Genomic DNA, 115343 nt, shown 5'->3' with positions numbered 1-115343 from the left:
GGACCTTGGCCTGCATGGGGCTGGCGGTGCGGCCGGGGTAGACCGAGGTGACGCGGACGCCTGCCGCGTGCTCCTCCTCGCGCAGGGAGTCGGCGAGGGCCTTGAGGCCGTGCTTGGAGGCGGCGTAGGCGGACCAGTCGGCGTGGGCACTGAGGCCGGCGCCGGAGTTGACGAAGATCACGTGGCCCCGGCTCGCGCGGAGCTGGGGCAGGAGGTGGCGGGTCAGCTCGGCGGGGGCGATCAGGTTGACGTCGAGCTGGTGGCGCCAGGTCTTCGGGGTGAGGTCGCCCACCGGTCCGAGGTCGACCACGCCCGCGATGTGCAGGAGGGAGTCCACCCGGTCCGGCAGGGACTGGTGGGAGAAGGCCCAGGAGAGCTTGCCGGGGTCCGCCAGGTCGCCGACGAGGGTGCGGGCGCCGGGGAACTCGGCCACCAGCTCCTTCGCCCGGCCCGCGTCACGCGCGTGCAGTACGAGTTCGTCCCCGCGCGCGTGCAGCCGGCGGGCGACGGCCGCGCCGATGCCGGAGCCCGCTCCGGTGATCACATGTGTAGCCATGCCCGCCATGCTCGCATCACCGGGCACTCATTCCACGCCCAGGTCCTCCTCCAGGTAGGCCAGCGCGCCCACCGGCTCCTCGGCGAAGAACACCAGCTCGGCGAGGGGGCGGGGCAGGAAGCCCTCGTCCTCCATACGGCGGAACTGCTCCTTGAGGCCGTCGTAGAAGCCCGCGGTGTTGAGCAGGACCACCGGCATCTCGGTGTGCCCGTGCTTCTTCAGTTCCAGGATCTCGGTGGCCTCGTCGAGGGTGCCCGTGCCGCCGACCATGATGACGACGGCGTCGGCCTTCTCCAGCAGCAGCCGCTTGCGCTCGGCGAGGTCACGCGCGATCACCATCTCGTCGACGCCGTCGCGCGCCTTCGACGCGAGGAACTCGACGGAGACGCCGCAGAGGCGGCCGCCCGCCTCCTCCACACCGTCGGCGACCACCTTCATCAGGCCGGTGTCCGAGCCGCCCCACACCAGCGTGTGCCCGCCCTTGCCGAGCAGCCGCGCGAACTCCCGCGCGGGGCGTGTGTAGCGTTCGTCGAGGTCGGCGGCGGAGAGGAAGACGCAGATTCTCATGCCCCCACCGTACGGGCCCTGGTCCGGTCCGACATCGCTGTCAGCCGCATCTTGGACTGCCGGTGCGGCAACTCCTCCCAGTCGTCCATGAACCGGGCGCTGAGACCGTGCCCGGCGGCCAGTTCCACGAGCGTCTCGGTCCGGTAGTAGAAGTCCTCGTGCAGCACCTGGTGCTCCTCGCCCTCCGTGCGGTCGAAGGTGAAGTCGAAGAACCCGCCGGGCGCGAGCACCCTCCCCACGTGTGCGAAGCACTCCTTGATGACGTGCCGGGGCGAGTGGGAGAAGACGCTGTGCGCGTGGACGACGTCGAAGTGAGCGTCGGGCAGGAAGGCGAAGGTGAGGTCGTCGGCGAGGGACAGGTACGGCATCCTGGCCTGCAGCCCGTCGCGTACGAGGGTGTCCTGGGCGGCGAGCAGGATGTGCGGGGAGATGTCGATGCCGTAGTAGTGGCCGGGTTCCAGGTGGTCGATGAAGAGGCGTCCCGCGCGGAGGTTGCCGCAGCCGATCTCCAGCATGCGGTGGTGCGGCCGGAGCCCGTGCCGCAGCAGGTAGTCGAACTGCATCCGGCCGATGCGCGCCCACTGCTCGCGCGAGGGGTTGTGGCCCACGGCCGCCTCGGCACCGCGCGCCGCGTCAAAGGCCATCACCGCGCGGTAGTAGGCGATGTGGTCGCGGTGGAGCAGCCGCAGCCAGGTGTCGCGCAGTGCGCGCCGCGCGTGGGCGGGGACGCGCCGGGGGTGGCGCAGGGCGTAGCCGGCCCGGTGGGCGAGGGTGCCGCGGTTGCGGCCGGTGTTCTCGGCTCCCATGTTCCTCCTCCTGGTCCGCCTCGGGAAGAAGTCCGCTTCAGAGTGCGCTGTAACCGTGGAGTCGGCTACCCGAGGAGGACGATCGTGACCGCAGGCCACCGCATCACCGTCGAGGCGAGCGACCGGCACGTGCGCGTGGAGCACGGCGGGCAGGTGCTGGCGGAGAGCGACCGGGCGCTGGTGCTGCGCGAGACGGGCTGTCCCGCGCGGTACTACATTCCGCCGCAGGACGTACGCCTCGACCTGCTGACGCCGTCCGCGACACAGACGTACTGCCCGTTCAAGGGCACGGCGTCCTACTGGTCGCTGCCGGACGCGGCGGATCTGGTGTGGGCGTACCCGGAGCCGAAGCCGGACGTGGCGCGGATCAAGGACCACCTGTGCTTCTACGAGACGCAGGCCGGCCGAGTCGCGTAGAAGGGTCGTCATCGGCGGACGCGCGGCCCGCCTCACCGATGAATCACGCGCGGTGCGGCAGTCTGGTGTGACATGGACAAGAACATCACTTCGCGCGACGGCACCTCCCTGGCGTACGAGAGCGCCGGGCAGGGTGCCACGATCGTTCTCGTCAGCGGCGCGATGTCGACGGGCGCCACGGTGGCACCGCTGGCGGCCCGCCTCGCGGAACGGTTCCGGGTGGTCGTGTACGACCGTCGGGGCCGGGGCGGGAGCGGCGACACGGCGCCGTACGCGGTCGAGCGCGAGGTCGAGGACCTGGCGGCGCTGATCGAGGCGATGGGCGGCGAGGCGGCGCTGTACGGCGTCTCCTCGGGCGGCGCGCTGGCGCTCAGGGCGGCGGCGAGCGGGCTGCCGGTGCGCCAGGTCGCCGTGTACGAGACGCCCTACGCGATGTCCGAGGAGGACCTCGGGGAGCGGGCGCGCTACACGGAGCGGCTGACGGCGGCGCTCGGCGAGGGGCGGCGCGGGGACGCGGTGGAGCTCTTCCTGCGGCTGACCGGACTGGGCGAGGACGTCATCCAAGGTGCGCGGCAGTCGCCGATGTGGGCCGGGATGGAGTCGATCGCGCCGAGCCTCGCCTACGACGACGCCGTGATGGGCGACGGGAGCGCGCCGCGCGAGCTGCTGTCGTCGATCCCGGTGCCGGTGCTGTCGATCGCGGGTGACGCGAGCCCGGCGTGGATGCGTGCGGCCGCGCGGGCGATCGCGGAGTCCGTCCCCCGGGGCACCTACCGCACCCTGGGGGGCCAGACCCACATGGTGGAACCGGATGTCCTCGCCCCGGTCCTCGCGGAGCACTTCGCTCGCTGAGCGGCGCCGGTGAGGCCCTGCGCGCAGGGCCTCGTGCGGTCAGCGGCGGGCGCGGAACCTCGACTCGAAGCGCTGGAACGCGCTTTCCTGCTGCCACTGGGCGGCGGCCTTCGGGCTGGACTCCAGCAGGTCCCGGCAGTCCGCGCCGGGGCGGGCGGCACCGAGGCCGTCGTCCTGGCACGCGGCGACCGGACGGTAGCCGTCGCGCGTGGGGTTGCCCCGCCACAGGCTCTCGCCCGTGAGGAAGGCGTACTCCAGGGAGGCGCGGGCGAGGTCCTTCAGCTCGGGGTAGGTCAGGCCGTAGGTGTCGGCGGCGTACCGGTACTCGTGGCTGATGTCGATGCGGCTGACCCCGGGGTCGTCGGTGGCCAGCACGACGGGCACGCCGTAGGAACGGTAGGTCTCGAAGGGGTGGTCGGCGCCGCGTACCCCGAGGATCTGGGCGTTGCTGGTGAAGGGCACCTCGACGGCGGTCTCGCGGGCAGCCATGGTGCGCGCGGTGCGCTGCCAGTCGTCCTCGTGGACGAGGTCGACCCCGTGCCCGACGCGGTCGGCGCGGGCGACGTCCACGGCCTCCTCGATGTGGAAGGCGAGGTCGGCGGGCTTGACCAGGCCGGGCCACAACTCACCGGCGTGCAGGGTGACATGGGCCCCCGGGTAGACGCCGCGGAGGTACTGGACCATGCGCATCTGCAGGCTGTAGTCGCGCAGGGCGACCTCCGCGTCCTCCGGCTGGACGAGGTTGACGGCCACGAACCGGTGGTCGCGTTCGGCCAGGCGCATGCCGAGGGCCAGCTGGGTGAAGACCCGCTCCGGTGAACTGCCGCGCGAAACCTGGGAGATCCAGCGCACCGGGAGCCGGCAGGCGGGCTGGGGGTCGTCGGTGCCGCAGCGGGCGGCGGTACGGAACTCGGCGTCGGCGTCGTCGGATTCCCCGCGGGCCTCGTCGACCACCCGGTCGAGCCTGCCCCCGGCCGTCAGTTTCTCGTGCAGCCGGGCCAGGTCCGGGTCCCAGCCGACCTCGGCGGCGAGGTTCCTCGCCCCGTCGGAGGCCGGGGTGACCATGGTCTCCAGATAGAACTGGTGCTGCGCGGCGACGTCGCCCGCGACCTCGGCGAGCAGTTTCCCGCGGTGCCGCCACGTCACTTCGCCGAACTTGCCGAAGGTGTCGAAGAAGTGGTCGTGGCCGTTGCCGTCGGCCGGGAAGTCCTGCATGGACCAGGCGCGCACGATCGCGTCGTGGAAGGCGCGGTCGGTGCGGGCGTCCGCGGCGGGCCGGGTGCCGTCTCCGCACGGTGGTGCGACGGCGGTCGTCGTCGCGGTGTCGATGCAGAGCCCGTCCTCGGCGGCCAGTTCGACGAGGTACTCGGTGCGGACCGCGCCGGAGAGGTGATTGTGCAGGTCACCGCCCTTGGGGAGGCGGCGGAAGAAGTCCTCCGCCAGCCGCGGGTCGTCACGGATCGCGTCCAGCCGGGCGGCCGTGGCCGCCTCGGAGCCGGTCAGCGGGCGCGAGGACTGCCGGGCCGTACGGTCGGGAGCGGGGGCGTCGGCGTGGGCGGCGGGCAGCACCGCCGGTGAGGACAGCAGCGCCAGGGCGCTGAGGCCGGTGGCGGCTGCGGTGCGGGTACGGCGCGAGAGGCCGGGAATCCGATGAGTCACACCCGGTGATCGTCACAGCGGGCGCCCGGGACACGGGTCCGGGGCGATGTGCGCCGGGCGATCACCCGCGTGGAGGAACCCACGCGGGCCGGGGGCGCGCGACCAGGCCCGGCCTCGCGTCCCGGGTCAGACGGCCGAGTGTGTCCTCGCCGCGCGGCTCGTGGTGGCGATGGTGGCGGAGCCCACCACGCGTGTGCCGTCGTACAGGACGATCGCCTGGCCGGGGGCGACGCCGCGGACGGGCTCGGCGAAGCTCACCCGGAGTTCCCCGTCGACGGCCTCGGCCGTCACCTCGGTCTCGCCGCCGTGCGCGCGCAGCTGGGCGGTGTAGGTGCCGCGGCCCACGGGAGCGGCACCGCACCAGCGGGGCTTGATCGCGGAGAGGGCGGTGACGTCGAGGGCGGCCGCGGGGCCGACGGTGACCGTGTTGTTCACCGGGGAGATGTCGAGGACGTAGCGGGGCTTGCCGTCGGCGGCCGGGGTGCCGATCCGCAGGCCCTTGCGCTGGCCGATGGTGAAGCCGTACGCGCCCTCGTGCGTGCCGACCTTGGTGCCGCTCTCGTCGACGATGTCGCCCTCGGCCCTGCCGAGGCGGTTCGCGAGGAATCCCTGGGTGTCGCCGTCGGCGATGAAGCAGATGTCGTGCGAGTCGGGCTTCTTGGCCACGGCGAGTCCGCGTCGCTCGGCCTCCGCGCGGATCTCCTCCTTGGTGGTGACGGTGTCGCCGAGGGGGAACATCGCGTGGGCGAGCTGCCGGTCGTCGAGCACGCCGAGGACGTAACTCTGGTCCTTCGCCATGTCGGAGGCGCGGTGCAGCTCACGCGTGCCGTCCTCACGCAGGATCACCTGCGCGTAGTGGCCGGTGCAGACGGCGTCGAAGCCGAGCGCGAGGGCCTTGTCGAGGAGGGCGGCGAACTTGATCTTCTCGTTGCAGCGCAGGCACGGGTTGGGGGTGCGGCCGGCCTCGTACTCGGCGACGAAGTCCTCGACGACGTCCTCGCGGAAGCGGTCGGCGAGGTCCCACACGTAGAACGGGATGCCGATGACGTCGGCGGCGCGGCGGGCGTCGCGCGAGTCCTCGATGGTGCAGCAGCCGCGCGCGCCGGTGCGGAACGACTGGGGGTTCGCGGAGAGCGCGAGGTGGACGCCGGTCACGTCGTGGCCCGCTTCGGCCGCGCGGGCGGCGGCGACGGCGGAATCGACTCCGCCGGACATGGCGGCCAGGACGCGGAGGGGGCGGGAGCGCTGCGAGGTGTCAGTCATAACCACTCCAGGGTACGGGGGCCCGGGAACCACGGCCGCCGAGTATCCGTTCTCGATCACATGGGGGCACAGAAGGCATCCGAGGACGGGGACCGGCGCATCGGGCGGCGGGCCCTCATCGTGGGCGGGGTCGCGGCCGCGGCGGGCACGGCGGTGCTGGCGCGGGACGAGCTGGCGCGGCTGTGGTGGCGCATGCCGGGGGTGGAGAAGCCGCGCGAGGAGGGCGCGGTCGACTACGCGGGCGCCAGCTGGGTGGCGGCGTCGGACGCCAACTGGCGCCGTGCGGACCGGCCGGACGACTTCGGCATCGACATGGTGATCGTCCATGTCACCCAGGGCAGCTTCGACAGCGCGGTGCAGGCGTTCCAGGACCCGGGGCACAAGGCGGCGGCGCACTACATCGTCGGGCAGGACGGACGTGTCACGCAGATGATCCGTGAGCTGGACGTGGCGTACCACGCGGGCAACCGCGACTACAACGAGCGCAGCGTCGGCATCGAGCACGAGGGCTTCGTGGACCGCCCCGAGGATCTCACCGACGAGATGTACGAGGCGTCGGCCCGCCTCACGGCCCGAATATGCGCCCGCTACGACATCCCGGTCGACCGCGCACACATCCTCGGCCACGTGGAGGTCCCGGGCACGGACCACACCGACCCGGGCCCCCACTGGGACTGGGACCGCTACATGAAACTGGTCCGCGCGGCCCGCACGGCCCAGGCCGCCCCCTCGGGCTCCCCGTCACCCACGTCCCGCTAGGTCAGGCCCGCCGCCCGGCTCTGTGCGCCGGGCAGGACAGTGACCGCTCACCCCGGCTGCGGCGCTCCCGCGAACTCCTCTGCGGCCGGAAGCAGGTCGGTGATCAGCTGCCAGACCTCCTTGGCGTCGATCCGGACCAGCTTGAGCGGGGTGGTGTCGTCCACCTGACCGGGCAGGATGGGCTCGGCGGGCAGCTGGCGATGCCAGTAGCCGAGGGGCCCGCAGTCCCACACAGCGAACCCGCGAACCCGCGGGGCCGGGGCCCCGCCGTCGTGTCCCTGCCACGCGGCGGTCATCCGCCAGCTGGAACGCATCCCGGCGATCAGCTTGGCAAGCGTAGTGAGCTGGGACGTCCCGGTGAGTCCGGCACCTTTCAGCGCCTCGGCCACCCGGTCGACGCCCTCCTCGGCCGTCAGGCCGTGGAGACTGTCCAGGGTGTCGAGCCCCGCGTCGAGGACGGCCGTGGTCGCCTCGACCACGGGCGTGGCGACCTCCACGGTGTCCTCTCCCTGGAGATTGACCATCCGGGCCAGCGCCCAGACGAGCATGGCCGGCTCCAGCCGGACGTACTCCGACTCCTCGGAGCCCGGCCATGACTCGTGGGAGTAGACGTAGCCGTCGCCGATGGTGACGCCGTGGTGGAGGGTTCCGTGCTCGCCCAACGCCTCCACGTGGAGGACGACTGCGGGGGCCCGCAGGGTGCCGACCAGCGGGCTCACCATAAGGTCGAGGTTTCCGGACCGGTCCGTGAGGCCGGCCTCGCGCAGTTCACGGTCGGCCCCGGCCAGTTCCGGGGGCACATCCTCCCCTTCGACGCGGTGGCGGAGGACGGCCAGGTGACTCTCGGCAAGACGGAACCGGCCCCGGGTGCTGTCATACGAGGGCATTGTGTCGCTTTCGTCGGCGGCGGAAGGATCGGACGGCGATGACGCAGGCGGTTCACGAGGTCACTGGAAGATCTCCAGCCAGTTCAGCGACCTGTTGAGGAAAGCGCGGACGGCGCCGCCCCGGGTGAGGTTGCGGGTGTTGACGCCGACCAGCACGGCGGCCAGCGCGAGGTCGGTGGCGTCGGCCGGACCGAGGACGGTGAAGGTGGCCTTCTTCCGAGCGCCGCTGCCGTGCCGGCCGGTCCGGATCTCGACGCCGTCGCGGATCAGGGCGCGGTCGCGGTGCCGTCGGCCGGTCGCCAGATAGCGGTACTCCCGCCCGGCGGCCTGCATGCGCAGGGCACGTCCGGCTCTGGTCTGTGCCCAGCGGTTGCGCTTGATGCGGATTCCGGTCCCACCGGTGCTGAGCTGCGCCATGTGGAGGGAGGGCTTACGTCCGTAGGCCCAGCCGTCGAAGGAAGTGGCGGGGACGGTGTCCCCGCTGACCTCGGTGACATGACGGTCGCCGTGCCGCTTCGCCGGGTAGACCACCTCGATCCGCCCGAACTCACCTGCCGTTCCCCGGTACCCGAACTTCCAGGTCAGCCGATGGCCTGACCGGTCTTCCCAGTGTTCCAGGGTGTACGTCTGCTGCATGATCCCTTCCCCCCGCGCCGCTCGGCGCGGATGTGCCATGGCCGGCTTCAGTCGAACGGATTGAGGGCGCTGCCGAGTTTCTTGGCACCGTCGGAGATGGCCTCTCCCGCCTTTTCGGCCTTGTCACCGACCCAGTCCGCTGCCTCCTCCGCGGCCGCCTCGATCTTGTCCGAGTTGTCCCAGATCAGGGTTCCGGCATAGGCGAGACCGGTGCCGACGGCGAGACCGATGGTGACCGGGTTGGGAGCGATCATCGCGGCGGTGAGCGAGGCGTTGAAGGCCGTACCGGTCCAGTTGGAGAGGTACTTGGCCTTGTCCTCCTTCCACGCCTTGCCGTGGTCCATGGTCGCCAGGTTGGCCACGCCCCAGGCGGTGGCGCCGGCGGATCCGACGATACCGGCGCCGCGAATCCATCCGGCGGCCTTGGCCGCGTTGGCGAGACCGCCGCGCTGGGCGACGCGGAGCAGGTTCGCCTCGGTGGAGGTCGGCAGGTAGAAGGCGCCCTTGCGCATGTGTCCGGCGAGCATCGCCGCTTCATCGGAACCGGCGAGCGCGCCGGTCGGCACTCGGGTCAGCCAGCTGCCGGCCTTGGGGATCCGGGACAGTTTGTCCCAGTGGCCGTTGATCATGCGTGCGGTGAAGGTAACTCCGCGCCGGTCAGGCTACCGACGGCTTACGTCAGGCCCGCCGCGCGGGCTCGTTCGACCGCCGGGCCGATGGCCTTGGCCACGGCCTCCACGTCGGCTTCCGTGGAGGTGTGGCCGAGGGAGAAGCGGAGGGTGCCGCGGGCGAGGTCGGGGTCCACCCCGGTGGCCAGGAGGACGTGGCTGGGCTGGGCCACGCCGGCGGTGCAGGCGGAGCCGGTGGAGCATTCGATGCCCTGGGCGTCGAGGAGGAGGAGCAGGGAGTCGCCCTCGCAGCCGGGGAAGATGAAGTGCGCGTTGGCCGGAAGGCGTCCCCCGGGAGCGGGGTCGCCGCCGAGGATGGCGTCCGGGACGGCGTCGAGGACCGCGGTGACCAGGTCGTCGCGCAGCGTGCCGATCTCGCGGGCGAACCACTCCCGCTGTTCGGCGGCGAGCCGTCCGGCGGTCGCGAAGGAGGCGACGGCGGGGACGTCGAGGGTGCCGGAGCGGACGTGGCGTTCCTGGCCGCCGCCGTGGAGTACGGGTACGGGGGTGTGCTCGCGGCCCAGGACCAGCGCGCCGATGCCGTACGGGCCGCCGATCTTGTGGCCGGACACGGTCATCGCGGCGAGCCCCGACGCGGCGAAGTCCACCGGGATCTGACCGAAGGCCTGGACCGCGTCGGAGTGCAGCGGTACGCCGAACTCGGCGGCCGTCTCGGCGAGTTCGCGGACCGGCAGGATCGTCCCGATCTCGTTGTTGGCCCACATGACCGTGGCGAGGGCGACGTCGTCGGGGTCGCGGGCGATGGCCTCGCGCAGGGCCTCCGGGTGCACCCTGCCGTATGCGTCGACGGGCAGGTACTCGACGGTGGCGCCCTCGTGCTCGCCGAGCCAGTGGACGGCGTCGAGGACGGCGTGGTGTTCGACGGGGCCGGCGAGGATGCGGGTGCGGGCCGGGTCGGCGTCGCGGCGGGACCAGTAGAGGCCCTTCACGGCGAGGTTGTCGGCCTCCGTCCCGCCGGAGGTGAGGACGATCTCGCTGGGGCGGGCGCCGAGGGACTCGGCGAGGGTCTCGCGGGCCTCCTCGACGGTGCGCCGGGCGCGGCGGCCGGCCGCGTGGAGGGAGGAGGCGTTGCCGGTGACGCCCAGGTGCGCGGTGAGCGCCTCGACCGCCTCGGGAAGCATCGGGGTGGTCGCGGCGTGGTCGAGGTAAGCCATGGTGGGGCCGATTCTACGGGGCCCGGTGCGGGGGTCGCGGGGGGCGGTTGGCCGGGTCTCGCGGTTGGCCGGGGAGTGCCGCCCGCTCAGAAGCTCCACGAGATCGTGTTGTCCGCCTGGACGAACGCGGCGAGGACGAGGAGGTCGGCGATGCCGAGGCCCAGGCCCAGGAGTGCGCGGCCGCGCCGGGTCGTGCCCCGCCACAGTGCCACGGCCGCCAGCACGATCGCGGTCGGTCCTAGGAAGACGTTGAGGACGAGCAGGCCCAGCAGGCCCAGGACGAAGGAGGCGACTGCCATGCCGTCGGCGTCGCGGGCGGTGGTGCGGCGGGTGGCCGTTGCGGTGAGGTGCATGGTGGATTCCTCGGTCCGTGTGGGGGTCAGCTTGTCGGACGTTCGCCGCCGCGGCGCTCGCGGAGCGTGAAGATGCCCAGCCATACGGCGATGACCGCGCCCGCGGCCAGGGAGAAGGTGAGCGGGGCGTGGACGACCGTGCCGAGTGCTACGCCGAGAAGGAGGAGTGTCGCTACGAGGAACAGCATGTGGATCCCTCCGAGACTTTGCGTACAGTTGTTCACTGACTTTTCAGTCTAACCCTTCCGCGGCTTCCCATGCTGGGAGAACAGTTGTTGACTGGATGGCATGAGTCACACCCTCGGTGCCCGGCAGGCCCAGAAGCAGAAGACACGGCGGGCACTGCTCGACGCGGCGCTCGGACTGCTGGAGGAGCAGAGTCTGAGCAGCCTCGGGCTGCGTGAGGTCACGCGTGCGGTGGGGGTGGCGCCGACCGCCTTCTACCGGCACTTCCGGTCCGTCGAGGATCTGGGGGTGGCGCTGGTGGAGGAGGCGCTGGGGAGTCTTCATCCGATGATCCGGACCATCGTGTCCACGACGGGGGACGGTGACGAACGCGTCGCCCGGGCGGTGGAGTTGATCGCCGGGCATGTGGACGCGTATCCGGCGCATGTGCGGTTCATCGCGCGGGAGCGGCATGGGGGGGTGCGGGTGGTGCGGGGGGCGATACGGGAGCAGTTGGCGTTGTTCGCCGGGGAGGTGCGGGACGCGTTGGCTTCCGATCCGGTGTCGCTGGGGTGGGAGCCGGAGGATCTGCTGATGCTGGCGCAGTTGTACGTGGATCAGATGCTGGTGACGGCTTCGGCTTTGCTGGAGGCGGTGGGGGATGGGGCGGGCGAGCGGGAGCGGGTGGTTCGGGACGCGGTGCGGCGGATGCGGTTGATCGGCATCGGGCGTGCGCATTGGGTGGGGGGTGGGTGACGGGGGGCCTTTTTCTCGCCCCCGCCGCCCCTTCCCGTTCCCGGCCTCCGGGGGCTCTGCCCCCGGGCCCCGGCTCCTCAAACGCCGGAGGGGCTGGGTGGTGCGGAAGGGCTGATTCGGGGTAACTACAGGCGGGCCCTTGCCAGTTGGCGGGACTGGGCCACCAGGCGGTCCTTGCTGTCCCAGACCTCCGCGTCCTCCTCCAGGAAGCCGCCGGCCAGGTTGCGGGTGGTGACCGAGACGCGCAGGGGGCCCGGGGCGGGGCGGCTGCGGACGTGGACCGTCAGTTCCACCGTGGGGACCCAGCCGGACAGACCCAGTTCGAAGGCGGTCGGGGGCAGCGCGTCCACCGCCAGGAGCAGTGCGAACGGGTCCGGGTCCCGGCCGTCGGCCAGGCCGAACCATGCCCGCATCTCCCCCTTGCCCGACGGCTGTCCGAGCGCCCACCCCAGCGTCGACGGGTCGAGCTTGAGCATCAGACGCTCGGTGATGGCGGAGCTGCCGTCGACGGGGGCGGGACCGTCCTCGGGGCCGAAGCACTGCTCCATCGGCGGTATCGCGGGCGGCTCGGCCGTCGTACGGACGTCGTCGGGGAGGGCGTCCAGGTCGCCGTACGAGGCGAGGACGCGGATGCGCTCCACCTCGCGCCCCTCCTCGTCCCGCTGGAAGAGGGACGCCTGACCGGTCGACAGGGTCCGTCCCGTGCGCACGGCCTCGGTGCGGACGACCGCCGGGCCCGGCTGGGAGGCGGTCAGATAGTGCGCCGAGATGGTGAACGGGTCGGAGTGCGGCAGGGCGTCCGCGAGCGCGCGGCCCAGGACGGCCAGCAGATAACCGCCGTTGACGGCGTTGATGATCGTCCAGCCGGCGGAGAGGTCGATGTCGTAGACGCCGGGCTCGCGCGGGGTGACCGCGGTGTCGCGGTCGAACTCACTGGCGCCGATGGAGGCCCGGGTGGGCTGGGCGGAGGCTGCTTCTGGCATGACTGAACAGTACAAGAGGATAATACTAAGCGGTAGCTTTTCTCTTGCGGTCGCGCTGACTACTCCTCACTGACCGTCGAACGGCGGTGCCAGGCCCGAGGGGCCCGCCAGTGGTAGCGCATCGCGAGCAGCCGCAGCACGAACGCCGTGACCACGGCGACGGTGCTGGTCGCCGCGTTCAGCACGTCGAGGCGGATGCACAGCGCGGTCAGGGTGGCGCCGACGATGGCCGGTACGGCGTACAGGTCGCGGTCCCAGCGCAGCAGCGACGGCACCTCGTTGGCGAGCACGTCCCGCAGCACACCGCCGCCGACGGCTGTCGCGAGGCCGAGGCAGGCGGAGGCGGTCAGGCCGAGGCCGTAGTCGTACGCCTTGGTCGTGCCGACGACGCAGAACAGGCCGAGGCCTGCCGCGTCGAACACGTTGACACCGGTCTGGATGCGCTCCACGTGCGGATGGAGGAAGAACACCAGGACCGTGGCGAAGAGCGGGGTGACGAAGTACCCCAGGTCCGTGAAGGCGGCCGGCGGTACGGCGCCGATGACCAGGTCGCGGAAGAGCCCGCCGCCGAGCGCGGTGACCTCGGCGAGCACGGCGATGCCGAAGACGTCGAAGTTCTTGCGGACGGCCAGCAGGGCGCCGGAGATCGCGAAGACGAAGATGCCGATCAGGTCGAGCGTATGCAGGACGGACGGACTGAACAGTTGCTGGAGCACCCTTACATTCTCACCCAACAAGAACCCCCCGCCTTGCAAAGCAAGGCGGGGGGCGATGGGGACTTGCTACCTCGGACCGATCAGCGGAGCTGCCGGAAGGTTCGAGAAGTACGGCGGCCGGTCAGACGGTACCGCCCGAGCCCTTGCCGGACTCTTCCGGCGCCGCGGCGTCGGAGTCCTTCGCGGCGGCGTCGGCCGTCCGGTCGCCCGGCGCGTCGGCTGCCGTCGGCATCTTCTCCTTGACCGCCGCGGCGTCCGGCTTGGTCGTCGAGTCGGCCGGCAGGAGTACCGAGGGAACCTCCGCCTCGGCCACGGTCGGCTCGACCACCACGTCTTCTCCCGCCGTGACGGCCTCGATGCCCGTGGGCCGGGTCAGCTCCAGCGCCCCGGACGCGATCTCCTCGGCGAAGTGGCAGGCCACCCGGTGGCCGCCGCCGATCTCCCGCAGTTCCGGCCGCTCCGTCGCGCAGCGCGAGGCCTGTGCCCACGGGCAGCGCGTGTGGAAGCGGCAGCCGCTCGGCGGGTTGGCCGGAGAGGGCAGGTCGCCGGTGAGGAGGATGCGCTCGCGCTTGTCCTCCACCTCGGGGTCCGGCACCGGCACGGCCGACATCAGGGCCTTGGTGTACGGGTGCTTCGGCTCGGCGTACAGCGCGTCGCTCGGCGCCTCCTCGACCAGCGAACCCAGGTACATCACACCGATGGTGTCGGAGATGTGCCGGACGACGGCGAGGTCGTGGGCGATCACCACATAGGTGAGGCCCAGCTCCTCCTGGAGATCGTCCAGCAGGTTGATGACCTGCGCCTGCACCGACACGTCGAGCGCGGAGACCGGCTCGTCGCAGATGATCACGTCGGGTTCGAGGACGAGGGCGCGGGCGATGCCGATGCGCTGGCGCTGGCCGCCGGAGAACTCGTGCGGGTAGCGCGCGAGCGCGTTGGAGGGCAGGCCGACCTTGTCCAGGATCGACTTGATCTTCTCCCGGCGCTCTTCCTGGTCCTTGCCGATGCCGTGGGCGACCATGCCCTCGGACAGGATCGACTCGATGTTCTGCCGGGGGTTGAGCGAGCCCAGCGGGTCCTGGAAGACCATCTGGAGCCGGCGCCGGAAGCGGCGCATCTCCTCGCCCGGCAGCTTCGCCAGGTCGGTGCCGTCGAGGACGACGGACCCCTCGGTGATGTCCACCAGCCGCAGCACGGACCGCCCGAGGGTGGTCTTGCCACAGCCGGACTCGCCGACCAGACCGTAGGTCTCGCCGGCCTCGACCTTGAGGGACACCCCGTCCACGGCGTAGACGTGACCGACCGTGCGGTCGACGAAGACGCCCTTCTTGATGGGGAAGTGGACCTTGACGCCGTCCAGTTCGAGCAGGCTCATGCGCTGACCTCCTCGGCCTTCGCGTCGTCGAGTACGGGGTTGACACACCGCACCTGGTGGCCGGCCGCACGCGGCTCGGTCAGCTGCGGGGTGCCGGTCAGGCAGCCCATCTCGTACCGGTCGCAGCGGGGGGCGAAGGCGCAGCCGTCGGCCCAGGCGATGCGGTCGTTGATGGAGCCGCGGATGGGGGTGAGGGGTTCGCCCCGGGGCGCGTCCAGCCGCGGGATGGAGCCCAGCAGTCCGTGCGCGTAGGGGTGGGTCGGGTGACCGAACAGCTCGCGGCGCCCGGCGGACTCCACGGTCTTGCCCGCGTAGAGCACGTTGACCTGGTCGCAGAGACCGGCGACCACACCCAGGTCGTGGGTGATCATCAGCAGGGCGGTGCCCTCCTGGTCCACGAGTTCCTTGAGCAGCTCCAGGATCTGCGCCTGGATGGTCACGTCGAGGGCGGTGGTGGGCTCGTCGGCGATGAGCATGCGGGGGGCGCAGGCCACCGCCATGGCGATCAGCGCGCGCTGGCGCATGCCGCCGGAGAGCTGGTGCGGGTACTCCTTGAGCCGCCGGGTCGGGTCGGGGATGCCGACCCGGTCCAGCAGATGGGCGGCCTCCTTGCGGGCGGCCTCGCCCTTGAGCCCGCGGTGGCGCTCCAGGATCTCGGTGACCTGCACGCCGATCGGCACGACCGGGTTGAGCGAGGACAGCGGGTCCTGGAAGATCATCGCCATTTCGCTGCCGCGCAGGTCGCGGCGGGCGGACGAGCTCATGGTGAACAGGTCCGTACCGTCGAACTCGGCGCGGCCGCCGATGGTGACGCCCTTGTGCGGGAGCAGGCCCATCAGGGCCAGGGAGGTGACGGACTTACCGCAGCCGGACTCGCCGACCAGGCCCACGACCTGGCCCTGGTCGACCTCGAAGGAGACGCCGTCGACCGCCCGGGACTCCTTGCGGCCCCGGCCGCCGAAGGTGATGGTCAGTTCGTCGACAGTGAGCAGAGACATAGTGGTTCAGCCCCTCAGCTTCGGGTCGAGGGCTTCCCGCATGGCCTCGCCGAGGAGGGTGAAGCCGAGGGCGGTGATGATGATGCCGACGGCGGGATAGACCGCCATCATCGGCGCGTTGTCGAAGAACCGCTGCGCCTGGGTGAGCATGACGCCCCACTCGGGGATCGCCGGGTCGGGGTTGCCGAGGCCCAGGTAGGACAGGGCGGCCGCCTCGATGATCGCGGTGGCCAGGGAGAGCGTGGCCTGCACGATCACCGGGCTGAGCGAGTTGGGGATGATCTGCGAGAGGACGATGCGCCGCTTGCGTACACCCAGGGACCTGGCCGCGAGCACGTACTCCGCACTGCCCTGCGCCAGCATGGAGCCGCGCAGCAGCCGGGCGAACACCGGGATCTGGACGACACCCACCGCGATCATCACGGTGGTCAGCGACTGACCCATCACCGCGGCGATGGACACCGCCAGCAGCAGCGACGGCATGGCCAGCATGATGTCGATGAAGCGCATGATGACGGAGTCGATCCGCCTGCCGGTGTCGCCGCCGAGGGTGGCGAAGGCGCCGGCGAGACCGCCGATGACGAAGCCGATCACCAGGCCGATCAGGGTGGCGACGACGCCGACGAGCAGCGTCTGACGGGCGCCGACCAGCATGCGGGAGAACATGTCCCGGCCGAGGTGGTCGAGCCCGAACCAGTTCTCGGCGCGCATGTTGACGAACTCGCCCCGGTTGGGGAAGACCTCGTTGCGCCAGGTCTGGGCGGTCGGCGAGTACGGGGCGATGTACGGCCCGACGATCGCGAGGACGACGAACAGGGCGATGACGACCGCGCCGATGATCGCCATCTTGCTGCGCTTGAGGCGTCGGAACGCCTCACGCCAGAGGCTGGCGCCGGTGCTGGTCTCCTTGGTGGCGGCCAGTTCCGCGAGACGCTGGATCTTGTCGGTCTTGGTGGCGACGCTCATTAGTGCACCCGCACTCTCGGGTCGATGAGGCTGTACGCCAGGTCCACCAGCAAGTTGATCAGGACGTAAATCAGCGCGATGAACATGATGAAACCGACGAGCACGGGGTAGTCACGGCCGTCGATCGCGGTCCGGATGAAGGAGCCGATGCCGCCGAAGGAGAACACCGACTCGGTCAGGACCGCGCCGGACAGCAGGGAGCCGGTGAGCAGACCGACCGCGGTCACGACGGGGAGCATCGCGTTGCGCAGCACGTGCCGGCTCCGGATGACGCTCCGCTTGAGGCCCTTGGCCTCGGCGGTGCGGACGTAGTCCTCGTCCTGCACCTCGAGAACGCTGGCGCGGGTCATGCGCACGATGACGGCGAGCGGGATGGACGCGAGCGCGACGGACGGCAGGATCAAGTGCATGATCGCGTCCCAGGAAGCGTCCAACTCCCCCGTGAGGACGCCGTCCAGGACGGCGAAGCCGGTCACGTCGGTGGCGTTGATACCGGTGTCCTGGCGCCCGAAGGCGGGGAAGATGCCGAGGTTGACGGCGAAGACCTGCTTCAGCAGCAGGGCCAGGAAGAAGACCGGGATGCAGATGCCGACGAGCGAGCCGGAGACGGACGTCACATCGAGCCAGCCACCGCGGTTGCGGGCCGCGAAGTAGCCGAGGGGCACACCGACGGCGACCGCGATGAGGATCGCGAGGAGGGACAGCTCCACGGTCGCGGGGAAGCGCAGGACGAACTCGTCCCACACCGGCTGACCCGTCTGGGTGGAGGTGCCCAGGTCCAGCTGGAAGATGCGCTTCAGGAAGCGCCAGTACTGGACGTAAACGGGCTGGTCGAGCCCGAGCGCACGGTTGATGCGCACCACTTCGGCCTCGGTGGCCTTCTCCCCCAGGATCGCTGAGGCGGGCCCACCGGGCAGACGGTCTAGCCACAGGAAGAGCAGAACCGACAGGCCGAGCAGCGTGGGTATGAGCTGGAGCAGTCTTCGTACGACGAGACGCAGCACCCCGCATGCCCCTTTCTTGCGTGATCACTTACATGAATGGACCCGCCCGGTCGCCGAGTTGCGACGACCGGGCGGACCCCCCGTTTCTGGTTTCCTACCGCTGTTCGCCTACTTGAAGGAGGTCTCCGCGAAGACTTCCTGCGTCAGCGGGGAGACGTTCGGCGGGTTCACGTTCTTGGCGAACGCGATGGCCGGCGGGGACGACGAGATCGGAACACCCGGGAGGTAGTTCATGATGGCCTCGTTGGCCTTCTCGTACGCGGCGGTGCGCTCCTCGGCCTTGCCGAGCTTCGAACCGGCGTTCACCGCGTCGAAGACCTTCTTGTCCTTGAAGCCCCACTGCTTGTCGTACCCGGCGAACCAGGTGCCGATGAAGTTGTAGCCGTCGTTGAAGTCACCGGTCCAGCCGAGCATGTGCAGGGCGCAGGAGCCCGCCTCGGTGGCGTCGATGTAGTCCGGGGCCCACTTCATGGCCTTGGCCTTGACGGTGATGCCGGCCTTCTCCAGGTCGGCCTTCATCAGCTCGAACAGGTCCTGCGGGGCAGGCATGTACGGGCGGGTGACCTCGGTCGGGTAGCAGAACTCGATCTCGAGCTTCTCCTCACCGGCCTTCTTCAGGAGACCCTTCGCGGCGGTGGTGTCGAAGGGGTACTGCTTCACGTTCTTGGAGTAGCCCGCGATGGTGTCCGGCATGAACTGGTCGGCGACCTTGCCACCCTCGGGCAGCTGGGTCTTGACCAGGTTCTCCTTGTCGATCGCCTGCGCGATCGCCTGGCGGACGTCCTTCTTCTTGAGGGCCTTGTTGGCCTCCTGGCTCATGCCCACGTAGAAGAGGTTGAAGACGCCACGGGTCGGGACGACGTAGCCCTGGTCCTCGAGGGTCTTGACGTCGGCCGGGGCGACCAGGTCGTAACCGTCGATGTCACCGGCCTGGAGCGCCTGGCGGCGGCCCTCTTCGGTGTCGATGGTGCGGAAGACCAGGTTCTTGATCTTGGCCTTGTCACCCCAGTAGTCGTCGAAGCGCTCAAGGGAGACTTCCTTGTTGCCCTTGTTCCACTTCGTGATCTTGTACGGGCCGGTACCGGCGACCGTGCCGGCCTCCTGGCTGTACTTGGGGTAGGTGATGGCGTCGCCCTTGGCGGTCGCCTCTTCCTTCTCGTACGCCTTGAGGGCCTTCGGCGAGTGGATCGCCAGGGCCTGGAGGGAGAAGCCGCCGGGAAGGTTGGCGGAAGGCTCCTTGACCTCGATGACGGCGGTGTTGTCGTCCTTCGCGGTGCAGGACTTGTAGTTCGCCTTCGGCGTCTCCTTGTCCTCGTTCTTCGCGAAGCCGCCCATGATGGTCTGCCAGTAGTACGAGACCGCGCTGGACTGGTACGTGCCCGTCCAGTTGAACCAGTGGTCGTAGTTGGCGCAGACCGCCGCGGCGTTGAACGCCTCGCCGTCGTGGAACTTCACGTTCTTGCGGAGGTTGAAGGTCCAGACGGTGCCCTTGTCGTTGCTCGACCAGGTCTCGGCGAGACCGCCGACGAGCTTGGTGCCGCCGGACTCGTGCTCGAGCAGGGCCTCGAACGCCTGGCGCGTCACGCGGAAGGTTTCACCGTCGCTCGCGAGGGCAGGGTCCAGGGAGCCAGGATCACCGGCGCCGGCGAAGACGAAGGTGTCCTTGTCGCCGCTGCCTTCGTTGTCAGCGTCCCGTTCGCTGGAGCAGCCCGTGGCGATCAGACCGACCGCGACCGCGGCCGTGATCGCCCGAGCGGTTCGGGACTTGAATATGCGCATACTGGGGCCACTCCGGGTCCGCTATGTGGATGCATCTTGACCGGCCGAACACTACAGACGTTCGCAGTCGGTCAGGAACAGTCCGGATACCGGTGATACAGACCTGAGATCTGAACAGTTGACATATGGGGCGGTTCAGGCATCCCCTCGTGAAGATTTAACCCTTCGGTTACATAGATCGTGTGCAGGTCGCGCCCCGGGGCGTGAAGAACGGGTGAAACCGCAGGTGACGGGCGGTCATCAGGTGATAGCGGGGCGCGCATGGCCGAAAACGTGGCCGGAAGACGCCGGTTCACGCAGAGTGAGCGGACGCCTCGACTCCGGTCGGGCCGCTGTCCACTTGGTGGACAGTGACGGCCCGTCAGCAGGGTGCCGTACGGCCTGATCAGCCCCGGTGCGCCGGCGGGTAGCCGTAGGCGCCCGCGGGGGGCACGGCGCCGTGCGCCTCACGGTCGTAGAACGGGCGGGAGTTGGCGCGCAGCCACATCGCGACCGGATCGTGCGCGTCGGACATCGCGACGGTCGACACGGGCAGTCCTTCGGGGACCGCGCCGACGGACTGCTGCATCATCGCCCGTACGGCGTCGACCGCCGGCGGGGAGGTGTCGTACACGTCCAGGCCGATGGCGAGGTACGGGGCGCCCAGGGCGGGTTGCACCCAGGCGCGGCGCAGGGCGCGGACGGCGGGGGTGCGGTGGGCGTTCTGTGCGAGGAGGGCGTAGAACTGCGGGATCTCGATGGCCGGTTCGGACAGCCGCAGCGGTCCGGCGGGCCTGCGGTCCAGGCCGCCGGCGATCCGGCGCAGATCCAGCCAGGGGATGCCGACACCGCCGCCGGGGGCGTGCGGGTTGAGCCAGAGTCCGAAGTGGTCGGGGTAGAGCGCGCGGGCGACTTCGAGGCCGTCGACCACCTCGTACGACCGGTGCCAGCCGCTGGCGGAGAGTTCCTGGGCGGAGGTGACACAGGGGGCGTAGCCGAGGCCGTCGACCTCCATGTTTCCGTACTGGGCGTCCGGGGAGCCGGCCTGGCCGTGCCAGAGCAGCATCCAGACCTGGCCGGAGGCGGGGGTCGCGAGGGCGCGCAGCAGGGCCTCGTATGCGTCGTAACGCCCGGGCGTCACCTGGCGCAGCATGTGCTCGACCTGTCCGGTCGCCGCGGTGCCAGCGCTCACTTGTATCGCCCCTCCGTACCTCGCCATCGGATGGGCCTAGCTTAAGCCGATGCCTGTGCGGTGCGGTGCGGTGCGTGTCCGAGAGCTCGGGGCTCTGGCGCCGCGGGCGGGTGCGGGTTCGTTGTGGCTTGTCGCGCAGTTCCCCGCGCCCCTGGGGGTGGGCGCGCCCGCGCGGCGGAGCCGCATGTCGATACAGCCCCGCGCCCCTGGGGGTGCGCGTGCCCGCGCGGCGGAGCCGCATGTCGATACAGCCCCGCGCCCCTGGGGGTGGGCGCGCCCGCGCGGCGGAGCCGCATGTCGATACAGCCCCGCGCCCCTGGGGGTGCGCGTGCCCGTGCCTCCTACCGCTGGTAGAAGGGGGTGACCCTGGTGCGGAGGTAGTCGGCCACGGGGTCCTGGGTCAGGTCCAGGGCGATCAGGTTGACCGGCCAGGGGGGCGGGGACTGGGTCAGGGCCCGGCCCAGGGCGTTCAGGGGGAGGGTGCGGGGGTCTCCCTCCCAGGAGGAGAGCTCCACGCCGATGAACAGGGCCGGGGTCGCCGTTTCGATCGCGGCGAGGCAGCGGCGGGCCGTGGTGACGACGCCGATCGCGTCGAACTCCGCCGACGCCGCGGCGAGGAAGTCCACCGGGTCGTCCTGCCAGTCGGGTTCGAACAGCCGGACCCGGCCGCCGCCCGCCGGGCCGGCCGGCAGGGCGTGTCCGGCTCGGCAGAGTTCGGCCACCGCCGGCGGCGGCAGCGGGATGCCGACCACACCGCCGGGGTTCACCGCGATGCCGACCTGCGGCGGCAGGCCGCGGGCGAACTCCACGGCGGGCGCGATCGTGTACGACAGATGGGAGCCGGCGACCTGGCGGAACTGCTCCTCGGAGCTGAAGACGGGGACGTAGGCCTGGCCGTCGAGTTCCATGGTGGGCAGGTCCAGGTCGGTGCTGTCGCGGCCGCCGCCGTTCGGCAGCGGGATCCAGACGAAGCTGCGGCCCAGCACCTCCACGACCCTGCCGCCCGCCGAGGGGACGCCGAGGGAGGCGGAGAGCACCTCCTCCAGCTCGTTGCCGGGCCATCCGCCGTGCGGGTGGGGGTGCGTCTGCGCCGGGAAGTCCGCCGGGAAGTCCATCTGCCTACCGCCTGCTGCCTGGAACCACTGCTGTGCCCGAAAGGCTATCCGGTCATCCGGTGAAGCCGACCCGGTGCAGCGCGTCGGCCGCGTCCCGGTCGATCAGGACCGCCGATCCGCAGCCCGCGGGCAGGCCGCCGCGCTCCACGGCGCGCAACAGCCGCTCGCTCGCGGAGCGGTGGCGCAGGAACGCGTACCGGGAGACACCGCGTCCGCGTTCGCGCTGGCCGGCCAGGGCCTGCTGCGGGGTGACGTCCAGCAGCAGCAGATGCAGGCTCGCGCCCCGGCGGCGGGCCTCGCGGGCCAGCCAGCGGCGCACCCAGGCCTGGGTGCCGCAGTCGTGCACGACGACGGGCGTGCCGGAGCGCAGGGCGCGGCGCAGTCCGGCGTAGTGGGCGAGGCGGACCAGCGGGCGGTACACCGCGTACGGCAGCAGGCGCGGCATACGGCGGTCCCAACGGTCGCGGGTGTCCTGGGAGTCGACCCGGCCGCCGTGCACCGCGCGCCGCATCAGCGTGGACTTGCCGCTGCCGGGCAGCCCGGTGACCACGACGAGGTCGCGGGGTCCGAAGAGCAGGGCGCGCGGGCTCCGGCCGGCCCGGGCGCGCAGATCGCGGACGACGGGCGCCGGCAGCGCGCCGCGGGCCCGGCGGGCCTGCGCGGCCGGCTGCTGGGGCAGCGTGACGCCCGTCGTGGTGGCGCACGCCGTGGTCCTGTTCACCGTGATCGTCCTCCCCTGGGGCCGGTACGGATACCGGTCCCCGCCGAGTGTAAAGAGAAGGTAATGCCCGGGTCTCTCGTTTCCGTCCGTTTCCTGAAACAGGCCTGTCACAGCCCGCCGTGACCGTGCCCGTACGCCCCGTACACCCCCAGGGAAGGGTCCCCCTGCCGCACCCCGACAATGCGTGCAATGATGTGCGCGCCAACTGCATACCGGCCGTTCGAATCCGCGCGGGAGAGTCCCCGGCACTGTTTGCCGCCGGGGCGCCGAAGGAGCAAGTCCCTCCCTTGAATCTCTCAGGCCCCGTTACCGCGCGGGCGAGGCACATCTGAAAAGCGGGCCGCCCGAGGCATGCAGCAGTGCTCCGGTGGCCCCACCCAAGGTGCAAGTCAGGACGCCCCGCGTGGGTGGTCATGGCGAACCTCTCAGGTTCCGATGACAGATGGGGAGGACGCCCTCGCCCGTCATGCCTTTGGGAGACCCGACCGATGAGCAGTACCGAACCCCGTCGGACCGCGCTCGACGCCCTGCACCGCTCGCTCGGTGCGACGATGACCGACTTCGCCGGCTGGGACATGCCGCTGCGCTACGGCTCCGAGCGCGACGAGCACAACGCCGTGCGCACGAAGGCCGGCCTGTTCGACCTCTCGCACATGGGCGAGATCGCCGTCTCCGGACCGGCGGCCGCCGCGCTCCTCGACCACGCCCTGGTCGGCAACATCGGCGGGGTGAAGCCCGGCCGCGCCCGCTACACCATGATCTGCCGCGAGGACGGCGGCATCCTGGACGACCTGATCGTCTACCGGCTCGGCGACACCGAGTATCTGGTGGTCGCCAACGCCTCCAACGCCCAGGTGGTCCTGGACGCGCTCGTCGAGCGGTCGGCCGGCTTCGACGCCGAGGTCCGCGACGACCGTGACGCGTACGCGCTGCTCGCCGTGCAGGGCCCCGAGTCCGCCGGCATCCTCGCCTCGCTCACCGACGCCGACCTGGAGGGCCTGAAGTACTACGCCGGTCTGCCGGGCACGGTCGCCGGTGTGCCCGCGCTCGTCGCCCGTACCGGCTACACCGGCGAGGACGGCTTCGAGCTGTTCGTGAAGCCCGAGCACGCGGTTGAGCTGTGGCAGGCGCTGACCAAGGCCGGTGAGGCGGCCGGGCTCGTTCCCTGCGGGCTGTCCTGCCGGGACACGCTCCGCCTGGAGGCGGGCATGCCGCTGTACGGCAATGAGCTGAGCCCTTCCCTCACGCCCTTCGACGCCGGTCTCGGCCGGGTGGTGAAGTTCGAGAAGGAGGGCGACTTCGTGGGCCGTACGGCGCTCGCCGAGGCCGCCGAGCGTGCCGCCGCCGTGCCGCCGCGGGTGCTGGTCGGTCTGGTCGCCGAGGGCCGCCGGGTCCCGCGCGCCGGGTACGCGGTCGTGGCCGGCGGCGAGGTGGTCGGCGAGGTCACCTCGGGCGCCCCCTCCCCCACGCTGGGCAGGCCGATCGCGATGGCGTACGTCGACGCGGCGCACGCGGCGCCGGGCACCGAGGGTGTGGGCGTCGACATCCGGGGCAGCCACGAGCCGTACGAGGTCGTGGCGCTGCCCTTCTACAAGCGGCAGAAGTGACACCGTCGGACGACGGCTTTCCACGCACGAGGTGAGCGGGCCGTCGTGCCCGCCCACGGGTGCCGTACGCGGTCCCCTCAGTCATCAGCACTTCCCCCGTACAGGAGAATCCAGGCCATGAGCAACCCCACGCAGCTGCGTTACAGCAAGGAGCACGAGTGGCTGTCGGCCGCCGAGGACGGCGTGTCGACGGTCGGCATCACGGAGCACGCGGCCAACGCGCTCGGCGACGTGGTCTTCGTCCAGCTCCCCGAGGTCGGTGACACCGTTTCCGCGGGCGAGACCTGCGGCGAGCTGGAGTCCACCAAGTCGGTCAGCGACCTGTACTCCCCCGTCGGCGGTGAGATCACCGAGATCAACGAGGACGTCGTCAACGACCCGTCGCTGGTGAACTCGGCCCCCTTCGAGGGCGGCTGGCTGTTCAAGGTGCGTGTCACCGACGAGCCGGCCGACCTGCTGTCCGCCGCCGAGTACGACGCCGAAATCGCCGGCTGAGGAGTCGTAGCCGCATGTCCGTTCTGAACACGCCCCTGCACGAGCTCGACCCGGCCGTCGCCGCCGCCGTCGACGCCGAGCTGCACCGCCAGCAGTCCACCCTCGAGATGATCGCCTCGGAGAACTTCGCCCCGGTCGCGGTCATGGAGGCCCAGGGCTCGGTCCTCACCAACAAGTACGCCGAGGGGTACCCCGGCCGCCGCTACTACGGCGGCTGCGAGCACGTCGACGTGATCGAGCAGATCGCCATCGACCGGGTCAAGGACCTGTTCGGCGCCGAGCACGCCAATGTGCAGCCGCACTCCGGCGCGCAGGCCAACGCCGCCGCGATGTTCGCGCTGCTCAAGCCCGGTGACACGATCATGGGTCTGAACCTCGCGCACGGCGGGCACCTGACCCACGGCATGAAGATCAATTTCTCCGGCAAGCTCTACGACGTGGTGCCGTACCACGTCGGCGACGACGGCCAGGTCGACATGGCCGAGGTCGAGCGGCTCGCCAAGGAGAGCAAGCCGAAGCTGATCGTGGCCGGCTGGTCGGCGTATCCGCGCCGGCTGGACTTCGCCGCGTTCCGCCGGATCGCGGACGAGGTCGGCGCCTACCTCATGGTCGACATGGCGCACTTCGCCGGTCTGGTCGCCGCGGGCCTGCACCCGAACCCGGTGCCGCACGCCCACGTGGTGACCACCACCACGCACAAGACCCTCGGCGGTCCGCGCGGCGGTGTGATCCTCTCCACGGCCGAACTGGCCAAGAAGATCAACTCCGCGGTGTTCCCGGGGCAGCAGGGCGGCCCGCTGGAGCACGTGGTCGCCGCGAAGGCGGTCGCCTTCAAGGTGTGCGCCTCGGAGGAGTTCAAGGAGCGCCAGCGCCGCACCCTCGAGGGCGCCCGCATCCTGGCCGAGCGCCTGGTCAAGGACGATGTGAAGGCCGTGGGCGTGGACGTGCTGTCCGGCGGCACGGACGTGCACCTGGTCCTGGTCGACCTGCGGAACTCGGAGCTGGACGGCCAGCAGGCCGAGGACCGCCTCCACGAGGTCGGCATCACCGTCAACCGCAACGCGATCCCGAACGACCCGCGCCCGCCGATGGTCACCTCGGGTCTGCGGATCGGCACGCCCGCCCTGGCCACCCGGGGCTTCACGGCCGAGGACTTCACCGAGGTCGCGGACGTGATCGCCGAGACGCTGAAGCCGTCCTACGACGTGGACGCGCTCCGGGCCCGGGTCACGGCACTCGCCGCGAAGCACCCGCTGTACCCCGGTCTGCAGTAATTTCGTACGCTTTCCTTTGTACGGACATCCGGGGCATCGCGCACACTGGGTCAGTGTGCGCGGTGCCCCGTGGCATGCACCCGCAGGAACGATCCCTCTTCTCTGTGCACCACCCCTTCCCGGTGGACAGCGTCGTCCGCCGAACCCTTAGGAGTCCCCCCGTGGCCATCTCGGTCTTCGATCTGTTCTCGATCGGCATCGGCCCGTCCAGCTCGCACACGGTCGGCCCGATGCGGGCCGCCCGGATGTTCGCCCGGCGGCTGCGCAACGAGGACCTGCTGGACTCGGTCGCCTCGGTCCGCGCGGAGCTGTACGGCTCCCTGGGCGCCACCGGGCACGGCCACGGCACGCCCAAGGCGGTCCTGCTCGGCCTGGAGGGCGACTCGCCCCGCACGGTCGACGTGGAGTCGGCCGACGAGCGGGTGGAGAAGATCAGGCACGGCGGCCGGATCCGGCTGCTCGGCGAGCACGAGATCGCGTTCTCCTTCGACGACGACATGGTCCTGCACCGCCGCAAGGCGCTCCCCTACCACGCCAACGGCATGACCCTGTGGGCGTTCGACGCCTCCGGTGCGGAGCTGCTGACGAAGACGTACTACTCGGTGGGCGGCGGTTTCGTCGTCGACGAGGACGCGGTGGGCGCGGACCGCATCGTGCTGGACGACACGGTCCTGAAGTACCCCTTCCGCACGGGCGACGAGCTGCTGCGCCTGACGCAGGAGACCGGCCTGTCCATCTCCGCCCTGATGCTGGAGAACGAGCGGGCCTGGCGCGGCGAGGAGGAGATCCGCGAGGGACTGCTGGAGATCTGGCGGGTGATGCGGGCCTGCGTCGACCGCGGCATGTCCCGCGAGGGCATCCTGCCGGGCGGTCTGAAGGTCCGCCGCCGCGCCGCGAACACCGCGCGCAAGCTGCGCTCCGAGGGCGACCCGAAGGCCCTCGCCATGGAGTGGATCACCCTGTACGCCATGGCCGTGAACGAGGAGAACGCGGCCGGCGGCCGGGTCGTCACCGCGCCGACGAACGGCGCGGCCGGGATCATCCCCGCCGTCCTGCACTACTACATGAACTTCGTCCCCGGCGCCGACGAGGAGGGCGTGGTCCGCTTCCTGCTGGCCGCCGGCGCGATCGGCATGCTCTTCAAGGAGAACGCCTCCATCTCGGGCGCCGAGGTCGGCTGCCAGGGCGAGGTCGGTTCCGCCTGCTCGATGGCGGCGGGCGCCCTCGCGGAGGTACTGGGCGGCTCCCCCGAGCAGGTGGAGAACGCGGCCGAGATCGGCATGGAGCACAACCTCGGCCTGACCTGCGACCCCGTCGGCGGTCTCGTCCAGATCCCGTGCATCGAGCGCAACGGCATGGCCGCGGTGAAGGCGGTCACGGCAGCCCGCATGGCGATGCGCGGCGACGGCTCGCACAAGGTCTCCCTCGACAAGGTCATCAAGACGATGAAGGAGACCGGCGCGGACATGTCCGTCAAGTACAAGGAGACCGCGCGGGGCGGGCTGGCGGTCAACATCATCGAGTGCTGAGGGTCCGGCTCCACGCCGCCGGACCGGCCCGGCGGGTGCCCGTGCCTATGCGCCGAGTGCCTCGCGCAGGGCCGGGACGAGCTTCCGCGCCCACGCGTTCGAGGTCTCCCGGGCCGGGTTCGCCGTGATCACCCAAGCGATCATGGGTCCGACACGGACCCAGGTGTAGACGTAGCCGGGCTGAGTGCAGGTGAACGCCTCGTCGCCGATGTCCACCGGTCCCGCGTCCGGCAGACAGCCGTACATGATGCGCAGGGCCGCCATGGAATCGACGGCGTCGGCGGTCGCCGTCCGCGTGCCGGACGCCTCGACCGCGGTCAGGTCGATGGCGACCCCTTCCCCTCCCGCGCCGGAGTCGGTGATCTTCCCCGGCCCATGATGCTCGTACGGGTCCGGGTCGTCGAGGTCCCAGCACTGTTGGCGTGCGATGTTGGTGAGGTTCATCCCCTCGGCCGACTCGGTGGCCCATCCGCCGTGCGTCCAGCCGAAAGGCATCTCAAGACTGCTGAGGACGTGGTCGATCTCCTCGGCCCCCAACGGTCGGACGTCCGCGGCCGGGGTGTCGGTGTCCTCGGAGGCAGTCCCGTCGCCGCCGGTCGACCGGGCCGCCGGTTCGTCCTCGGGACCCGGCGCCCGGCCCGCGGCGCCAGGTTCCGTCCGGGACGGCGAGTCGTCGCCCCTGATGGCCCGGGACACTCCGTACACGCCGAAAACGAGCGCCACGACCAGCACGACCGCGAGCGTCACGAGCGTCGCGCGGGCCGCCGGCGTGTTCTGGATCGTGACGGGCCCCAGGGAGATCGTGTTACCCCGCAACTTCGCGCCGGCCCCGATCTGTATGCCGTTGTTGACCGAGGGCTGGGGGCCCCTCACCGCTGCTTCGAGCTGGGACCTGAAAGCGGGATCCGCGGCGACATGCGGCTGGAGTGCTTCCTCCAGTCGTGCGGCCGTCCCCGGATCGGCGGGACGTTCGTCCAGGTCGGTCAGGGCCGCCTGTCCGTCAGGAGTACCGCTGATCCGGCGCCGCACCATGTCGGTGACCATCTGGCCCACGCTCGAGCCCACGGCTGACGCGGCTCCACTGGCCATCCCGGTCATCACTCTGACCGCTTCCACCACCACAGCGTCGAACGCCACCGCACCCCCAGCGCATGTGCACGACAAAAGGGAGTCAAGTATGCCGCAACTTCCGTGCTGGCCACAGGAGTTGCCGACAGGGCGGCACGACCGGATACGGCGAGCTCTTCCGGTCTTCGCCCTGCCCAACTCACCCGGAGACGCGACCACTTGCTCCGAGGACCGGCAGACCGAGGCCGTCCCGAAGCCGGGCGGCGAGGCGCGCGACCGTCCGGGGATCCGTCCCTTCCGCCGCCAGGAGACCGGCAAGCCGACGCACCGCGTCGCGGTACACCTCGTCGGCGTACCGCCAGTCGGTGAGTACGGAGTGCGGCTCCCCCGGCAGTACGAGGCCGACAGCCGTGTCCCATGCCCGGGCGGCGTTCGGGACCGTGTTCTCGAAGTCCGTGAACGCCGACCGCCAGATCCGGCGTGCCGCGGCGACGGCGACCGCTTCGAGGGCGTCCGGCCACGGGCCGGGGCGGGCCAGCAGGAGCCGCACCTGGTCGAGCGGTGCCAGTCCGCTGCCGCGCACACCTCCGCCGAGTTGTGCCTCGACGTCCATTCCGGGGGTGACGCCGATGCCCGCGTCCCTCAGCTCGGCCAGGGTGACGACCTCGGCGGCGGAGAACCCCGGAAGGCTGCCGGACAGATCCTCCGCGCTCACCTGACCGGCGATCCAACGGCGTCGGGCCTCCTCGGACCACGGCGCCCGGAGCGGGGTGTCGTCGCCGGTCGTGATGACGGCGTCGCGGCCTGAGCCAGGGGCGTTGTCCGGCAGCGTTCCCGGGCCCGCCTGCCGCGTCACGTCGTCCGCCGGCGCCTGGGTGCCGTTGGTGGCCACAGGGGCGGCGGGGGCGTCGGGGCCCGTCGCGTCGGAGGCCGTCAGCCCGCCCGTGCGGGCGGCGTGCAGCAGGTGGGCGAGCAGGCCGGCGGTGAGGGTGCGGTCCCAGCCGTGCCGGGTGGCGTACCGTCCGGCGATGTGCTGGAGCCCGCCCCAGGTGAGCAGGCCGGGGTCGCTGGTGCCGGCCGCCTGGAAGCGGAGCCGTTCGAGGGCGCCGAAGCCCTCGATCAGCCCGTGGAACTCCGCCTCCCGGGCGGGGTCGGAGTCGATGTGCGCGCCGTGGGTGAGCCGCAGGGCCCGTACCCAGTGCAGGGCGCGGTCGGTGCGTCCCGGCAGGCCGTCGGGCAGTCCGCCGAGGTCGGCGAGCGCGTCGAGGGCGGCGGTCCTCGGCTCGGGCGGGAACTCCCCTATGTGACCGGCGGGGTTGTCGGGGTCGTCGTACACGATGAGGTGCGGCGGCAGACCGCCGGCGGCCTCGCTCGGGGTGATCTGCCGGTCGACGGTGAAGACGGTGCGGCGGACCTCGTTGGCGACGTACTGGGCGGAGGAGGGGTGGGTGAGGAGGTCCTGGTCGGGGCGGGTCATGGACAGTTCGCAGATCAGCAGCCACACCGGTACGTCGGGCGCCAGCGTCCGCAGGCTCTTGCGCCGCGCCAGGACACGGCCCAACTGCCGTGGGTGCACGGCCTGGTTGGCGTGGGTGCTGCGGCGGGCCAGCGTGGTGCGTCCGCTGTCGCCGTGGCCGACGGCGATATAGGAGTCGGCCAGACCGCGCGGCAGGGGCAGCGGGCCGCTCTCCCTGCCGGCGTACACACCGGGCAGTCCCTCCATGACGAGGATGTGCTGCTGGATGGCGGACACCACCCGCATGGCCTCGTCGCGCATCGCCATGTCGTGCGCGTCGAGGAACACCCGCCCGGTCAGTGTCCGTCCGTCGACCGTGACCAGCGGGTACGAGTGGATGTCGGTGTCCGGGAAGAGGGTGTTGTTCGCTGCCCTGACGGTGGCCGCCGGGTCGTCCGGGACCAGTCCCGGGTCGGCGGGGATCCAGGCCCCGGCCGGTTCCCCGGGGGCGGGGGCGGCCAGGACCGGCACCCGGAGGCCGTCCGGGGCCGTCTCCAGCCGCAGGTCGCCGTAGCTGAACCAGGCACGCGTTCCGGTGCGGTCGGCGACGACGCGGGCGAGGGTCTCGTTGCGGCCGTCCTCGTCGGCGATCAGGATCACCACTGGCACGTCCGGCCGCCGCTCCGGGTCGTGCAGCACCAGTTCGGCGAACTCCTCGTCGGACACCGGGATTCCGCCCGCCAGCAGCAGTCCCTCGTCGTTGCGCTCCACCAGCACCGCGTGGGCGGTCGGCCCCCAGAGCGAGGGGTGGACGCCCGTGGGGTCGGCGACGACGTCCAGGTGCAGCCGGATGCCGGGGCGTCCGGTCCAGTTCCTGCCGTACGGCGTGTTGTCGGCGCCGCTGAGGAGGGTCTGCTGCGGGTAGCCGTGCTGCCGGGTCAGCCCGTAGGCGGCGATGGCGGCGAGGCTGCCGGCCCGGCCCCTGCGGTGGGCGCTGCTCGCGAGGGTGAAGGCGTCGTAGTGCCGGGCCGCGTCGACCGGTTCGTCCGGTGCCAGGTGGAGCAGGGTCCGGGTGACGCCGTCGAGGTCCAGGGTGCCGCCGAAGCGGGGGTGTCCGGCGCGCGCCGCCTCGATCACGCGCAGGGAGTGGAACAGTCCGTTGCGCAACTCCTGTGTGAGCGGCTGGGATCCGAAGGTGGCGTCGACGACCGCCCACAGTTCCCGCAGCCGCTGCTGTGCCGCGCCGTCGGTGGGCGGCGGCGCCGCGGCGGGCTCCGCGGGCGGTACGGGGGTGGGGTGCGGCAGCGGGAGCGGCGCGGGGGTGTGCGGCTGGGGTGTGTGGGTGCCGGTGGCGCCGTCCCACAGGGCGCGGACGGCCACGTAGGCGTCGTCGCCGTCACCCTGCCGGCCCTCGGCGACGTCCCACAGCGCTCGGGCACGGGCCAGCGCCTCGTTCTCGACGTCGGTGGCGTCGACGGGGTTGACCTCGGCGGCACGCACTCCGCGCGGCCGGGCGGGCGCGACACTGCGCGGATGGCGGGGGCGGGGCTCGGGACCCTCGCCGTACAGGCGTCGCAGCAGCGGGTGGAGGTCCGGGTGGTGTTCGCGCACCCACTCGGGGCCGTCGTTGTGGCGCGGCAGTCCGGTGTACGGGTCGAAGCCGCCGTTCGTCATCAGGTAGACGTTGGTGAGCTGGGCGAAGAACTCGCGTTCGTCGCGGCTGCTGTAGTTGGGGTCGCTACGGCGGCCGTCGGCGTCCTGGCCGTAGAGGGCGCCGTCCGGCCAGGCGCCCGCCTCGCCGAGCCGCCGGGTGGCCTCGTAGGCGTCGGTGACGCGCTGCTGGTCGACGGGATCCAGGCCGTACAGGTGGACGGTGTGGGCGACCTCGTGCACGGTCGTCGAGTAGCCGTCGGCCTGTGCGTCCTCGCCGTCCGGGACGGTGGTGCGCTCGCCCAGCAGGTTCTCCTCGGTGACGGCCGCGCTGCGCAGGCCGGCACCGCGCACAGTCTCCCAGGGGCGGCCGTCGTCGGTGAGTCCGCCCCGCAGATGGCGGAAGGCGTCCTGGGCCGTCATGGCCTCGCTCCTGGGCACCACCACGACCCGCGAACCGCGCTTGAGCAGCCGCGCGGCGACATCCGGGTCCTGGAGCAGCCGGGCGACCTGGGTTCGGGCCCGGTCACCGGCGGAGACGGGCTGTTCGACCCCGTCGGGCACCTGGGTCATCAACTGAGCGGCGACCGTGGCGAATTCGGCCGGGGGAAGGGCGTCGCGCAGGGCGTCCACCAGTGCGGGGTCGGCGGCCAGCCGCTCACGGTGCGCGGACGGCAGCAGCGCCAGCGCCGCGTCACGGCCGGCGGTCGACAGGCCGGGAAGGCGCGCGGCGAGTGAGCGGACCGGGTCGGTGATGACCTCCGGGAGGGCTCGCAGTTCGTCCGCCAGGGCGGTCAACTCGGCGCTCAGCTCAGCGCGTTCGGCTTCGGTGACGCCGAGGGCGCGCCAGGTCCGCTCATGGCGGGCCAGGGCTTCGGGGTCGAGGGCGGCGGAGTCGAGCAGTTCGCTGAGGCGTACGGCGAGGGAGCCGTCCACTCCGGAGCCGTAGGTGGCCTGGTGGGCGAGGACCGGCGTGACCGTACGGGGGCCGCTGTCGGCGTGCAGGGCCCACAGCAGGTCGAGGAGGTCGCGGCCACGCAGGTCGGGGTCGGTGCCGGTGGCGAGGGCGAGGGCGGCGTCGGCCACGGACTCGGCGGGTGCCGGCAGGGTGAAGCCGTCGACGGTGACCGTGCCGGTGGGCGGGCGGTCCGTCGCCGTGATCGTGATGTCGACGCCGTCCACCGACACGTCGAGGACCCGGGCGCCACCCGTGCCGGGACGGATCCGTACCGACGCTCCGGGCAGCGCCGCGCGGATCGCGGCGACGGGGGGCGGTCCGGGCAGCTGGAACTCCACGGCGCCCAGTGGCCGGGACTGCCCGAACTGCACCCGGCCACGGGCGGCTCCGGCCAGCACCACGGGGTGTCCGAGGCCGTGCAGTACGGCGGCGACCCGGCGGGCGGTGTCCAGCTTGCCGGTGTCGTCGGTGGACAGGGGGGCCCGCGTCGTCATGGGGGACGACGGCGGGGGCGCGGCCGCGGGCGGGGGGTCCTTCGGCGGGGGCGGGGCCGTCTTCACCTGGTCGGTCCGTACGACGACGCCGAGCCGGGCACTGAACAGGGCCGCCACGTTGGCCAGCCAGTCGGCGGCCGCCGCCGCGTCCAGGCCCGGGCGGACCGTCTCGCTCATGTAGCGGCCCGACTTGTCGTTCACCACCCCGGACCCCTGCTCCGCGCTCCACCGGAACTCGCCGGACACCCGGCTGCGCCCCGGCAGTGTCCGGCCCGCGTCCTGCCCGCCCTCGGCGACGAAACCGGCGGCGATACCGGTGTGGCCCAGCCCGTCCAGCGCCTCGCGCAGCGACTCGGCCGTCAGGTCGGGGTCCTTCTCCCGCATGCCCGCCAGCAGTGTGTCGAACTGCTCCGGCGTGATGATGCCGCTCAGGGCCTCCGTACCGAGGATCACCCGCCCGTCGTCGGTGACCGTGTACAGCCACACTGCGTCCCGGTTGCCGGTGATCAGCAGGTTCGGGTCCACCTCGTCCAGCGGCACCCACAGCGGGTTCAGCCGTACGTCGCCGCCCTGGTCGCGCTCTTCGTCCTTGATCCGCTTCGGGAGGACCGGGTCGCCGAAGCGGTCGCGGGCGCCGGCGTCGCTGCCGTCGTAGTGGTTGACGCCGTTGTAGTAGACCTCCGTCTGACGGGTGGCGTTGTCCGGTCCCGCGCCGCTGACCCGGCGGGCGCCGTCCGGGAACGACCGCACCACGTCGACCCGCAGGTCGAAGGCGTGCGCGAGGAGGGGCAGGAAGATCTCACCCTCGGGTGTCCCCCAGCGGTGTTCCCAGTTGACGACGGCGTCCATCAGCCGGGCCGACTCGGTGTCGTCCAGCGGGGCGGTGCTCTGGGTGTAGGCGGTGCCCAGGAGGCGGGCGAGGGCGGTGTCGTCGAGGTCGCCGGGGGCCGGCAGCAGGCCGTTCCGCTCCAGGTGGTCGAACATCTGGCGTGGGCTCAGGTTCTCGGCGTCCGCCTCCAGTACGGCCCTGGCGTCCATGGGGGACATCGTCGGGTCGGCGGGGCGGGCGGCCATACGTGCGTCGACGTACCGTCGCGCCAGGTCGGCGGGGTCGAGGGCCTCGGCCACGGGGACGCGCCGGATGCCGTGGTGGGCGAGGAGGGCCAGCCTGCCGGGCCGGTCCATCCCGCGGATGCGCGTCTCGAACTCGGTGGCGACCGTCTGCCGGAACTGTCCGACGATCTGCGGGTGCAGCCGGCCGCCGCTGCGGCCCACGTAGCCCTCGATGGAGGACCGCATGGCCCGCAGGACGACCCGGGAGGGGCCGCTTCCGGCGCCGGACGCGGACCGGCGGCGCAGTTCGCGGCGTACCGCGTCGGGGTCGCCCAGCCAGTCGTGGGCGGCGGGGTCGGTGGCGGCGAGACCGGGGAGCCGGGTGCGGATGTGTGCGGGGTCGCCGGCCATGAAGGAGTAGAGAAGACACTCCCCCGTCCCGGGCACGGGCACGCGCCGGCCCCGCGCCGGTCTGCTCTCGCTCGACGGCTCGTGCACACCGCTCTTCGGGGCGGGGATTTCCGTGCCTTTGGGCACGGCTCCCTTGGGGAGGGGGGTCGCGGTCTTCGCAAGGAGGTCCGTGGGATCGCTGCCCGTGCCCTTCGTGAGGGGCTCCGTTCCCTTCGGCAGCGGGGCAGTGGTCGTCGCAAGGGGGTCCGTGGGCTCGGTGAGCACGCCCGTGCCCTTCGGCAAGGGGGCCGTGTCCTTCGCCAACGGTTCCGGTCCCTTCGGCGCCGGCAGTGGCTTCGGGGGTGGCTGGGTGGGCGGTACCGCCAGTTGGTAGTGACGGTCGTCGAGACTCAGGACCACGTGGGCGTCGGGGTGTGACGTGGTGCCGGTGAGGGTCGGGTCGGTCGTCGGGGGTGTCGGGGTGAAGTCCTGGAACGAGCCGTCGGCGGTGACCACCGTGACGCGTACGCCGAAGGTGCGGGCGGCGAGCAGCGGGAGCAGGTCGGAGGCCGCGTGGTCCCAGCCGGACTCGGACGCCGCGTCACCCCGGCGCAGCAGCTGGGCGACGGCGAGTTCGGCCCGTACTTCGGGCGTCAGGCCGACGGCGTGCGGCATCAGGCCGCCGAGCCCGTCGAACTCACGGCGTGCCGGGGTGTCCGTACCGAGGTCGAGGCCCGCCGCGGCGATCTCCTCCGGGGTGAAGGTGTCGGTGTGGTCGGGTGCTACGGCGGCGAGCAGCTCCGCGTCGGCGTGGTCGGTGAGCCAGGTCGCCATCCTGCGGCGCAGATCGGCCGTCGCCCGTGGATCGGCGAGGTCGATGCCCTGCGCGGCCGGCAGGCCGGGAGCGGCCCGTTCGAGACCGAGCGCGAGCGCGCGGAAGAACGCGTCGCCGTCCCTCGGCACGTCCTGGAGCGTGTACGTCTCCCCCGTCGGCGAGGTGAGCTCGGTGGCGGTCCTGGTGTAGCGGGGCGGCGCCGGGGGTTTGACCACCGGTGCCTTGGGCGGGGCCTGGTAGGTCACGGCGGGCGGTTCGGCGAGGCCGTCCAGTTCGGCGAGGCCCTCCGGGGTGGCGGCGAGCCGGTGCCAGCGGGTGAGCTGGTCCGCCCCGGACCGTACCCGGTGGTACTCGGCCGCGGCCTTCTCCGCCGTGTCCCGGAGCGCGTCCAGTTCACCCCGCCGCTTGTCGAAGGCGTCGCGGGCGGTGTCACGGAGGGCGGTGGCGTCGTTCAGGGCCCGGCCGGGCGCGCGGGCCGACAGCAGGGCCGCGTCGAGCCGGGCGTCGGCCGCCGCCTTCTCCGCGCGCGCGGTCTCCAGCCGCAGATCGGCCGCCGCCCGCAGCGTCCGGGCGGTCTCCTTCGCCCCGGCCAACCGGGCTGCGGCGGCGTCCTGTTCGTCCCGCAGAAGCTGCGCCCAGCCGTCGTGGTCGGGTTCGGCGTACATGTCGTCGGCGAAGGCGTCGACCTCGGCCTGTGCGGTGGCCACGGTCGTGTCCGCGATGCCGTGGTCGCGGAGCGCGTCGGCCTCGGCCCGGCTCAGCGCGGTGTCCGCCGTGTCGACGTCGGCGCGTGCCAGCTCCACGGGCCGGTTCGCCGCGCGGGCGGTCCGGGCCGCCCGGTCGACGACGGACTGCGCGGCGTCGAGGTCGGCGCGCAGCCCGCCGGAGGCGCGCCGCTTCTTCCAGTACGCCTTGTCGGCGTCGACCCACGCCTTGCTCGCGCTCTCCACCGCGTCCCACGCCTCGGAGACCCGGTCGGGGAAGTTGGTGTCGGTGATCAGCCGCAGGTCACGTGCCACGTCCTCCCGGATCCAGGTGACGACGTACGCCTCGGACTCCATGGCCTGCGGACCCGACCGGGCCTTGGCGAAGGTGCCGCCCCTGATCCGGTTGGCGAGCTTGGAGTCCACGATGCCGCGGTGCACGTCGCCGACGCTCAGCCAGGTGGCGGGGACGGCGAACAGGAAGGAACGGCCCGTCTTGGGCTTGAGGTTGCGCGAGGTCAGATGGTCGTCGCCGACCGGCAGCACATCGGCGTCGAGGTCGCTCGGGCCGGGGACGAAGACGCCGATCTGGTTGAGGCCGGCGTTGGCGGGCGAGTCGTACAGGAAGCCGCCGCCGACGTTCGCGGACTGGCTGTGCTCGACGGACGACGACGTGCCGGCGTTCTCCCCGTACCGTCGGAGCACCTCGAGTTTCTTGCCGTCGGCGACCGTCAGCAGCAGGGCGCGGCTGAAGTCGGGGGCCGAGCGCAGGGTCAGCCGTCCGGTGTCGGTACCGACGAGGGACTTCTCGGTCAGCCCCGCCACCTGGTAGCCGTCCGGCTCGGTGGTGCGGGGGAAGAACGCGGTGACGGCCGTCGAGCTGGTGCCGTCCTCCAGCGCCTGCGCCGAGCCGGTGCCGAGGCGGGTCAGCCCGGTGTCCCTGGTGGTGCGCAGCAGTTCGGTCAGGATGTCGTCGTCGGGGCCGTCCTCCGCCTCCAGGGCGCGCAGGGAGAAGCCGACGTCGTACGCCTTGGTCAGCAGGAGGTCGCCGGCCATGCGGATGTTCTCGATGCCGATGATCCCGCGAGGGTGCATGCCGTTCTCGGGGAAGGTGAACGGCCGTACGACGCCGTCTCCGTCCAGGACCGTCAGTGCCTCGCCGCCCTTGGGGACGGGCACCGGCCGGGGCGGGCCGGTCAGGGCGGGGTCGGCCGCCGGATCGGGTGCGGGCAGCAGCCGGGCTGCTCCGGCCGTCGTGGCCACGGGTTCCATCAGGCTGAGCGGCATGTGTTCGCGCAGTTCGCCGACGTCGTCCTCCTCGACGAGGGTCAGCCGGCCCCGGAAGCGGTCGAGGGCCGTGGACTCCGCCTCCTCCAGGCCCGGTTGGGCCGGTGCGCCGGTGTGGGGGGTGTCGTCGGCCTCCAGGGTGACGCGCATGCGGTACGGGGTGACGATCTCCGCGTGCGGTTCGGTGGACGCCGCCCGGTAGATGGTGACGGTGGTGACCGTGTGGCTGGACGCGACCGTCTTGCGGTTCGAGCCGGTCTCGGTGTACGTCGGTCCGGCGGCCGGGACATGGGTGTCGCCGGTGTGCACCATCTGGCTGGTGAGGAAACCCAGGTCCGCCCCGGCGGAGGACTCCGAGTTCCGCTGGGCGGTCTCGATCGCCCGCCGGTTCTCCTCCAGCTCGGCGCTGTGATCGAGTCCTTCGAACTTCGGTGTTCCGGGCAGCAGTTCGACGCGTACCCGGACCCGCCGGCTGCCGATCCGTACGCTGCCCCAGCCCCAGCCGCCGGCCTTGACCAGGGTCGACGGGCCGGTCGTGGTCATCTCCCCCTTCAGCGCCCGGGTGGCGCGTGCCGTCACCAGCTGCCGTACGCGCTCCCGGCTCTGGTCGTCCAGCCCCAGCTTGCCGATCCGCCGGTCGAAGGCGAGCAGGACGTCCGTGGGGTCGAGGGCGTTGACGGCGTAGCTGCCGAAGGCGGCGCCGCGCATCCAGGGCTGGGGCGTCCAGGGCTGCCCGGTGTAGCGGGGGACGGCGCCGAAGCCGTCGTCGATCAGCCCCATCCGGTGCGCGCTCTTCTCGGGCAGATGGCCCAACAGCCCGCCGGGGCTTGTCAGTTCCGTGCCCGCCGCCCCGGCGAAGGTACTCGGCACCAGGGCGCTGCCCGCGGCCGCCGTGCCGATCCGGCCCGTGCCCAGCCGGCTCGACAGCAGCGCGAACCAGTGCTGGACGTCGCCGGCCACCAGCACCTGGTGGGTGAACCCCTTGCGGTTCATGTCCGCGACGACGGTCCGCACGACGCTGAGGCTGTGCGTGCCGGTTCTGGAGAACGGGTTGGCGACGATGCCGTATCCGCCCATGATGCCGTGTCCCGGGTTCTGGGCGACGGAGTAGATCAGCTGGCCGCCGAAGACGAAGCTGGTGCTGTCGCTGAGCTTGCCGGCGGCCTGCCGGGTGCCACCGAGTGTCATCTCGGTGTCCATGGACATCGGCGGGGTGAGGGCGCGCAGGCCGCCGACCGTCGTCGTGTAGCGGAAGGTTCCCCACAGCTCGCCGTACGGCCCCTCGCCCAGCAGGCCGCTGCCCACCATGCCCAGCGGGCCCGAGCTCTGGTCGAAGCTCGACGTCAGATACTGCGGGGTGAAGGTGCGGACGATGGCGTCGCGGGTGGGAGCGCCCTCCTTCACCAGCTGCCAGGCGCCGCCGGACGCGGCCCGCAGGACCCGGCCGACCTCGGCGACGAGGGCGGGCGACAGCACCATGTTCACGATGACGAAGGGGTGCTGGCGGAACTCCCCGAACTGTGGTGTCCCGCGGTCGGCGAGCCGTACGGTGCCGGTGCCGTCGGGGAGTTCGAGGTCGCCCCTGGCCAGGGCGAGGGCCCGGTCGGTGGGCATGGGGGTCGGGTCGGGCTCGTCGGTCAGATACGGGTTGAGGGCCCCGTCGGCGTACGGGTCGGCGTCGGGGGTGTGCTGGACGGGGACGCCGAGGAGGACCTGGCCGGTCATGGGTCCGCCGCCGCGCAGCCGGCCGAGCGCGTTCCGGCCGAACAGCACATTGACCGGCTCGTCGAGGACCAGCAGTCCCGGCAGTCCGAGGCCGAGGCCGCGGATGAGGCCGCGGGGCCGCCAGTAGCCGCCGAGGCTCGCGGTGAGGGAGAGGTCGTAGCGGTAGAGGTGGGTGGGCTGGTTGCTCACCGACATCGGCTCGTTGGTGACGGTCGAACCGAAGGTGGTCTCCGCCTCCCACTGCCAGCCCTGGCGGGCGCCCAGGGTCAGCCCGAGGGTGTTGCGGGGCAGGCCGGCGAGTTCGTCGCGGTCGTTGTCCCGGCCCGAGAACGTGCCCTCGAAGCCCAGGTCCACGCCGTGCTTGACGCTGACCTGGCCGTCGATCCGGTCGATGCCCTGAGCGCTGAAACGCATGCCCTCGTGGACGTCCTTGCCCTCGTAGCGGCGCCGGGTCAGCGTCCCGTGCACCCGCAGGGTGTAGTAGACCGTCCCGATCGAGTCGGGGTCCGTGAGCCGGATCGGCAGGCCGACGGTGGTCAGCGCCTCCAGGTTCGCGGTGACGTTCTGCTGGGAGAGCACGCCGAGCACCTGGAGGGTGTTCTGGAGCGCGATCCGGTACTTCACCGGGTCGGTCCACCGGGGTGGGACGGGAAGGCTTTGGGCGGCCTTCAGCACCTGGTCGGGGTCGCGTCGGAGCAGGTCGCCCAAGCGGGCGCGCCAGCCCTTGGGCAGGTTTGGCGGCAGCAGCTGGTCGAGCGGGACCACGAGCCCCTGATTGAGGTTGCCGATGGCCTGGACGACCCCGTCGGCGAAGGCGTCCAGCAGGGTGCGGCCGACGCCGTCCGCCGTGTCGGGGGTGACGCGGGTGCGCAGGCCGTCGTCGAAGGTGAACTCCTTCACGCGGTGCATGCCCAGGGTGCGCGGGCGGTCCACGGTCAGATAGGCCGGGACGTGCGGCGGGGCGGCGCCGTTGCGCAGGGCGAGCGCGGTGCCGTCGTCCCATCCGGCCAGCCTCCGGGCCTCGGAGCTGGTCATGCGGTCCAGGCTCCAGGTGAGGAAACGCGTCGGCGGCCCGTTGTCCCCGGCCCGCCGTACCCGTACCGACTTCACCACCAGGTAGAGGGCCGTCTTCGGGCCCTTCACCTGCCCCGCGGAACGCATCGTGCCGGCCGCGCCGAGTCCGACGGACCAGGTCTTCGCGTACGAGTACTGGGCCGTGGGACCGAACTGGAGCCGCAGGTCGAAGGGGGCCGCTCCGGGGTCGTAGAAGTTGAAGGCGGGTCCGGCGACGGCCTGCAGCAGCAGGCTTCTGCCGTCGGCCCGGCTGCGTTCGCTGCGGACGGTCGAGGTGTTGATGTCGCGCATCTCGGCCTGGTCGGTCTCGCCGACGAGCACGGCGGCCCGCGGGATCAGCTCCTCCACCACGAAGACGCCCAGCGGCGACTTCCTCTTGTCGTCGGCGAACAGGGGCGGGGTGGTGATCCGGCCGCGCGCCATGGTGCCGGCGTGCCGCTGGAAGCTGTCGCCGGAGAAGAAGATGTCCAGTTCGGTGTAGGCGGAGCTGCCCGGCCGGGCAACGATCTGTGCGGCCGCCCAGTCACGGATCGCGGCGACCGGTCCGAAGCCCTCGATACGGACGAACCGGTACTGCGAGTCGCGGTCGAGGGTGATCGACCGGGGGATCCTGCCCGGCTTCGGGATCTTCGTCACGCTGTCCGGGAGGCGTACGAGGAGGCCCTTGCGGACGCCGAAGGAGAACCGTGCGGGCGTGTCCGGGTCCGTGTCGGTGCCCGTGACGAGCTGTCCGGCGGTGTCGGTGACGCGTATCTCGTAGTGGACGTCGTCCAGGTAGGCCCGGGACTTGTCCAGGGTGCGGGTCTCCATCTGGTTCATCCGCTGGTCGGTGAGCGTGTAGCCGACCTTGTTGATGAAGCCGAACCGCAGGGCGAGCCGGCCGAAGCCGCCGAACGCCGCCGTGCCGGCCGGGCCGATCGGACCGCCGAGGCCGTACTGGGAGTTGGCCTGCATGTTCTTGGTCAGGCCGAACGTGGCGGCCGCCCGGTGCATGCTGTCGATCTTCGAGGAGTCCCCGATGCCGTCGTCGAACGGGGCCCACGTGCCGTAGTGCCGCGCCCTGATCCACAGGACGCGGGTCTTTCCCTCGGCGTTGACGTACGGGAAGGGGCGGCCCTGGCCGTCGGCGAGGGTCTTGGGCTTGTCCCGCAGCGTCTGCCGGATGTCGTCGAGCAGTCGTGTGCCGTCGGCGGGGCGGGCGTCCGGTCTGGCCTCCACTTCGCGGCCGATGGTGTCCAGGGCCTGCTCGGTGCCGCGCAGCACGACCGTGCTCTGGCCGAACGTGCCCGGGTTGGTGAGGAGTTGGTCGACCTCGGTGGCGGTGAGGCCGGTGGGGAGCAGTGACTGGAGGTCGTCGACGTAGGCGGGCATCTGCCGGCCGTCGGTGAAGCGGGCCGGGGTGCGGCGGGTGCGCGCGGGTGGCGGCGGGGTCATGGCGGGGTCGAGGAGCGGGCGGTCCGCGGGGAGCGGGTCGGGCTCGGTGGACGGCGTGACGGCGACGGTCGTGGTGGTCTCGGCCGCGAAGGTGGTGTCCGGGGTGTCGGGGTTCGCCGGGGGCGCCGGCCGGGTGGCCGTCCAGTCGTCGGCCCGCTGGCGGCTGCCGTCGGCCATGGGGAGCAGGGCGAGGACGTGCGGGTCCGCGGGGTCGCTCTGGGCGAGCAGGTCGACCGGGCCCGGTGAGGTCCATACGCCGCGTCCGGTTCCGGCGGCGAGCGCGTTCACGGCCCCCGGTGACGGCGGTGCGGCGGGTGTCGTGGTGGAGGCGAGGACGATGTCCGCGGCCGGTGGGCGGGCGCCCAGCCCGGGGTCCCGGGCCAGCAGCTCGGCGACCTCCTCGTACGGAACCCGGACGCGGACCCCGCCGGGGAGGGTCATGACCAGGTGGCCGGGCCCGCTCTCGCCCCGCACCAGATACGGGGCCGGCCGGGCGGTGTCGGCTGTCCACGGCATCTTCGCCCGGCGCAGGGCGCGGTGGCCGCCGTCGGGGGTCGCCGCCATGACGAGGGCGCTGTGCACGTCCACCGACCGACCGGCCGTGCCCGGCGCCCAATGACGCCCGGCCGGGACCCCCTTGTCGTCGTACAGCAGGCTCTCGGGTGCCAGGGCGCCCAGCAACTCCAGGTGGTAGGCGCCCAGCTCGGTCAGGTCGTCGAGGTCCACACCGGCTGCCGCCGCCCGCGTGACGAGGTCGAGCAGGTCGGTGCGCAGGGCGGGGTCCGGCTGGTCCAGGTGGAGCAGGCGGGCCGTGAGGGCGTCGGGGTCGGGGGTGCGGCTCTCCCACTCCAGGGCCTTCACCATCGCCCAGAACAGCTCGGCCCGTTCGGGCCGTCCGACGGCCGCCGTGTACGGGTCGAGGCCCAGGATCCGGGCGGCCTCGTCGTTCACGTCCTGCTCCGGGATGCCGGCCGTCCCCTCGGCCACCAGGGTGACGTGCGGCAGGGTCACGAGGTCGGTGAGGACGGCGGCGGGGTTGCGGCTCAGGGTGTCGGCGGCCCTGGTCAGCAGCTCCCGGTAGACGTCGGATGTCGGCTCGCCGTCCACGACCCCGTGTTCCGTCGCCCGGAGTTCGCGGGCCGCGCGCTCGAACAGGTCCAGGCTGAACGGGCCGGCGCCCCGCAGCACCGGGTCGGCGTGGAGCATGATCTCCAACGCGCCGATCGCTGCCAGGAGTTCGCCGTAGCGGCTGTCGTCCTCGATGGCCACCCCGAACGTCAGCCGCAGTGCGCGCACCAGCCGCAGGGTCCGCTCACGGGTCTCCTCGGAGGCCGGTCCCAGCGGGTCGGTGTGCAGTCCCGCCGCGCGGGCGCGGTCGTCCAGCGGGGTCCCGGCGGGTTCCGGCCGGTGCTCCAGCCACTTCCCGCGGCGCCCCCGTGAGTCGGTGTGGATGAGGTGGACGGGGACGCCGTCGCGCCAGCTCATGCCGACCGTGCGGGTACCGCCGTACACGACGCGCCCGGTCTCGTTGGCCACGTGCTGGCTCTCGCTGACGGCGCCCAGCGGGTCGGGGACGAAGGTGTCGTCGACGCCCCGGCGCGTACGGACCAGGCTCGGCGCCGCGCCGCTGGAGCACGCCTGCATCAGCACGGCGTGGTCCCTGGGCAGCCGGGCCAGGCTCGGCCGGCGCTTGAGCATGCCGCCGGTGCGCTCACCGCGGGTGCTGTGGTCGGGGTTCGCCCCGGTCGGCACCCGGGTCTCCCCCGGCCGGGCGTGCGCGGCGAACACGTACACCGGCTTTCCGGCGAACAGGACGGGTTCGGTGTCCTTGTGCCACTCCCCGGTGGCCTTGTTGTGGTGGTGGAGCTCCGTCGCCGTCGTCGCGTACCGGAGGTTGTGCATCATCTTCAGGGGCTCGGAGTCATCGAAGACGCCCCGGCCGATCGGGCCCTTGTCGGTGACGATGGTGTGGGACAGCGTGTCCTGTTCCCAGTAAGGGGCGTTCGCCCGGTCGAGCACCTGGCCGGGGGTGCTGCGGATCCAGTCGGCGTGGTGCAGGTCCCGGCCACCGCGCAGGGAGACGACGTGCGGCTGTGCCGGGTCGTCCTGCGGGGTGACGTCCACACCGCCGTTGGCCGACCAGACGTCCCTGCCGATCCGGTCGGCCGCCCGGCGCGGCAGGTCCAGTCCGCGCCCTCCCGCGTCGGAGACGAGCAGCACCACGGGAACGCCGGCGGGCGCCCCCGCCAACTCCGGGTCAAGGGCGAGGAGTTCCGCGAACACGTCGAGCGGCACCTCGCGCGGGGCGCCGTCGTGACCTCGTACGACGATGTGCCGGTGGGTGCCCTCCGCCCGCACGACGTACGGTTCCGGCTCACCGGGGCGGTGCCAGGGCGCGGTGTTCACATCGGCGCGGTACAGGCCGCCGTCGGACTGGAGCGTGGTCCTCCCGGTTTCGGTGAGGTCCAGGCCGGGCACGACGGTGCCCGTCCAGTCCCGGCCGCGGACGCGCCCGTCGGGGGCGGTCAGGGCGTGGGTGGGTGAGAGCACGCCCTGCCGCTGGAGCTGGAGCGCGGCGAGGCCGGCCAGGCTCGTCATCTGCGCGGCGGCGTCCGACGTGACAAGGCCGAGCACCCGGCCGCGCTGCGCGTCGGTCACCTGGGCGGTGTGGTCCAGGAGCAGTACCCGGCGGACCACGGCGTCCAGGTCGAACGGACGGGGCGGCATGCCGGGCAGCTCGAAGCCCACCTCGGGGTCGCCCAGGCGCAGTCGGTCGAGGCGGGTGAGGCCGTCGCGGAGGTCCGGGTACAGGGGGCCGGTCAGGACGCCGGGACCGTAGAGGTCCGTCAGCAGCTCCTGCCACCGGGCCTCCTCCGGGCCGGGTTCCGCCACCGGGTCGGCGGTCGTCGCCGCGTCGTCCAGGTGGTCCGGCAGCGGGGTGTCGAGGCCGGCGAGCAGGCCGTCCAGGTTCGGCAGCGGGGTGGTGAGCCCGTCGGCCGGTCCGGGGTCGAGGAGGCCGGCGAGCGCGGCGGGCGGGCGGGGCTCACTCCGGTCCGCGAAGGTGATGTCGTCCGTGCCGGGGGTGCCCTGGGCGGGGCGGACGGCCGTCCAGTCGGCGGCGACCGGGCGGCCGGGGGCGGAGGGGAGCAGGGTGGGGACGTGGGGCCGGGACGGGCCGGTGCCGGCCAGGGCGACGTTGCCCCGCGAGGCCCATACGGTACGGCCGGTGCCGGCGCTGATGACGGACCGCGGATCGGAGGGGGTACCGGTGGCCGGTCCGGTGGCCGTCTTCGAGATCGCCAGGACGATGTCCGTGCCGTCCGCCGGGCGGGCGTTCAGTACCGGGTCGCGGGCCAGCAGCTCGGCGACCTCGTCGTAGGGCACCCGGGCGCGGAAGCCGCCGGGGAGGTTCATCCGCAGATGGTCGCGGCCGCCCCCGGCCCACACCGTGTACGCCGAGGGCCCGCCGGGCGTGCTCCACGGCGGGCGTTCCTGGGCCACGGGCTGGAAGCCGCCGCCCGGCTTCGGGGCGGCGACGACGATCCGGTCGGTCGCCATGGTCGCGTTCGGCGGGGCCTGCGCCCAATGACGGCCGACCGGGGTGCCGTCGGTGCCCCGGAGCTGGGTCGCGGGGTCCAGGGCGCCGAGTGTCTCCAGGTGGAAGGCGCCCAGTTCGGTCAGGTCGTCCACGTCGACGCCGACGGCCGCCGCCTGCGCGACGAGGCGCAGCAGGTCCGTCCGCCGGGCCGGGTCCGGCTGGTCCAGGTGCAGGACGCGGGCGGTGAGGGCGTCCGGGTCGGGGGTGCGGCTCTCCCACTCCAGGGCCTTCACCGTCGCCCAGAACAGCCGCGCCCGCTCGGGCTCCCCGACGGCCGCCGGGCCGTCGTCGAGGCGCAGGACCCGGGCGGTCTCGGCGTCCAGGTCCTGGTCCGGAAGACCGCCCAGCCTCTGCGCGGCGGCGGTGACTTGGGGCAGGGTGACGAAGTCGGACAGTACGGTGTCCGGCCGCAGGCGTACGGCCTCGGCGGCGGCGAGGAGCAGCTCCCGGTGCGCGCCGCTCCCCTGATGGGCGTGGGCGGCGCGGTCGAACAGGTCCATGGAGAACGGCCCGAGGTCGCGCAGTACCGGATCGGCCGCGCGCATCGACTCCAACGCTCCGATGCCGGTGAGGAGTTCGCCGTACCGGCTGTCGTCCTCGATGCCCACGCCGAAGGCCAGCCGCAGCGCGCGCACCAGCCGCAGGGCCCGTTCCCTGGTCGCGTCGGTCACCGGCCGGGCGGGGTCCGTGTGCAGGCCCGCCGCCGTGGCGCGGTCGTCGAGCAGGGCGCCGGCGGGTTCCGGCCGGTGCTCCACCCACGTGCCGCGCCGCCCCCGTGAGTCCGTGTAGAGGCGGTGCGCCAACGATCCGTCCGGCAGCTTCGCGAAGCCGACCAGCTGGGTGCCGCCGTACGCCGTGCGCCCGGTCTCGTTGGCGACGTGCTGGCTCTCGCTGACGACGGCGAGCGGGTCGGGGACGAAGGTGTCGGCGATGCCCCTGCGGGTGCGGACCACACCGGGCGGTTTCGCGCTGGAGCACGCCTCCATGAGGACGGCGTGGTCCTGCGGCAGCCGGGCCAGGCTCGGCCGCCGCTTCAGCATCCCGCCGGTCTCCCGCTGCCGGGAGTAGTGGGCGGAGTCCGACGTGGTCGGCGTCAGGGTCGCGCCCGGGACGGCGTGGGCGCTGTAGACGTACACGGGCTTGCCGGCGAACGGCACGGGGTCGTCGTCCTTGACCGACGTCCGCGTGGTCGGGTCGTAGTGCCACAGCTCCGACGACTCCGTGGCGAGCTTCAGCGCCGCGATCCGGCCCGGCGCCTCGGAGTCCTCGAAGACGCCCCGGCCGATGGTGCGGCCCCCGTCGCCGACGACGCTGTGCGACAGTGTCTCGCGCTCCCACTCCGGCGCGTTCTCCCGCTCCGCCGGGTCGAGCACCTGGCCGGGTTCGCTGCGGATCCACTCGGGATACGGCGTCCTCCCCTCCCCGTACACCAGGGACGGAAGGTGCGGCAGCGACGGGTCGGGCTGCCGGAACACCAGCACCTTGCCGTTGGCCGACCAGACCTCCCGGCCCACCCGGTCCGCCGCCTGGCGCGGCAGGTCCAGGCCGCGGGAACCGGCGTCGGACACGAGCAGCACCACGGGGGTGTCCGTGGGCAGCCCGGCGAGTCGGGGGTCGCGGGCGAGGAGTTCGGCGAACACGTCGACCGGGACCTGGCGGGGCGCGCCGTCGTAGCCGCGTACGACGACATGCCGGTGGTCGCCCTCCGCCATGACGACGTACGGCGCGGGCTCGCCCGGCCGGTGCCAGGGCGCGGGCTCCGGCGCGGCCGGGTGCAGGCTGCCGTCGGGCTGCCGGACAGCGCCGCCGACCTCGGTGAGGCCGGTGCCGGGGGGTGCGGTGCCCGTCCAGTCGCGGCCCCATACGCCGCCGTCGTCGGCGGTGAGTTCGTGGCTGACGGAGAAGACGCCCCGGAGTTCGAGGTGGAAGGCGGCCAGGGAGGCGAGGCTGCCCGCGTGTTCCACCGCCGGGTCCAGCGCCACCCGGAACAGTTCGCCGCGCTGTGCGTCGGTCACCGGGGCGGCGGTGTCGAGGAGCAGCACCTCGCGGGTCACGGCGTCCAGGTCGAGCGGGCCGTCGCGCAGCGCGGGGACGGACTGCCGGAGCTCGTCGAGGCGGGACAGGGCGTCGTGGAGCGCGGGGTGGAGGGGGCTGGTCGGGATCGCGGGGCCGAACACGTCCGTGAGCAGCCGCTCGTACCGCTCCTCGGTGGACTCCTGGCCCTCCTCCCAGTCCATGATCATGTCGAGTGAGTCGGGGGACCCGGGGTCCGAGGACGTGCCCGTCGGGATTCCGGACGGTGCCGGGGAGCTGAACGGGGTCTCGTCGACGGCCGGCGGCTGCGCGGACTCGGTGCGCACCGGCCGGGGGGACTCCGGTACGTCGGAGCCGACGGTGGAGGGCCTGTCGACCGGCAGGGAGGTGTCCGTGCCGCCGGTCCAGTCGGTTCCCGGGGTCCTGGTCGCCGGCGGGTTGAGGGTGGAGAAGACGGTGTCGGTGTCCGGGTCGTCCGCGAAGGAGTTCCGGTAGGCGTTGCCCCCGTACGCGTTTAGGACCGGCGGGGGCGTGGCGTACGCCGGTTTGGCCGCGCCCGTCGTGCCCGGGAGTCCGTACGGGGTGACGTTGCCGCCGGTGGCGTCGCCGGTCGTGCCGTCGTCCGGGAGGGAGAAGAGCGACGATGTGTCGCTGGTGTCGCTGAACACCGACGCGGTGTCGCTGTCGCTGTGGACGGACGAGGTGTCGCCGAAGTCGCCGGTGCGGGAGAGGGAGTCGCCGCCGGGCGGCCGGTACGGCGAGGTGTAGGGGGAGTCCGCGGCCGCGTCGTAGGTGTCCCGGTACGCGGCGGGGTCGTCGTAGCGGTCCTTGTACGTGTACGTGCCGCCGCTTCCGCTGTCGTCGCGGTCGTACCGGTTCCCGCCGCCCGACGGGCCGTTGACGCCGTCGGGGCCGAAGTCGATGTTCTTGAAGTAGTTGTCGTGCAGCCACTTGCCGCCGAACTCCGCCCCGGTGGAGGCGCCTTCGAAGATGAGGCCGCTGAGGCCGGCGCTCAGGAACGTGCCGGGGTTGAGGGTGAACGTGCCCAGGAAGATGAGGCTGGTGAAGGCCTCCGCGAAGGTTTCCGCCTGGCCCTCGTTGACGAACGCGAGGGGAAGGTCGAAGACTTCCTTCCAGGTCCGGTTGTTCTTGAAGATGTTCTTGACGATCGGGCCGGCGAACTGGGAGAAGATTCCGCCGAAGAGCCCCGCGAAGGCACCCGCGACGGCGGACTGGCCGATGTCCGTCCAGTCGAACTTGTGGCGCCTGCGCTCCGGGTCGTCCGGCGCGGTCATGGAGATCAGCTGCGAGGCGAACGCGACGAACGCCTCCTGGATCGCCTCCAGCAGCACCGACAGGGGCGTGGGGATGGCCCGTCCCAGCCGCTGGAGGAGCAGCAGGATCGTGAGGGCGGTGCGCGCCTTCTGGATGGCGATCTCGGTGAGGGACGTACCACCGGTGAAGATGGACAGGGCGGCGATCAGCGCCAGTTCGATGTTCATCAGGATGAACTCGATGAGGATCTGGTACTTCGCCTCGGACAGCTTGATGGAGCGGTCGATCTGCTGGGAGCCGATGTCCCGGAGCTCGTCGGAGAACTTCTGCAGATGGTTCTGCCCGTTGTCGTCGACGAAGAGCTTCATCGCGGCGACGAACTGGTCGGCGATCCGCGGCGGGAGCGAGTTCCCGGCGGTGGAGATCGCTCCCTTCATCGCGTCCGACAGATCCCTGACGTCGTCCGCCAGCCGCTTGTACGGGTTGCGGCTGTCGAAGCCCAGGTCCTCGTTGCCCGTGGCGACGCTCGCGCCCACGTAGACCTCGAGGAACTCCCGCAGGGCGGGCGAGAACATGATCGCCATTCAGCGCCTGGTTTCGCTCTCCGAGCCCTGCGCCTCGATGTCGTCCAGCGCCTGCGTCTGTGGCCGCTGCACATGGTCGGCCTCGGCGGCGACCGCGTCGACCAGCGCCATGAAACCGCTGGTGATGGCCAGGACCGTGGCCGTCACCTGTTCCTGCTCGCGCCGGACCTGGGGGCCGACGGAGTTGGCGAAGTCGTCGTCGCCACCCTCCTCGCCCCACCAGCCCGCATAGCGGGCGTAACCGGTCTCGAACCGGGGCAGCATCTCGTCGCCGTAGCGCACGGCGTCGGCGAGGTGCCTGGAGCCCTGCAGAATCGCCTGGATGTCGGCGGAATAGTTACCGGCCATGACTACGCGCCCTCCTGCCGTTCCTGTCGTCCGTCGTCCGTGCCGCGGGCCGTTCCGTGCGGGGCGGCGGGCTCCTCCTCGTCCTCGACGATCTCGTCGCGGAGCCGGCTCATCGCCGTCGGCCCCTCGGCCACCGACGTCTCACTGAGCAGGGAACCGAAGACGGACTGCCAGTCGACGCCCATCCGTTCCGGGGCGGCGCCCCGGGCGGTCATCCGGGTCAGCGGGTCGAGGGTGGCGACGACCCGGCGGGCCATGTCCGCCCGTGCCCTGTTCGCCGCCTCCAGGACCGCGGCCGAGAGCTGGGGGGCGGCCATGGTCCTGTACTTGCCGTCGAGGAACTCCAGGGCGGTCAGCTCCCCCTTGGCGCCGACGGAGACCCTGACCGACCGGTCGGCGGAGAGCGCGGTGACCGAGGCGGCGTCCAGCTCGGCGCGTGCCGAGGCCGCGGCCTCCTCCGCCGCCTTCAGGTGGGCCAATGCCTGGGCCACCCGGTCCTCCATCGGCCGGCTCATCCCGGTCCCCTCTCACTCGACTCGCGTTCAGCGTCCGAGGGCCTGCGGCGCGCCGCCCTCGTCGGTGCCCCAGACGTCCTCGTCCTCGGCCAGCCATGTGGTCCGTTCCCTGTCCCCGCTCTCCGTCTGCGGCCTGCCCTCGCCCGCTCCCCCCATGCCTCCCATGGGCGGCATGAAGGGGGTGCTGCTGCTGGTCTGCGTGGACCGGGGGGCGACGCGGTGCTCCTCGTCGACGGTCGTCGTGGCGGCGGTACGGGCGGAGCGGCCGACCGACGGTTCGATGACGTTCCTGGTGCGCTCGCCGGAGCCGCCGCCGCCCGCCTCGCCGCCGGCGCCCCGCATCATCGGCGGGTACATGGGCGAGCCCGCGCCCGCGCCGGAGCCGTCGGCGGAGGCGCCGGTGAGGGCGTCGCCCTGCGGACGGCCGAGCGCGGAGGCGAGGTCGTCCTGGTTGTACAGGTTGTCGCTGAACACGGAGGAGTAGGAGGAGCCCGCCGATCCCCCGGAGCCGCCCTGGGGGTAGCCGGAGAGGTCGGGGGGTTCGGGGAGATCGGCGATGCGCTGACGGATCAGCTCGTCGATGTCCTTGTCTTCGGCGCCGATCCGGTCGTACTCGGCCTGGATGTCGGCCATCCGCCGGTCGTAGTCGGCCTTGGCGTCCTTGCGTGCCTGTTCGGCCTCGCCGCGCGCCTCGTCCCGTTCCGCCTGGACGTCGGCCTTCGCCTCGTCGTACTCCGCCCGGGCGTCCGCCTCGGCGGCGTCGGCCCGTTCCACGGCCTCCCGCTCGGCGGCGTCGATCTCCGCGATCCGGCGGTCGTAGTCCTCGCGGGCGTCGTTCTCGTCGCGGCCCGCGGCGATCTCACGGTCGTAGTCCTGGCGTGCCTCGGCGCGTTCCCGCTCGGCGTCCTCGCGTGCCTGGTCCCGCTGCTCCTGGGCTTCCGCCTTCTCCTGTTCGTACTCCTGCCGGGCCTGCTGTTCCTGGCGGTCGGCGTCCTGGAGGGCGGCGTCGCGCTCGGCGCGGGCCTCGGCCTTCTGCTGCTCGTAGTCGGCCTGGGCGTCGTCCTTGGCGTTCTGGGCGTCCAGCCGGGCCTGCTGCCGCTCCTGGAGGGCCTCGCGGCGGGCCTCCTCCTGCTGGGCCTCCGCCCTGGCCTGCGCGTCGGACTGCTCCTGCTTGGCGGCCTCGCGCTCGGCCTCGGCCTCCGCCTTGGCGGCTTCCTGCTCCTGCTTGGCGGCGGCCTTCTCCTGCTCGGCCTCCTGCTTCGCCGCTTCCTGCTCCTGCTTGGCGGCCGCCTTCTCGGCCTCCTGCTCGGCCTTCGCTTCGGCCTTCTCCTTCTCGGCCTCCGCCTTCGCCGCCTCCTGCTCGCGCTTGGCTTCGGCCTTCTCGGCCTCCTGCTCGGCCTTCGCCTCCGCCTTCTCCTTCTCGGCCTCCTCCTTGGCGGCGGCCTGCTCCGCCTTGGCTTCGGCGCGGTCGGCTTCGGCCTGGGCGGCGGCGCGTTCGCGTTCCTTGTTCGCGTCGGCCTGCGCCTTCTGGTTCTGGGCGAGGATGAACTGCCGCTGTTCCTCGGCGTCCTGCTTGGCGGCGGCCTTCTCGGCCTGCTGCTCGGCCTTGGCTTCGGCCTTCTCCCGCTCGGCGTCCGCCTTGGCGGCGTCCTGCTCGGCCTTCGCCTCCGCCTTGGCGGCCTCCTGCTCGGCCTTGGCCTCCGCCTTCTCCCGGTCGGCTTCTGCCTTCGCTTCGGCCTTCTCCTTGTCGGCCTCCGCCTTGGCGGCCTCCTGCTCGGCCTTCGCCTCGGCCTTCTCGCGCTCGTGCTCGGCCTTGGCCTCGGCCTTCTCCCGTTCGGCCTCCGCCTTGGCTTCGGCCTTCTCCTTCTCCGCCTCAGCCTTCTCGCGCTCCCGCTCGGCCTTGGCCTCGGCCTTCTCCCGCTCGGCCTCCGCCTTGGCCTCGGCCTTCTCCTTCTCCGCCTCGGCCTTCTCGCGCTCCCGCTCGGCCTTGGCCTCCGCCTTCTCCCGCTCGGCCTCCGCCTTCGCCGCGGCCGCCTCGGCCTCGGCCTTCTTCTTCTCGGCGTCGGCTTCCGCGTCGGCCGAGATCTCGGAGAGCGGGCGGTCGTCCTTGTCGGTGATGCTGGTGTCGAACGCCTTCTCGGCGGCCTTGAACGCGTTGTGGATCGCGACGATCGCCTCGGCGCCCGCCGTACTCAGCCAGTCCTGTACGGACTGCTCCCACCGGCGCACCGCCTCGTCGGCGATCGCCTTCCACGTGGTCATGTCGCTCGGCTTGCCGTACGACTTGTCGCCGATGAGGATCTCGTTGCGGAAACCGGAGGTCGACACCACGTAGTTGTGCCAGGAGGTGGCCATCCCGGAGCCGCTGGACACCGTGTCGATGTCCGTCTTGTCGAACTGTGTGTCGAAGAGCTTCAGCCGGGCGTCCTGCAGCATGTCGTAGAGCCAGCGCTGCGGATTGCTCTCGGCCTTCCACGCCTCCCAGGCGTTGTAGAGGTTCTGCGCCTGGGTGAGGATGACCCGCTGGGCCTCGGCGAGCGCGCGGGCCGGCTCGGACGTCACCGTCACGTCGTCGATGGTGACCGCGACCTCGTCGCCGCCCTTGCCGCTGACCTGGTCGGCGTACCCCTCGTAGTTCCGCGCCAGTTTGTGGATGAGTTCCTTGAAGATGATGGCCGAGGTGCCGTCCCAGGCGTCGCTGCCCTCGCCGATGTTCTCGGTGTCCCACTTGCCGATGGTGACCGCGCTGTCCTCGAAGAACGCGACCACCCGGTCGAACGCCCTGGCCGCCTCCGTGAAGGTGCGCAGATCGACGTAGTCGGCGTCGTTCACCGGGATGCCGCGGTTCTCGAACCCGTGGGTGGAGTACGGCCACATCGTCAGATGCGACAGGGCGGCCTTGGAGCCGTAGAGGTACTGGACCAGGGGGTTGGTGTCCCAGTCGAGCTTCTCGCCCTCACTGTTGTTGCCGCCCTTGTCCTTGAGCTTGTCGCTCGTCTTCGTGTAGCCCGGGATGATGTCGTCACCGCTGGGCGGCCAGGACTGGCCCGAGGCGAGGAAGGTGATGTAGACGCGGTACTGGTAGAGGTAGCTTCCGTCGGACACCTCCGTACCGTCGCCGGCGGGCCGGTAGTACGGAATCGTGTAGTCGGTGTTGTGCGTCTTCCAGCCACCCGAGGAAAGGAATCCCGAGGAATAGTCAGGACCGCCCTCGTCCTCCACCCGAACGTGGATCAGAGGGATGTCGTCGTTGCCCTTGAGAGTGTCGAACAACGTCTTCCGCTCCGGCAGAACATAGCCGGTGAGCAGGTCAACCGCTTTCTTCCAGTTGTCGTTGTTGTTGTCCTCGGGGTTGGCCATCGCCGAACTCCGTCACTCTTCCTGGTCGTTGCCGCCCGGATTGTCGAGATCACTGTCGACATCCTCGAAGATGTCCATGAAATCGTCGGCGGTGATGCTCTCGAGATTCTTGCCCTGGCTCTTGGCCAGCTCGTCGATGGTGTCCCACAGCGCCTGCTCGAGGTCCTCGAACAGGACGGTCTGATCGTCCAGGATGCGGACCACCTCGCCCGCACCCTGCTGGATGACCTTGTTCAGGGCACCGCCGCCGACCGCGCTGTTCTCACCGGCCATGAGGCCGATGACGAGCGGTTTCGCGGAGTCGATCGTCGTCGTGGAGATGCTGTCCGCGATGAACGAGATCGCCGGGCCGGCGGTCGGACTGTCCTTGAGGATGTTCTCCAGCGTCGTACGGAATCCGTCGATCTGGTTGTTGATGAAATTCTTCAGGAATGCGCTGTCGAGGACCGTGACGGCCACGAGATCACCTTTCCGTCACCGGCCGGCGTCAGCGGCTGCCGATCCTGATGTCACCCCACCGCTGCGACAGGTTCTGCTCCGTGTAGCGGTAGTTGGAGGAGATGTCGGTGAGCAGGCTGGAATGGTTGGCGAGCAGGTTCTTGATGTTCTCGACAGCGTTGTCCCACTTCGCCTGGACCTCGCTGTAGACCTCCCTGTCGTCACCGATCCAGCTGTTGCGGAGTTCCGCCAGTTCCATCTCCAGGTTGGCCAGAATGCTCATGATCGCCTGGGACTGGCCGACCATGTCTTCCGACGCGCCTTCGGCATGGTTGTAGTCGACGTAGATATAGCCGTCGGAGAAGTCCATCAGAGTCCTCGATTCACCGGGAGAATCACGGGAGTTGAAGGGCTACGGGTAAGAGGCGGCGGGTTCAGCCGGCCGACGTGTTGGTGCCGTTGAGCTCGTCGAACACGGCCGTGGAACGGCTGTACTCGGCGTCGATGGCGTCACTGGTGGACCCCTGCACCAGTCCGTGCTCCCGGAGGGTGCCGTTGAGCTCGTCGACCATCCGGTCCAGGTTGATCAGGATCGTGTCGACATGCTCGTCCCACTGCTCCAGCAGCTTCTTGTACTTGCCGCCGTCCGCGCCGCCGTAATTCGAGGCGAGCGTCTGCGATGTGGTCTGAACATCCTGCTGACAGCGCTGGACACCGGTGAAAGCCTGTTCCAGCGCCATGATCCCATTACGGGTCGCGTTTTCCTCGGACTGCTGCATGGCCATGAGAGAACTCCCTTGTCGGCGAAACTCACCGGTCTGCGGCCCCCGGCGTCACCCTGCGGGCAGACAGGGCACCCCGCGATCAGGACTGACTCACCGGGTTGCTGGGGTGGCCAGATGCTATGCAGGCCGCAACTTATTTGGCAATTGCCTACGGAACGCCGAACTCCCCTATGGAAAAGCTCGATTGAGCATTCCGCGGCCATTCGCGGCGCTCATGTGAGCATCGCGGGGAATCCGGCCGGACAGACCGGACATCGGGGCCGCCCGACTGAACTCCAGGTGACCGCGCGAATCCCAAAAGTTTCCCTTCCGGCCGACCACCGGGACCCCGGCCGGCCCCTACTGCCCGGGGCACCGCAGCGTCACGTGCGCCTCGCCCTCGGACGCCGACTCGGGGGTCAGATCGGGGCCGCTGGGCAGCATGGCCAGCATCGGGGACGGCATCGTCCGCACCGCGACGCCCTCGTAGCCCAGTGCCGTCACCGCCTCCTGCGACAGCAGCCGGTACTTCACACCCGCGTCCGTCACCAGATACGTGGTGTCGCCCAGGGCGCTGCCGCTCGCGCTCAACGCCCTGACCAGCGCGCCCTTGCCCGCCCGTACGGCGATGGAGTCGACCTGCAGACAGCCCGGTTCGACCTCGGGCGCCGGTGCCTGCACGGTCTCGGGCAGGGCTCCCTCGGGCAGCACCGAAGTGCCCACCCGTACACCGGAGTCGGCGGAGTCCACCTCCGCGCAGGCCACGGAGCCGGGGGCGGCCGTGACCGCCTTCGGCGGCTTCGCCGGCAGCCTCGCCGAACCCGGCCCGGAGGACTGCGCGCCGGGGGCGAGGTGCCCGGCCAGGGTGTCCGCGCCGAGCGTCGCCACCGTCGCGGCCCCGCCGCCGTACGCCTTCTCACTCGTGCGCGGGTCGCCCAGCAGGAGGGTCGCGCCGGTGTCGGTCAGCGGGACCAGGCCTTCCCGGGTGAGCAGGTGGTAGCGGGCGGCGGAGCCGGGTACGTCGACCTTGAAGAGCTGCCCGATCGTGGTGCTCCGCCCACCCAGTTCGGGGCCCTTCCCTCCCCGGCCGGGTACCTCGGCGGGGGCCAGGTCGGGGCCCAGCGGGAAGGCGTCGAGGAACGCCGCCGAGACGGGGCGCGGGGCGACATCGCCGTAGCCGAGCGCCTCGGCCGCCTTCGCTCGGCCGTCCAGGCGCAGTCTGCTGCCCTGCCAGAGCAGATACGTGGCCTCGTCCGGGCCCGTGACCAGCATGCCCTCGTTCTCGCCGAGTCGCCGGCCGCCGGGTACGTCCTGCGGTGCGTCGGTGCCGAGGGCGAGGGTCGTGATCGCCGTGACGACACCCGTCGTACGGGGCCGGATCGCGGAGCACACCAGCCAGGGGGTGCGGTCGAGGTCGCCGGTGCCGGGCAGGGCCTCGGGCCCGTCGGGGATGCCGATGGGTGTGCCGTGCGGGGTGCCGGCCAGCGAGGACGTGCCCACCGTCGTGACGCCGATGTCGCCGCCGGCGACCAACCGGGCCGACGCGTAGTTGCGCACCGGGCGCAGCCGCCCGTCCAGGTACAGGTAGCGGGCCCCGGTCTCCTTGTCGACGACCAGGTTCTCCCCCGACCGCCACGAGTCGTTGCCGCCGGGCTTGATCAGGCCGAACACGAAGGCGCCCGCGCACACCAGCACCGCGATGATCACCCCGATCGCGGCGCCGCGGTTGGTGCGGCCCAGCGGGCTCTCCGGGGCGTCGGGCTCGGAGCGCAGCATGGCCGAGGCCAGCCGTCCCATGATGAAGAGGTGGGCCTGTACCTGGTCGCGTTTGCTGTGCATGTCGCCGTGTCTCCCGGTCAGCCGTTGATGCCGCGCAGCCAGCCGTAGACGCCCATGGACCAGAGCGTCAGCGGCAGGATGGCGAGGGCGGCGAGTGAGTGCAGCAGTTCGGCCGCGCGTCCCCAGTACGGGACGAGCCGCCGTCCGGGCACGGTCCACGAGGCGATGGTGAGCGCGGCGGTCAGCCCCAGCAGACCGGCCGTCAGGGTGAGCCGGTCGGCCGGGGCGAGGGAGCGCGCGGACACGAGGAGCAGCAGGACGACGCCCCAGGCGCCGGCGGTGGTCAGCGCGAGGCGCTGCCAGACATTGCCGAGGCCGCGGCTGTGCAGCAGCAGGAGCAGGGAGAGGGCGACGACGGTGAGGATCTCGGCGAGACCCGGGTCGGTCAGCAGTGCCGCCGTGCAGGGCAGGCAGACCAGGCCGATGGCGCCGTAGAGGGCCGTCATCCAGCCGTCCGCCAGCGCCGAGCGGGCGTCGACGTCCGTCGAGGAGTAGGGGTCGATGCCCTGCTGCAGCTGCTGCACGTTGGTGGGCAGGGGCGGCATCCGCATGCCGGCGAGCCGGAACGACAGCGACGGCACGAACCCCCCGAACAGCACCACCACGACGGCGACCACCGCGGCCGCCTGCCGCGGCGCCAGGTCCAGGGTGATCAGGGCGGCGCCGAGCGCGCCCGCCGCCGCCACACAGGCCGCGCCGATGAACAGCGCCGGATACACGCCGACCGCGGCCAGGGCGAGCACCGCACCCGCGCCCGCCGCGGCGGACGCCGCCAGCAGCCGGGCGCCGAGGACGGCGTCGCCGTCGGCGCCGCCCAGGTCGCCGCCGGGCAGCAGCCAGCCGGCCAGGGCGAAGTAGGGGGCCGCCGCCAGACCGAGCACCGAGCCCGCCCCGGCGTCCCCGACGGCACGGGAGGCGGAACCCGCTCCGGCGATCAGCAGCAGTCCGGTGGCCGAGGCGGCGACCGCCCGGATCCAGCCCGCCGTGCCCGGTACGGCCAGCAGCACGAGGCCCAACGCCAGGGTGGCGGCGGCCAGTCCGAGCAGCAGCCGGCGGCCGGCCTCGGGGCTCCAGCCGTGCGGGCGGCGGCTCATGCCGTCGGCGATGCCGTCGATCAGGTCGTCGATGTGCACCTCGGGCAGCGCCTCGGTGCGGGGGCGCAGATAAAGCTCCTCTCCGTCCCGCAGACCGAGGGAGTCCAAGGTACTCTCGGGGTCGAGCGGTGGACCGCCGAGGCGTTGGAGTACCCAGCCTCCGTGCTCCAGGCCGGATTCCTCCAGGTCGTCCCCTCCGTAGCCGATCACTGTGGGCAGCAGATCGGCGACGGGGACATCGGAGGGCACGGCCAGGTCGACGGTCCTGGCCGGTGCGCGTACGGTGACGCGGCACAGGCTTGCCGTCTGAATCTCAGTCATGGGTTCGGGTTTCACACTTTCTGGCGGACCACGGCATGCGCGGTGGCTGGAAGGTGGCAGCGGCACACCGGTCGGTCGCCGAACGCGACGGAAAAGTCGGACGGGGCATGCGCCGACGAGTTTGACCCGACGCCGGGCTTTTCGCAACACCACTCCGGGAGTTCAGCGTCAGGGAACCCCTTGGCCATTCTCCCGCCGCCGTCGCGCGGGAATCTGACTCTTTACGACATTGACCGCGACCTTACCCGCGACGTTCTCGCGACGTTCCCGCGGAATTCCTTCCGAAATCGTTGAGGAGGACGTTCGTTGAGCGTGATCCTGTTCCGCCGCCCGGCCCGCCGCAAAGGGCCGGAAATGCCGTCGGGGGAACTGAGTCTTCAGGAGCCGCCCACGCTTCCGGAAGTCGTGCCGGACAGTTCCGCGGTATGGACGTATCTGCCGATGGCGCTGATGTCGGTGTCCATGATGCTGATGTTCATGCGGCCGGGAATGAGCCGCAGCAGCGGCGGATTCATCTACATCGCGCTCGGTGTGATGGTGATCGCGTCGGCGGGCATGATGCTCGGCCAGGTCATGCGGCGCAACGGCGAGCGCAAGCAGCGGATGAAGGGCGAGCGCCGCGACTATCTGCGCTATCTGCGGCAGACCCGGCGCATCGTGCGGACGTCCATCGTCGAGCAGCAGCGCGCGCTGGCCTGGCGGCACCCGGAGCCCGACGCGCTGTCGTCGCTGGTGCGCAGCACCCGGCTGTGGGAACGGCGGTCGTCCGACGAGGACTTCGGCGAGGTGCGGATGGGCGTGGGCGACCAGCGGCTCGCGATGAAGCTGACGCCGCTGTCGACCAAGCCCGTCGAGGACCTGGAGCCGCTGTCGGCGCACGCGCTGCGCAGCTTCACCCGCGCCTACTCCACCGTCCGCGACCAGCCCATCGCGATCTATCTGCGGGCCTGGTCGAAGGTGCTGTTCCGTGGCGACGAGGAGCGGATACGGGCCCAGGTTCGGGCGCTGCTCGCCCAGTTGGCGGTGTTCCACTCCCCCGACGACCTGTGGATCGCGCTGTGCGTGTCGGACGAGCGACGCTCGGAGTGGGAGTGGGCGAAGTGGCTGCCGCACAGTCTGCACCGGCACGAGGAGGACGGCGCCGGTCCGGCCCGCATGATCGCGTCGGCCTTCACCGAGCTGGAGAACCTGCTCGGCGCCGAGTTCCTGGAGCGGCCGGGCGCCGACCCGGACGCGGTACCGGGGCGTGAGGAGCCGTACACGGTCGTCGTGGTCGACGGCTGCACCGTGCCGGCGGGGCACCGATTCGACGGGCACGGCTTCCGCAACGCGGTGGTCCTCGACCTCACCGGGGCGCTCGCCTGGAAGCCCGGGCGGACCACGCTGCGGCTGGAGGTGGACGAGGGCGGGGTCGCGCTGGTGCGCACCGACCGGGACCGCAAGGAGCAGTCGACGGTGCTCGGCCGGCCCGACGAGCTGGGCACGGTGGGCGCGCTGGCGCTGGCCCGGCTGCTGGCGCCGTACCGGATGAGCATGGGCGGTGACGACTCCAGGCCGCTCGCCAACGACGTCGAGCTGACCTCCCTGCTGAACATCCCCGATCTGCACCGGCACGACCCGGCCACGCTGTGGGAGAAGGCGGCCGGCAGTGCCCGGCTGCGGGTGCCGATCGCGGTGAGCGGCGAGGGCCGGCCGGTGGAGCTGGACATCAAGGAGTCCGCGCAGGGCGGTACGGGGCCGCACGGCATGCTGATCGGCGCGACCGGCTCCGGCAAGAGCGAGCTGCTGCGCACACTGGTGCTGGGCCTCGCACTGACGAACTCCTCGGAGACGCTGAACTTCGTCCTCGTCGACTTCAAGGGCGGTGCGACCTTCCTCGGCCTGGACGAGCTCCCGCACACCTCCGCGGTCATCACCAACCTCGCCGACGAGGTGGCGCTGGTGGCCCGTATGCAGGACGCCCTGCACGGGGAGCTGATCCGGCGCCAGGAGCTGCTGCGCGCCGCCGGGAACTACACGTCCGCGCTGGAGTACGAGAAGGCGCGGCAGTCCGGAACGCCGTTGCAGCCGCTGCCGAGCCTGTTCGTGGTGGTCGACGAGTTCAGCGAACTGCTGGCCTCGCACCGCGACTTCATGGAGCTCTTCGTGATGATCGGCCGGCTCGGGCGCAGTCTCGGCGTGCATCTGCTGCTGGCCTCGCAGCGGCTGGACGAGGGCCGGATGCACCAGCTGGAGAGCCATCTCTCGTACCGGATCGGTCTGCGGACGTTCTCCGCGATGGAGAGCCGGGGCGTGCTGGGGGTGCCGGACGCGTACGAGCTGCCGGCGCAGCCGGGTGCCGGGTTCCTCAAGAGCGGTGTCGACGCGCTGACCCGGTTCCGGGCCGCGTATGTGTCGGGGCCGTACCAGCGGCGGCGGGCGGTGGCGCAGGCGCAGGTGGCGCGGCAGGTGGTGCCGTGGACGGCGGAGTGGGTGGTGCCGCGCGCCCCCGCCGACCCGGATCCGGCGGGCGGCTCCGAGGAGCCGGAGCCCTCGGAGGAGGGGGACGGCGGGGAGGAGACGCTGCTGTCGGTGGCGCTGGACCGGCTGCGCGGTTCGGGGCCGCCCGCCCACCAGGTGTGGCTGCCGCCGCTGGGCCGGCCGGCCACCCTGGACCAGATCCTGCCCCCGCTGGCCCCCGATCCGCGCTACGGCCTCACCACGGCGGACTGGCCGCGGCGCGGGCGGCTCACCGTGCCGGTGGGGGTCGTGGACCGGCCCTTCGACCAGCTGCGGGACCTGCTGACGGTGGACCTGTCGGCGGCCGGCGGCCATGTCGGTATCGCCGGCGGGCCGCAGAGCGGCAAGAGCACCCTGCTGCGGACCCTCATCACCGCGCTGGCCCTCACCCACACCCCGCGCGAAGTCCAGTTCTACTGCCTGGACTTCGGCGGCGGCACGCTCGCCGCGCTCGACGAGCTGCCCCATATGAGCGGGGTCGCGGCACGGGTCGACACCGAGCGGGTGGGCCGTACGATCGCGGAGGTCACCACGCTGCTCGCGCGGCGGGAGCGGTTCTTCCTGGAGCACGGCATCGACTCCATGGCGACGTACCGCAAGCGGCGGGCGGCCGGGGAGTTCCCCGACGAGCCGCACGGTGACGTGTTCCTGGCCATCGACGGCTGGGCCACCGTGCGCCAGGACTTCGACCGGCACATCCCCACGTTCAACGCGCTGGCCGCCCGCGGGCTCAACTACGGCGTCCATCTGATCGTCACCACCGCCCGCTGGGTGGAGCTGTCGTCGTCCGTGCGCGACCAGACGGGGACGCGGCTCGAGCTGCGGATGGGTGATCCGATGGACTCCCAGATCGACTCCCGGAAGGCGGCCGCGGTCCCGCGCAGCGCGGGGCGCGGTCTCACCTCGGACAAGCTGCACTATCTGTCGGCGCTGCCGCGCGTCGACGGGGTCGAGGACTCCGACGACCTCGCGGACGGGGTCGCGGGACTGGTCGCCGCGATCGCGGAGAACTGGACCGGGCCGACGGCTCCGCGGGTGCGGATGCTGCCGGCGAAGCTGCCGGTCGGGCAACTGCCCGAGCCGGAGGGCGAGAACGGGCTGCGGATCGCGATCGGGCTGGACGAGAACGAACTCGAGCCGGTGTGGCACGACTTCAGCGAGAACCCGCATCTGATCGTGGTCGGCGACACGGAGAGCGGCAAGACGAATCTGCTGCGGCTGGTGGCGCGGGGCATCACCGAGCGGTACACGCCGTCCGAGGCGCGGATCATGACGGTGGACTACCGGCGGGAGCTGGTGGAGAGCGTGCCGGAGGCGTACCGGCTGGGGCACGCGGTCTCCCTCGACATGCTGCGGGATCTGGTGGACGGGGCGGCGCGGGCGGTCAAGCAGCGGGTTCCGGGGGAGGACATCGCTCCGTCGCGGATGCGGTTGTGCGACTGGTGGCAGGGGCCTCGGCTGTTCATTCTCGTCGACGACTACGACATGGTCGGGGGCGGGCCGATGACGCAGCCGTTCGCTCCGCTGCTGGATCATCTGGCGCTGGGGCACGAGGTGGGGTTGCACCTCGTGGTGGCGCGGTCGTCGGCGGGGGCGGGGCGGGGGCTGAACGAGGCGTTGCTGCGGCGGTTGCAGGAGGTCAATACGCCGGGGCTGTTGATGTCGTGCCCGCCGAGTGAGGGGTATCTGTTCGGGAGTGTGAAGGGGCGGGAGCTCATTCCCGGGCGGGCGGTACGGATTGCCCGGCGGAAGACCTTGCAGGTGCAGACGGGGTTTGTGGGGGATGGGCTGTGAGGCGGGTGCGCCTCGGTGAGGGCGGGGCGGGCCGGGGGGCGGCTCGCTGCGGTGGGGCGGGGGGACGTTGCGCGGCCCGGCGCCTGCGGGGTGCCGTCGCGCCCACCCGTGCCGCCCCAGCGGCACGACTGCCCGCGGCTGGCGGGGCACGACTGCCCGCGACTGGCGGGACACGACTGGCCGCGGGCGGCGGGGCACGACTGCCCGCGGCTGGCGGGGCACGACTGGCCGCGGGCGGCGGAGGTGAGCGGCTGGTCGTGGAGGGCGGCGTTGGGGTGCTAGCCGGTTGTCGGGGGGCGCCAGTTTCTGGTGCGGCCTCGGGGGATCACCGCGGCCAGGGCTGCCAGGAGGAGGACCGCCGCCAGGGCCGTCGCCGCGATGGTCAGGGAGCGGGTCCGGGGGGCGGGGTTCGGCGCGGGCGGCATGTCGGCCGGGGAATCGGTGCCCGCGTGGGACGTCGCCCTGTCCTGGAGGAGGGACAGGGACGCGTACGGGTCCAGGCGGGGGATGTCGGACGCGTAGGCCGTGTCGAGGAGCCGGCGGGTGACCTCGGGGGCCGTGAGCTCGGGGTGGTAGGCGCGGACCAGCGCGGCGGCGCCCGCGACGGCCGCCGCGGCCAGCGAGGCACCGGAACCGATGTAGTGCCCCGAGCCCTCGGGGGCGACGCTGACCATCTCGCTGCCGGGCGCCGACAGGGCGGGCCGGTAGGCGGGCGGGGCGCTCTTCTGCCGTACGCCGCCCGGCCCGAAGTCCACCACGGCGAGCGCACCCGGCGAGGCGGCCGGCCAGTACGGCCCCTCCGGCATCTCACCGTCGGGGCCCAGTTCCTCGCGGGGTACGGCGTCGGGGGCGGCCGGGGCGATCACCAGCGCGTCACGCCGGGTGGCGTGGGCGACGGCGGCGGTGATCCGGGAGCCGATGGGCAGGACCTGGCCCACGTAGATGACCTGTGCGCCGCGGTCCGCCGCCGTTCGGATGCCGTCGGCGACCCGGTCGGCCGAGGGGACCCCGCGGTCGTCCGTGCCCCGCAGGGCGAGGATCTCCGCCTCCGGGGCGATCCCGGTGATACCGCTGCCCTTGCGCGGTGCCGCCGCGATCAGGCCCGCGGCGAACGTGCCGTGGCCCACGCAGTCCTCGTCCGCGTCGCCGACGTGCGTGACCCTGCCCTCCAGGCTGGGCACTTCGGAGGCGACCCCGCTGTCGACCACCGCGACGGTGACCCCGGCGCCCCGGGAGATCCGCTGGGTCCGGGACAGCCCGAGCGCCGTCTGCGACCACGCCGCCCCGGTGGCCGTCCGGTCCGACGCCCCGGTGCACGCGCTGTCCTCGCCGAGCCGGACGGGCAACGGCGGCAGCAGCGTGGCCCCCGGCTCGTCGGCGCCCGGCAGCACGGCCGGCGCGGCGAGCGCCGCACCGCCCATGACCGGCAGCACCGCCACGGCGACCGCCAGCACCACACCCGCACCCCGACGTTTCATGACATTCCGCATACCGCGCATGATATGCACACAACATGTCCGGCGCACAACGCCAACTACCGCAGAGCACAAGGAGGTTCGAGGCGTGGCACGCCACATACTCACCGTCGACCCGGAACGGTCGGACGGCTTCCAGACGATCGGTGAGGCCCTGGCCCAGGCGCGTACCGGGGCGGTGATCCGGGTCCGTCCCGGCCGCTACGCCGAGAACCTGGTCATCCGGCACCGGGTGACGATCGTCGGCGAGGGCGAGCCGGGCACCGTCGAGCTCTGCCCGCGCGACGGCACCGCCGTCACCCTCATGGCCGACGCCGTGATGCTCAGCGCCCTCACCCTCCGGGGCCGCGACAAGGAGGCCGCGGTCGTGGACGTACCGGCCGGTCAGGCCGCCCTCGACGACTGCACCGTCACCGGTTCCGGATGGACGGCGCTGCTGGTCCGCGGCAAGGGCTCGCTGGCCGCGCGCGGCTGCCGGATCGCCAACCCGGGCGGCGCCGGGCTGGTCGACTCGTCGGAGAGCGAGAGCGTCGTCGAGGACTGCACGTTCGAGAACTTCGGCACGTCGGCGGTGGTGCTCGGCGAGACGGCCGGGCCGCTGATCCGCGACTGCCGCATCCGGGGCGCGCGGGCCAACGGCGTCCTCGCGAGCGGTGAGGCCCGGGGCACCGTGGAGGGCTGCGACATCTCCGGCACCGACAAACCGGCCATCGCGCTGGAGGGCCACAGCTCGACGCGGGTGCTGCGCTGCGCCGTGCACCACACCTCGGTCGGTCTGCTGGTGACCAGCATGTCCCGCCCGGAGATCGAGGAGACGTCCTTCGAATCGATCGCGCAGAGCGGCATCGTCATCTCCGGCGGGGCCGACCCGGTGCTGAGCGGCTGTGTCACCCGGCGTACCGGGACCAGCGGGCTGCTGGTCCTGGACCGCTCGCGCGGCACCCTGGAGGGCTGCTCGTTCCACGGCTCCACCGAGGCCGCCGTACGGGTCGTCGAGGGCAGCGCCCCGCTGCTGCGGGACACCGTGGTGAGCGATTGCGCCGACACCGCCGGGGCGGTGCAGCTGTGGGACGACTCCACGGCCGAGTTCGAGCATCTGGAGGTCCTGGACGCGGCCGGTGTCGGCGTCTCCGTGCGCACCGCCGCGAACCCGCTGCTGCGCCGCACCCGGATCACCGGCGCGGGCGGTCACGGCGTCGAGTTCACCGACGACGGCCGCGGCCGGCTCGAGCACTGCGAGATCGAGTCCGCGGGCGGCTGTGCGGTGAGCATCGACGACGACTCCGACCCCGAGATCAGCGACACCGTACTGAGCTCCGCCGCCCGCTCGGGCCTCGTCGTCGGCGAACGCGGCCGGGGCACCCTGCGCGACTGCGAGATCGGCGACAGCGCCGACGCCGGTGTGGGGGTGCGGGACGGCGCGGAGATCACCCTGGAGCGGGTCCGGGTGCACGGTTCGCGGGCACACGGCGTCCAGGTCTCGCGCGGCGGCCGGGCCACCCTCGACTCCTGTGAGATCAGCGGCAGTACGGGCGACGGCATCCGGATCGACAGTGCCGAACCCGTCGACGTCACCCGGTGCGTCGTACGCGACAACCGCGGTGCGGGACTGCGCCAGAGCCGGGCGGGCGAACGGCTCACGGTCGAGGTGCTGACCAGCACGGACAACGGACTCCCGGACAGCTGGGGCGAGTCGGCCGAGACCGGCGGCGAGGACGGCGCCCCGGGCGGCCCCGGCAAGAAGGAGGAGCCCGAGGGCCCGCTGGCCGAACTGCGGGCGCTCGTCGGCCTGGACGACGTCAAGCACCAGGTGAGCACGCTGGTCAATCTGAACCAGCTCGCGGAGCGCCGGCGCCGGCTCGGCATGCCGGTCCCGTCGATGAGCCGCCATCTGATCTTCGCCGGACCGCCCGGCACCGGCAAGACCACCGTCGCGCGTCTCTACGGCAGCATCCTGGCGGACCTGGGCGTGCTCAGGAGCGGGCATCTGGTCGAGGTCGCGCGCGCGGATCTCGTCGCGCAGGTCATCGGCGGCACCGCCATCAAGACCACCGAGGCGTTCAACTCCGCTCTGGGCGGGGTGCTGTTCATCGACGAGGCCTACACCCTCACCCCCGAGGGGGCCGCGTCCAACGACTTCGGCCGCGAGGCCGTCGACACCCTGCTGAAGCTGATGGAGGACCACCGTGAGGACGTGGTCGTGGTGGCGGCCGGCTACTCCGGCCGGATGGAGTCGTTCCTGACCGCCAACCCCGGTCTCGCCTCCCGGTTCACCCGCACCGTCGAGTTCGGGAACTACACGGTGGAGGAACTGGTCACGATCACCGAAAGCCTGTGCCTCAGGCACCAGTTCGAGCTGGGACCGCTGGCCCGGGAGGCCCTCGCCGTACGCTTCGAGCAGATGACGCGTGACGCGACGTTCGGCAACGGGCGTGCGGCGCGGGCCGTGTTCGAGGACATGGTGGACCGGCAGGCGTTCCGGCTCGCGGCGATGGCCGACCCCGCGGAGAACGACCTGACCCTGCTCCTGCCGCAGGACGTCGGCGACGCGGAGGCGGCGGCCGTCGGCGTCGGCGAACCGGCTGCGCCGGACGACGACAGCTCCGACCCGATGGCCGAACTCACCGCCATGGTGGGGCTCGCGGCCGTGAAGCGGGAGGTCGCCGACCTGGTCAGCCTGCTCACCAACGCCCGCCAGCGGATCGCGGCGGGGCTGCCCGCGCCCCGGATCAGCAACCACCTCGTCTTCAGCGGCCCGCCCGGCACCGGCAAGACCACGGTCGCCCGGCTCTACGCCAGGCTGCTGCACTCCCTCGGGGTGCTCCCCCGCGACTCCCTGGTGGAGGTGGCGCGCGCGGACCTGGTGGGGCAGTACGTCGGCCACACCGCCCAGCGCACCAAGGACGTGTTCACCGGCGCGCTCGGCGGGGTGCTGTTCATCGACGAGGCCTACACCCTCACCCCCGAGGGCTCGTCCAACGACTTCGGCCGCGAGGCCGTCGACACCCTGCTGAAGCTGATGGAGGACCACCGCGACGAGATCGTGGTCGTCGTCGCCGGATACACCGAGGAGATGGAACGCTTCCTCGCCTCCAACCCCGGACTGACGTCCCGGTTCTCCAAGTTCGTGACGTTCGAGGACTACAGCACGGACGAACTGGTCACCATTCTGTCCAAGCACGCCGCGGCCTCCGGTTACGAGTGCGCCGACGCCACGGTGGAGGCGCTGCGCGCCCATGTGGACGCCATTCCGCGCGACCGGTCCTTCGGCAACGCGCGCCTCGCCCGGCAGCTCCTGGAGTCGATGATGACGAGCCAGGCCCGCCGGCTGGGCGGCCTGAGCTCGCCGAGCCTCGCCGATCTCACCACGCTGCTGCCGCAGGACCTCCCGCCCGCACGCCGCCAGGAGGCGGCCCTGTGACCCGCTGACGGCCAACGCCCGCCGGCCGGGACGCACCGGCGGGCGTTCGCCGTACCGCTCACACGGTGAACCGGACGGCCTCCAGCCAGACCTTCGGGTCCGTGGACCCGCCGAAGATCCAGCCCTGCGGCTGCTCGCACGCCAGGCCGCCCCAGCCGTGCTCGCCGAGCTTGTTGTTCTGGCAGACGTTGCCGGACTCGACACCGATGGTGAAGCCGCTGAGGTTCGGAGCGTTCGAGGCGGCGCCGCCGAGCGTCAGATCCGTTCCGTCGGCCGCGCCCGACCACGGGGTGGTCCAGCCGTCCTTCTGGATGAACTCGTTGCCGTTCACCCGCTTCGCGTCCGCCACCGCGATGTTGATGGCGGTGATCGGCCGCCCCGAGCCCTCGTGCCCCGCGGTGGCCCCGTCGCAGACGGGGGCCGTCCAGCCAGCGCCCTTCACATGGACCCGGTAGCAGATGTGCCGGCCGGGATGGGACGCGGCCATCCGCTGGACGGCGTACGCGGCCGTGTTCGGCGGCAGTTGGGGAGCCTTGTGCTCCTTCACCCGCGTCTCCGCCTTCTTCGTCTCCACCGGTTCACTGCTGACCGGGGCAGAACTCACCACCGGGGCGGGCTTCTTCGCGACCGCGCTCGGCTTGGCGGACGGCTTCTCGGTCGAGGGCTCCGGGGTGGGCTCCGCCGGGGCGTAGTCGCCCTTCGGCACCTCCAGCGGCTCCTCCTCGAGCAGCGTGTCGGAGCCGGCGGCCACCGTCACGTCGTCCTTCTTCTGCCGCGCGTCGTCCGTCGCCCAGATCAGCAGCGGTACGGCGAGCAGGACGACGCCCGCGATGCCGGCGGCGGCGAGCAGGGGCTTCTTCGGGTTCCCGGACGGGGGTTCGTCCGCGCCGGCCCCGGCTGCGGCGGTGGCGCCGACTCCGTGGGCGGCTTCGGCTTCCGCGGCGCTCCGGCCCTCGGCCTCCGGACGTTCCTCGGCGGCGGGGGCGGGGGCGGCGGCCGTGGTCTCCGCTTCCCCGGTGGCGGACCGCTCGGGGGCGGCGGTCCCGCTCTCGGGGGCCTGCTCGGGTTCCGGCTCGGCCGTACGCCGTGCCGCCGGGGCCAGCATCGGGCCCGGGTCGGCCGCCGCCGACCCGAGGGAGACGGCCCTGCGGACGGACGAACCGCCGCCCGCGCCGTCCGGCCCGTCGGGAGCGGGCGGCTTCTTCTCGCTTGCCATCGTTCTCCTCGGTCTGTGGGGAGTGTGGGGTGAGGGATGGTCGTACGCGTCCGGCTCAGCCGTCCTGGCCCACGGGCCCGGAGCAGCGTTCCGGCCACCGTGTGCCGTCGCCGGCGCGGAAGCCCTTGGCCAGCGCCTCTTCGAGGTGTGTGCGGGCCTTGAGGTCCAGCCCGGACAGTTCCTCCGAACCGTCCATGTAGGCGGTCGCGTTGCCGGGGAGTTCACGCAGCAGTACGACGGACGGTCCCGTGGGCACGGTCCGTACCCCGAGGACACGGAAGCCGGTCCCGGGTACGAAGACGATCTCCTCGTACGTCTCCGGGGAACCGCCCGGACGGTCGAGCAGTTGCCGTACCTTGCGTCCGGTGACGGACCAGATCGCGTACCGTACGGGCGCCCCTGCGGGCAGCGCGGAGGTCGTGGCGAGGGCGCTGACCGGGGCGGGGTCGTGCAGCAGCGTGCCGACGGCGGGCTCGGGTGCGCCGGCGTCCCCGCCGCGCAGGGCGACGCCCCGGTACGACGGCAGCCGGCGCAGGGCGGACGCGAGACAGCCGCCGTACGGCAGCAGGCGCCCCTCGCCGGTGTGCAGGTCGCGGATCAACTCACGGTGGTGCAGGGGGCCTTCGTCGGCGGTGAGGTAGGCGTGCGCGGCGATGAGATCGGTCCGCGCGGCGTCCAGCTCATGCCCGCGCAGGGCGGGCATCCGGGTGAGCATCCGGGACACGGCGGCGGCATGCCCCTCCCAGTCCCCGCCGGCAGCCTCCCGGAACGCGGCCCGCTCGGCCGCCCCGCTGACATGCCCGGGCACGAACGGAAGATCGACCCGCACGGCCCCGACGCCGCCCCGGCCTTTCACCACGGCCCCGGCACCGGGCGCCGGTCCGCCCTCCGGCTCAGCGGCACCCGGGGCCCGCGGGACCGGCCCGGGCCCCTCGGCCGCACCGGCATCCGATGCCCGGCCGCCGTCCCGCCCCGGTCCGCCGCGCTCACCGGCCACGCGGCCGGAGCCCTCGGGCTTATCGGCAGCGAGTGCCCGACCACGCTCCGGCTCAGCGGCGCCCCGGGCCCGCACGACCGGAGCGGAGCCCTTCGCATCACCGGCATCCCGTGCCCGGCGGCCGTCCGACCCTGGTTCACCCCGCTCACCGACGGACGAGTCCTTCATGGCGGGCCGGGAACCCTCGGACGGGTCCGCATCGGGTGCCGGACCACCCTGTGGCCTCGGCTCGGCGGCAGCGCGACCCGAGGACACGGCACGTACCTGCCCGGCAGGCTCGAAGCCTTCCGGCCCACTGGCATCGGGGACCCGGCCACCCGCCGACCCGCCCCCGTCCCGCCCGGCAACCCGGGCCTTCACGACGGGATCGGAGCCCTCACGCTCGGGGGCATCCGGCGTGGCGAGGTTCTCGGAGGGCCGTTCCGTGGAGGACACCCCGGACTTCGTCTCACCCCTTACGGCGGCTCCCGCCGCTTCCCCGGGCACGTCACTCCCTGCGCCGGCCGGTGCGGCCCCGCCCACCCCGGAAGGGGCCGCCGGGCCGGCCGCGCCGGGATCCTCGGGTGCCTCCGAGGACACGGCACGCCCGCCACCGCGCTCTTCGGCGGCCCCGCCGACCGGGACGGAACCGGTCCCCGACGACACCCGCACGGGCCGTCCCGGACCGCTCGCCACGGCAGGCGCCGGCGCCGAGGTCCTCGACCCGGCGACCGCCGGGTCACCGGCACCGGCCGCGGCGGTCGCGCCGACTTCTCGCACCGGTCGTCCCGGACCGCTCGCCGTGGCGGCGCGGCCACCGTGGGGCCGTTCGGGACGCGTGGGCGCCGGTGCTCCGGAACCGGCGACCGCGGGGACACCGGCGCCGGACTCAACGGCCGTACCGGACACGGCCGTAGAAGGCACAGCGCCGCCCGCAGCGGCCGTCCCCCTTCGCCCCGTCGCCGGTCCCGCGTGGGACGGCCGGACGGCGGTGACGTACCGGATGCCGGGGATGCCCTGTTCCGCCGCGAGGCGGCGGAGCGCTCCGTCGCCCGCCGGGAGCCGGCCACGGACCAGCAGGGTGGTGCGGGAGCGGACGTCCGTGCCGAGGCCGCGCAGGAGTTGGGCCAGGGCGGGCAGCAGGGAGCCGTCCAACGGCTGTCCCGGCATGCCCAGTTCGATGGCGCACACCTCCGGGTCCACGGCCAGCCCGACCGGACCGGGACGGGGTCCGTCCGGTGCCCACAGCGCGAGGCCGGCCCGGGTGACCGTCGCCTGCCAGCGGTCGGTCAGCCGTACCGTCCCCGGTTCGCTGCCGCCGAGTATCCAGTCGGGCGGGTGGAACCCCACCGGCCGGGGCACGGGCGCCCGCCCGTCCGCGTCGACGGGCCCGCAGACCACGGACGACACGAAGGGCCGCCAGGTCGGCGCGCCCTCCCGCCCGACGAGCGTCGGCCGGGGCGGTGTTCCGGCGGGGGCGTGGTCGTCGAGGAGGGGCAGGCCGGTGAGGACCTCCACCTCCGCACCCGTCAGGTCGGCGACCGACTGTCCGAGCCGCAGCAGATCGCGCCGACCGCCGGGCGCGAGCCGGACACGGGCGCGTTCCGCCGCCGGCAGCCCCTCGAGTACGGCGGCGACCTCGTCGGCGGCGACGTCCTCCGCGTGCGGGGCGCCCACCAGTACCGTGAGCCGCTCGAAGTCGACGGGCACGGAGAAGCACAGGTCGTCGGGGGCGGGCCCGGGTGCCTCGGCCGGGCGGATCACCACGCCCGCCGGAATACGGTCCACGACGCAGCCCCCGCCCGTGCGCGCGGGCACCCCGTCCAGCGCCTCCTCCCAGGCGGGCGCCGGGGCACGCCGGCCCAGCCTCCGGGGCTGCGCACCGGGCGCGAACCGCCACCAGGCGGACCCGGCTCCGGAGTCGCCGTGGGCGAAGAGCGTGCCTCCGGGCGTGATGAGGACGGCGCCGTCCGGCGCGGTCACCTCCAGTTCCCAGGCGTCCGCGATCCTGCGGGCGACGCTGGGCCGGTCCGGCCGGTCGTCACCGGCACCGGACATGACCAGCCGGACCTTTTCGGTGCCGCGGTCCCGCAGGGAGTCCAGCAGCGCGCCCAGCCGGGCCCAGTGATCCGCTCCGGGAGCCGCGCCCCCGGAGCCTACGATCACCGTGACGACGTCCTCCTCCTCGCCGACGGCGCCCGCCACCTCGGCGACGACGTCCAGGGGGAAGGAGTCGTCCTCGACCGAGCGCACCAGCAGCACACCGTCGACGTCCTCGACCGGCGGGCCCCCGGCTCCCCGGTTCACGGCCCCGCTCGCGCCACCGTCCGGACCCGGCGCACCACGACGGCCCGTACCGGAACCGGAGCCGGAACCGGACCTGCGTCCCCGGCCCGGCAGCACGGACGACCAGCGGCTCACGCGTCCGTCCCCCGCACCGGCCGAACGGCCTCGGTCACCACCGACGGAGCGGGAACGGCGTCGGGCGCGACGGGGGACTCCCCCGCGCCGACGTCCCGCACCGCCTCGGGATCCAGCAGCATGCTCACCGCCGCCGAGGGGTTCAGATACAGCACATGCCCCTCGGGCACCCGCGCCAACAGATCGTCCACGCGGACGAGTTCGAAGGCGTATCGCCCCGCCGTACGCAGGAACACCGACGAGGTGAACACCGGCACGACCGGCGTCCCGTCCGTCGCCGCCGCGCTGACCAGGCCGCCGCCCGGCGCGGTCAGCACCGCCACCTCGCGCCCCGCGAGCGCGGCCGGCACCGCCTCGCCGGGCCCGTATCCGGTGGAGGCGAGCTGGACGGCCCGGTCCACCTCGTCCTCGGGTTCGGGCCAGCCGAGGGTACGCGGGGAGGGACGGTAGTCGGGGTTGTCCTCCCACTCGACGATCTCCCCGTCGAGGCCCGACCGCCACCGTCCGGTCATCGCCCAGTCCGGCGGCTTGCCCTCCCCGGACCACATCGGGTCGACGACCCCCAGCCAGTGGTCCGGGGCGAGACGGCCCGCCTCGCGGATGTCGTCCGGAACGGGCGGAAGCGAAAGCGCCTCCTGCTGGCTCATCACTGTCCTCGTTCGGTGGATCGGGGCGCCGGCACGGTCGGCGCGACGGCGTCCGTGCCGCCGTACCGACGCTCGTACCGGCCGTCGTGCGTACCGTCGCGCCAGAGCAGCCGCCGCGCCGTGACGGCGTCCGTGACGACGCCGGTGAGCAGGCCCGACCGCAGTACGGCGCGCACCGCCCCGGTGTCGCGTCCGCCGGCCGTGACGCCGATCAGCTCGTCGACGCCCCGCAGTTCGGCGGCGCCGACGGCGATGGTCCGGGCGGTGAGCTCGGTGGAAAGGAACCGTCCGCCGTCGTCCAGGAGATGTCCGGCGGCCTCCGCGCACGCCCCCGCCTCCCGCAGCGTCTCCCGCTCGCGCTCGGACAGGGCGCCGTAGACCGTGGAGTGCGGGCCGTCCCACGCGCCGATGCCGACGACGGCCTTGGTGACCCGGCCGAACCGCTCCAGCGTCTCGGCGGTGGCGGGCTGGCTGCGCAGCACGGCGGCCGTCGCCGCGTCGGGCAGCAGGAACGGGGTGTGCAGCGGGAACGCCCGGCCGCCGCCCGCCGCGGCCGTACGGCGGACCGCGGTGATCGCGGCGTCATGGGCGAGGTCCGGTCCGTGCACACCGGTCAGCTGGACGACGTCGCACAGCGGCAGCCGGGTGACCGCCTCGCTGAGCGCGTCCACCGCGTGGCTGCCGTCCAGTCCGAGGACGTCGCCCTCCTCGACGATGTCCGAGACCAGCCGGGCCGCCGCCGTACCGAGCCAGCGCCCGCTCTGCCGCTGGTCCCCCGCACCGCCGTCGGCGCGCCCCAGATCGACGACGATGCCGTGCCGGAGCCCGAAGCGCTCGGTCAGCGCCCGTCCGAGCGGGACGTCGATCTCGGCGGGCACCGTGATGTCGATCCGCACGATGTCGTGGGCCACGGCCGCGTCCAGGAGACGGGCCACCTTGAACCGGCTGATGTCGAACTCCTTGGCGATCTCCACCTTCGACCGGTTCTCCAGATAGAAGCGCCGGGCGACGGCCGCGGCCAGGAGCGTGTCGATCGGGCCGGGTAACGCGGCCGCCTCGGCCGGTTCGGCCATGTCGTCTCTCCGTGCTCTGATAGGACGTCAACTCACGCCCCCGCACTGATTAGTTCACCTGTGCGAGGTGAGCGGAACATGAAGAGAAAGCAACATGGGAGTGACACCGGGGTCCGAAGTGGCGACCGGGACGGGACTTTCGGCCCGTCGAACGGGTCACGCGTGCTTGGGTGGGGAATGAACCATTCGACTCCCCTCCCCCCACCAGCACTTCATCAGGGAGCCCCATTGCTGCGCGGCATCGACGTGAGTGCGTACCAGTCGTCCTCGTACGACACCGACGGTCTGTCGTTCGTCTTCATCAAGGCGACGGAGGGCCGTTCGTACACCAATCCCAGACTCAAGGCCCAGACGAAGACGGCACGCGACGCCGGACTGGTCGTCGGCTTCTACCACTTCCTGTGGCCGGGCAATCTCACGGCCCAGGCCGAGTACTTCGTGAGCAAGGCGCCAAAGAAGCGGGGCGACATCCTCGCGGTCGACTGGGAGACGACGGGCGAGGGCACCCGGGCGAGCAACGCGGAGAAGGACCGCTTCATCCGCAAGGTGAGGGAACTACGCCCGCACCACCGGGTGATCCTCTACTGCAACCGCGACTTCTGGCTGAACGCGGACCGGACCTCCTACGACGGTGACGGCCTCTGGATCGCCGACTACGTCACCGCGGGCGAACCCCGTATCCAGGCGAAGTGGCGTTTCCACCAGTACACCGACGACCCGCTGGACAAGAACGTCGCGGACTTCTCCAGCAGGTCGGCGCTGAAGGAATGGGCCGCCGGCAGCTGAGGCCCAGGGGCCATTCAGCCCTGGAACTCCGGCTTGCGTTCCGGGGAGGCTTCCGTCAAAGCCTTGGCGACGGCCTCGGCGCCCGCGCGCAGGCCGTAGACCGGGGTGTCGGGCTGCTGGCGCCAGGAATCGTCGATGCCGCCCGCGTCCACGGTGTCGAAGCCGAGCTCGTCGATCAGGGCCCGCACCTTCCGCTTGGCGGCCTCGTCGTCACCGGCGACGGGCAGGGCCTGCCGGCCGGGGTCGCCGGCGGGGCGGTGGCGGTCCAGGATGTCCTGGGCGTACGTGCCGTTGAAGGCCTTGATCACGGGGTGGCCGAGCTGCCGTTCCGTCCAGCGGCTCTCGGTGACACCCTCGTCCTCGATGCCGTCGATCCTGCCGTCGCGCCGCCGCGGGTAGTAGTTGCCGGTGTCGATGACGGCCAGCCCCTCGGCGGCCCCGTCGAACAGGCCGGACGGCAGATCCGGTACGGCCTTCAGCGGGACGGTGACGACGACGATCTCGGCGCCGCGTGCCGCGTCCTCGGCCCGTACGGGCGTCGCGCCGGTCTCCTCGGCCAGTTCCGTGAGCGTCTCGGGGCCGCGGGAATTGGCGACGGAGACGTCGTGGCCGAGGGCGGTGAGCCGCCGTGTGAGATTGCCCCCGATGTTGCCCGCTCCGATGATGCCGATCTTCATGTCCGCTCGCCTCGCCCTTCCGGGGATCGATGTCCGCTTCGGCTCCCTTCGGAAACCGCCATGGTCGGCATCAACCCCCGGAACGGACGGGCTATTCCGGACCTACTTGTTCAGATGCGCCCAGAATTCGTCGAAGGACAGGACCTTGTCGCCGTTCAGGTCCTGGGACTTGATCACGGCCTCGGCGACCGCCTCGGTGACGTTCCAGTCCCCGCCCTGGGCGAGGGCGGTCTTGAACTCGGCAGCGGTGATGAACCCGTCCCCGTCCATGTCGATCCGCTCGAACTGCTTGCGCGCTTCCTCAATGTCCGCCACCGGTCCGCCCCTCATCTCGCACTTTGCCGTCTTACTGACGCAGATCAGATTATCGGGCCACCTGAGCCTCCAGTGCGGCGACCACCCACCGGAACGGCTCCTCGTACGCGCCGGGCGGTTCCAGACCGTTCATGATCGCGGACAGTTCGCGGTAGCGGGCGAGGCGTACGTTCGTCGCCGCCGCCAGGCGTTCCCGTACGGCGACGGGGTCGGCGTCCCCGATCAGCTCGCGCAGCACGCCGGGGGCCCGGGGCGAGTCGGGCGCGATGCCGTCCTGGAGCGCCCCGCTCGCGAGCTGCACCAGCCGGCTCATGAACCACAGGGAGGTGCCGGAGCGGACGTCCGGCCCCCGGTCCGCCGCGTTGAGCTCGATCATCCTGCGCATGTCGGCACGGAACTCCGGGTCCCGGATCAGCTCGGCCAGTTCCACCCAGGCGTCGGCCTGCTCGGGGGTGGGGTCGTCGGGCAGATTGGCGGCGGCGAAGCGCAGGCGGGTACGGATGTCGGGGTCGGCGGTGTCGATGCCGTCGAAGACCTCGGCCATGAAGTCCTCGATGATCCGGCCGCGCTCGGCGGCCGACAGTCGTGCCAGCTTGTTCATGAGAGTCGTCTCCTCCGCGGTCGAGCCGCGTCGTGCCACGGTCGACAGCACCGCACGGGTCATCTTCAGTGACCGGATCTGGGCGTCCAGCGCGGCGACGTGCGCCGCCGCCACCCGCGCGACCGTCGTCTCCCCGGTCAGTACCCGGCGTACGTCGTCGAGCCCGAGGCCCAGTTCACGCAGGGTGCGGACCAGTTCCAGACGGGCGACGGAGCCGGCGTCGTACAGCCGGTAGCCGCCCGAGGAGCGCGCCACCGGCGGCAGGGCTCCCTCGTCGGACCAGTAGCGGATGGTGCGCACGGACAGCCCGGTGGCCCGCGCGAGCGCGCCGATGGTGAGCAGTCCGGTGCTGTCGTCGGTCATGGCGGGGAGTCTGGTCCCTCCAGCGGGTGGAGACTCAAGGCGTACCTCGGGGCCGTCATCGACCAGGCCCGGCGGTCGGAGCCCACCGGCAGCCGGAGAGCCGCGGCACGCCTCGGAGCCGTCATCGGCCATACCCGCAAGCCCGAGCCCACCGGCAGCAGGAGACCAGCGGCACGCCTTGAGGCCCTCAGCGGTCGCTGACCCGCATCTCGAACCAGGTGGTCTTGCCGCGGGGCAGCAGGTCGACGCCCCAGCGGTCGGCGAGTTTGTCGACGAGGAAGAGGCCCCGGCCGCTGGTGTCGAGCTCCTGGACCGGCAGCAGGCAGGGCAGTCCGCGGGACGGATCGCGGACCTCGACGCGGATCCAGCCGCGCCGGTGGCGCATGCGCAGGCCGATGATCCGGGCCCCGGTGTGCCGTACGGCGTTGCCGACCAGTTCGGAGACGAGGAGGACGGCGTCCTCGGTGATCTTCGCGGAAAGGCCCCACTGGCGCAGGATCACGCTCTGGACGAGCCGTCGGGCGGTGGCGGCGGACTCGGGCCGGGACGCCAGCGGAACCTCCGCCTCCGTGGGGTTGCCGTACAACTCCAGCGCCTTCAGGGCGCGTTCGTCCTCGACCGTCGGCGACCAGCGCGACGCGGTCGCACGTCCGTCTCCCCGCGGCTGTTCCATGCCCTCCAGCCCCGCCATGCCCCCATCATGGCCGCCCACGGGGCCCCCGGGGGCCGTTCCGGGGGAATACGCCCCCCGTACGCCCCCGTCGGGCGGAGGGCCACCGTCATATGCCGAAGGCATTTCGGAATCCCCGGAGCCCCGTCCGACCTGGGGAAACGACTCGCTCTCAGGCAATCGACGGGCTCCCTCGTCACGAACGGCTTAAGGGTGCACTAAGGCTCCCATAATTCGCCCCGTCGAGGGACCCCAATCAGACATCGCGTCAATTGCAAGACCGACGAGGAACTTTCACCGGAACTTCGCCTTGCCGGGCCCCTCCTCCACGAAGCTGCGCATGCCCCGCTCGCGGTCCTCGGTGGCGAACAGTCCGGCGAACCAGTTCCGCTCGACGGCGAGCCCGGTGTCGATGTCCGTCTCCAGCCCGGTGTCGATCGACTCCTTGGCCGCGCGGAGCGCGATCGCCGGCCCCTGGGCCAGCTTCGCGGCCCACGCGTGCGCCTGCTCGTACACCTCACCGGCGGGCACCACCCGGTCCACCAGGCCGAGCGCCAGCGCCTCGTCGGCGCGCACCTGGCGTCCGGTGAAGATGAGGTCCTTGGCCTTGGAGGGGCCGATCAGCCGGGACAGCCGCTGGGTGCCGCCCGCGCCCGGGATCAGGCCCAGCAGGATCTCGGGCTGCCCGAGCTTGGCGTTCTCCCCCGCGATCCGGTAGTCGGCACAGAGCGCCAGCTCGCACCCCCCGCCGAGGGCGTACCCGGTGACGGCGGCCACGACGGGCTTGGGGATGCGTGCCACGGCCGTGAAGGAGTCCTGGAGGGCACGGGACCGCCCCACCATGGCCGCATGGTCCATGGCCTGCATCTCCTTGATGTCCGCACCCGCCGCGAACACCTTCTCGCCCCCGTAGATCACCACGGCCCGCACGTCGTCCCGCCGGGCCGCCTCCTCGGCAAGCTCCTTCAGCCGGTCCTGCGTGGCAACGTCCAGCGCATTCATCGGCGGCCGCGCCAGCCGCAGTGTCCCGACGCCTTCGGCAACTTCCAGATGTACGGTCATGCCCCGCAGGTTAGCGGGCGTTCACATCCGGGGGTACCGCGGGTGGAGACCGCGAGCCGGGGGCCGGACCGCTCCGGCGCGTGGCGCCGCCCGGCCGTGAGCCGCCCTCGCGCGGGGACGGCGGATCGCGGAACGCCTTGCGTCACGCCCCGGCGGCACCGGCTCCCCCCGCTCGCGGGGACCCGCCCGCCAGCCCCGGGATCAGCACCGCTCCCACCGCCAGGTGCATCAGGGCGAGCGAGGTCCGCGTGCCGGCGTCCATGCCCTCGCCGGTCAGCGGGAGGAAGGACAGGACCAGGACCGCGCAGGCGATCACCGTCCAGATCGTGCGGGCCCGGCGGACGCCGGAGCGTTCCAGGACGGCCAGCAGGGCCCAGGCGGCGAGGGATGCGAGCAGGGCCACGACCGCTATCGGGGCGGCGCCCAGGTCGAGGGTCTCCTCGCCGTCGGTGATGTGCGGGTGGTGGCCCAGCAGGGGGTCCGCGGTCAGCCACACCAGGACCGGGGCCAGGACGGCCAGGACCGTGACCGTGAGGCGGCGCTTCCGGGTGATCATCCGGCGGTCTCCGAGAGCGCGCCGTGCAGGAAGACGTCCACCAGTTCCCCCGGGGTCAGATCGGGTTCGTCGTCCGTACGGGGCTGGACGAAGAGCAGGCCGAAGAAGAGGGCCGCGATCTGCTCCGGCGGGCGGCGCAGGGAGGACCGCTCGGGCTCGAGGAGGTCCGCCAGGGCCGTACGGATGCGGGCCGTGGACTCCTCGCGGCCCGCGCCGCGCACCGTGCCGGGATGCTTGCCGCCGCGATGGCCCAGGGAGCCCATGATCGCGCCCATCCTGGACATGTGCGCCTGCAGCGCCTCGGCCGCCTCGGCGAGCCGGTCGGACAGCGGCTGGGACACGTCGATCGCGTCGAGTTCGCGGACCGCGTGCTCGGGGGAGAGCGCCTCGGCGACGCAGGCCTGCAGCAGCTCGTCCTTGTCGGCGAAGACACGGAAGATCGTGCCCTCCCCGATGCCGGCGGCGCGGGCGATCTTCGCGGTCGTCACGGCGGCGCCGTACTCGGTGATCAGCGGAATCGCGGTCTGGATGATCATTTCGCGGCGACGCTCCGGCGACATGCCGGGGGCGCGGCGGCGACCGGGCTGGTTCTCATTGGGTTCCGTCATGACCACGAGCATACGGAGTGAGCACTCACTCCGTCAATGAGTGAGCACTCACTCCGGTCCGGAGACCAAAAGACGGCGGGGCCGTCACCGGCCCCGCCGTCACCGTTCAGGCACGCACCGAGTGCCCCGGGCGCTTACGCCTTCCACTTCTCCCAGGACATGTTCCAGCCGTTCAGGCCGTTGTCCGGGGCGATGGTGGCGTCGTTGGAGTTCTTGACCTCCACCACGTCGCCGAGCATCGAGTTGTTGAAGAACCACGCGGCCGGCGCGCCCTTGTCCCAGCCGCCGCGGACATCGCGCAGTCCGATGCAGCCGTGGCTGGCGTTGCGGTTGCCGAAGGCGTCGCCGCCCCAGTAGTTGCCGTGGATGAAGGTGCCGGAGGTGGACAGGCGCATGGCGTGCGGGACGTCCTTGATGTCGTACTCGCCGCCGTAGCCGACCGTCTCACCGTTCATCCGGGTGACCGACAGCCGCTCGCTGATGACCATCTTGCCGTTCCAGGTCTCATAGCCGGGCGCGCCGGTGGTGACCGGGATGGTCTTGACGACCTTGCCGTCCCGCTGGACCTTCATCGTGAGCTTCTTGGCGTCGACGACGGTGACCTGCTCGCGGCCGATGGTGAAGGAGACCTTCTTGGTCTGCTTTCCGTAGACGCCGTCGCGGCCCTCGACGCCGTCGAGGTTGAGGTCGACGGTGACCTTGGTGCCGGCCTTCCAGTACTTCTCGGGCCGGAAGTCGAGGCGGTCGTTGCCGAACCAGTGGCCCGCGACCTCGACGGCCGGCTCGGTGGTGATGCTGATGGCCTTCTCGACGTCCTCCGGGTTGGTGATGCCCCGGGTGAAGCGGAGCGAGAAGGGCATGCCGACGCCGACCTTCGAGCCGTCCTCCGGAGTGAAGGTGCCGACGAAGGTGTTCTTCGGGGTCAGCGTGGTGAAGCTGGAGTCCTCGGCCGCCGTACGGCCCTCGGAGTCCTTGGCGACCGCGTGCACCGTGTACTTGGTGGAGGCGGCCAGATGGGTGGACGGCGTCCAGGAGGCGCCGTCCCCGGCCAACTCGCCGTCGATCTTCTTGCCGTCCGGGTTCTTGACGACGACCTCGGTCAGCTTGCCCTTCGTCGCGCTCACCTTCAGCGCGCCGCTGGTCCCGACGGACTTCGCGCCGTCCTCGGGCGCGATGGCGACGACGGCCTCGGACTGCTTGCTCTGCGCGGCGGTGGCGTCCTTGCCCTTGTTCTTGCCGTCGCCCGAGCCGCTGCCCGCGTCCGACCCTCCGCCGCAGGCGGTGACCGCCAGCATCACGCCGAGTGCCAGCGCCGCCAGCCTCCGTCCGCCCCGACCCCTGGCGCCAGCCGGCGCCGCCCCCGATATGGGTCCCACGTTCACTTGTTACTCCCCTCGGCGGGCCTGGCCGGACCCGCGCCCCCGCGCGCCCCACGCGCGCTCGGCGCATAGTAACCACAGGCCAGGGGCGTTCGAGGCGACGGGTTTGTCACCGTTCCGTTGCAAGTTCAACGGCCCGCCGGGGGAGTCACTTCACCGCGGTGCCCGCCTTCCACTTCGTCCAGTTCATGTTCCATCCACCAAGACCGTTGTCGGGGGCGACCGTACGGTCCTGACTGTTGACCACCTCGACGACGTCACCGACGAGGCTGCGGTCGAAGAACCAGCCCGCCGGGGTGTCCGCCCCGCCACCCTTCACATCGCGCAGCCCCACACAGCCGTGGCTGACGTTGGAGCCGCCGAACACCCCGGTGTCGGCCCAGTAGTTGCCGTGCAGGAAGGTGCCGGAACCGGTCAGCCGGATGGCGTGCGGGACATCGGGGATGTCGTACTCGCCGCCGAAACCCACCGTGCGGCCGTTCATGCGGGTGACCTCGAGCATCTCGGTGATCACCATCAGCCCGTTGTACGTCGGTGTCTTCCGCGCGCCCGCCGTGACCGGCACGGTGGCCAGCAACTCCCCGTCCCGGTGCACCCGCATGGTGTGCTCGGCGGCGTCGACCACCGACACCTGACTGCGGCCGACGGTGAACGTGAACGTGCGCTGCTGGAGCCCGTACACGCCGGGCGCTCCCTCCACGTCGCGCAGGTTCAGGGCGACGGTGACCTCGGTGCCGGGCTTCCAGTACCGCTCGGGGCGGAAGTCGAGCCGGGTGCCGCCGAACCAGTGCGGGCGGACCTCGACCGCCGGGCGGGCGGTGACTTGGACGGCGCGTTCGACGGCCGCGCGGTGGACGATCCGCCGGTTGAACTCCAGGGAGACGATCATTCCGGTGCCGACGGTGGTGCGGTCCTCGGGGGCGACGTAGCCGATGAAGCGTTCTTCCGGGACGTACGTGGTGAAGGTGGTGCGGCGGGCGGAGCGGCGGCCCGAGCCATCCACGGCGACCGCGTCGACGGTGTACTTCGCGGCGAGCGCCAGCCGTTCCTCGTCGGGCCGCCAGGTCAGCCCGTCGCCGGAGATCCGCCCGGGGACCCGCGTCTCGTGGGCGTCCTGCGACACGAGGACCTCCACCGACTCCAGCCGCCCGTCCGGCACCCGCACCCGCAGCCCGGAGCCGGGGCGTACGTCCTCGCTGCCGTCGCCCGGCGTCACCCGGATGACGTCCTCGGCCGCCGGGGGCCCGAACGCCCCGCCGACGCCGCCGTCCGGGGTGCAGCCGGCGGCTCCGGTCAGCAGTCCTGCCCATGTCACTACGGCTGCCAGCGCGGCCCTCGCGCGCCGTGCGCGCCCTTGTACGTACCTCACGGGGTGACCAACGACGGGCGTCGCCTCCGGGAAACGACCATGCCGCCCCCCGGGGAAACGTGAGTGCGAGGCACCCTCTGGGCAGAACTGAGGGAAGGACGACGCGCCGGGGAGCCGCGGCCGGAGCCGAGGGAGAGGGCCGTACACCCCTGTCCGCACGTCGTCCCCCACGAGCCGCGGGAGGCTGACAGGTGTCCAGCGCAGCCGAGCAGGAGGCGGTGGCCGCGGAGCGGGCCGCCGGGGACGGGCGCCCGGCCGCCGTCGTGAACGGCGTGCGGCCGGCGCCGCCCGTGCCCACGGTGCCGGTGCGGCCGGGCCGGCCGACGCCCCTGGGCGCCCGGTTCCGGGTCGGCCCGGACGGGGTGGCGGGGACCAACTTCGCGTTGTGGGCGGGCGGGGCGGAGGGGGTCGAGCTGTGCCTGTTCGACGAGCGGGGCCGGGAGCGCAGGGCCCGGCTGACCGAACTCACGCACGAGATCTGGCACGGCTTCGTACCGGACGTACTGCCCGGACAGCGGTACGGCTACCGGGTGCACGGCCGCTGGGACCCCTGGACGGGCGCCCGCTGGAACCCGGCGAAGCTGCTCCTCGACCCGTACGCCCGCGCCGTGGACGGAGACTTCGCGCTGCCGCCGGAGGTGTACGGGCATGTCCGCGACTGGCCCGAGCAGCATGTCGCGGACACCGTGCGCGACGACCGGGACTCGGCGCCGTACGTTCCCAAGGGGGTGGTCGTCCACGATGACGACGACTGGGCGGACGACCGCCGGCCGAAGACGCCCTGGGCGGACTCGGTGATCTACGAGCTGCACGTCAAGGGGTTCACGCGCCGCCACCCCGGCATTCCCGAGGAGCTGCGCGGCACGTACGCCGGTCTCGCCCACCCGGCGGCGGTCGAGCACCTGGTGAGGCTGGGCGTGACGGCCGTGGAGCTGCTGCCGGTGCACCAGTTCGCGCACGAGGACCATCTGCTGCGGCGCGGCCTGCGCGACTACTGGGGCTACAACTCCATCGGATACTTCGCCCCGCACGCCGGCTACGCGGCCTCCGGGACGAGGGGGCAGCAGGTCGGCGAGTTCAAGCGGATGGTGCGCGCCCTGCACTCGGCCGGGATCGAGGTGATCCTCGACGTGGTCTACAACCACACCGCGGAGGCGGGCGAGCTGGGGCCCACGCTTTCCCTGAAGGGCGTCGACAACCGCGGCTACTACCGTCTCCAGCCCGACGCCCGCCGGTACGCCGACTACACCGGCTGCGGCAACACGCTGCACGTCGTCCAGCCGCACGTGCTGCGCCTGATCACGGACTCCCTGCGCTACTGGGTGACGGAGATGGGCGTCGACGGCTTCCGCTTCGACCTGGCGGCGGCGCTGGCGCGCTCCATGCACGACGTCGACATGCTCTCCCCGTTCCTCGCGGTGATCGCGCAGGACCCGGTGCTGCGCCGGGTGAAGCTGATCGCGGAACCGTGGGACGTGGGCTCCGGGGGCTACCAGGTGGGCGCGTTCCCTCCCCTGTGGACGGAGTGGAACGACCGCTACCGCGACACCGTGCGGGACTTCTGGCGCCACGCGCTGCCGGACGTACGGGAGATGGGATACCGCCTGTCCGGCTCCAGCGACCTGTACGCGTGGGGCGGGCGGCGGCCGTACGCCTCGGTCAACTTCGTCACCGCGCACGACGGTTTCACCCTGCGCGACCTCGTGTCGTACGGCCGCAAGCACAACGAGGCGAACGGCGAGGGCAATCGGGACGGCACCGACGACAACCGCGCCTGGAACTGCGGTGTGGAGGGAGAGACGGACGACGAGGCCGTACGGGCCCTACGACGGCGGCAGTTGCGGAACCTGCTGACCACGCTGCTGCTGTCGACGGGCGTGCCGATGCTGGTCGCGGGCGACGAGCTGGGCCGTACCCAGCGCGGCAACAACAATGCCTACTGCCAGGACAACGAGATCGGCTGGGTGGACTGGACGCTGCTCGAAGACCCTGACTGGCGGCCCCTGTTCGAGCTGACCTCCCGGCTGATCGCCCTGCGCCACCACCATCCGGTGCTGCGCCGCCGGGCGTTCTTCTCCGGCCGCGCGCACTCCGCGGACGGGCTGCGCGACCTGGCCTGGTTCACCCCGCGCGGCACGGAGATGACCGAGGGCGACTGGTACGCGCCGGCCGCCACGCTCGGCATGTACCTCTCCGGGCGGGACATCCCGGGGCGTGACGAGCACGGGGCACCGGTCCTGGACGACGGTTTCCTGGCCGTCCTGCACGCCGGTGAGGACCCGGTGGAGTTCGAACTCCCGGGCCCGCCCTGGGCGGAGCGGTACGAGGTGGTCGTCGACACCGGGCGGGAGGAGCAGTCGGATCCGCCCGGCACGGAGCACCCGGCGGGGACGCCGGTCACCGTGCCGGGGCGGACGGTGCTGCTGCTGCGGGTACGGGGCTGAGCGGGGCGGCCGGGTTTCAGCCGAGGATGCCCCGGTCGTAGCCGACGGCGACCGCCGCCGCTCGGTCGTTGACGCCGAGTTTGGCGTACACGTGGGTGAGGTGCGTCTTCACGGTCGCCTCGCTGATGAACAGCTCGCGGGCGATCTCCTTGTTGGAGGTGCCGCGCGCGACCAGTGCCAGCACCTCCCGCTCACGGGCGGAGAGGGGCTCGTTGCCCAGGGCCCGGGGGGTGCGGACGGCGGAGACCAGACGGGAGGCGACGGCCGGGGAGAGGACCGTACGGCCCTGGGCCGCCGCGCGGACCGCGCCGAACAGCTCCTCGCGGGGCGCGTCCTTGAGGAGATAGCCGGTCGCGCCGGCCTCGATCGCGGGGATGGTGTCGGAGTCGGTGTCGTACGTGGTGAGCACGAGGACCTTGGCGCGGGCGCCGCGCCGGAACAGTTCCCGGATGGCGTCGACGCCGCCCCCGCCGGGCATCCGCAGATCCATGAGGATCACGTCGGGGTCCAGGACGGCGGCCCGCCCCAGTGCCTCGACGCCGTTCGCCGCCTCGCCGAGCACCCGGAATCCGGGCGCGGAGTCGAACATGCCGCGCAGTCCGTCACGCACGACGGGGTGATCGTCGACGACGAGGAGGGTGATCACGGCGTCGGTGTTCGTGGCGTCAGCGGTCATCGCGGACCAACGGTACGCGAGCCGATACGGCGGTGCCGTGGCCGGGTTCGGCCTCGACGGTGAGGGTGCCGGCGACACGTTCGGCGCGGGCCCGCATGCCGTCGAGGCCGAACCCGCCGACGGAGGTGCGCCGCCGTGCGGTCAGCGGGTCGAAGCCCCGGCCGTCGTCGCGGATGTCGAGGGTGACCTCGTCGCCCATGTAGGAGAGGGTGACGCCGACACGGCCGGCGGCGGCGTGCCGGGCGGTGTTGGACAGGGCCTCCTCGGCGATGCGCAGCAGTGTGGCGGCGACCTCGTCGTGGAGCGGCTCGGCGGTGCCGGTGACGGTGAACCGGGGCCGGACGCCGGTGCGTCCGCTCCACGCCGTCACCGTCTTCTCCAGCGCGTCCGGCAGGGTGTCGTCGGCCAGCGCGGCCGGCGCGAGGTCGTGCACGGAGCGGCGTGCCTCGCCGAGGCTGTGCCGGGCCAGGGCGAGGGCCCGGTCCAGGTGGGCACGCCCGAGGGCGGGGTCCGGGGCGGCGGCCACGACCTGGAGCTGGGCGATGATGCCGGTCAGGCCCTGGGCGAGGGTGTCGTGGATCTCGGCGGCGAGGCGTCCGCGCTCGTCGGCGACGCCGGCCTCACGGGCCTGGACGAGAAGCTGGGCGTGCAGTGCGGCGTTCTCGTCGAGGGCCTGCCGCAACGCGGTGTTGGCGCGCTCCAGCTCGGTGATGGTCCGGACCCGGGCGCGGTTGCGCGCCTCCTCCGTGTCGGCGAGGCGGGCGAACACGACGAGCAGGACGACGTTGACCGCGAGGATCGCGCCGAAGAGCACCCAGCCCGGCTCGTCGTCCGGGGGCAGCCCGCCCGACTGGGAGCCCGCGATGGTCACGGCCGTGAGGAAGAGTCCCGGTTTGACCAGCCGAGGCGGCAGCAGCCGGTCGACCCCGAAGTAGCCGGCGTACGCGTAGAAGCCGAACAGCGGGTTGAGCCAGGTCAGGACGAACGTGATGGCGCAGCGCGCGAAGTAGAGGCAGCCGCTCGCCGCGGTCGGCCCCGGCCGGCCGCGGGCCGCCCCGGCCCACCACGCCTGCAGTCCGGCCGCGACCGCGACCAGGGCGCCGGCGACGTACCACTGGCCGGCCGTCATGCCGACCAGGCCGGTGCCCGCGGCGGCGACGGCCGTGCCGACGGCGAGCAGACCGAACGGTCCCCACTGGTGGAACGCCGTCCACTGGCGTTCGACGGTGCCGGCCTCGGTCATCGGGCCAGTGTCGGCCATCGGCGCGCTCATTCCCACCGGAAGCGGCGCGCGGCCGCCGAGGTGAGCACCACCGTCCACGCCACCAGGACCGCCAGGTGGGACCAGCCGGGCCAGTCGCCGGCCGCTGCCTCGTTCAGGGCCTGTGCGGCGGCCCCGAACGGGGTCCAGCCGACGATGTCGGCCAGCAGGTCCGGCATGGCCTGCACCGGCAGCCAGACGCCGGCGCAGAACATCGCCGGGAACAGCGCGGCCGAGCCGGCCGCGCCGGCCATCTTCGTGGTGCGGGACAGGGCGGAGAGCAGGGCACCCAGGGAGAGCGTGGCGAGCATGGCGAGGAGCAGCGCCAGAAGGTAGCCGAGGGGCTGTTCGGGCAGCCGTACGCCATAGACGAGCCGGCCGACCGTGAGCGCGAGCAGCGCCGAGAGCAGGGCGGCCCCGCCGCACAGCACCATCTGCGCGGACAGCAGCGCGGCCGGGCGCACCGGCGTGGCGGACATCCGGCGCAGGATGCCCCGCTCGCGGTAGCCGGTGAGGACCTGTGGCATGCCCTGCAGCCCGCCGACGGTCAGGCCGAGCAGGACGGCCACCGGTACGTAGGCGTCGACCGGGCGCAGTCCGCCGTAGGAGGGGTCGGCCTCGCGGAAGGACGGGACGCAGCCGAGGATCACCAGCAGCAGGGTCGGGAACACCAGCATCCAGAACAGGGCGCCGGGTTCGCGCCGGAACAGGCGCAGTTCGGTCTTCAGTACGGCGGTGTCGAGGACGTCGGTGGTCATGCGGTGGCCTCCGTGAGGTCCAGGAAGGCGTCGTCCAGCGTGGTGTCGGTGACCCGGAGCTGGTGGGCGGTGACGCGGGTGCGGGCGAGCAGGGTGATGACGGCGTTGACCGTCTCGTCCGTGCCGGACAGGGTCACGCGGCCGTCCTTGAAGGCCGCGGAGGAGAGGCCGGGCAGGGCGCGCAGATCCGTCTCGTCCAGCGGCTCGGACGGCGTGAAGCCGATGACGGTGGCGCCCGCCGAACGGCGGATCAGCCCGGCGGGGGTGTCCAGCGCGGCGACCCGGCCCCGGTCGATGACCGCGATCCGGTCGCAGAGCCGCTGCGCCTCCTCCATGAAGTGGGTGACGAGGAGGACGGTGACGCCGCCCGCGCGGATGTCCTCGATGAGCTCCCAGGTGTCGCGCCGGGCACGCGGGTCGAGGCCGGTGGTCAGCTCGTCCAGCACCACGACGCGCGGATCGCCGATCAGGGCGAGCGCGATGAACAGGCGCTGCTTCTGGCCGCCGGAGAGCCTGCCGAACCGGGTGGTCAGCTTCGGGGCGAGGCCGAGGCGTTCGGCCAGCGGGCGCCAGTCGGCGGGCCGCGGATAGAAGGAGGCGTACAGCTCCAGCGCCTCGCGGACGGTGAGTTTGGGCTGGAGTTCGCTCTGCTGCAGCTGGGCGCCGAGGAGGCGGGCGACCTCCTCGTGGTCGGCGACGGGGTCGAGGCCGGCCACCCGGACCCGGCCGGCGTCGGGCACGCGCAGGCCCTCGACACACTCGACGGTGGTGGTCTTGCCGGCGCCGTTCGGGCCGAGGATGCCGAAGATCTCGCCCTCCTCGACGGTGAAGGTGACCCCGTCGACGGCCGCACGGCCTCCGTAGGACTTGCGCAGATCGGTGACGTCGATGACGGACATGGCCCCAGCGTCGCCGCGCGGGGGCCACCGGCACATCGGCCGGTGCGCTCGAACGCCCATCCGCCGATCGGTTGATACGGGCGTACGACTTCGCCGTAGGCGCAGGTCGTAGGACCAGGGGCGGAGGGTGGTCCGGCCAAAACTCGGTGGGCAGTGTCAGTGGCGAACCGTAGGCTCGCTGCTGATGCCCACTACACCTTCTCCCCCGGAACCCCGCTCCGCCGTGCGTACGCTGCTCCGCCTGTGGCCGTACGTCAGGCCGGTGCGGGCGCGGCTGTTCACCGCCGCGTTCATCGCGATCCTCGCCTCCTGCATCGGGCTGGTCATCCCGCTCGTCCTGAAGTGGATGGTGGACGGGCCGATCGCCGACCGGGATCCGGCGGGGGTGTGGCTGGGCGCGCTGTATCTGCTGCTGCTCGGGCTGGCGGAGGCGCTGCTGTTCGGGTTCCGGCGGTGGCTGGTGGCGCGTCCGCTGTCGCGTGTCGAGGCGGAGATGCGGGCGGGGCTGTACCGGCATCTGCAGCGGGTTCCGGTCGCCTTCCACGACCGGTGGCCGTCGGGGCAGCTGCTGTCGCGGGCCACCACGGATCTGATGCTGCTGCGGATGTTCCTGGCGTTCCCGCTGACGTTCCTGCTGGTCAACAGCGTGACGATCCTCGTGGGCGTGATCATCATGCTGATCCAGGACTGGACGCTGGGCCTGGTCATCCTGATCCCCGCCGTGCCGGTGTTGATCACGTGCGTGGTGTTCGAGAAGCGGTACTCGGGCGCGGCGCGGCTGGCGCAGGACCAGGTGGGTGACCTCACGACGGTGGTCGAGGAGGGTGTCCTCGGCATCCGCATCATCAAGGGCTTCGGGCGGCACCGGAGCCAGGCGCTGGCGTTCCGGGAGCTGTCGGGGAAGCTGCGGGGGACGGAACTGTACAAGGCGCGGCTGCTGGCGACGATCCTGGGCGTCATCGTGACACTGCCGGAACTCGCCATCGGGGCGGCGCTGGTGCTGGGCGCGGTGCAGGTGGCGGACGGCGACCTCTCCGCCGGCACGCTGGTCGCGTTCCTCTCCACAGCCCTGGCCCTGCGCTGGCCGGTCGACTCCATCGGCTTCCTCCTGGCGATGAGCCAGGAAGCGGCCACGGCCACGGAACGCTACTTCGAGGTGATGGACGCCAGCCCCGAAACCGACCCCCAGCCCGCGGCCACTTCCCCGCACCCTGCGCCGCAGCATGCGGCCACTTCCCCGCACCCCTCCGCCGCTGCGCCGCAGCCTGTGGCAACCTCCCAGCCGCCCTCCGCAGCTGCGCCGCAACCTGCGGCAACCTCCCAGCCTCCCTCCGCCACTGCGGGCAGTCGTGCCGCTGGGGCGGCACGGGTGGGCTCAGCGGCACCTCGTAACGCCGAGCGGCGTGATCCCCACCCGGACGAGCCGCGCAGCCCGGCGCTTGCAGGGCACCGTCCGCGCCCACCCGTGCCGCCCAAGCGGCACGACTGCCCGCGGGTTGGCGGGGACGCCCGGGAGGGCCAGGAGGGCCGGGAGGGCCGGGAGGGCCGGGAGGGCCAGGACACTCGGGAGGGCCAGGACGGCCTCACCTTCCACGGCGTCACCTTCCGCTACCCCGACGCCCCCACCGACTCCCCGCCCGTCCTCGACCGCATCGACCTCCACATCCGCCCCGGCGAGTCCCTCGCCCTCGTCGGTGCCACCGGCAGTGGCAAAACCACCCTCACCGCCCTCGTCCCCCGCCTGCACGAGGTCACCGAAGGCCACATCACCCTCGACGGCGCGGACATCACCCTGATGTCCAGAGAGGAACTCCGCTCCCGGGTGGCCGTGGCCTTCGAGGAACCCACCCTCTTCTCCGCCACCGTCGGCGAGAACGTCCTCATGGGCGGCGGCACCACCGAGGACGACCTGACCCGCGCCCTCGCCGTGGCCCAGGCGGACTTCGCCCACGCCCTCCCCCACGGCACGAACACCCAGGTCGGCGAACAGGGCCTCAGCCTCTCCGGCGGCCAGCGCCAACGCCTCGCCCTGGCCAGAGCGGTCGTCGGCCGCCCCGACTTCCTCGTCCTCGACGACCCCCTCTCCGCCCTCGACGTGCACACCGAGGCCGCCGTGGAAGCCGCACTGCGCAGGGTCCTCGCGGACACCACCGCCCTCATCGTGGCCCACCGCCCCTCCACGGTCCTCCTCGCCGACCGCGTGGCCCTTCTCTCCGGCGGCAGGATCACCGCGATCGGCACCCACCACGAACTGCTGCGCGGCAACCCCGAGTACGCGCACCTCATGTCCGGCGAGCCCGCGGGAACCCAGGAGGACGACGAGCGATGACGGCGACCACCACCGCCCCCGCCCGGGACGAGGACGACGACCTGACCCGGCCGTCCGACGACCCCTTCGACCAGGACCAGTTGCCCGCTCCCCCGGGCGCCACCGGCGTACTGCTGCGTTCCCTGCTCTCCCCCATGCGGGGCAGGGTCGCCGTCACCGCCCTCCTGCTGCTGCTCCAGCAGGCAGCCGTACAGGCGGGCCCGCTGCTGGTGGCGTACGCCATCGACCGGGCCGTACCGGCGTTCCGCGAGAACGACAACGGCCCGCTGATCGCCGTGGCGGCCGGCTATCTGCTGTGCGCGGTGTCCGCCGGCGCGCTCCAGTACGCGTTCGTCAACGCCTCCGCCCGGGTCAGCCAGGACGTACTGCTCGATCTGCGCGGCCGTATCTTCCGGCACGCGCAGGCGCTCAGCGTCGACTTCCACGAGCGCTACACCTCGGGCCGTCTCATCTCCCGCTCCACCACCGACGTCGAGTCGCTGCGGGAACTCCTGGAGGAGGGCCTCCAGGAACTCGTGATGGTGATCCTCTCCGCCGTCTACATCTCGGTGCTGTTGCTCTGGCTGGACCTCGGCCTCGGCGCCGTCGCGGTGGCGTCGTTCGTGCCCCTGTATCTGCTCGTACGGTCGTATCAGCGGCGGGCGGGACGGGTGTACCGGAAGCGGTCGACGGCCATCGCGGCGGTGATCGTGAAGTTCGTCGAGACGATGAACGGCATCCGTCCGGTGCGCGCCTTCCGCCGCGAGGCGGCGAACGACGCGGACTTCGCGGTGCTGAACCGGCGGCACGAGCGGACCAACGGCGACGCGCTGCTTGAGATGGCCCGCTATGTGGTCGGCTCCCGGATCACCGCGAACACGACGGTCGCGCTGATCGTGCTGTGGGGCGCCTACCGGGTGGCGGACGACACCCTCGAACTGGGCGTACTGGCGGCGGCGGTCCTCTACCTCCGCCGCCTCTACGACCCGATCGACCGGCTCGGCATGTTCCTCAACTCCTACCAGTCGGCGGCCGCCTCCCTGGAGAAGATCGCCGGTCTGCTGGCCCAGAACCCGTCCGTGCCCGAGCCGTCCACCCCGCGCGAACTGCCCGCCCGGCGCGCCGGACTGCCCGGCCGCGAGGTCGTCTTCGACGACGTCCGGTTCGCGTACCGCACCGGCGGCGAGGTGCTGCCCAGCTTCGGCCTCACGCTCCCGGCCGGGCAGACCGTCGCGGTCGTCGGCTCGACCGGCGCGGGCAAGTCGACGCTGGCGAAGCTGCTCGCCCGCTTCTACGACCCCACCGACGGCCGGGTGCTGCTCGACGGCGTGGACCTGCTCGACGTCACGGGACGCGATCTGCGGCGCGAGGTGGTGATGGTGACGCAGGAGGCGTTCCTGTTCTCCGGCACGATCGCCGAGAACATCTCGATCGGGCGGCCGGACGCCACCCGCCCGGAGATCGAGCAGGCGGCGAAGGAGATCGGAGCGCACGACTTCATCGCCGCCCTCCCCGACGGCTACGACACCGACGTACGCAAGCGGGGCGGCCGTATCTCGGCCGGTCAGCGCCAACTGGTCTCCTTCGCGCGGGCGTTGCTGGCGGACCCGGCGGTCCTCATCCTCGACGAGGCGACCAGTTCCCTGGACGTCCCCGGCGAACGGGCGGTGCAGCGGGCGATGGCGACGGTGCTGAAGGGCCGTACGGCGGTGGTGATCGCCCACCGGCTGTCGACCGTGGAGATCGCCGACCGGGTCCTGGTCATGGAGCACGGCCGGATCGTCGAGGACGGCGCCCCGTCCGAACTGATCGCCGGGACGGGCAGGTTCGCCGACCTGCACCGCGCCTGGCGCGACAGTCTGGCGTGAAGCGTGAAGGAGGTCCACGCGGCGGGACACTGCAAGCGGCGTGTAAAGAGCCACGTTGCCGTACGTGTGCGTGAGACGATCACACGGCCGGGCGACCCGCTCAAGCACCGCGGGCGTGAGCGCGTACGACTGCGACGACAGGGCCTCCTGGTGCGGCTCGGTTCGGTTCGCACCTCCGAGCCATCAAGAGGCCCTGCCTTCATGCCGCAGTCACTGGAAGATCACCCGGACACGTCCGTTACGTTCCTGAGCTGGGCTTCGGGGTCCCAACCCGGGGGCTGATCCTTCAGGTCTCCCCGCCACGGGCAGCCAGCCGAAATCCACGCCGCACGTGCTTGTGCAACTCCTGCATCGGTCGAGTCCTCATAGCCGAACTCGATTCCACAGCACACGCACACTTCAAATGAAGCGATGTTCCCGCCATCCCCCCACGGAGGAAACCCCTGCTCCAGTCCGCAGGCTGGGCAATGGGTTCCTGCTCTGCTACTGCGCACCAAAATAGCCCTGGTTCGAATCGTATCCACGCTTGCTCGGGTCGGGTTTGCAGTAAGTACGCGTCGCGCCGTGTTGGTCATGATTCCGACAGATTCTACGAAATGACCATTCGGTCCACCTCTGGGAGCGAAGTCGGTGGCTCATCGCCGTACCAGGCGATGGAAGCCCGCCCTCCAAGCCTTCGACATCGCCTTCGAAGGCCGGCTCACCGCAGCACAGCAGTAACAACCCACCCACGAGTTACACCACTCGCTGTACAGACCCGCCCGACGAACCACCCCTCCTCGGAGCCGCTGTCCGCTGACGTTGCCGTCAACTACTGCCGTCAACCACCCCAGAAGCCCCGCCAGGAAGCACCTGACGGGGCTTCAAATTTGCTGCAGCTATCCAGTAAAATGGTCGCGGAATCGGGCAGAGTTCACAGACTCGGCCGCTTGCCAAAGTACGGTCTTACCACTCTGGCCAACTTGGACTGGATTGCACGCAGAGTCCGAATGCTCGACTCGTCGCTAAATCCTGTGGTTGTCGTCCATTCGTATCCCGAACCTGCAAGATCACTAACGAAGACAATTTCTACGGCCAGCAATACGCGCGCCCAATCGACCGGGGCTATCGGAACGCTTTCTCCGAGTTCGGCACGCAACCTGCCGCATTGGTCGAGCAGATCCTGCACACCTTCGAACCCCATGCCAACAGCGAGCTCATCGCCGCATCGAGCCGGGCCACCCCATTCCAGCAGTGCGCGCCGCAGCCAGGCGAGCTCGTCCGCGGTGAGCAGGTCACTCGCCGCTACAGGAGTTTCAGGCATCAGTTCAACTCATCCCAGTAATCGTCAATCGTCGTCGGATCTCGGCGGAAGATAGTACCACCATCCGGATTCATCGGGTCGTGAATCACGATCGTGGACCCGTCCTTCCCCTGATACGCTCTCCGCCCGCCGCCCAGCGGTTTCGTACGGGCCGGATTCTGCATCACGTCCCGAGCCAGGTCGCCAATATCCTTGGGCGAATGTCCCGGAAAGTCACCGGCATGCTTGCTTCCCGCGTGACCGTTACCGATGTCCGCGGCATCTTCGATGCGTTCCTCAGGGGTACACCAATCTGAATTGTGAACGAGGACCGGCGTCTGCCCAGCGAGTACATAGTACGTGTGCAGGTCGTCGATAGTGAGGTTGTAGGTGCGGGCCTTCTTAGTGAAGGGTTTGTTGCCGGTGATGATGACGGTGCGGGCGTCCTCCGTCAGGAGTGTCATGCCGGCGGCGAGCTGGTGGGCCGGGATCCAGCGTTGCTCCGAGGGCGACCAGAAGGGGTGCTCGAAGGTTGCGGTGAGCTTCTCGATGCCGGATTCCGTGGCGATCGAGAGCTCGTTGAACTTCTTGTCGTCCTCGGTGCGGATGAGACGAGTCACCTTGCGGGGAGCCGTCTCCCCTGTCTCGGGGTCGGCGGCGAGCACCAGATCGCCCACTTCGACGTCCTCGATGTCCTTGGTCGTGCCGTCGGCCATGAGGACATCCGTGCCGGCCAGGAAGCACTTGCACGAGCTCGACTTCCCGGTTCGAATTCCGCCCCTGACACCTGGGACTCCGCCCTCCGAAATTCCGGCGACAACGTTCGTGCCGAACCAGTTGTAGAAGAATTCCTTCTTCGAGGGGCAGTTCGTCACATGACAGGCGTCCAGCAGTGCTGAATTCACATCGTTCTTCACATACGGCGCGTCAGCCTGATGATCGGCGTAGAAGTCGATCCCGTAGATCGTCAGGCTGTTCAGCTGACTGTAGAAGTGGTCGATGAACTCTCCGGTTCCGTGCCACTCGGCAGGGACGTAGACACCGGGAAGCAGGTTGATGTAACCGTCGCCGTCGAGGTCGGTCTTCCCGTACCCCTCGTTCTCCCAGGTCGCCGGAGGCTTCGAGGTGGAATAACCTGCGATTTTCCCGCCCGTCTTCGCGACGATCTTCTTCTTTTCCTCGATCTCTTTCTGAGTGTCGGGCACGCCCCCTGTGCACGGGATCTCGCCCCGGTGACACTCCGGCGCTCCGAGCCCGGTCGGGTCGGCGACCGTCACCGGGTTCTGCCCCGGGTACGCGTATCCGTTCAGCGTCTGGTGCAGGTTGAGCTGGAGCAGAGGGTCGACGCTGATGAACTGACCGGTGGTCGGGTCGTATTCGCGGGCGCCGATGTGGGTCAGGCCGGTTCCGGTGTCGGCCGGCATGCCGAGGAAGGCCTTGTCGTCGGGCCAGGTTCCGGTGGGCTTGCCGCGGGGGGTGCCGAAGGGAGTGGTGTAGCGCTTGGTGAGGGTCTGGGCGGAGTCGGCGGTGAGGGAGACGGAGCCGGTGGAGTGGTGGTCGGAGGCGAGGAAGGACAGCTTCTCGGTGCCGGTCTCGTTGGTGCGCAGGGCGATGGCGGCGCCGGCCGCGGTGTAGTAACGGCTGGCCCACTTCTTGCCGGTCTTCAGGTGGACTTCGGTGGCACCGAGGTAGAGGACGGTTTCGCCGTCGGTGGCGTTGTCCCGGCGAATGAGGAGCTGGCCGTCGGCGTCGTAGACGTAGTTGGTGGCGGTGGCGTCGTCGTCATCGGTGAGGCGGCTGAGACGGCCTTCCTCGTTCCAGTCGAGGGACTGCTCGGCGGTGGAGCCGACCGACTTGACGCGCTCGGTGGTGTTGCCGGTCTTGTCGTAGACGTACTGGGCTGCGACGCCGGTGCAGGTGGTGCCGGTGGTCGTCGCGATCAGGGCGTGCGGTCGGGCGGAGTCGTAGCAGGAGGTACGGGTGGTGGCCGCAGTGGTGGTGCTGGTCTTCTCGGTCTTGCGCTGACCGGAGTCGGTGTAGGTGTAGGAGTTCCAGTAGGGCGCGGGGCCGCCGAGGTTGGCAGTGGTGCGGTCGCCGGCCGAGCATCCGGCGGTCTTCGGAGTCCAGGCCTCGGCCAGTCGCCGGTAGGCGTCGTAGGTGAAGCACTGGCGGTCGGTACCGGTGCCGATGTCGGCGTTGTCGGTGATGGAGGTGACGTTGCCGGCTTGGTCGTAGGTGTAGGCGAGGTCCTGCACCGGGCCACGGGTCTGATCGTCGACCGCGGCGTTCAGCAGACGGCCGGTGCCCTCCTCGTAGGACTGGGTGAGGAAGACGCGCTTGGTGCCTTCGGCGGCGGAAGTGCCGAGCTGGAGCTGGCCGGTCTGACCGAGGGCGGTGTAGTTCGCGGCGAGCAGGTACTTGGAGACCCCGGAGAGCTCGGTCTGCAGGCCGGCGCTGTTGTAGCGGTGAGTGAGGGTCTCCGCGGGCAGACCTGCTGCCGCGGGTTCCTTGGTGGTGTTCACCGTGCCGTCGAGGCGGTAGGTCACCTCTTGCGTGGTGGTGGCGGCCACCGCGCCAGAGGTCACCAACGGATCGTCGGCGGGGAGAGTGAGGCTGGTGGCGAAGGGACGGCCGAGCACGTCGTAGGCGGTGACCTGCTGGGTGTACGCCTTGGAACCGGTCTGACCGACGCCATTCACATGGCGTGTGGACGCGGTGGGCAGACCCTTGAGGACGCTGTCGTAGGTCCACGAGGCGAGCTTGTTGGCGTCCGTGCGGGAGGTCTTCCACAGGTCGGTCCGGCGGCCGAGTTCGTCGTACCCGTACAGCAGGACGCGGCCTTCGGCATCCTCTGTGGTCTCGATGGCGTCGCGGTCGGTGTACGTGGTGAGGTCGGTGCCCCGGTCCGGGTCGACGGTTTTCACCCGACGGCCGTAAAGGTCGTAGGAGTAGGCCCACTTGGTCTCGTCCGGGCCGGTGATGGTGGCGGGCTTGCCGTCACGGGTGTAGGTGTAGGCGACCTTCGTGTGGGGGACGCCGGGGGCTCCGCCGAAGTCGGCGTCGGCCGGGGTGGTCCCCGCGTAGGTGCGGGTCTCGACGGTACGGCCCAGGGCGTCGGTGACGGTACGGGTGGCGTTGCCTCCCGTCGGCGCGGTGGTGGCCGTGGAGTCGCCGGTGTAGGTGGTGCTGGTGGACCACTTCTGCACGCCGTCGACCAGGAGAGTGGAGTTGGTGGCCCGCTCGGCACCGTCGTACCGGGTCAGGGTCTGGGTGGCCTCTCCGTACGGAACCTGACTGTACGTGCTGTTGGGAGCCTTGATGTTGTCGTAGGCGTCCTGGTACTTCTCGTAGGCGAGACCACGGGCGTCGTAGCGGGTGTCGGTGAGAACGCGGCCGCCCGCGGGTGATGGCGCCTGGACCTGCAGCGGACGGAGCTGGGAGTCGAAGAGGGAGTAGGTGGTCTCGTAGGTGGTGCCGTCGGCCTTGAGTGTGGAGACCGAACTCCAGGGAGCCTTGTCGCGCTCCAGGCCGTAGGCGAACTTGGCGTCGGGGCTGTCACCCGCGGAGCGGGAACGGTCGGGGAGCCACATGGCGGTGATCCGGCCGAGCGCGTCGTAGGTGTGCTCGGTGCGCTTGGTGTTGGCGTCCAGGGTGTAGCTGACGGCGTTACGAGCCGGATCGTAGACGGTGGTGGTCTGGTGGGCCTGGTTGTTGGACGACAGCCGGGGCTGGGTGACGACCATGGTGCCGAGCGGGCCCGCGGCGGCCGGGTAGTACGCGGTGGTGGTGGTGCGTCCCTCGGCGTCGGTGACCTTCAGAGGACGGCCGAGTTTCGCGCTGCCGGTGTCGTAGGTGGTGGTGGAGACGGTCTGCCAGCCGCCGGTGGCGGGAGGGTTGCGGTCGGCGGTGCCTGAGGCGGCCGGGTAGGCGGTGGGGCGGCCGGTCCAGGAGGCGAGGCCCAGGGTGGGGGTCTGGCCTGGGACCCAGCCGGTAGCGGCCGGGGTGTCGTAGACGACGGCGGAGTCGGCGAGGACGTCGCCGCGGGTCCTGCTGTCGGCGGGCAGGGACAGGGTGTCGTCCGTCGCGGAGCAGGGCTTGGCGATGGTGCGGGTGCGGGAGACGAGGCTGGTGAGGCCCTTGTCGTCGTTGCGGGCGTACCAGGTGCGGGTGCAGGTCTCGTCACCGGTGGTGGACCAGTTGCCGTGGTCCTCGACCGCGGTGGACATCCCGTACTTCGTGTCGTACGTGTGGGAGACCGCCCCGATGCGCCAGGTGCGGGCCGCGTTCAGGTAGGTGTCGGTGTAGGTGCGGGCGGTGCGGACGAAGTGTGCCTTGGTGTTGGCGTAGGAACGCTGCTGACTGGCGGTCTGCTTGGACCAGAGGTTGTTGATCGTGGTGGATACGGCGGTGTCGCCGTCGTAGACGATCTCCTGACGGAGACTGCCGGCGTAGAAGTCGTGGTCGTTGGCGTCGGCGACGTTGAGATCGTCACCGGTGGTGGCCGGGTCGTTGCTGGGAACGTTGTCGAGGTCGATGCCCTTGACGACAGCGGTGCGGGTGGTGCCGTCCTTGCGTTTGTCGCCGTTCATGCCCTGCATGAACAGTTTCACTGACTTGGAGCGGGTGGCGCCGGCGTCGCCGGAGTAGGTGGTGACCTTCTGGTATCCGCGCCACTCCGACCAGGTGCGGTGCTTCTCTTTGGTGAAGGGGTCGTCGCTGTAGTGCCAGCCGGGGCCGGAGTAACTGTAGGTCAGCTGGGTGCCGGGGTTGCCCGCGGCCGGGTCGTTGGTGGTGATCGCGGTGACGCGGTACTTGTGGAACCAGTCCAGGGCCATGTCGCCGCCGTTGACCGGCCAGTACACCGGGTAGCAGGACTGGTTGTTGTCGTCCTCGGCCACCGGCATCTTGGAGCCGCGCACGCACTCGGGCTCGGAGAGGGAGACCGAGGTGATGGCGCCCGTCTCGGAGATGACGGACGCGATGCGCGGGCGGGTCAACGGCAGGATATCGTCGCTGGTGGAGTCGACCCGGCCCGGTCGCTGCTGGTAGGTGAACTCGACCGGCGGCGAGGAGATGTCGGTGCCGTTCTTGCCGGTGCGGGTGAGCGAGGTGAGTGTGAGGACCTGGTCGGAGCTGTTGCCGATGTCCTGACCGTCGAAGAACTCCTGCCCGAGGCCGTAGGAGTCCACCGGCTGGTAGGCGTCCGGCTCGGCGGCTCGTGACCAGAAGAAGGTGTCAATGCCGGTCAGACGCTTGCGGGTGAAGAAGGACGGTCCGGTGGCCTCGCACTCCGTCTCGTCGGACGAGCAGATGCTGTCGAAGGGGACGTCGGGCCAGTTGTCGGCGGTGTCCTTGGTCAGGGAGTCACAGCCGGTACCGGTGGCGGTGCAGCGCTCCTTGTAGGAGAGGGTGACCTTGTCGGAGGGCTGGCCGGTGAAGAGGGTGTCGGCGCGCTGGCCGTAGCGGATCTCTTCGAGGTAGCCGCCACGGGTGTAGGAGGCGAGGCCGGTCTTGTCGCCGTTTTTGGCGTAGTGGTTGGTCTCTGCCTTGTACCAGTAGGTGGCGGCGTTGCCGTGGACGTCCTGGGTCAGGTCGAGGTTCCAGCGCCAGGCCTGCGTCTCGGCGCGGGACTCGAACTCTCCGCCCTTCGAGTAGCCGGGCTCACCGCTGTCGTCGCCGAAGACCGGAACGGTCCACACCGAGTTGGTGCGCTGGCTGCCCGCACCCGGGAGTTTGTCCAGACCGAAGGTGTAGGTGGTGCCGTCGCCGGTGACGACCGTCCAGTACTCGCCGTCACCGCCGCCGTCGGCCTCGGCGTTGTCCGCCCCGGTGTGACGGGTGACCTTCGAGGCGTCGTCGTCCTTGAGATGCCAGATACCGGTGGTGTCGTCCTTGACGAGTTCGGTGGCCTTGCCGTTGAGGACGAGAGCGGCGTTGTCGTACTTCCAGCAGAGGTCGAACTTGTCGGTGTGACCGTCGTCCTCGCACGCGCCGTATTTGCGCTCGATGTACGACGAGGACAGGGTGAAGCCCTCACCGACCAGAGAGCCCTGATTGTTGGTGTTGGCGGTGCGGCCGTCGATGCTGCCGGAGTCGTAGGAAAGGCTCAGCGAAGGAGCAGGGCCGGCGGCAGCCGGCGGGGTGGTGATCGGGTACGACCAGGAGAAGGCCCCGGAGGACGAGCCGGCCTGCCAGCTCGCGGAGGCGGCCAACGGCGTCGCCTTGAAGTCGCCGGAGCCGGCGGTGGAGGTCGTGGCGGAGGTGGCGGTCAGCGCGAGGACCGTCGGAGTGGCGGAGGTTCCCGCCAGCGAGATCCGGGAGGTGACCTGTTCCTCGTGGACGTCGTTGTCGGCCGTCTGGACGGTCCGGGCGCGGCAGTGTGCCTTCTCCGGCGTGGTGAGGGCACACGGAGGAAGGCTGACCAGACCGAGTCGGGAGGCCCAGTTGCCGCCGACGGCGGAGGCGAAGGAGCTGTAGTCGACGGTGACCTCGGCCGGGCCGGAATGCTCGGCTGCCACCGTGAAGACGACGCCGGTGATACCGGCGCGCTCGGCGGCCTTCTGGTCCAGGACGGTGATCTCCGCCTGTCCGGAGGCCCGGGAGCGCGCCTGGGAGGAGGAGTCGCCGGCCCTCTCCGCTCTCACCCGGACGAGCGGGTCTCCGGTGGCCGGTTCCGTGGTGATCGGCACCGTGGTCTCGGATCTTTTGGGCCAGGCCGAGCGTCTTTCGGCACGGGCGCTGTCCACGAGCCGCTGGTTGGCCTTCTTCTCCTTGGCTGCCTTGGCCCGCGTCTCCTTGGCCCGCGGAGAGGTCACCTCCCGCACCTGGGCGGGCTCGACCTGGGGCACGTCCGGACGGCCGGGCCGCTCGGCCGCGGTCGCCTCCGAACCGAACGGTGTGGTCGGCACGGGGACGGACAGCACAGCGGCCAGCAGGACGGACAAGGCTACGTGTCGGAAGCGCGGACGAAAGAACACGAGGGCTCTCCAGAGAGGCGGAACGTGCGGAAGTCGGTGGGGGCGCGGGCCCTCCGCCGCATGAGGCGCGGCGGAGGGGACAGCCGGTCAGTAGCCGATCAGCGATTCGACATGCGCCTCATCGGTCACCGCACCGGCATAGATCCGGATGTCGGTGATCCGGCCAGGCAGACGATGGCCCCAGGCGCTGTCGGTCCAGCCCTGGCCAACGCTGGTCTCGCCGTCGGAGGCAGCGGCGGTATAGGCGAGCGGAGTGCCCTGAGGGGTACCACCCACGTACATCGTGATCGTTTGCTTGCGGGCGTCATAGGCACCCACCAGCTGGACCGGCGTGTCCAGGACGGCGAGTTCGTCACTCACCACGGATGTCCCGCTGCCATCGGCAGTGAGACGACCGAAGTGCCAGCGGCCCACCGGGACAGTGCGGATGAGGGGAACACCGTTGTCGTCGAGTACCGGGTTGTCGTCGGCATCCAGCACGGGTTCGGTCTGCGTGCCGGTCTTCTCCAGCCACAGCCCCCACGACGATCCCGCCGCGGTGCGCTGGCCCAGCACCTGCATCCGGTGGCCGTCCTGCTTGCCCGCCAGGTCCCTCGTCTCCACCGATGCCTCGGTCGCCACGGTGAAGGAGCCGGTACTGTCCAGGATCGGCCGCGGCAAGGCAGCCGACCCGGTGGCGCCGTCCAGGACCAGGCTCTCGCCATCCAGGGAAGCACCGGACGACAGCGTCAGCGTGTTGCCGTAACCCGACATGTCGGTGAGCGAGGTCGATCCCACGGCAACGCTGCCAGGGCGGTACTCGGCGACGAGCTCGGCATACGCCTTGCCGTTCGCGTCCTCGGGGCCGGCCTCGCGAGCGACCGTCTCGGCCGGCTTGGCCTCCTGCCAGACAGAGACCTCGTCGATGTCGCCGATGAACTGGTCGACGTAGCCGCCCTTGTACTTCACCCGGCCGATCTGCAGTGGACCGGACGCCGACCAGGCTCCGCCGGTGAGCGTGTCACTGCCCTGGGCGACACCGTTGACGTACAGAGTCAGCTTCTTCGCCGAGGTGTCCACCACCGCGGCCAGATGGGTCCACGCCTTCAGCACCGCGGGATCCTTCGCGTTGACCCGCTGGTTGTCCAGGGAGGTCGACGAGGCATCGGCATCGGCCAGACGCAGGCACCAGGTCGACACGGTGTAGCAGTACCCCAGGAAGAACGGGCTGTAGTACGTGCCGTCCTGGCCGATCACGGTCAGATTGCGCCCGGTCGACTCCAGCCGTACCCAGGCCGAGACGGTGTACGACGCCTGTGTCTCGATCACAGGTCCGGACGTCTCGGCGTATCCGCTGCCGGCCAGGCGCAGGGCCTGGTCCTCCGCCGTGACCACGGTCCCGCCCTCGACGCCGTCGGTCACCGGCTTCTCCGTCACCTCGCCGCGCCGGCCGGTCGTGACCCGGCTCGCGCCCGTGGCGAGAGTGAGGTCGTCCCGCAGGGCGGTGGTGGTGGCGGAGCGGTCCACCGCCTTGCCGGACGCCTCGTTGAAGGTCCAGCGCCCGACCGGAGTGGCTCCCTCTCCGACCAGGAAACGGATCTTGTTGTCGCCGTATCTCCCGGCCGCGTCCTTCGCCCTCACTTCGAGAGTCATGGTGCCGGAGTCGACCGGGGTGATGGTCTCGGTGACCGTGGCCCCCGGTACGTAGGGTCGCCACGTGCTGTCGGTGGAGAGTCTGTAGGCGTAGGCAACGTTGATGTCCCCACTGCCCGCGGCCGGTCCGAAGGTCACGGAGCCGGCCTTGCCCGGGGCTCCGCCGGGAGTGCACGCGCCCGGCAGGCAAGCCGTGTACGTGCTCTTGAAGGTGATCGCGGGCGGCTTGGGAGCCGCGCTGTCCACGGTGAAGTAGCAGAACGGCGTCTGCGAGCTGTCCAGGTGCTTGGTGTCCGAGCTGTACATCGACCAGGTGAACGCCCGGTAGCGGTACTGCCCGTTCTGCGCCAGCTCCGCCCAGTTCATGTTCTGGTCGACTCCGTCCCCGACCCCGCCGGTGGACGGCTTCAGGGACCCGGTCGACGGCGGCGGGGCATCCACCCACTGGCCTTCGGTGTTCTTCAGGTCGATGTCGAAGTACACCCGCAGCCGGGCACCCGACTCCGCTCCCGAGGCGGTCTGCGGGGTCGCCGCCAGGTTCGGCGTCGGGTCCGACCACATCGTCGGCTTCGCCGGATCCTTGCTGCACACCTGTCCGGTGCCGGTCTCCAGGCCGTACTCGGACGGGACGGCGGGCTTGCTGACGTAGGTCACCGAAAGGACCGCGTCGTCGTCGAACCTCTTCCAGGCGATCGGGTCCGACTCGTCCTTAGCCTTCAGCATCAAGGTCAGCGTGGAGAACTTGCCTTCGGCGAAGGACTTCACCGTCGGCGTCAGGTTCTCGTCGGGCTCCTTCGCGTAGTCGTTGAACTCGATGGCCTTCCGGGGCTGCGAGGGGGAACAAGCGTCGCCGCGGCCGGCCGACACGTGCCTGTCTCCCATCTGGTCCCAGGAATTGTCCGACTTCGGACCACCCGGCCCGGGCCATTTGGTCGAGGACGAGATCGGATCAGTGCGCTCCAGGTCCACCCACCGCGCATCGCAGGAGAACGACCAGGTCTCGGTCACCGCGAAGGTCGCGTCGAGGATGTGCTTGCCCTTGAGCTTGTCCGGCTTGAACTCGAAGTACATGCGGTTGGTGTAGGCACTGCCCTCGGTGCAGTAGTAGATGTAGCCACCGATCACCGCGGAGCTGCAGCGGCCGACGCTCATGCCGTTGTCGCCGCCGGAGAAGTTGTAGAACGTGTCACCGTCCGAGGAGAGCACCGTGCGCTCGGACTCGTTCAGCTCTACGGACGGATCGATGTACAGCGGGAGTTCCGCGGCAGTGGTGCGCGCCACGAGGTCGGCGTCCGGAGTGACGGTGACCGTGCCTGAGGCCAGTTCGACGTCCATCGTGGCCGCCTCGTCACCGGCACCGGGTCCGGCCAGCGGCTCGCCCTCCTCCGATGGTCCTGCCGGCAACGGCTCGGGGTCGGCCGCCGTCCGTTCCGGCCGGCCGGTCGGCTCCGCCCCTGCCATCTGTGTGCTCTGTCCGTCCGTGGCGGCAACCGGAGCCGTGTCGCCGGCCGAGTTCCACATCCGGGCCGAGGGGGACCGGAAGACGACCTGCCCGTTACCGTCCACGGCCTCAAGAGTGCCCACCGCGCCCTCGTGGATCCTCAGCCCTTCAGTGGCCACCGTGTACTCGAGGGACTTCAGCGCAGGATCCGAGGCCGCTTCGAGGGTTTCAACTTCGAGAACCTGCCGAAAGCCCTCGACCGTTGCGGTCAGGATCAGGTTGACATCGGGCAACACGTCGTCGTAGACGGCCCGCTCACCTTCGAGGCGGGGTTCGGGCAGCTCGCCCGGCCAGCCCAGGACCACCGATCGCCCGCCCGTACCGATGGTGACCATGTCCTTGCCCAGCCCACCGGGCGAGAAGGAGAGATCGACCGTGGCAGCCTTCGGACCGATCGATCCGTCCGGTCTCACCACGAGCGTTGCGTCCGGATCGGTCCAGCCGCCCACTGAAGTGGGCACTCGTACCGGAACGATGGATCTCTCCAGGGTGAAGGTCTCCCCGTCGGGATTGGCGAATACCGTGTCCCGTTCCGTCCGTTCGTCCTCCACCTCTATCTTCTCCCCCGAGGCGGCCGCGTCCTGCTGTGCCTGCAGCGCCTCGGGGAGCACCTCATCAGCGGCAGCAGGCGTGGACGGCACGACGAAGACAGGGAGAGAAGCGAGGAGCGTCAGAGCGGCCAGCCACGACACGCGACGCCGCGCACGCGTAACTTCACTGAATCTCCGCATGCTTGACACGCCCTGGCCCCCCATGAGTCACATCTGTCACACAAACAAGCGAATTTCACAGGGAGGTAGATCAACTGTCAAGCCTTTGTGACCAGCCCCAATGAGCCAAAACACGAACCTAGTCGCGGTCATTAACTCCTCAACGGCACATTCACAGGGGACGAACCGCAACAGTGAAGGACAGAACATCAGTGGCGGCGGATGCTCCACTCCGGCGCCGAACCACGGACGGCGCACAAAGCCTGTGGCTGGCCCTTGGGGCTGTCTGATGCAATGTGTGCTCCCAGCGAACCCGCTGAAAACACACTAGATCTTGATCTCGGCTTCCGCGGGCCCAGTGCACACGAGGTCGTGGACTTTGCACTCCGACCGGCGGAGGGGAATGGATGATCGACGCGTACGAGGATCCCGGCACGCCCGACCGGCGGGGCGGGGCCCGGTATCTGTGGTGGCTGGTGCTGCGGCAGCCGGGGCGGTGCGGGTGGGGGGCGGTGCTGAGCTGTGCGTGGATGGTGCTGCTGGCGGCGACCCCGTATCTGATGTCGCGGGCCGTGGACGACGGGCTGGAGCCGGGGGACATGCGGGCGCTGGCGTGGTGGACCGGCGCCCTGATCGTGGTGAACGCCGTCAACTCGTGGCTGGGCATCATGCGGCACCGCACCATGACGCTGGTGCGGATGGACGCCAACTTCCGCACGGTGAAGGTGGTCGTGGGGCAGACGGTACGGCTGGGGGCGTCGCTGGAGCGGCGCACCGGTGCCGGGGAGATCGTCACCATCGGGGTGGGCGATGTGCAGATGATCGCGCAGTCGCTCACGGCCGTCGGGCCTGGGATCGGCGCGGTCGTGGCGTATCTCGCGGTGGCCGGGCTGCTGCTCTCGGTGTCGCCGCTGCTGGCGGTGGTGGTGCTGCTCGGGGTGCCGGTGATCGGTCTCACCGTGGGACCGCTGGCGGGGTGGCTGCAGGGCACGGAGACGGAGTACCGGGAGCGGCAGGGGGTGCTGACCGCGCGGATCGGTGATCTCGCGGGCGGCCTGCGGGTGTTGAGCGGGCTCGGCGGGAAGAACCTGGTCTCCGACGCGTTCCGCCGTGACTCGCGGCGGCTGCGCGATCAGGGCTACCGGGTCGGCGCGGTGACCAGCTGGATGCAGGCGCTCTCCGCGGGACTGCCGGCGCTGTTCCTCGCGGGGGTGACCTGGATCGCGGCGCGGCAGGCCGCGCAGGGACACATCAGTGTGGGCGAACTCGTGTCGGTGTACGGCTATGTGGCCATTCTGGTGTGGCCGGTGATGTTCCTCATCGAGTGCGGCTACGCGCTGAGCCGGGGTGTGGTGGCCGCCCGCCGGGTGACGGCGCTGCTGCGGCTGGAGCCGCCGGCCGACGCCGCCACCGCCGACCCGCCGGCCGAGCCCTCCGTGCTGTACGACCCGGAGTCCGGGGTACGGCTGCTGCCGGGCCGGCTGACCGCGCTCACCGCCGCGCGTCCCGCCGACGCGCTCGCCGTGGTGGACCGCCTCGGCCGGTACGCGCCGTCCGGCGTGACCTGGGGCGGGGTGCGGCTGGACGAGATCGCGCTCGCGCGGGTGCGGGAGCGGATCCTGGTCGCCGATCCGGAGGCGGACCTGTTCGCCGGTCCGCTGCGGGAGGTGGTCGCCGGACGCGGCGATCCGTCCGACGAGAAGGTGCTGGGCGCGCTGCGCGCGGCGGCGGCCGAGGACATCGTGCAGGGCCTGCCCGACGGGCTGGACTCGGTCGTGTCCGCGCAGGGCCGCAGCCTCTCCGGCGGCCAGCGGCAACGCGTGCGCCTGGCGCGGGCGTTGCTGGCCGAGCCCGAGGTGCTGCTGGCGGTGGAGCCCACGTCGGCGCTCGACGCGCACACCGAGGCCACGGTCGCCGACCGGCTGCGGGAAGCCCGCGGGGGCCGTACGACGCTGCTGGTCACCACCTCGCCGCTGGTGCTCACGCGGGCCGACGAGGTGATCTTCCTGGTCGACGGGAAGGTCTCCGCGAGCGGCAGCCACCAGGGGCTTCTCGACTACGAACCCGGCTACCGGGATCTGGTGGCCAGGGACGCCGGGGAAACCACCGCCGAGGAGGTCGCGGGATGAGCGGGCAACGACTGCCCCTGGCCGAACCGGCCGATGTGCGCCGGGCCGCCACGGAGCTGGTGCGGTCGGACGGGCGGGCCTTCGCCGGTGTGCTGGCGCTGAACGGGCTGGCGGCCGTGGTCGGACTGGCCGGGCCCTGGCTGCTCGGGCGGATCATCGACGAGGTGCGCGACGGCGGCGGGGTGGCCGTCGTCGACCGGCTGGCGCCGGTCATCCTGCTGTGCGCCGTCACGCAGCTGCTGCTGTCCCGCTGGGCCCGGTTCGTGGGGCACCGCTTCGGTGAGCGGACGCTGGCGCGGGTGCGCGAGCGGTTCGTGGACCGGGCGCTGGCGCTGCCCTCGTCGGTGGTGGAGCGGGCGGGCACCGGCGACCTGACGGCCCGGGGCACGGCGGATGTCACCACGGTCGGTACGACGCTGCGCGACGCCGGGCCGTCGCTGCTGATCAACGCCGTACAGGCGCTGTTCGTGGTGGTCGCGGTCCTGGTGGTGAACCCGCTGCTGGGCTTCCTCGGACTGCTCGGTCTCACCCCCATCTGGTTCGTGCTGCGCTGGTATCTGCGCCGGGCGCGCGCCGCCTATCTCGCCGAGGGGGCGGCGAACTCGGACGTCGCGGAGGTCGTCGCGGCGACCGCGTCCGGGGCCCGCACGGTGGAGGCGTTCCGGCTCGAGGAGCGGCGGATCCGCGCCAACCGGGAGGCGCTGGAGACCTCCCGCCGCACCCGCTTCCACACCCTGTTCCTGCGCACGGTGTTCTTCCCGGTGGTCGAGGTGTCGTACGTCGTGCCGGTCGCCGGGGTGCTGCTGATCGGCGGCTGGCTGCACGGGCGGGGCGCGGTGAGCCTCGGGGAGGTGGTGGCGACCTCGCTGTATCTGCTGCAGTTGAGCGGCCCGCTGGACGAGGTGCTGATGCGGCTGGAGCAACTGCAGGCCAGCGGCGCCTCCTTCGCCCGGGTGGAGGGGCTGGCGCGGGCGCCGCGAGCGGCGGAGCGGGGCGACAGTCCTGATCCGGCCGACGACCGCATCGACGTGACGGGCGTGCGCTACGCCTACGAGGGCGGCGGGGAGGTGCTGCGCGGGGTCGGTCTGACGGTGACACCGGGCGAACGGCTGGCCGTGGTGGGGCCGTCCGGCGCGGGCAAGACCACGCTGAGCCGGCTGCTGGCGGGCGTGGACGCGCCGACGGCGGGGACGGTGACGGTGGGCGGGGTGCCGGTTTCCGGCCTGGACCCGGAGCGGCTGCGCCGGCAGGTGGTACTGGTCACCCAGGAGCACCACGTGTTCCTCGGTACGGTTCGCGACAATCTCCGGATCGCCGAACCGGGGGCCGGGGACGAGAAGTTGTGGGCGGCGCTGGCCGTCGTCGGCGCCGAGTCCTGGGTACGGGAGCTGCCGGAGGGCCTGGACACGGAGCTGGGCGAGGCCGGTCACGCCACGGACGGCTCCCAGGCACAGCAACTCGCGCTGGCCCGAGTGGTGCTGGCCGACCCCCACACCCTGATCCTCGACGAGGCCACGGCCCTCCTCGACCCGACGACGGCCCGTCACACGGAACGGGCCCTGGCAGCGGTCCTGGCGGGCCGCACGGTCATCGCCATCGCCCACCGCCTCCACACGGCCCACGACGCGGACCGGGTGGCCGTCATGCAAGACGGCCGCCTCACCGAACTGGGCACACACGACGCGCTGGTGGAGGCGGACGGAGCCTACGCGGCCCTGTGGAACTCCTGGCACGGAACCAGCCCGTCCGGGGGTGCCCCCTCCGGGGGAGCTTGAGGACGCGGCCCGCTCAGCGCCGTGAGGGTCAGGGGCACACTCCCGGGACGGGCCACCCACCAGCCCGTCCGGCGATTGAGGAGTAGGCCCGAAGGGCCGACAGCGGGTCTGGGGCGCAGCCCCGGGGAAGGGAAGGGAAGGGGCGGCGGGGGCGAAACACTCCCCAAACCCCGACCCCCGGACTTGACTGTTCGTATACCGAACCCGCACCTCCGCCCAGCGAACGGTTTCCGCCAAATTCCTGACGCGCTCCTGACAGAAGCCGCGATCCCCTGCCACTCTTCCCACGGCCGCCGAACAGCAACCCCACGCACACCTCACCGCTGCCACGCGGCCACAGCGATTCGCACTTCCGTTCTGCCCGGCCGGCCCACCCGCCGTCCGGTCTCCCCAGGCCGCGCGACCCGCGGCCGCGCAGAAGGAGTCAGCGTTGAGAAGCAGGCCGTCCCACAGACGCACCCCCCACACGCACCGCCGTGCCGCCGCCGTCGCCCTCGCGGGCGTCGCCGCGCTGATCGCCACGGCCGTGCAGTCCGGCAGCGCCACCGCCGCCCCCGAGCAGACACCGGCGGCCGCGAGCAAGGCCAAGCCGGGCTCGGAGTCGGTCCGGCTCACCCCCGCGCAGCGCGCCGAACTGATACGCCAGGCCAACGCCACCAAGGCGGACACCGCCGAGGACCTCGGCCTCGGCGCGAAGGAGAAGCTCGTCGTCCGTGACGTCCTCAAGGACAACGACGGCACCGTGCACGTCCGTTACGAGCGGACGTACGACGGCCTGCCCGTCCTCGGCGGCGACCTGGTCGTGCAGGGCGACAGCGCCGGCGAGGCCGACTCCGTCGTCAAGGCCACCCGGACCGCGGTGACGCCCGCGACCACCACCGCCAAGGTGCCGGCCGCCAAGGCCGAGCAGCAGGCGCTGTCCGCCGCGAAGGCCGAGGGCGCCGACGTCGACCGCGCCCCGCGCAAGGTCGTCTGGGCCGCCGAGGGCAAGCCGGTCGTGGCGTACGAGACGGTCGTCGGCGGGCTCCAGCACGACGGCACCCCGCAGGAACTGCACGTCGTCACCGACGCCACCACGGGCGAGCAGCTGTACACGTGGGAGGCCATCCAGAACGGAACCGGCCACACCGTCTACAGCGGCACCGTCGACCTGACCACCACCCAGTCCGGGTCGTCGTACAACCTCACCGACGGGGCGCGCGGCGGGCACAAGACGTACAACCTGAACCGGGGCACCTCCGGCACCGGCACGCTGTTCTCCGGCTCCGACGACGTCTGGGGCAACGGCAGCGCCTCCAACGCGGAGTCCGCGGCCGCCGACGCCCACTACGGCGCCGCGCTGACCTGGGACTACTACAAGAACGTGCACGGCCGCAGCGGCATCCGCGGCGACGGCGTGGGCGCCTACTCCCGGGTCCACTACGGCAACAACTACGTCAACGCCTTCTGGTCCGACAGCTGCTTCTGCATGACGTACGGCGACGGCTCCGGCAACGCCAACCCGCTGACCGCGATCGACGTGGCCGCGCACGAGATGACCCACGGTCTCACCTCGAACACCGCAGGCCTCAACTACAGCGGCGAGTCCGGCGGACTCAACGAGGCGACCAGCGACATCTTCGGCTCGACCGTCGAGTTCTACGCCAACAACTCATCCGACGTCGGTGACTACCTCATCGGCGAGGAGATCGACATCAACGGCGACGGCACCCCGCTGCGCTACATGGACAAGCCGAGCAAGGACGGAGCGTCCAAGGACGCCTGGTACTCCGGCATCGGCAACATCGACGTCCACTACTCGTCCGGCCCCGCGAACCACTTCTTCTACCTGCTGAGCGAGGGCAGCGGCACCAAGACCATCAACGGTGTCAGCTACGACTCGCCCACCTCCGACGGCCTCCCGGTCACCGGCATCGGCCGCGCCAAGGCGGAGAAGATCTGGTTCCGCGCGCTGACCACGAAGTTCACCTCCACCACCAACTACGCGAGCGCCCGCACCGGCACCCTGGCGGCGACCGGTGAGCTGTACGGCACCGACAGCGCCGAGTACAAGGCGGTGCAGGACGCGTGGGCCGGCATCAACGTCGGAACGCGCTCCGACGGCGGCGGTGGCGGCGGTACGTCCTACGAGAGCACCACCGACGTGACGATCCCGGACGCCGGCGCGGCCGTGACGTCCGCGATCAGCGTCACCGGGCGGACGGGCAACGCGCCGTCCAACCTCCGGGTCACCGTGGACATCGAGCACACCTGGAGCGGTGACCTGGTCGTCGACCTGCTCGCCCCCGACGGCACGGTGTACCCGCTGCGCAGCCGCACCGGCGGCTCCGCGGACGACATCAAGGAGACCTACACGGTCAACGCCTCGTCCGAGACCGCCAACGGCACGTGGCGACTGCGGGTGCAGGACCAGGCACGGTACGACACCGGCTACATCAGCGGCTGGTCGCTCACCTTCCCGTAAACCGGGCACGAGCGGTCCGAGCGGCGCCCCCGGCTTTCTCCAAGGCGGGGGCGCCGCCCTACTCTTGGGACCCATGTCTTCGGCGGACTTCACCTACGACCACGTCGGCGCGACCCGGGAACCCGGTTCCCGCCCTCCCGGCTTCCATCCGCTGCACGTCCGTACCCGGCTGGGCGAGGGCCACGAGGTGTTCCGGCAGGCGGCGGAGGCGCTGTTCGGCTGGGAGATGCACCGGGAACTGGGGCTCGGTGTCTCGGCCGGCGCGGAGCGGGCGGCGCCGGACGTCGATGTCACGCTCACCCTCGCGGGGGTGGTCAGGGCGCCGTGCCGGGTGGTGTGGACGGTGGAGGAGCACCGGCGGGCGGGGTGGGCGTACGGCACGCTGTCGGGGCATCCGGAGTCGGGGGAGGAGTCCTTCGTGGTCGACCGGACGGGTGATGGCACGGTGTGGCTGACGGTGTCCGCCTTCAGCAGGCCGGCCCGCTGGTACGCCCGCGCCGGCGGCCCGGCCACCCGCGCACTCCAACTGGCCTACGCCCACCGCTACGGCAAGGCCCTCCGCCACCTGGCCACAAGGGGCATCCCCCAGGACTAACACCCCCTTCCGCAGCCCGCGGCCGGCCCCACCCCCGCAGCCCGCGGGCAGCCGCGGTGGCCCCAGGCAACACCCCCACCCCCGCAGCCCGCGGGCAATCGTGGTGGCCCCAGGCAGCACCCCCACCCCCGCAGCCCGCGGGCAATCGTGGTGGCCCCAGGCAGCACCCCCGCAGCCTGCGGGCAGTCGTGCCGCTGGGGCGGCACGGGTGGGCGCAGGCGGCACCCTCCAGCAGGCCGCGCTCGCACCCCGCCCGGCCCAGTTCCTCGCCCCCGCCGCCCCTTCCCGTCCCGTCCCTGGGGCTGCGCCCCAGACCCCCATCGGCCCTGAACGGGCCTCGTCCTCAAACGCCGGACAGGCTGACTGCGGCAAACGCCGGACAGCAGGCTGCGGCCCAAAACGGGCCGCGTTCCCCAGCGCCGGACAGGCTGAGTGCGGCGAACGCCGGACAGCCGCGTGCGGCCCGAGGGGCCTGGTCCTCAGGCGCTGGGCGGGGCCGGCATCCCACCGGCCCCTCACACCTCACCGCATCAGCAACCCCGCCGCCCCCGCCAACTCCTCCGACGGCACGGCCACCAACCCCAGCTCCGCCCCCGACGCCAGCAACCGGTGCCCCGGCAGGATGCGGACCGTGTAGCCGAAGGGACCCGTGCGGTCGAGGGCGAGCGGGCCCTCGTAGACCCAGCGCCCGTCCCCGTCCGGCACCCCCACCGGCTTCAGCGCCACAGCGGCCGCATCCGTGATGCGATCCTCCTCGTCCACCCGCCCGGACACCGCCTGCACCTCCACGTCCTCCGGCTTCAGCCCGCCCAGCCCCACCCGCACCCGCAGCCCGAGCGTCGTCCCGAGCTGCGCGGTCGTCGCGGTCACGGACGTCTCGACGTGGTCGACGGTCACCGCGTGCCAGGCGGCCCGCACCCGCGCCTTCCACCCGGCCAGCGCCCGGGCCGCCTCCGCGTCCATCGCCCGGTGCGCGTGCGCGGCAGGTGTGTACAGCCGCTCCACGTACTCCCGGACCATCCGCCCGGCCAGCACCTTCGGCCCCAGCAGGCTCAGCGTCCGCCGCACCATGTCGATCCACCGGTCGGGCAGCCCGCCCCGCCCCCGGTCGTAGAAGCACGTGGTGATCCGCTGCTCCAGCAGGTCGTACAGCGCCGCCGCCTCTATGGCGTCACGCCGCTCCGGATCGGTTCCGATCCCGTCCGCGGTGGGGATCGACCACCCGAAGTCGGGCTGGAACCACTCGTCCCACCACCCGTCGAGCACCGACAGGTTGAGGCAGCCGTTGAGCGCCGCCTTCATCCCGCTGGTGCCGCACGCCTCCAGCGGCCGCAGCGGGTTGTTCAGCCAGATGTCGCAGCCGGGGTAGAGCTTCTGCGCCATCGCCATGCCGTAGTCGGGCAGGAACACGATCCGGTGCCGTACGCGCGGATCGTCGGCGAACCGGACCAGCTCCTGGATGAGCCGCTTGCCGCCGTCGTCCGCCGGATGCGCCTTGCCCGCGACGACGATCTGCACCGGCCGCTCCGGATGCAGCAGCAGGCTCATCAGCCGGTCCCGGTCGCGCAGCATCAGCGTCAGCCGCTTGTACGACGGGACGCGGCGGGCGAAACCGATGGTCAGTACGTCCGGGTCGAGCACCCCGTCGATCCAGCCCAGTTCCGCCGCCCCGGCCCCGCGCTGCCGCCAGGACGCGCGCAGCCGCTCACGCACCTCGAGTACCAGCAGCTCCCGCAACGACCGGCGCAGCTCCCAGATGTCCTGGTCGGCGATGTCCGCGACGGAGTCCCAGCGGTCCGAGTCGCCGACGCTCAGCGCCTCCTCGGCGCGCTGGGCGCCGATCTGCCGGGCGCCGAGCCGGTACACCTCGGGGGCGACCCAGGTGGGCGCGTGCACCCCGTTGGTCACGGAGGTGATCGGCACCTCCTCGGGGTCGAAGCCCGGCCAGAGCCCGGAGAACATCTCCCGGCTGACCTGGCCGTGCAGCAGGGAGACGCCGTTGGCGCGCTGGGCCAGGCGCAGGCCCATCACGGCCATGTTGAACAGGTTGGGCTCACCGCCGGGGTAGCTCTCCATGCCGAGCCGGAGGATGCGGTCGACCTCCATGTTCGGCAGTTCGGCGTGCGGGCCGAAGTGCCGGGCGACCAGTTCCCGGTCGAACCGGTCGATGCCGGCCGGGACGGGCGTGTGCGTGGTGAACACGGTCCCCGCGCGGACCGCCTCCAGCGCGGCGTCGAAGTCCAGCCCCTCCGTCCGCAGTTCCGCGATGCGCTCCAGGCCGAGGAAACCGGCGTGCCCCTCGTTGGTGTGGAACACCTCGGGCGCGGCGTGCCCGGTCAGCTCGCAGTACGTGCGGACCGCGCGGACACCTCCTATACCGAGCAGCATCTCCTGCAGCAGCCGGTGCTCGCTGCCGCCGCCGTAGAGCCGGTCGGTCACCCCGCGTTCGCCGAGGTCGTTCTCCTCGATGTCGGAGTCGAGCAGGAGGAGCGGGATCCTGCCCACCTGGGCCAGCCAGATCCTGGCCCGCAGCGAGCGGTCGCCGGGCAGGGCGAGGGTGACCTGGGCGGGGGTGCCGTCGGACTCCTTGAGCTGGTCCAGGGGCAGCTCGTTGGGGTCGAGGACGGGGTAGTGCTCCTGCTGCCAGCCGTCGCGGGACAGGGACTGGCGGAAGTAGCCGTGCCGGTAGAGCAGGCCGACGCCGATGAGGGGGACGCCGAGGTCGCTCGCGGCCTTGAGGTGGTCCCCTGCGAGGATGCCGAGACCGCCGGAGTACTGCGGCAGGGCGGCGGTGATCCCGAACTCCGGGGAGAAGTAGGCGACGGCGGCGGGCAGCCGGTCGGGCTGTGCCTGGTACCAGCGCTCGCCGGTCATATAGGTGTCCAGATCGGCCGCGACCGCGTCGAGCCGTTCCAGGAAGTCGCGGTCACCGGCCAGCTCGGTGAGCCGTTCCGTCGCCACGCTGCCGAGCAGCCGTACGGGGTCGGCTCCCGCGGCGGCCCAGCGGCCGGGGTCGACGGAGCGGAAGAGGTCACGGGTCTCGGCGTGCCAGGACCAGCGCAGATTGCGGGCCAGGTCACTGAGGGGGCGCAGGGGTTCGGGGAGCACGGGTCGGACGGTGAATCGACGGATCGCCTTCACAAGCCACCTCGGCGCGTTCGTGAGAGACGCGGTGTGCGTCCGGGCATCGCTGCCGACAGTACCGGCGTGACCACGCTCCGCGCGGGAGGCAGGAGGACGCGCGCCCCGCCGCACCATTGACCGAAACGATTCACCACATGGCCGACATGGCCGATTTCCACACCTCCGCACCTCACGTCATCGCCCTTGATGTCACCTGCGCGGTCGGCACGCCGGCCGGCAGGACAAGAAACCGGCCTTTTCCGGCTTCGGTTCCGTCGTGGCCCGGCCCGCCCCGGGGGTCCTGCGGCTTCGGCTCCGCCGCGGGCGGCGCCGCGCGGAAGACCCTCCCGGGTACGCCCATGGCGTCCCGCACACGGCGACTCCGTGGCTCGCCGGCGCGGACGGCGCGGTCGCTGGTCAGGAGCGCGGCGGGCGGAGAGGTGGGCGGGCCCGCCGGACCGGCCGCCCGAGGCGCCGCGCGGGGAGGCGCACCCGCGCGGGGCGCCGTACGGCGTCCGCCCGTGGCGGCACCGGCGGACATGGGAACGAGCCCACCGGCGACCGGCTCCGTACCGTGCGGAGGCGGCCGGTCTTGTGTGTCGACATACGCGCGAGTAGTTAACAAACCGCCGGATTGCCCACCCGAACAGTGTGGGAAGGCTCCTGCGGGTACACCCCACAGAAACCCCGCAGGACCCACCTCCCCACAGTCATCCGCCCACCCTCGTTGACGCGGACAGGAGCGGTCATGCCCGCCAAGCACCACTCGTCCTCACCCCCGGCGCCCAGCACCCCGACGCCACCGGAACGCGGCGTCGGGACACGTCCTCCACCGTCCCCCGCCGGTCCCGCGACCGCCGTGGGACGCATCCCCGTCCTCGACGTCCGGCCGATGGTCCGGCAGGGGCGCCGGCCCGCGAAGGCCGTGACCGGTGAGACGTTCGAGATCTCGGCGACCGTCTTCCGCGAGGGGCACGACGCGGTGGCCGCCAATGTGGTGCTGAAGGATCCGCAGGGGCGTCCGGGGCCGTTCACGCCGATGCGGGAGCTGGCGCCGGGCACGGACCGATGGGGGGCGGCCGTCACCGCCGGGGAGCCCGGACTGTGGACGTACACCGTGGAGGCCTGGGGCGATCCGGTCACCACCTGGCGGCACCACGCGCAGATCAAGATCCCGGCGGGCATGGACATCGGGATCGTTCTGGAGGAGGGCGCCCGGCTGTACGAACGGGCGGCGGCCGGGGTGCCGGAGCCCGGGGCCGGGAAGGTCCTCCTCGCCGCCGTGGACGCCCTGCGCGACGAGGGACGTCCGGCGGCGTCCCGTCTGGCGGCGGCGTTGACGCCGGAGGTGGACGCGGTGCTGGCCCGGCATCCGCTGCGGGAGCTGGTCACCAGCAGCGACCCGCTGCCCCTGCTGGTGGAACGCGAGCGGGCCCTGTACGGCGCCTGGTACGAGTTCTTCCCCCGCTCCGAGGGCACACCC

General features: G+C 71.7%; 72 protein-coding genes and 1 riboswitch (1 of these 73 running past the window's edge). Of the genes, 19 read left to right on the top strand and 53 right to left on the bottom strand.

Annotated features, from left to right (window positions below):
- The 3 genes in view from IF28_RS0109575 to IF28_RS0109565 are tightly spaced (at most 18 nt apart) and all read right to left on the bottom strand, a layout consistent with a single transcriptional unit that may run on beyond the window.
- Positions 1-565 carry the 5' portion of an SDR family oxidoreductase gene (locus IF28_RS0109575; RefSeq protein ID WP_030216514.1) on the bottom strand. The gene continues 134 nt to the left of window position 1, outside the view, so only the first 565 of its 699 coding nucleotides appear in the window; its start codon is at positions 563-565; its stop codon lies off the left edge, out of view.
- An 18-nt stretch (positions 566-583) separates the two neighbouring features.
- The gene (locus tag IF28_RS0109570) at positions 584-1123 is read right to left on the bottom strand and encodes a TIGR00730 family Rossman fold protein (RefSeq protein WP_030216513.1); all 540 of its coding nucleotides are present in this window, start codon (positions 1121-1123) and stop codon (positions 584-586) included.
- Complete coding sequence (locus tag IF28_RS0109565; RefSeq protein WP_030216512.1) at positions 1120-1929, bottom strand: class I SAM-dependent methyltransferase; 810 nt, start codon at positions 1927-1929, stop codon at positions 1120-1122. The genes IF28_RS0109570 and IF28_RS0109565 overlap by 4 nt, the downstream gene beginning before the upstream one ends.
- A gap of 84 nt (positions 1930-2013) precedes the next feature.
- Between IF28_RS0109565 and IF28_RS0109560 the strand changes: the two genes are divergently transcribed.
- Complete coding sequence (locus tag IF28_RS0109560; RefSeq protein WP_030216511.1) at positions 2014-2346, top strand: DUF427 domain-containing protein; 333 nt, start codon at positions 2014-2016, stop codon at positions 2344-2346.
- 72 nt (positions 2347-2418) lie between these two features.
- A complete protein-coding gene (locus IF28_RS0109555) occupies positions 2419-3198 on the top strand; it encodes an alpha/beta fold hydrolase (protein WP_030216510.1) in 780 nt (259 codons plus the stop codon).
- A 39-nt stretch (positions 3199-3237) separates the two neighbouring features.
- On the opposite strand, the gene IF28_RS0109550 is transcribed toward IF28_RS0109555, so the two are convergent.
- Positions 3238-4857 (bottom strand): adenosine deaminase family protein, encoded by a 1620-nt coding sequence (locus tag IF28_RS0109550; RefSeq protein WP_030216509.1) that lies wholly within the window; start codon positions 4855-4857, stop codon positions 3238-3240.
- A 126-nt stretch (positions 4858-4983) separates the two neighbouring features.
- Entirely contained in the window at positions 4984-6120 is a 1137-nt protein-coding gene (gene mnmA / locus IF28_RS0109545; RefSeq protein ID WP_030216508.1) for a tRNA 2-thiouridine(34) synthase MnmA, read from the bottom strand.
- 60 nt (positions 6121-6180) lie between these two features.
- On the opposite strand from mnmA, the gene IF28_RS0109540 reads away from it, so the two are divergent.
- Complete coding sequence (locus tag IF28_RS0109540; RefSeq protein WP_030216507.1) at positions 6181-6879, top strand: N-acetylmuramoyl-L-alanine amidase; 699 nt, start codon at positions 6181-6183, stop codon at positions 6877-6879.
- A gap of 47 nt (positions 6880-6926) precedes the next feature.
- On the opposite strand, the gene IF28_RS0109535 is transcribed toward IF28_RS0109540, so the two are convergent.
- The 6 genes from IF28_RS0109535 to IF28_RS38575 form a co-directional block, all read right to left on the bottom strand.
- Entirely contained in the window at positions 6927-7766 is an 840-nt protein-coding gene (locus tag IF28_RS0109535) for a hypothetical protein (RefSeq protein ID WP_030216506.1), read from the bottom strand.
- 60 nt (positions 7767-7826) lie between these two features.
- Positions 7827-8402: a hypothetical protein gene (locus tag IF28_RS0109530; RefSeq protein ID WP_234325073.1), complete on the bottom strand. Its 576-nt coding sequence runs from the start codon at positions 8400-8402 to the stop codon at positions 7827-7829.
- Positions 8403-8449: 47 nt separating this feature from the next.
- A complete protein-coding gene (locus IF28_RS0109525; RefSeq protein WP_406710218.1) occupies positions 8450-9031 on the bottom strand; it encodes a hypothetical protein in 582 nt (193 codons plus the stop codon).
- Positions 9032-9075: 44 nt separating this feature from the next.
- On the bottom strand, positions 9076-10245 hold the full coding sequence (locus IF28_RS0109520; RefSeq protein ID WP_030216503.1) for a cysteine desulfurase family protein: 1170 nt from the start codon (positions 10243-10245) through the stop codon (positions 9076-9078).
- Between the two features lie 86 nt (positions 10246-10331).
- Positions 10332-10598, bottom strand: coding sequence for a hypothetical protein (locus tag IF28_RS0109515; RefSeq protein ID WP_030216502.1), 267 nt, complete (start codon positions 10596-10598; stop codon positions 10332-10334).
- Positions 10599-10624: 26 nt separating this feature from the next.
- Positions 10625-10786 (bottom strand): hypothetical protein, encoded by a 162-nt coding sequence (locus IF28_RS38575; RefSeq protein WP_030216501.1) that lies wholly within the window; start codon positions 10784-10786, stop codon positions 10625-10627.
- Positions 10787-10886: 100 nt separating this feature from the next.
- Between IF28_RS38575 and IF28_RS0109505 the strand changes: the two genes are divergently transcribed.
- Positions 10887-11519 (top strand): TetR family transcriptional regulator, encoded by a 633-nt coding sequence (locus tag IF28_RS0109505; RefSeq protein ID WP_030216500.1) that lies wholly within the window; start codon positions 10887-10889, stop codon positions 11517-11519.
- A gap of 125 nt (positions 11520-11644) precedes the next feature.
- Here the strand turns inward: IF28_RS0109505 and IF28_RS0109500 are convergent, their stop codons facing one another.
- The 10 genes from IF28_RS0109500 to IF28_RS0109455 all read right to left on the bottom strand — a co-directional run bounded on the left by IF28_RS0109500 (position 11645) and on the right by IF28_RS0109455 (position 22347).
- The gene (locus IF28_RS0109500; RefSeq protein WP_030216499.1) at positions 11645-12502 is read right to left on the bottom strand and encodes a thioesterase family protein; all 858 of its coding nucleotides are present in this window, start codon (positions 12500-12502) and stop codon (positions 11645-11647) included.
- Positions 12503-12561: 59 nt separating this feature from the next.
- Positions 12562-13218 (bottom strand): trimeric intracellular cation channel family protein, encoded by a 657-nt coding sequence (locus IF28_RS0109495; RefSeq protein ID WP_030216498.1) that lies wholly within the window; start codon positions 13216-13218, stop codon positions 12562-12564.
- 121 nt (positions 13219-13339) lie between these two features.
- Positions 13340-14593, bottom strand: coding sequence for an ABC transporter ATP-binding protein (locus tag IF28_RS0109490; RefSeq protein WP_051713694.1), 1254 nt, complete (start codon positions 14591-14593; stop codon positions 13340-13342).
- Positions 14590-15591 (bottom strand): ABC transporter ATP-binding protein, encoded by a 1002-nt coding sequence (locus IF28_RS0109485; RefSeq protein ID WP_030216496.1) that lies wholly within the window; start codon positions 15589-15591, stop codon positions 14590-14592. The genes IF28_RS0109490 and IF28_RS0109485 overlap by 4 nt, the downstream gene beginning before the upstream one ends.
- Positions 15592-15597: 6 nt before the next feature.
- Entirely contained in the window at positions 15598-16557 is a 960-nt protein-coding gene (locus tag IF28_RS0109480; protein ID WP_030216495.1) for an ABC transporter permease, read from the bottom strand.
- The gene (locus IF28_RS0109475; RefSeq protein WP_030216494.1) at positions 16557-17561 is read right to left on the bottom strand and encodes an ABC transporter permease; all 1005 of its coding nucleotides are present in this window, start codon (positions 17559-17561) and stop codon (positions 16557-16559) included. The genes IF28_RS0109480 and IF28_RS0109475 overlap by 1 nt, the downstream gene beginning before the upstream one ends.
- Positions 17562-17669: 108 nt before the next feature.
- Complete coding sequence (locus IF28_RS0109470; protein ID WP_030216493.1) at positions 17670-19340, bottom strand: ABC transporter substrate-binding protein; 1671 nt, start codon at positions 19338-19340, stop codon at positions 17670-17672.
- Positions 19341-19725: 385 nt separating this feature from the next.
- Positions 19726-20538, bottom strand: coding sequence for an enhanced serine sensitivity protein SseB C-terminal domain-containing protein (locus IF28_RS0109465; RefSeq protein WP_106982028.1), 813 nt, complete (start codon positions 20536-20538; stop codon positions 19726-19728).
- A gap of 314 nt (positions 20539-20852) precedes the next feature.
- Complete coding sequence (locus IF28_RS0109460; protein ID WP_030216491.1) at positions 20853-21626, bottom strand: enhanced serine sensitivity protein SseB; 774 nt, start codon at positions 21624-21626, stop codon at positions 20853-20855.
- Between the two features lie 52 nt (positions 21627-21678).
- Positions 21679-22347 (bottom strand): AAA family ATPase, encoded by a 669-nt coding sequence (locus tag IF28_RS0109455; RefSeq protein ID WP_030216490.1) that lies wholly within the window; start codon positions 22345-22347, stop codon positions 21679-21681.
- A gap of 221 nt (positions 22348-22568) precedes the next feature.
- Positions 22569-22669: riboswitch (glycine riboswitch) on the top strand.
- A 166-nt stretch (positions 22670-22835) separates the two neighbouring features.
- Between IF28_RS0109455 and gcvT the strand changes: the two genes are divergently transcribed.
- The 4 genes from gcvT (at position 22836) to IF28_RS0109435 (ending at position 27252) form a co-directional block, all read left to right on the top strand.
- Positions 22836-23954, top strand: coding sequence for a glycine cleavage system aminomethyltransferase GcvT (gene gcvT / locus IF28_RS0109450; RefSeq protein WP_030216489.1), 1119 nt, complete (start codon positions 22836-22838; stop codon positions 23952-23954).
- Between the two features lie 117 nt (positions 23955-24071).
- Positions 24072-24449 (top strand): glycine cleavage system protein GcvH, encoded by a 378-nt coding sequence (gene gcvH / locus IF28_RS0109445; RefSeq protein ID WP_030216488.1) that lies wholly within the window; start codon positions 24072-24074, stop codon positions 24447-24449.
- Positions 24450-24463: 14 nt separating this feature from the next.
- A complete protein-coding gene (gene glyA / locus IF28_RS0109440; RefSeq protein ID WP_030216487.1) occupies positions 24464-25723 on the top strand; it encodes a serine hydroxymethyltransferase in 1260 nt (419 codons plus the stop codon).
- Positions 25724-25884: 161 nt separating this feature from the next.
- A complete protein-coding gene (locus IF28_RS0109435; RefSeq protein WP_030216486.1) occupies positions 25885-27252 on the top strand; it encodes an L-serine ammonia-lyase in 1368 nt (455 codons plus the stop codon).
- A gap of 45 nt (positions 27253-27297) precedes the next feature.
- Here the strand turns inward: IF28_RS0109435 and IF28_RS0109430 are convergent, their stop codons facing one another.
- From IF28_RS0109430 to eccD, 10 genes are all read right to left on the bottom strand, one after another.
- The gene (locus IF28_RS0109430; RefSeq protein ID WP_030216485.1) at positions 27298-28317 is read right to left on the bottom strand and encodes a hypothetical protein; all 1020 of its coding nucleotides are present in this window, start codon (positions 28315-28317) and stop codon (positions 27298-27300) included.
- Between the two features lie 202 nt (positions 28318-28519).
- Positions 28520-48871, bottom strand: coding sequence for a lonely Cys domain-containing protein (locus IF28_RS0109425; protein ID WP_030216484.1), 20352 nt, complete (start codon positions 48869-48871; stop codon positions 28520-28522).
- Positions 48872-49219, bottom strand: coding sequence for a hypothetical protein (locus tag IF28_RS0109420; RefSeq protein WP_030216483.1), 348 nt, complete (start codon positions 49217-49219; stop codon positions 48872-48874).
- 2 nt (positions 49220-49221) lie between these two features.
- A complete protein-coding gene (locus IF28_RS0109415; RefSeq protein ID WP_078621014.1) occupies positions 49222-49734 on the bottom strand; it encodes a YbaB/EbfC family nucleoid-associated protein in 513 nt (170 codons plus the stop codon).
- Positions 49735-49761: 27 nt separating this feature from the next.
- Positions 49762-53094: an AAWKG family protein gene (locus IF28_RS37000; protein ID WP_051713693.1), complete on the bottom strand. Its 3333-nt coding sequence runs from the start codon at positions 53092-53094 to the stop codon at positions 49762-49764.
- Between the two features lie 12 nt (positions 53095-53106).
- Entirely contained in the window at positions 53107-53553 is a 447-nt protein-coding gene (locus IF28_RS0109400; RefSeq protein WP_030216480.1) for a type VII secretion system-associated protein, read from the bottom strand.
- A 28-nt stretch (positions 53554-53581) separates the two neighbouring features.
- On the bottom strand, positions 53582-53902 hold the full coding sequence (locus IF28_RS0109395; RefSeq protein ID WP_030216479.1) for a WXG100 family type VII secretion target: 321 nt from the start codon (positions 53900-53902) through the stop codon (positions 53582-53584).
- Between the two features lie 64 nt (positions 53903-53966).
- Positions 53967-54317 carry a hypothetical protein gene (locus IF28_RS0109390; protein ID WP_030216478.1) on the bottom strand — a complete coding sequence of 117 codons (351 nt, stop codon included), beginning with the start codon at positions 54315-54317 and terminating at the stop codon, positions 53967-53969.
- A 339-nt stretch (positions 54318-54656) separates the two neighbouring features.
- Positions 54657-56135, bottom strand: coding sequence for a type VII secretion protein EccB (gene eccB, locus IF28_RS0109385; RefSeq protein ID WP_030216477.1), 1479 nt, complete (start codon positions 56133-56135; stop codon positions 54657-54659).
- A gap of 17 nt (positions 56136-56152) precedes the next feature.
- Positions 56153-57550 carry a type VII secretion integral membrane protein EccD gene (eccD, locus tag IF28_RS0109380; RefSeq protein ID WP_030216476.1) on the bottom strand — a complete coding sequence of 466 codons (1398 nt, stop codon included), beginning with the start codon at positions 57548-57550 and terminating at the stop codon, positions 56153-56155.
- A gap of 312 nt (positions 57551-57862) precedes the next feature.
- Here eccD and IF28_RS0109375 point away from each other — a divergent pair, with 312 nt between their 5' ends.
- Positions 57863-61843 (top strand): type VII secretion protein EccC, encoded by a 3981-nt coding sequence (locus tag IF28_RS0109375; RefSeq protein WP_030216475.1) that lies wholly within the window; start codon positions 57863-57865, stop codon positions 61841-61843.
- A gap of 278 nt (positions 61844-62121) precedes the next feature.
- Here the strand turns inward: IF28_RS0109375 and IF28_RS0109370 are convergent, their stop codons facing one another.
- Positions 62122-63321: a S8 family serine peptidase gene (locus tag IF28_RS0109370; protein WP_051713692.1), complete on the bottom strand. Its 1200-nt coding sequence runs from the start codon at positions 63319-63321 to the stop codon at positions 62122-62124.
- 85 nt (positions 63322-63406) lie between these two features.
- Here IF28_RS0109370 and IF28_RS0109365 point away from each other — a divergent pair, with 85 nt between their 5' ends.
- Entirely contained in the window at positions 63407-66739 is a 3333-nt protein-coding gene (locus IF28_RS0109365; RefSeq protein WP_030216473.1) for a right-handed parallel beta-helix repeat-containing protein, read from the top strand.
- 58 nt (positions 66740-66797) lie between these two features.
- Here the strand turns inward: IF28_RS0109365 and IF28_RS39150 are convergent, their stop codons facing one another.
- From IF28_RS39150 to IF28_RS0109345, 4 genes are read right to left on the bottom strand one after another with little or no spacing between them, the layout of a single operon-like run.
- Positions 66798-67955 (bottom strand): hypothetical protein, encoded by a 1158-nt coding sequence (locus tag IF28_RS39150; protein ID WP_051713691.1) that lies wholly within the window; start codon positions 67953-67955, stop codon positions 66798-66800.
- 55 nt (positions 67956-68010) lie between these two features.
- Positions 68011-71352: a hypothetical protein gene (locus IF28_RS36990; RefSeq protein WP_158713669.1), complete on the bottom strand. Its 3342-nt coding sequence runs from the start codon at positions 71350-71352 to the stop codon at positions 68011-68013.
- Entirely contained in the window at positions 71349-71999 is a 651-nt protein-coding gene (locus IF28_RS0109350; RefSeq protein ID WP_051713689.1) for a type VII secretion system-associated protein, read from the bottom strand. The genes IF28_RS36990 and IF28_RS0109350 overlap by 4 nt, the downstream gene beginning before the upstream one ends.
- A complete protein-coding gene (locus IF28_RS0109345) occupies positions 71999-73072 on the bottom strand; it encodes a sugar-binding transcriptional regulator (RefSeq protein ID WP_051713688.1) in 1074 nt (357 codons plus the stop codon). The genes IF28_RS0109350 and IF28_RS0109345 overlap by 1 nt, the downstream gene beginning before the upstream one ends.
- A 228-nt stretch (positions 73073-73300) precedes the next feature.
- On the opposite strand from IF28_RS0109345, the gene IF28_RS0109340 reads away from it, so the two are divergent.
- Positions 73301-73858: a glycoside hydrolase family 25 protein gene (locus IF28_RS0109340; protein ID WP_030216468.1), complete on the top strand. Its 558-nt coding sequence runs from the start codon at positions 73301-73303 to the stop codon at positions 73856-73858.
- Between the two features lie 14 nt (positions 73859-73872).
- On the opposite strand, the gene IF28_RS0109335 is transcribed toward IF28_RS0109340, so the two are convergent.
- From IF28_RS0109335 to IF28_RS0109295, 9 genes are all read right to left on the bottom strand, one after another.
- Positions 73873-74562 (bottom strand): NADPH-dependent F420 reductase, encoded by a 690-nt coding sequence (locus IF28_RS0109335; RefSeq protein WP_324616049.1) that lies wholly within the window; start codon positions 74560-74562, stop codon positions 73873-73875.
- A gap of 75 nt (positions 74563-74637) precedes the next feature.
- Complete coding sequence (locus IF28_RS0109330; protein ID WP_030216466.1) at positions 74638-74850, bottom strand: EF-hand domain-containing protein; 213 nt, start codon at positions 74848-74850, stop codon at positions 74638-74640.
- A 49-nt stretch (positions 74851-74899) separates the two neighbouring features.
- A complete protein-coding gene (locus IF28_RS0109325) occupies positions 74900-75814 on the bottom strand; it encodes a MerR family transcriptional regulator (protein ID WP_030216465.1) in 915 nt (304 codons plus the stop codon).
- Between the two features lie 187 nt (positions 75815-76001).
- Entirely contained in the window at positions 76002-76610 is a 609-nt protein-coding gene (locus IF28_RS0109320) for an ATP-binding protein (protein ID WP_078621012.1), read from the bottom strand.
- A gap of 168 nt (positions 76611-76778) precedes the next feature.
- Positions 76779-77546, bottom strand: a complete 768-nt coding sequence (locus tag IF28_RS0109315; RefSeq protein WP_030216463.1) for an enoyl-CoA hydratase/isomerase family protein — start codon at positions 77544-77546, stop codon at positions 76779-76781.
- Positions 77547-77688: 142 nt separating this feature from the next.
- Positions 77689-78102, bottom strand: coding sequence for a DUF6069 family protein (locus IF28_RS0109310; RefSeq protein WP_030216462.1), 414 nt, complete (start codon positions 78100-78102; stop codon positions 77689-77691).
- Entirely contained in the window at positions 78099-78710 is a 612-nt protein-coding gene (locus IF28_RS0109305) for a TetR/AcrR family transcriptional regulator (RefSeq protein ID WP_030216461.1), read from the bottom strand. The genes IF28_RS0109310 and IF28_RS0109305 overlap by 4 nt, the downstream gene beginning before the upstream one ends.
- Positions 78711-78844: 134 nt before the next feature.
- Positions 78845-80092 carry a L,D-transpeptidase gene (locus IF28_RS0109300; RefSeq protein ID WP_406709863.1) on the bottom strand — a complete coding sequence of 416 codons (1248 nt, stop codon included), beginning with the start codon at positions 80090-80092 and terminating at the stop codon, positions 78845-78847.
- 145 nt (positions 80093-80237) lie between these two features.
- Entirely contained in the window at positions 80238-81458 is a 1221-nt protein-coding gene (locus IF28_RS0109295; RefSeq protein WP_030216459.1) for a L,D-transpeptidase, read from the bottom strand.
- Positions 81459-81649: 191 nt separating this feature from the next.
- On the opposite strand from IF28_RS0109295, the gene glgX reads away from it, so the two are divergent.
- On the top strand, positions 81650-83902 hold the full coding sequence (glgX, locus tag IF28_RS0109290; protein WP_030216458.1) for a glycogen debranching protein GlgX: 2253 nt from the start codon (positions 81650-81652) through the stop codon (positions 83900-83902).
- A gap of 16 nt (positions 83903-83918) precedes the next feature.
- On the opposite strand, the gene IF28_RS0109285 is transcribed toward glgX, so the two are convergent.
- Genes IF28_RS0109285 through IF28_RS0109270 form a run of 4 tightly spaced genes read right to left on the bottom strand, consistent with a single transcriptional unit; the run spans position 83919 to position 87496 of the window.
- On the bottom strand, positions 83919-84578 hold the full coding sequence (locus IF28_RS0109285) for a response regulator (protein WP_030216457.1): 660 nt from the start codon (positions 84576-84578) through the stop codon (positions 83919-83921).
- Positions 84568-85839 carry a sensor histidine kinase gene (locus IF28_RS0109280; protein ID WP_037892915.1) on the bottom strand — a complete coding sequence of 424 codons (1272 nt, stop codon included), beginning with the start codon at positions 85837-85839 and terminating at the stop codon, positions 84568-84570. The genes IF28_RS0109285 and IF28_RS0109280 overlap by 11 nt, the downstream gene beginning before the upstream one ends.
- An 8-nt stretch (positions 85840-85847) precedes the next feature.
- Positions 85848-86597 (bottom strand): ABC transporter permease, encoded by a 750-nt coding sequence (locus IF28_RS0109275; RefSeq protein WP_030216455.1) that lies wholly within the window; start codon positions 86595-86597, stop codon positions 85848-85850.
- Positions 86594-87496 carry an ABC transporter ATP-binding protein gene (locus IF28_RS0109270; RefSeq protein ID WP_030216454.1) on the bottom strand — a complete coding sequence of 301 codons (903 nt, stop codon included), beginning with the start codon at positions 87494-87496 and terminating at the stop codon, positions 86594-86596. The genes IF28_RS0109275 and IF28_RS0109270 overlap by 4 nt, the downstream gene beginning before the upstream one ends.
- Positions 87497-87680: 184 nt before the next feature.
- Between IF28_RS0109270 and IF28_RS0109265 the strand changes: the two genes are divergently transcribed.
- Both IF28_RS0109265 and IF28_RS0109260 read left to right on the top strand, forming a co-directional pair.
- Positions 87681-89825, top strand: coding sequence for an ABC transporter ATP-binding protein (locus IF28_RS0109265; protein ID WP_030216453.1), 2145 nt, complete (start codon positions 87681-87683; stop codon positions 89823-89825).
- Positions 89822-91672: an ABC transporter ATP-binding protein gene (locus IF28_RS0109260; RefSeq protein ID WP_030216452.1), complete on the top strand. Its 1851-nt coding sequence runs from the start codon at positions 89822-89824 to the stop codon at positions 91670-91672. The genes IF28_RS0109265 and IF28_RS0109260 overlap by 4 nt, the downstream gene beginning before the upstream one ends.
- Positions 91673-92585: 913 nt before the next feature.
- Here the strand turns inward: IF28_RS0109260 and IF28_RS37630 are convergent.
- The 3 genes from IF28_RS37630 to IF28_RS0109250 form a co-directional block, all read right to left on the bottom strand.
- A complete protein-coding gene (locus IF28_RS37630) occupies positions 92586-92975 on the bottom strand; it encodes a hypothetical protein (protein ID WP_078621010.1) in 390 nt (129 codons plus the stop codon).
- On the bottom strand, positions 92975-99898 hold the full coding sequence (locus IF28_RS0109255; RefSeq protein ID WP_051713685.1) for a polymorphic toxin-type HINT domain-containing protein: 6924 nt from the start codon (positions 99896-99898) through the stop codon (positions 92975-92977). The genes IF28_RS37630 and IF28_RS0109255 overlap by 1 nt, the downstream gene beginning before the upstream one ends.
- Before the next feature lie 120 nt (positions 99899-100018).
- On the bottom strand, positions 100019-103705 hold the full coding sequence (locus tag IF28_RS0109250) for a LamG domain-containing protein (RefSeq protein ID WP_234325072.1): 3687 nt from the start codon (positions 103703-103705) through the stop codon (positions 100019-100021).
- A gap of 476 nt (positions 103706-104181) precedes the next feature.
- Here IF28_RS0109250 and IF28_RS0109245 point away from each other — a divergent pair, with 476 nt between their 5' ends.
- The 4 genes from IF28_RS0109245 (at position 104182) to IF28_RS0109230 (ending at position 110737) form a co-directional block, all read left to right on the top strand.
- Complete coding sequence (locus IF28_RS0109245; protein ID WP_030216449.1) at positions 104182-105903, top strand: ABC transporter ATP-binding protein; 1722 nt, start codon at positions 104182-104184, stop codon at positions 105901-105903.
- Positions 105900-107678, top strand: a complete 1779-nt coding sequence (locus IF28_RS0109240; RefSeq protein WP_030216445.1) for an ABC transporter ATP-binding protein — start codon at positions 105900-105902, stop codon at positions 107676-107678. The genes IF28_RS0109245 and IF28_RS0109240 overlap by 4 nt, the downstream gene beginning before the upstream one ends.
- Before the next feature lie 430 nt (positions 107679-108108).
- A complete protein-coding gene (locus tag IF28_RS0109235; protein ID WP_030216443.1) occupies positions 108109-110142 on the top strand; it encodes a M4 family metallopeptidase in 2034 nt (677 codons plus the stop codon).
- 73 nt (positions 110143-110215) lie between these two features.
- Positions 110216-110737, top strand: a complete 522-nt coding sequence (locus IF28_RS0109230) for a DUF1990 domain-containing protein (protein ID WP_030216442.1) — start codon at positions 110216-110218, stop codon at positions 110735-110737.
- A 522-nt stretch (positions 110738-111259) separates the two neighbouring features.
- Here IF28_RS0109230 and IF28_RS0109225 read toward each other — a convergent pair.
- Positions 111260-113878, bottom strand: coding sequence for a glycosyltransferase family 1 protein (locus tag IF28_RS0109225; protein ID WP_030216440.1), 2619 nt, complete (start codon positions 113876-113878; stop codon positions 111260-111262).
- Positions 113879-114608: 730 nt separating this feature from the next.
- Here IF28_RS0109225 and IF28_RS0109220 point away from each other — a divergent pair.
- A partial coding sequence (locus IF28_RS0109220; protein ID WP_037892943.1) for a maltotransferase domain-containing protein occupies positions 114609-115343 on the top strand: 735 nt, incomplete at its 3' end.

It is taken from the genome of Streptomyces sp. NRRL WC-3626, assembly GCF_000718785.1.
In the GTDB taxonomy this organism is placed as follows: Bacteria; Actinomycetota; Actinomycetes; order Streptomycetales; family Streptomycetaceae; genus Streptomyces; species Streptomyces edwardsiae.
This window is presented reverse-complemented; position numbering and strand designations above follow the sequence as displayed.

What these genes read in the sequence shown, in the direction of transcription:
- IF28_RS0109470 (WP_030216493.1), bottom strand. Translation starts at nt 19,340, where the DNA reads ATGCGCATATTCAAGTCCCGAACCGCTCGGGCGATCACGGCCGCGGTC.
- IF28_RS0109245 (WP_030216449.1), top strand. Translation starts at nt 104,182, where the DNA reads ATGATCGACGCGTACGAGGATCCCGGCACGCCCGACCGGCGGGGCGGG.
- IF28_RS0109425 (WP_030216484.1), bottom strand. Translation starts at nt 48,871, where the DNA reads ATGGCGATCATGTTCTCGCCCGCCCTGCGGGAGTTCCTCGAGGTCTAC.
- IF28_RS38575 (WP_030216501.1), bottom strand. Translation starts at nt 10,786, where the DNA reads ATGCTGTTCCTCGTAGCGACACTCCTCCTTCTCGGCGTAGCACTCGGC.
- IF28_RS0109530 (WP_234325073.1), bottom strand. Translation starts at nt 8,402, where the DNA reads ATGCAGCAGACGTACACCCTGGAACACTGGGAAGACCGGTCAGGCCAT.
- IF28_RS0109270 (WP_030216454.1), bottom strand. Translation starts at nt 87,496, where the DNA reads ATGTCCGTCATCGACGTCACCGATCTGCGCAAGTCCTACGGAGGCCGT.
- IF28_RS0109415 (WP_078621014.1), bottom strand. Translation starts at nt 49,734, where the DNA reads ATGAGCCGGCCGATGGAGGACCGGGTGGCCCAGGCATTGGCCCACCTG.
- IF28_RS0109535 (WP_030216506.1), bottom strand. Translation starts at nt 7,766, where the DNA reads ATGCCCTCGTATGACAGCACCCGGGGCCGGTTCCGTCTTGCCGAGAGT.
- IF28_RS0109525 (WP_406710218.1), bottom strand. Translation starts at nt 9,031, where the DNA reads ATGATCAACGGCCACTGGGACAAACTGTCCCGGATCCCCAAGGCCGGC.
- IF28_RS0109305 (WP_030216461.1), bottom strand. Translation starts at nt 78,710, where the DNA reads ATGACGGAACCCAATGAGAACCAGCCCGGTCGCCGCCGCGCCCCCGGC.
- eccB (WP_030216477.1), bottom strand. Translation starts at nt 56,135, where the DNA reads ATGCACAGCAAACGCGACCAGGTACAGGCCCACCTCTTCATCATGGGA.
- glyA (WP_030216487.1), top strand. Translation starts at nt 24,464, where the DNA reads ATGTCCGTTCTGAACACGCCCCTGCACGAGCTCGACCCGGCCGTCGCC.
- IF28_RS37630 (WP_078621010.1), bottom strand. Translation starts at nt 92,975, where the DNA reads ATGCCTGAAACTCCTGTAGCGGCGAGTGACCTGCTCACCGCGGACGAG.
- eccD (WP_030216476.1), bottom strand. Translation starts at nt 57,550, where the DNA reads ATGACTGAGATTCAGACGGCAAGCCTGTGCCGCGTCACCGTACGCGCA.
- IF28_RS0109310 (WP_030216462.1), bottom strand. Translation starts at nt 78,102, where the DNA reads ATGATCACCCGGAAGCGCCGCCTCACGGTCACGGTCCTGGCCGTCCTG.
- IF28_RS0109565 (WP_030216512.1), bottom strand. Translation starts at nt 1,929, where the DNA reads ATGGGAGCCGAGAACACCGGCCGCAACCGCGGCACCCTCGCCCACCGG.
- IF28_RS0109325 (WP_030216465.1), bottom strand. Translation starts at nt 75,814, where the DNA reads ATGACCGACGACAGCACCGGACTGCTCACCATCGGCGCGCTCGCGCGG.
- IF28_RS0109370 (WP_051713692.1), bottom strand. Translation starts at nt 63,321, where the DNA reads ATGAAACGTCGGGGTGCGGGTGTGGTGCTGGCGGTCGCCGTGGCGGTG.
- IF28_RS0109275 (WP_030216455.1), bottom strand. Translation starts at nt 86,597, where the DNA reads ATGACCACCGACGTCCTCGACACCGCCGTACTGAAGACCGAACTGCGC.
- IF28_RS0109465 (WP_106982028.1), bottom strand. Translation starts at nt 20,538, where the DNA reads ATGGCGAGGTACGGAGGGGCGATACAAGTGAGCGCTGGCACCGCGGCG.
- IF28_RS0109280 (WP_037892915.1), bottom strand. Translation starts at nt 85,839, where the DNA reads ATGGCCGACACTGGCCCGATGACCGAGGCCGGCACCGTCGAACGCCAG.
- IF28_RS0109260 (WP_030216452.1), top strand. Translation starts at nt 89,822, where the DNA reads ATGACGGCGACCACCACCGCCCCCGCCCGGGACGAGGACGACGACCTG.
- IF28_RS0109285 (WP_030216457.1), bottom strand. Translation starts at nt 84,578, where the DNA reads ATGACCGCTGACGCCACGAACACCGACGCCGTGATCACCCTCCTCGTC.
- IF28_RS0109520 (WP_030216503.1), bottom strand. Translation starts at nt 10,245, where the DNA reads ATGGCTTACCTCGACCACGCCGCGACCACCCCGATGCTTCCCGAGGCG.
- IF28_RS0109265 (WP_030216453.1), top strand. Translation starts at nt 87,681, where the DNA reads ATGCCCACTACACCTTCTCCCCCGGAACCCCGCTCCGCCGTGCGTACG.
- IF28_RS0109515 (WP_030216502.1), bottom strand. Translation starts at nt 10,598, where the DNA reads ATGCACCTCACCGCAACGGCCACCCGCCGCACCACCGCCCGCGACGCC.
- IF28_RS0109230 (WP_030216442.1), top strand. Translation starts at nt 110,216, where the DNA reads ATGTCTTCGGCGGACTTCACCTACGACCACGTCGGCGCGACCCGGGAA.
- IF28_RS0109500 (WP_030216499.1), bottom strand. Translation starts at nt 12,502, where the DNA reads ATGCCAGAAGCAGCCTCCGCCCAGCCCACCCGGGCCTCCATCGGCGCC.
- IF28_RS0109555 (WP_030216510.1), top strand. Translation starts at nt 2,419, where the DNA reads ATGGACAAGAACATCACTTCGCGCGACGGCACCTCCCTGGCGTACGAG.
- IF28_RS0109350 (WP_051713689.1), bottom strand. Translation starts at nt 71,999, where the DNA reads ATGAGCCAGCAGGAGGCGCTTTCGCTTCCGCCCGTTCCGGACGACATC.
- IF28_RS0109540 (WP_030216507.1), top strand. Translation starts at nt 6,181, where the DNA reads ATGGGGGCACAGAAGGCATCCGAGGACGGGGACCGGCGCATCGGGCGG.
- IF28_RS0109420 (WP_030216483.1), bottom strand. Translation starts at nt 49,219, where the DNA reads ATGGCCGGTAACTATTCCGCCGACATCCAGGCGATTCTGCAGGGCTCC.
- IF28_RS39150 (WP_051713691.1), bottom strand. Translation starts at nt 67,955, where the DNA reads ATGGCAAGCGAGAAGAAGCCGCCCGCTCCCGACGGGCCGGACGGCGCG.
- IF28_RS0109460 (WP_030216491.1), bottom strand. Translation starts at nt 21,626, where the DNA reads ATGGACTTCCCGGCGGACTTCCCGGCGCAGACGCACCCCCACCCGCAC.
- IF28_RS0109480 (WP_030216495.1), bottom strand. Translation starts at nt 16,557, where the DNA reads ATGAGCGTCGCCACCAAGACCGACAAGATCCAGCGTCTCGCGGAACTG.
- mnmA (WP_030216508.1), bottom strand. Translation starts at nt 6,120, where the DNA reads ATGACTGACACCTCGCAGCGCTCCCGCCCCCTCCGCGTCCTGGCCGCC.
- IF28_RS0109345 (WP_051713688.1), bottom strand. Translation starts at nt 73,072, where the DNA reads ATGGCCGAACCGGCCGAGGCGGCCGCGTTACCCGGCCCGATCGACACG.
- IF28_RS0109485 (WP_030216496.1), bottom strand. Translation starts at nt 15,591, where the DNA reads ATGTCTCTGCTCACTGTCGACGAACTGACCATCACCTTCGGCGGCCGG.
- IF28_RS37000 (WP_051713693.1), bottom strand. Translation starts at nt 53,094, where the DNA reads ATGGCCAACCCCGAGGACAACAACAACGACAACTGGAAGAAAGCGGTT.
- IF28_RS0109570 (WP_030216513.1), bottom strand. Translation starts at nt 1,123, where the DNA reads ATGAGAATCTGCGTCTTCCTCTCCGCCGCCGACCTCGACGAACGCTAC.
- gcvT (WP_030216489.1), top strand. Translation starts at nt 22,836, where the DNA reads ATGAGCAGTACCGAACCCCGTCGGACCGCGCTCGACGCCCTGCACCGC.
- IF28_RS0109395 (WP_030216479.1), bottom strand. Translation starts at nt 53,902, where the DNA reads ATGGACTTCTCCGACGGCTATATCTACGTCGACTACAACCATGCCGAA.
- IF28_RS0109490 (WP_051713694.1), bottom strand. Translation starts at nt 14,593, where the DNA reads ATGAGCCTGCTCGAACTGGACGGCGTCAAGGTCCACTTCCCCATCAAG.
- IF28_RS0109320 (WP_078621012.1), bottom strand. Translation starts at nt 76,610, where the DNA reads ATGCCTTCGGCATATGACGGTGGCCCTCCGCCCGACGGGGGCGTACGG.
- IF28_RS0109390 (WP_030216478.1), bottom strand. Translation starts at nt 54,317, where the DNA reads ATGGCCATGCAGCAGTCCGAGGAAAACGCGACCCGTAATGGGATCATG.
- IF28_RS0109505 (WP_030216500.1), top strand. Translation starts at nt 10,887, where the DNA reads ATGAGTCACACCCTCGGTGCCCGGCAGGCCCAGAAGCAGAAGACACGG.
- gcvH (WP_030216488.1), top strand. Translation starts at nt 24,072, where the DNA reads ATGAGCAACCCCACGCAGCTGCGTTACAGCAAGGAGCACGAGTGGCTG.
- IF28_RS0109315 (WP_030216463.1), bottom strand. Translation starts at nt 77,546, where the DNA reads ATGACCGTACATCTGGAAGTTGCCGAAGGCGTCGGGACACTGCGGCTG.
- IF28_RS0109240 (WP_030216445.1), top strand. Translation starts at nt 105,900, where the DNA reads ATGAGCGGGCAACGACTGCCCCTGGCCGAACCGGCCGATGTGCGCCGG.